A 115,343-nucleotide genomic window follows, 5' to 3' on the forward strand; every position below is an offset into this window, starting at 1 on the left:
CGTGTGCAGGCCGAACAAGGTCAATTTGCCACGGCTATCGCGACACTAGAGCAAGTGTCAGCGCCCGCGTTCGCGGTACAACGCGACGAGCTAAAAGGTGACTTTTTAGTGCGTCAGGGTGAAGCCGATAAGGCAAAGAGTGCCTACCAGTCTGCCATAGATAATGGCGGCACGACCACTAGCCCAGCGCTTCAGATGAAGCTTGATAACCTGAACAAGGCATAAGGATGCTGCCCATGAAGTCTTGGTGCAAAACGTTACTCGCTTGCGGTCTGAGCATTAGCATGCTGACCGCTTGCTCTTCAAATGATGTCGAAGAGGAACCCGTTAGTCCACTGCCAGAGATCGAGGCTAGCGTATTCCCAGAAGTAAGCTGGAGTACCAATATCGGTAGTGGCGTGGGCGATTACTATTCTGATCTGCGTCCAGCGGTTCGTTACGGTAAGTTGTATGCGGTTGATCGTTATGGGCAAATTTCAGCCTTTGATGAAGCCACTGGTGAAACAGTATGGAGCGTCGATATCAGCGCCTCATTTCGAGATCGCCCATTAGCGAAAAATGATGGTGCCCGTTTAGCGGCTGGCGTTACTGCAGCCAGAAACAAAGTTTTTGTTGGCGGTGAAAGCGGTTTCTTTGCTGCCCTTGACGCCGAAACTGGTGAGATTGTTTGGGATGTGGTCGCAGGTGGTGAGTTACTATCAGCCCCCACAGTTGGTGAAGATGTGGTGGTTGTTAACACCAGTTCAGGCACCCTCGAGGCGTATAATGTCGATGACGGTGAACTGCTGTGGGTGTACAAAAGCAAACTGCCCACATTGACACTGCGCGGCACTGGCTCGGCCATCTATGAGGCCGGTGGTTTCTTTGTGGGAACCGCCGATGGTAAGATTGCCGTTGTCATTAAAAACAATGGTCAAGCCGCATGGGAGCAAGCCATTTATACCCCAAAAGGGGGCAATGAATTTACCCGTATGGCAGACGTTGACATGAAACCACTGATCAGTGGTGAAAACCTGTATGCCGTCAGTTTTAACGGTAATTTAGTCTCGATGGAGCTACGCAGTGGTCGTATCGTATGGAGTCGTAAATACTCCAGCTTTAATGAGCTGGACACCGCAGGGTTAAATCTTTATTTGGTCGATGATCATAGCCGTATTTACGCGGTCGATAAACGCAATGGGTTAGAAAACTGGAGCAACAGTGAGCTGACCAATCGTGATTTGACTTCGCCAGCGGTATACCAAGATTATATCGTCGTGGGTGATTATGAAGGTTACTTACACTTTATCGATCGTACCAGTGGTAAAATAGTCGGTCGTGTTGAAGTGGATAGTTCAGGTTTGTTTAGCCAGCCGCTAGTAATAGATGATAAAATCTATCTACAGACGCGTAATGGCAAGGTTGCTAGAATAACGCTTCCATAAGGCGAGCTTTACAGTTTATGAAGCCCCTGGACGTTAGTTCTGGGGGCTTTTTATTTTAGATGTTTAAAAATGTGTAGATTAGAGGCAAGAAAATGATTCCAGTTGTGGCCCTTGTTGGCCGACCAAACGTAGGTAAGTCGACCCTGTTCAATCGTCTTACGCGCACCAGAGATGCCTTGGTAGCTGACTACCCTGGACTGACTCGGGATCGTAAGTACGGCCGTGCTCATCTGTCAGGTTACGAGTTTATCGTGGTCGACACCGGTGGTATCGACGGCACCGAAGAGGGTATTGAAACCCGCATGGCTGAGCAGTCATTAGCGGCGATTGAAGAAGCCGATGTGGTCCTGTTTCTAACCGATGCACGCGCCGGTTTAACCGCTGCTGATCAGGTGATTGCAGAGCATTTACGTCGCCGCCAAAAAACCACTTTTGTGGTGGCCAATAAAGTCGATGGTATCGATGCTGACTCAGCCTGTGCTGAGTTTTGGGCGCTTGGCTTAGGCGAAGTGTACCAAATGGCTGCCTCACAGGGACGCGGTGTCACCAACATGATTGAGTACGCACTCGCTCCCTATGCAGAAGCGATGGGGCTAACCCGCGACACGGATGAAGAAGCGCCTGAAGATGAGCGTGAATACACCGAAGAAGAAGCGGAGGCCGAGCAAAAACGCCTGCAGGATTTACCCATTAAGCTAGCGATTATCGGTAAACCTAACGTCGGTAAGTCAACGCTAACCAACCGTATTTTGGGTGAAGAGCGCGTTGTGGTTTATGACGAGCCAGGCACCACGCGTGACAGTATCTATATTCCGTTAGAGCGCGACGGTCAAGAATATGTGATCATCGACACCGCAGGTGTGCGTCGTCGCAGTAAGGTGCATGAAACCGTCGAAAAGTTCTCGGTTATTAAAACCTTGAAAGCGGTTGAAGATGCCAACGTGGTATTACTGATTGTGGACGCCCGCGAAGGTATTGCCGAGCAAGATTTAGGGCTATTAGGTTTTGCGTTAAACGCTGGCCGAGCGCTGGTTATCGCGGTAAACAAGTGGGATGGTATCGACCAAGAAGTAAAAGATAGGGTTAAAAGCGAACTTGACCGTCGCCTTGGTTTTATCGATTTTGCACGTATTCACTTTATCTCGGCGCTGCATGGCACAGGTGTTGGTCATCTATTTGAATCGGTACAAGAAGCTTATGAGAGTGCAACGCGCCGCGTCAGTACCTCAATGTTGACTCGTATCATGCAGATGGCGCAAGACGATCACCAGCCACCACTGGTTAACGGTCGTCGCGTTAAGCTTAAATATGCGCATGCTGGTGGTTACAACCCACCTATTGTGGTTATTCACGGTAACCAGGTGAAGAAGTTACCTGACTCATACAAACGCTTTATGATGAACTACTTCCGTCGTTCGCTTAAAGTGATGGGCACGCCAATTCAGGTGCGCTTCCAAGAGGGCGGTAACCCGTTTGAAGGTATGAACAGTAAGAAACTTACTGTTAGCCAAGAGCGTCGCCGTAAGCGTATGATGACGCATATTAAAGATAGTAAGAAGTAGTCTCATCACTTAGATTAACTTGACTTAAGGCCAGCGATTATCGCTGGCCTTTTTGTCGATTGTTTTAACGTTAACCCTCATTAAAAGCAATGATTTGTAGCCCTCAAGCTGCTCGGATACTCTGTTAGTTTTTAGTCATAAGGTTTGCTAAAGCCGCCAGAGTCGATTGCAGATATTGATCATAAACGCATGGGGTGAGTCGTCATCAATTGTGCTGTTTGATGTGAGGTAGCAATTAACGATATAAAGTGAACGATACGAATTCTGCTTGGTTGTTTGCCGTATCTAATAGAATGGTGAAAGGCTGTGTTTGGCTACACTGAAAAGGATAACAAATATTGATAGGCTAGGTGCAGCTTGGTTCTGCAAATGGTTCACGTAAGATATTCAGTGTCAGGTCTTGTATTTCCCTGTGCCAAAATACAAGACCTAGCACCATCAATTTGCCTCACTATGGGATGTGCTTCTTAAGAAAATAGCCCTGACGACAAATAGCGATCGCCTCTATCACAAACAATGGCAACGACAACTGCACCTGGATTATTTTTCGCTATCTCAATAGCGGCAAAAACAGCCCCTCCTGAGCTCACCCCTGCACTAATCCCTTCTTTTTGAGCCAATGCTCGGGCGGTATTTTCTGCCGATTTTTGGTCAATATCCATCACTTCATCAATAGTTGAATCATCATAAATACCCGGCAAGTATTCTTTAGGCCAGCGGCGAATGCCCGGAATGGCGCTACCTTCTGATGGTTGTAGCCCAACAATACAAATGTCTGGGTTTTGAGTTTTAAGATAACGAGATACACCAACTATGGTCCCCGTTGTTCCCATGCTTGATACAAAATGGGTGATCTTGCCTAGACTTTGTTGCCAGATTTCAGGGCCGGTAGAGTGAAAATGTGCATCAGGATTATCTGAGTTATTAAATTGGTCCAGTACAATGCCTTTACCCTCGCGTTGCATTTGCAATGCTAAGTCTCGCGCACCTTCCATTCCTTGCTCTTTAGTGACGAGAATGAGCTCTGCGCCGTAGGCTTGCATTGAATCTTTACGTTCTTGGGTGGCGTTATCCGGCATGATCAAAATCATCTTATAGCCTTTGATCGCTGCCGCCATTGCCAATGCGATCCCCGTGTTGCCACTGGTGGCTTCAATAAGCGTATCACTTGGTTTAATCGTGCCTCTAATTTCAGCCTGAATAATCATATTAAGTGCAGGGCGATCTTTAACTGAACCAGCAGGGTTATTGCCCTCAAGCTTAACCAGTACTGTACTTTGGCTACCAGCAGTAAGCCGTTGCAGTCTGACTAAAGGCGTTTGGCCTACATAAGATTCAATAGTTGGAAATTCAGACACTTGTAACCCTCTGCACTGGTATATATTCAGTCATTATTATGTGTTTCGCAGCGACAGTAACACAAGGTTAATTCACAATAAGTATATAATGTATTGTTTGTTTTTATTCCAAACTGTTCTAGTCGTATCGTTTGATATAATCAAATGATACACATACTCTTGTGACAAAGCATGTCATCTAGGCAAGTGAATTAGGAGTATGAATATAATGAAACGATTGAAGTCAGCGTTTGCAGCCTTGTTAATTGCAGGTTCATTTAATGCATCAGCAGCTACAGAGCAAACTATTCTGAACTCTTCTTACGATATTGCTCGTGAACTGTTCGCAACCTATAACCCGATTTTTGCGAAGCATTGGCAAGAGAAGACAGGTAATAAAATTGAGATTAAACAATCTCACGGTGGCTCTTCTGCTCAAGCTCGTTCAATTCTACAAGGGTTGTCTGCAGACGTAGTCACGTTTAATCAAATTACCGACGTACAGGTATTGCACGATAAAGGCAAACTGATCCCAGCCGACTGGCAAAGCAAATTACCCAATGCGAGCTCGCCTTATTACTCAACTACTGCATTTTTGGTTCGTAAAGGTAACCCTAACAATATTCAGGACTGGGGGGATTTAGCGCGTGAAGGCGTGGCTTCAGTATTCCCTAACCCGAAAACATCAGGTAATGCTCGCTACACATATTTAGCGGCCCTCGGTTACGCACAGAAAACGTTCGGTAAGGATAATGAAGCCAAACAAGATGAGTTCCTAAAGCAGATGCTGGCTAATGTAGCCGTGTTTGATACCGGCGGCCGTGGTGCGACGACGTCATTTGTTGAACGTAAGATTGGTGATGTTTTAATCACGTTTGAGTCTGAAGTGAACAATATTCGTAAACAGTATGGCGAAGGTAACTACGAAGTGGTTGTGCCGAAAACGTCTATCCTAGCTGAGTTTCCTGTCGCTGTTGTTGAGCGTAACGCAAAACGCAACGGTACGACAGAAGTGGCAACAGAGTACCTTTCTTACCTATACAGCGCCGAAGCTCAACGTATGTTGGCAGGCTTTAATTACCGCATCCATGATGAAAAAGTAAAAGCTGAGTTTGCAGATCGCTTCCCGCAAGTAGAGTTACTCACCGTTGAAGACATTGTTGGCGGCTGGGATAACGCGATGAAAACGCAATTTGCCAATGGCGCTAAGCTAGACCAATTGCAACGTCGTTAATCTGCTTTGTCTAAGATATTGTTACTCCTTCGTTTTTATTTGGGGGTGACAATCCACTTTTGATTAGTTATTTGAGGGTTTATGAGCGGATCTCACGCAGTTTCTCGCCCAAAACATCAACGTGTACTTCCAGGTTTTGCCATCAGTTTGGGGGTTTCTTTGCTGTTCATCAGCTTGATCCTCCTACTGCCGGCAACGGGGCTTGTGATGCAAACCAAGGGAATGTCACTTAGCGAGTATTGGTACGTCATTTCTGACCCTCGCCTTGTCGCAAGTTATAAAGTCACCGTTGGCTCGGCATTTGCGGCCTCTTTGTTTAATGGTGTTTTCGGATTATTACTTGCTTGGATTCTGGTTCGATACCAATTTCCCGGTAAGCGGATTTTAGACGCCTTGGTGGATTTGCCATTTGCGCTCCCCACTGCGGTTGCGGGTATTACGCTAGCAACGCTTTATTCGAGCACTGGTTGGCTTGGAAACCTATTAGAAAGTATCGGTATTAAAGTGGCTTACACGCCATTAGGCATTATCGTTGCCATGGCATTTACTAGCATTCCCTTCGTGGTTCGCACCGTTCAACCTGTATTAGAAGAAATCTCTCAAGAGGAAGAGGAAGCTGGGATGACGTTAGGCGCATCTGACTGGGCGGTATTCTGGCGAGTCATTATGCCTTCATTACGTCCGGCGTTATTGGTTGGTGTTGCCCTGTCATTTACCCGGAGCTTAGGCGAATTTGGCGCGGTTATTTTTATTGCCGGGAACATGCCTTATGTGAGTGAAATAACCTCATTAATGATATTTGTTCGCTTGCAGGAGTTTGATTTCCCAGCGGCAAGCGCAATTGCTTCTGTGGTTCTTTTAACCTCACTGTCTTTGCTTCTGATCATTAACTTATGGCAAGGCGCTTATTTACGCCGAATTCACGGTAAGTAAGGGGATATGATGTCGACACCGTCACGGGTTGGTGAGCAGCCGTTAGTCAAATGGAGCTTAATTTCAATAGCATTGTTTTTTGTCACGATTCTTTTGATTATTCCGCTATTAAGTATTTTTCAGCAAGCTTTTGCGAGTGGGCTCGCCACTTATTTTGACAACTTGAGCGAACCCGATACCCTGCATGCGATCGGGCTCACTCTTATCGTGGCATTGCTGACAGTACCGGTTAATTTAGTTTTCGGGGTAATGCTTGCGTGGGCTGTGACTCGGTTTGAGTTTATTGGCCGTAAATTTTTGATCACGTTAATTGATATCCCCTTTGCTGTATCACCTGTTGTTGCTGGCCTTTTGTATCTGCTGTTGTATGGAAGCAATGGCTGGATAGGGGAGTGGTTATATGAACATGATCTACAAGTCATGTTTGCTTGGCCTGGTATCGTGTTAGTGACGGTATTTGTGACCTGTCCGTTTGTGGCGAGAGAACTTATTCCACTCATGCAGCAGCAAGGTCGCTCTGATGAAGAAGCCGCCGTTATTCTTGGCGCTTCATGGTGGCAACTGTTTCGCCGCGTAACCCTGCCAAATATCAAATGGGCTTTGATTTACGGCGTCATTTTAACTAATGCTCGAGCTGTGGGTGAATTTGGCGCCGTTGCCGTAGTGTCTGGAAATATCCGAGGTGAAACCAATACCTTACCCTTACATGTTCAGTTGTTGTATGAGGATTATCAATCTGAAGCAGCCTTTGCTAGCGCATCATTATTGGCGTTTATCGCCTTATTAACCCTGATTTTGAAAGCCTTTGTTGAATGGCGACAAGAACGAAATCATATCAATGAACAAGATCAACAAGGTGAATTATGAGTATCCGTTTAGATAATATTTCCAAGCAATTTGGTAAATTTGAAGCGCTTTCACCGCTCTCTTTAGATATCAACAATGGTGAAATGATAGGTCTTCTAGGCCCTTCAGGCTCAGGTAAAACCACGCTATTACGTATTATCGCTGGATTAGAGAATGCCAATACGGGGACCATTCACTTCGGTGATCATGACGTGACTAATGTTCATGTGCGCGAGCGTCGTGTGGGATTTGTATTTCAAAACTATGCATTATTCCGTCATATGACGGTGGCAGATAATGTCGCGTTTGGTTTGCAAGTGATGGAGCGTGCATTGCGTCCCAGCCCCGCTGAAATGAGTAAACGTGTTAAACAATTATTAGAGATAGTACAACTTGGTCATCTTGCGGCGCGTTATCCAGAGCAGCTTTCTGGTGGTCAAAAGCAACGTATCGCGTTAGCTCGTGCTTTGGCAACTAAACCAGAAGTATTATTGCTCGATGAGCCATTTGGCGCATTGGATGCTAAAGTGCGTAAAGATTTGCGCCGTTGGCTGCGTAATCTGCATGATGAATTAGGCTTTACCAGCGTATTTGTGACTCACGATCAGGATGAAGCATTAGAGCTTTCTGATCGCGTGGTTGTAATGAGTAACGGAAAAATAGAGCAGGTGGATTCTCCTGTAGAGCTTTATGCCCACCCTAATAGCCGCTTTGTGTTTGATTTTTTTGGTAACGTTAATCAATTTAAGGCTAATTGGAATAATAAACACTGGCAAAATGGCAACGCCTTTATTCTGCCTCCGGTGGCTGAAGCGACTCAAAAAAATGGTTATCTCTATGTGCGTAGCCATGAATTGAGTTTATCGAAAAAAGCCAATAGCCAAGCCTCGCTGCCTTGTAAGGTGGTGGCGATTAATCCTGTGGGCGCTGAAGTTCGGGTGGAGTTATCACCTATTGGCTGGGATACAACCGAATTATGGGAAGCGAAATTGACTCATCAAGTTTTAAATGAGCAATCATTTAGCCGTGGCGATGAGGTTTATGCAACGCCCCAAGTTGGGTATTTTTTTGCCGATGGTGTGAGGGGAGAGCCTATTATTTTACGCTGGCCATTTCTTGCTCCAGGCCACTTGATGTTCGATATTTAGGTTTTACTATTGATAAGAAAAAACCCCTTATTTTATAACAGTATATAGGGTAGCGTATCTGTCCCGCGGGGAGTGAATTAAGCCCGCATTAAAATGGTAGCGATTACTTAGGTACGTTGCCATTTTTTAAGTGAAATTTGCCTCACTCCTCGTTATGACAGGAATTTTTCATAATAAATTCGGTATCACTTGGCAAGTTAACAATGGAGTTAATGTCTCGTACAGTATGCAGATACCGTTATAATGTAATTTGATGCATGTTAAGCGGCTTTGCGTGAAAGCGATAATGCATCCCTAGATGCTACCGACCTGACAGGCTGGTAAGTGCAAATCTTCACTTACCTTTTTAGTCTTTCTCTATGGGCAATGGGGTGTTTTCTCGATTTCATCGATGTAGTTCATCACGCTCAGGCCTTCTTAGGTGACACCTTGTTACAAGGCTTAGTGTTTTTCTTGTCTCTTTTAAAACAGACTTGTGCCAACTTCAAGTGACTTTGCCACATCAGCAATGCTATAACCTTGCTCTGGTACCATCAAGACGGCTTCACCTGTAAATGTCTGAAATAACTCTTATGTGTTATTTCAGACTCATATCGACCCATCAAAATACCTGTAAGACATACCGCAAGCCATTGCACAGGTTAAAGGTTAACGCGAAGGTCAGTGATATCGTCAACTACACCACAGTCGAGTGTACTTCACCATCAATAAGCTTTGTGGTTAGCCTATCGCCAGCATTCACATCGGCCACCTTGTGCACCACGCCTCCTTTTGCATCAAGGGTAATACTGTAGCCGCGGCTTAACGTGGCCAGTGGGCTGACGGTCTCAAGCTGATGGGCGGCATAGGCGAGTGCTTTATTGGCATCACTAAGCTGAGTGCGCAGTGCTTTATTGAGCTTTTGATTGAGATAATTCAAGCGGCTCTGCTCTAGTTGTAAGCGGTTGTGGGGCGACTGCTGAGCCAAACGGTGGGCCAACCCTTGGCTGTGCATTGTGAAGCTTGTGAGCCTAGCATTGATGGCAGACTCGAGCCTTAGCTGCATCTCATCGAAACGTTGTTCATACTGCTGCAAGCGCCGCTTAGGATCTTGGCGATGTAACTTGTGTTCTAACTGGTTAAAGCGTTGCTGCTGGGTTAAGCGGTAATGTTGCCAGCCTTGGCGCAGACGATTCATGGCGACGTTGAGTTTGTCGCTTTTACTTATGGCATCATTTGACAGTAACTCTGCGGCCGCTGAGGGGGTCGGTGCTCGTAGGTCGGCAACATAGTCGCTAATGGTGGTGTCCACCTCATGACCCACGGCGGAGACGATGGGCAGGGCACTATTGTAGATGGTATGAGCTAAGGCTTCGCTGTTAAAACACCAGAGATCTTCTAATGAGCCACCGCCGCGAGTCAGCAGTAGGACATCAACTTCATTACGATCGTTGGCCTGCATAATGGCATGGCACAGTGACTTATCGGCGTGTTCACCTTGTACGGCACTGGGATAGATGATCACCTCAATGGACGGATCGCGGCGCTTTAACACATGCAGCACATCCCTTATGGCGGCGCCTGTCGGTGAGGTGATAACCCCAATGCGCTGAATGTAGCTGGGGAGGGGGCGCTTGGTGTCCAGGGCAAATAGTCCTTCGCCAGCCAGTTTCATTTTTAACGCTTCATACTGCTGGGCTAATAAGCCATCGCCGGCAGGAAGCATAGAGTCAATAATAAGTTGGTAGTCGCCTCTAGGTTCGTAAACGCTAATGGCGCCTTTGACCAGCACTTGTTGGCCATTGGCTGGGCGAAAGGTGACGCTGCGGTTTTTACCCTTGAACATCGCCGAGCGGATCTGCGCCTGATTGTCTTTTAAGGTTAAATACCAATGGCCTGAGCTGGGGGCTGAAAAGTTAGATATTTCGGCTTCGAGCCATATCTTGCCTAGTTCACCTTCGAGGAGTTGCCGCACTTCACCGTTGAGGCGTGAAACTGTGTAAACATTATTTTTCGGCATTTTCATGGGCATTTTCATTCTAAAGCGACTTTTTTGCTATTTTCCATTTACCAAGGTCAATATGCAAGGTATAATCTCGCCGCAATATTTTACCTCTTATTTAACCCTCGTGGGGAGATGTTGCCATGCTACGATTGAAAAAAGAAGCGCTAACCTTTGATGATGTTCTACTGGTGCCAGCGCACTCTACTGTACTCCCTAATACAGCTATTCTAAAAACTCGCTTAACTCAAAAAATTGAACTTAATGTGCCGATAGTCTCTGCAGCCATGGATACCGTGACTGAAGCGCGTCTTGCGATTGCGATGGCACAGGAAGGTGGTTTGGGCTTTATTCATAAAAATATGAGTATCGAACAGCAAGCCGAGCAAGTTCGTCAAGTTAAGATTTATGAGGCCGGTATTGTTCAGCAACCTGTGACGGTTACGCCAACAACGACACTTGAGCAGCTTAAAGTGTTAACCGAAAAGAATGGCTTTGCGGGTTACCCTGTGGTGAATGATGCGCACGAGTTAGTGGGTATTATCACCGGCCGTGACGTTCGTTTTATCACAGACTGGAGCCGCACCGTTGATAAGGTGATGACTCCTAAAGAACGCTTAGTGACAGTTCCTGAAGGCACTAAGCTCGATGAAGTGCAAAAACTGATGCATGCTCACCGTGTTGAGAAAGTGTTAGTGGTCGACAGTGAATTTAGACTGAAAGGCCTGATCACGGTTAAAGACTTCCAAAAAGCCGAGCGTAAACCCAATGCCTGTAAGGATGAGTTTGGTCGTTTACGTGTGGGCGCAGCGGTAGGTGCAGGCCCTGGTAATGAAGAGCGTGTCGATGCGCTGGTTAAAGCCGGTATCGATGTACTCTTGATTGACTCATCTCATGGTCATTCAGAAGGGGTTTTACAACGTATTCGTGATACCCGAGCCAAATATCCAGAGCTGCAGATTGTTGGTGGCAATGTGGCGACAGCCGAAGGTGCATTGGCCTTGGTTGATGCTGGTGTTAACGCCGTTAAAGTAGGTATTGGTCCAGGCTCTATCTGCACCACACGTATCGTCACTGGCGTGGGTGTGCCGCAAATTACCGCCGTATCTGATGCTGCCGCTGCCGTTAAGCATTTAGATATTCCTGTGATCGCCGATGGTGGTATTCGTTTCTCTGGCGACTTAGCCAAAGCCTTAGCCGCTGGCGCATCATGCATCATGGCCGGCTCTATGTTTGCCGGTACCGAAGAAGCGCCGGGTGAAACCGAACTTTATAATGGCCGTGCGTACAAGTCATACCGTGGAATGGGCTCTCTTGGCGCCATGACACAAGGTTCATCAGACCGTTATTTCCAAAGCGACAACGCCGCTGACAAGCTGGTACCCGAGGGAATTGAAGGTCGCGTACCTTACAAAGGTAAGCTGAAAGAGATCATCCATCAACACATGGGTGGCTTGCGTTCATGCATGGGCCTCACCGGTTGTCCAACCATTAAAGAGCTCAGCGAAAAAGCCGAATTTGTTAAAGTGACTTCAGCAGGTATGGGCGAGTCCCATGTGCACGATGTGACCATCAGCAAAGAAGCGCCTAACTACCGTAGTGGTTCATAAAAAATGCATTCAGGCAGGGCATCAATATGCTCTGCCGGTGGTTCATTTGATCTGCCGAGATGTTTTTCGGCCAAGCGATAAATTTAAAAGATATAAGGTAAACCATGAGCAATATTCATGATCATAAGATCCTCATTTTAGATTTTGGATCTCAGTACACTCAATTGATTGCCCGCCGTATTCGTGAGATCGGTGTTTATTGTGAACTTTGGGCTTGGGATGTGTCTGAGGCACAAATCAAAGAGTTTGCCCCTAACGGTATTATCCTGGCGGGTGGCCCAGAAAGTGTCACCGAAGCTAACTCACCACGAGCGCCTGAATATGTGTTTAATGCTGGCGTGCCGGTATTAGGCATTTGCTATGGTATGCAAACCATGTCTGAGCAGCTGGGTGGTAAAGTGATTAAAGGCATAGGCGAAGGTGAATTTGGTTATGCCCAAATCGAGGTACAAAACCCATCTAACCTCTTTAAGAGCATCGAAGATGCGGTGAGCGATACTGGTAAGGCTCTGCTGGATGTTTGGATGAGTCATGGTGACAAAGTATCTGAAATCCCTGAGGGTTTTGTCACAGTCGCTAAAACCGATACCTGTCCATTTGCTGCCATGGCGAATGAGGACAAGCAATTTTATGGAGTGCAGTTCCACCCTGAAGTGACGCACACTCGCCAAGGTAAGCGCATGCTAGAGCATTTCGCACTGGAGATTTGTCAGTGTGAAGCTAACTGGAAACCGTCATCAATTATTGAAGACGCGGTTGAGCGCTTAAAGCAGCAGATTGGCGACGATGAAGTGATCTTAGGTCTCTCTGGTGGTGTTGACTCGTCTGTTGTGGCGATGTTGCTGCATCGCGCAATTGGCAAAAAGTTGACCTGTGTATTTGTGGATAACGGCCTGTTGCGTTTGAACGAAGCTGAACAGGTACTCGAGATGTTTGGCGACCACTTCGGGCTCAATATCGTGCATGTCGATGCTGAAAACCGCTTCCTTGACGCCCTTGCCAGCGAAGCTGAGCCAGAAGCTAAGCGTAAAATTATCGGTAAAGTGTTTGTCGATATTTTCGATGAAGAGTCGAAAAAATGCTCTAACGCTAAGTGGTTAGCACAAGGCACCATCTATCCTGATGTGATTGAATCAGCCGGTAGTGCAACCGGTAAGGCACATGTGATCAAGTCGCACCATAACGTTGGCGGTTTGCCTGATGATATGGAGCTAGGCTTAGTTGAACCGCTACGTGAGCTGTTTAAAGATGAAGTACGTAAGATTGGTCTCGAATTAGGCCTACCTTACAACATGTTGTATCGTCATCCGTTCCCAGGCCCAGGTCTTGGTGTACGTGTACTGGGCGAAGTGAAAAAAGAGTACTGTGACCTGTTGCGCCGCGCCGATGCGATTTTCATCGAAGAGTTGCATAAAGCCGACCTATACAACAAAGTCAGCCAAGCCTTTACCGTATTCTTACCGGTACGCTCTGTAGGCGTTATGGGTGATGGTCGTAAATATGATTGGGTGGTATCGCTGCGTGCGGTTGAGACTATCGACTTTATGACAGCACATTGGGCGCACTTACCTTATGATTTCTTAGGTCGCGTATCAAACCGCATTATCAACGAAATCGACGGTATTTCTCGTGTGGTTTATGATATTTCTGGTAAGCCACCTGCGACGATCGAGTGGGAATAGCTTATGCCGAATAGATTGCTAATTTGTTAGTGTATTGACTTGGTGGGGTGCTAGAAATTTCGAAAGCCAACGGTTGATTGAGTTGGCTTTTTAAGTTTTATAAACCATGTTAGGAATTACATCAACTATTACAAAGCGCAGATTGTGAGCTCTGAAGGGACAGACATAAGCGGTGGCAAAGCTACCATTAAATAGAACAGATTTGATGTGTGGGAGCTTTCATATGTCAGAAAGAAAGCAAAAGCGTTATGACGAAAAGTCTCTGCCTATTAAATATAGAGTCGAAGTTATTGATAAAGCGGAAGATATATGCTTTGAGAAACAGTTAAGGGTGTAAGAAACCAGGGGGGCTGTTGATCTTTCATGGTTTTTTTACCGCTGTTTATTGGCTATTTTGGCAAGGCGGAGGTGATGACGTTGAGCATTCTTCACCAATATCTACAACACAGCAAAAATAGCCAACAAGCTCGGCCCTTCGGGTGCTTTTCAATACAGCTATTGTTGCGTTATACGTTTTTCACTTAGCGAGCTAAGCTTCATCGCTCAAGCCTTGCACTAAAAGCATTGAGTTCGAACTGTAGTGGCATAGTCAATTTGGCGACCTAGTTAGAGGTGATATCATCACCTCATAAGTTAACAGGTGACACTATAAAAAAACGTACAAGAAGACTTTTTAGTGCAGAGTTCAAACTTGAATCTGCTCAATTAATGCTAGATCAAAATTACTCAATTGTTGAAGCTTCTCAAGCCATGAATGTAGGCAAATCAACTATGGATAAATGGGTTCGACAATTAAGGGAAGATCGACAAGGTAAGCAACCTAAAGCCTCACCTATATCGCCAGAACAAATTGAAATTCGAGAGTTAAAAAAGAAGCTCGCTCGCCTCCAGGAGCACAACGAAATATTAAAAAAAGCCACAGCTCTGTTGATGTCGGACTCACTGAACAATTCTTAATAATTGAGAAACTTAGGCAGAGCTACAGCATAAAGTTATTATGCGAAGTGTTCAGTATTCATCGTAGTAGTTACAAGTATTGGAGAAAGAGACCAACAACCATTAACGCAGATAAGGTTAAGCTTCGCAGCCTAGTCAGCGAAGTACACACTGCAAGTAATGGGTCGGCAGGTGCTAGAACGATTGCAGATATGGTTAGCCAGCAAGGTGTCTCGCCAAGCCGTTATCGTGCCACTAAGTTGATGAAAGAGCTTGGTATAGTTAGCTGTCAGGTACCTAAGCACTGATACCGAAAAGCTACATTAGAACATATTGAAATTTCTAATCACCTAGGTCGACAATTCGCTGTCATCGCTCGGAATGAAGTCTGGGTTGGTGATGTCACCTACGTGTGGGCTGGTAACCGCTGGATGTACTTAGCTGTTGTGATTGGTCTATTTGCACGTAAAGTCATTGGCTGGCCTATGCCGTTATCACCTGATAGCTGGTTAACTGGCAAAGCGCTTTCGATGGCCTATGAAGGTCGTGGTAAACCTAAAGATGTTATGTTCCATAGCGATCAAGGGACTCACTATACAAGCAGAAGATATCGGCAACTATTATGGTGATACCAGCTCAAACAAAGTTTATCTCGACGTGGGAATTGTTGGGATAATAGTCCTATGGAACGCTTTTTTAGGAGCCTTAATACAGAATGGATACCAACTACAGGGTATCGTAATTTTACTGAAGCGCAGAATGAAATTACACGATACATTATTGGATATTATTGTCAGCTTCGCCCACATCAATATAACGGCGGGCTGACGCCCAATGAGTCAGAACGATTGTTCTGGTTAAACTCTAAGACTGTGGCCAATATTTCTTGACCACTACAGAGCAACGTTTGAACACGGCAATGTGTTCTCTAAGGAATTCAAAGTGGCAATTGAAAAATATTCGAAACCATCGACATTCTACCTATCTTCGAAGAAGGATTTTTTCTCAAGCAATGAACCTCTGCTTAAGAAGGCTATAGAGCAAAATCAACTTTATGCTAATCAACCTAAAAGGGCTTGTTGTAAAATATGCCAAAGTAGACTTGTCGGAGATGTGGATTTTTCCTCGCACGGCGTTGGATACATTTTTTGTGAAAAATGTAATCACTTAAATGGGAGCTATGATGATACGCAATCTTTCGTTGAAAAAATGTATATGTCGGAAGACGGTAAGGAATATGCATCCAACTACTTAGATGAAAATTTTGAGAAGCGAGCAATAGAGGTTTATGTGCCTAAAGTGGATTTCCTCATAACCACGTTGCCTCCCAAAAAATATAAGATACTAGATGTTGGGTGTGGAAGTGGTTATTTTGTACTTGCGTCACTGTTGCGAAATTTGTCAGCCGAAGGACTAGATGTGAGCAGAACAATGGTTGAGTTTGGTAATTCGCAAATTCGTCACCATTGCGATTCCGCTCCATTGAAGTCTGTTGATGAAGTGGCATTTTTTGATGAGATTAAAAACACTGATGCAGATGTTATTTCCGCTATAGGCGTTATTGAGCATTTGAGAGAGCCTCAGAAGTTTTTTGAGGCATTTAGAGAGAGTGCTTCGAATTACTTGTATTATTCAGTTCCTATGTTTTCGTTATCTGTCGCATTAGAAAATGTTTTTTCCAATGTATTTCCACGCCAACTGTCTGGTGGGCATACCCATCTCTTCACTGAAGAATCAATTATTGAGATGAATAAAATTATGGATGTATCTTCGATAGGTGAATGGAGATTTGGCACTGATATTATGGACTTGTATAGGAACTTAACGGTTAATCTTCAATCGAATGGTGTATCTCAAAAAATGGTTGATTACGTGTATAAAGGCTTCGGTTCTAAGATAGATGCTATTCAACATATATTGGACTCCAACCATTCTTGTTCAGAAATCCACGTTGTTGCTGTTAAAAACTCGGGTGTTTGAAAGTCACATTCGCTTTTGTTAATGAATTCATAACATTGGTTTTTAGTAGTAACTTCCCCCTTGCTGATGAAGTAAGTTGTTGTAAATAGAGAAAGGGAATCAATGAATTATGTCGATGCTGTTATCTGGTGGGGATAACCTTCCTGCATTCAATTAAACAGAGGGGCATAGCAATATGCCCCTTTTTTTATGGGCGCCGTGTGGTCAATCTGTATCGGCGTGGTTAGCGGTCGCCGATGCTCACCTCGTTGATTATCTAGCGTATCGATTAGGAATTTATGTCAATGTGATGGCGATTAACGTGAGTTAATTGGCTTGCAGATAATAAGCTGCAACCATCATGTGTCACTTTGGGATAAACTATTGGCATTGGGCTGTGTTTGGGGAGAACGTCACTTGTCTCAGATAGTGAAAGACGAGCAACAAGAGCAAGATATTCAGTTTATGCGCCATGCGCTGGCGTTAGCCGCAAAGGCCGAAGCGGCGGGGGAGGTGCCTGTGGGGGCGCTGTTGGTGAAAGAGGGCAAGATCCTTGCAGAAGGGTTTAATCTTAATATCGGTCAGCATGATGCCAGCGCCCATGCAGAAATGCTGTGCATTCGCGCTGCGGGTCAGGTGATTGAAAATTACCGTTTGCTCGATACTACTTTGTATGTGACGTTAGAGCCTTGTGCCATGTGCGCCGCGGCGATGGTGCATGCCAGGGTGTCGCGTGTGGTATTTGGCGCGGCCGATCCTAAAACTGGGGCAGCGGGTAGCGTGTTGGATTTACTGCGTTTTAGTGCGTTTAATCATCAGTTGGAGGTCACCTCTGGGGTGTTAGCCGATGAATGCGCGACCCAGTTGAGTGCTTTTTTTCGTCGTCGCAGACAAGAGAAAAAGGCGATAAAGCAGGCTTTAAAACAACAAGGGCTTACTGAGTAAGCCCTTGTTGGTGTTAATCGATACAGGTTTCGCTGTTTTGTCTGATAAAAGTAAAAAACTTCTTTTGACGATTGAGCGTTTTTTGATGTTTAACTTTTATCTGTGTTCGACGTCGAGACGTTAAGTTATTTAGAGATTTTCTTTTCACCGTTAAGCTCCTTTTGATGCTGAACGCAGCCTTTGCTGCCGATGATGACACGCTTTTATGACAGCATTATGACCCTTACTTATTGCGCTGGAGCGGCACCTAAGCTTTGGGGTGTCTCGGGCTCTGTTTCGACCTCGGTCTTGTCGGCTGTCTGCTGAAGATTATCCTCAAAGCTATCTTGGAGTTGCTGGTTCTGATTGTCTATCCACACCAACGTATCATAGTAACGACGGATATTATCAACATAATGGACAGCCTCGCTACCACGAGCATAACCATAGCGTGTCTGCTTATAATATTTGCGTTTTTGCAACAAGGGAAGCACTTGTTTCACATCGCGCCAAGCACTGGGATTGAGCCCCATTGACTCGGCTAATTTACGTGCATCCTCCACATGCCCATAGCCAATATTATAAGAGGCAAGGGCAAACCACATACGTTGATTTTCCGGTATAGACTCGGGGAGTCGCTCCAGAATATCGTTAAGGTATTTAGCGCCGCCTTTAATACTTTGCTCTGGGTCTAAGCGATTGCTGATCCCAACCTGTTTAGCCGTCGGCAGGGTAAGCATCATTAACCCGCGCACGCCTGTAGGAGAGCGAGCATTGGGATTCCAGTGCGACTCTTGGTAAGCCGTTGCTGCCAGTTTACGCCAATCGATATTGCCTGCGTATTGTTGAAATTGTTTCTGGTACTTAGGCAATTTTGTGTCGATGGCGCGTAAAAAAGCGCGGGTATCGACATAATCGAATCGTTTAACGTGCGCAAAATACTTTTCATTTAAATGATCTAGGGTGCCAAGGCGTTGTTGTTCATGCCAAAAGCTCAACAGCTGGCTCATTAGCCGATCACTATTATTGGGCGGCAGCAGCCAGACGACGGCTTGCTCCTCCAGCAGCACAGGGCCAGCCCTGAGTTCTGGCATATAGCGACGATTGATCTCGAACGTTGTCGAGTCGGCAATCGTGTAGCGAATTTCATCGCGAGCTATCATAGCCAACAGCTCTTCGCTGTCCTTATCGTTATGTTGATTCCAGATCAACTCGGGGTAGAGTTTTTGTAAGTTGGCTAAGGTTTCAATAAACGATGAATCGGCAATCACATTGATATTGTCATCAAGCTGACTGATATCCGCTGGGTACCTTTCCCCTTGTTTAAACACCAAAACTTGATTGACATAATATAGCGGCGGTCCGATCCTAAAGCGCTCGCGGCGCTGCTGAGTATCGCTCAAACCGGCCGCAATGAGATCCACCTCTCCTTGTTGCAATGCATCATAGAGTTCGGCAATGGTTGCGTAAGGTCGCATATTAAGGGTTAAGCCTAAGTGCTCGGCAAAGCGCTCAGCCATCTCGTAATCAAAGCCTGCGGTGCCTTGGCCCGTGGTCACATAGACCTGCGCGCCATAAAGGGTGCCAACATTGAGTTGGGTTTTTACTTCCACTGGCGTAGGCACTTTTGTTGCGTCCACAGCGCTTGGCTGACAGGCAGTCAGTAATAGCAAGCAGCAAAGAATCAACAAAAGATGTCGCATTAATGTCCCCCGTAAATCATGTTGTTTGTCATAGGATTATCCCTAGAGCCTGTTTATTGGTTGAGATGGTATGTCGTCAATCTCAATGGGTCGAGTGCTAGGTCAAATCTTGTGATGCGCTGTGATGTCAGTGTGATAGTGCCAATGAATAAACCCACTGCGCGTCACTGAGCAATAAGCCTATTGAGAAGCGCCCTCAATTGCCCTTGTTACTGCGTAATGACTGGTATAACAGCATTGCAATACGCGGTAATCATATGTTTGAAAGCGAACAGGGTGTTAATTATATCATAAGGATATAAAACTCAATAACAGCCAAGTTTTTACTGGTATATGGCTGATTAATTGGGTGATTCCAGTTCACTCTCCAATGGTGGTGCATTATTTTACTGCCGGCATATTGCCCTATTCCCCCCCCTAAGTATGGTGATATTTTCTATTTTCAAGTCAGTTTTTTTATCACGTAATGCAGTTTTCGCATTACAGGGCTAATAAACTTAATGAAACAGGCTTTTGACGCTATAAGCCTGATGATTTGTGCACCGTATTTCCCTATAATAGCGCCAGATCTGACCCTGCAATTATAATTAATAAGGTGAAAAGACGTGATGGAGATCATCCGCGGAGCCCCTGCATTATCAGCGTTTAGAGTGCAAAAATTAATGGAAGCTTGTGATAATGCAGCTTTGCCCATTAACAATATCTACGCCGAGTTTGTACATTTAGCCGATTTAACCGCTACGCTAGATGCTAGCGAAACCCAACAGCTAGCCAAGTTACTGACCTATGGACCCGCTATCGAAGCACACGCTCCACAAGGTACCCTCTACTTTGTTACTCCCCGTCCAGGCACCATCTCTCCATGGTCATCAAAAGCCACAGACATCGCACACAATTGTGGTTTACACAAAGTTAAACGTTTAGAGCGTGGTATAGCCTATTACGTCCAAGGCGATAACCTTAACGATGAGCAGCAAAAGCAGTTAAACCAACTATTACATGACCGCATGGTCGAAGTGATGCTCACTGATTTTGAGCAAGCAGCTAGCTTGTTTGCCCGCACCGCGCCTGCCAAAGTCACCAGTGTGAATATTCTCGGTGAGGGCAAACGCGCGCTCGAGCAAGCCAATATCGAGCTAGGGCTCGCGCTAGCGGCCGATGAGATAGATTACTTAGTCGACAACTTTGTCCGTCTTAATCGTAATCCAAATGACGTTGAGCTGATGATGTTTGCACAAGCGAACTCTGAGCACTGCCGACATAAAATCTTTAATGCCGATTGGACTATCGACGGCGAAGTTCAGCCTAAATCGCTGTTCAAAATGATTAAAAACACCTTCGAAAAGACGCCTGATCATGTGTTGTCCGCCTATAAAGATAACGCCGCCGTGATGGAAGGTTCGGTGGCTGGGCGTTTCTTCCCTGAGCAAAATGGGGTGTATGCCTACCATACAGAACCTATGCATGTGTTGATGAAGGTGGAAACCCACAATCACCCCACGGCGATTAGTCCATACCCAGGTGCGGCAACTGGCTCGGGCGGTGAAATTCGTGACGAAGGTGCCACTGGCCGCGGCTCTAAGCCTAAAGCGGGCTTAACCGGTTTTAGTGTTTCTAACCTTAAGATCCCAGGTTTCGTGCAACCTTGGGAAGGTGATTATGGTAAGCCGGATCGCATCGTCACCGCGCTCGATATCATGACCGAAGGCCCATTAGGTGGAGCGGCCTTCAATAACGAATTCGGTCGCCCGGCATTAGTGGGTTACTTCCGCACCTATGAACAGCAAGTCTCTAGCCATAATGGTGTTGAGGTGCGTGGTTACCATAAGCCCATTATGCTGGCGGGTGGTTTGGGTAATATCCGCGAAGAACATGTACAAAAAGGTGAAATAACCGTTGGTGCCAAGCTGATTGTGTTAGGTGGCCCAGCGATGAATATCGGTTTGGGCGGCGGCGCGGCATCATCTATGGCCTCGGGTCAGTCTAGCGAAGACTTAGACTTTGCTTCTGTGCAGCGTGAAAACCCAGAGATGGAGCGTCGTTGCCAAGAGGTGATCGATCGCTGCTGGCAGATGGGTGATGACAATCCGATTCAGTTTATTCACGATGTCGGCGCTGGTGGTTTATCTAACGCTTTCCCTGAGCTAGTTAACGATGGTGAGCGCGGCGGTAAATTTGAACTGCGTAATGTGCCATCTGATGAACCCGGCATGAGCCCATTAGAGATCTGGTGCAACGAGTCGCAAGAGCGTTATGTGATGTCAGTTGCGCCCGAAAATCTAGCGGTATTTACCGCGATTTGTGAGCGTGAACGCGCGCCATTTGCCGTGGTCGGTGAGGCGACACAGGAGCGGCATTTATCGCTGTCTGACAGCCACTTTGACAATATGCCTATCGACTTACCTTTAGATGTATTGCTAGGTAAAGCGCCTAAAATGAGCCGCGATGTGGTATCACAAAAAGCGCAGTCTCCAGCGTTAGATCAGGGTGCTATCGATTTGAAAGAGGCGGTGCAACGTGTACTACGTTTACCCACAGTGGCGGAAAAAACCTTCCTTATTACCATAGGCGACCGCACTGTTACTGGTTTAGTGAATCGCGATCAGATGGTGGGGCCTTGGCAGGTACCCGTGGCTGATTGTGCGGTGACAGCGTCGAGTTTCGACACTTACGCCGGTGAAGCCATGTCGATTGGTGAGCGCACGCCGCTGGCCTTATTAGACTTTGGCGCTTCGGCTCGCATGGCTGTGGCCGAGTCTATTATGAACATTGCCGGTACCGATATTGGCTCGTTCAAGCGCATTAAACTGTCGGCTAACTGGATGTCGGCTGCCGGTCATCCTGGTGAGGATGCAGGCCTTTACGAAGCGGTTAAGGCCGTGGGTGAGCAGCTGTGTCCTGAGCTTGATTTAACCATTCCGGTCGGCAAAGACTCTATGTCGATGAAGACCGCTTGGCAAGATGATGGCGTCGATAAAGCGGTAACCTCGCCGATGTCACTGGTGATCACCGCCTTTGGTGTCGTACAAGATATTCGTAACACGGTAACGCCTGAGCTGCGCAGCGATAAAGGTGAGACCGAGTTACTGCTGGTGGATTTGAGTGCCGGAAATCAGCGTCTGGGTGGATCTTGCTTAGCGCAAGTCTATAGCCAGCTTGGTGATGTGGCGCCGGATCTCAATGATGCTGCGCTGCTGCGTGGTTTCTTCGAAGTGACCCAAAAACTGGTTGCAGAAAAAGCGATTATTGCCTATCACGACCGCAGCGATGGTGGGTTATTGACGACCTTAGTCGAGATGGCGTTTGCGGGTAATACTGGACTTGAGGTTAATCTTGAGGCCTTGAGCGGAACTCACGTTGAGCGTTTGTTTAACGAAGAGCTGGGCGCCGTTATTCAAGTGAGTGCATCTGATGCCAGTGCCATTAAGGCGCAGTATCAGGCTGCTGGCGTGGCGTGTGTCAGCGTCGCTAAACCTGTGGCTGGTGATGATATTGTTATTTGTGACGGCGCGAGTGAAGTATTACGTGAGTCGCGCACCGAGCTGAGAACTATCTGGGCTGAAACCACCTATCGCATGCAAGCTTTGCGTGACAACCCTGAATGCGCCCTAGAAGAGTTCGAGCTTAAGCAAGTGGCCGATGCTCCGGGTTTGACCGTGGATCTGACCTTTAATCCAAGCGAAGATATCGCAGCACCTTATATTCTTAAAGGCGCTGCGCCTAAGATGGCGATCTTGCGTGAGCAGGGCGTTAACTCACACCTAGAGATGGCGGCCGCGTTTGATAGAGCCGGTTTCGAAAGCCGTGACGTGCATATGTCGGATATCTTGTCAGGTCGAATTGGCCTTGAAGAGTTCCAAGGCCTAGCGGCTTGTGGTGGCTTCTCATACGGTGACGTATTGGGCGCAGGTGAAGGTTGGGCTAAATCGATTCTGTTTAATGCCCGCGCGCGTGAGCAGTTTAGCCGTTTCTTTGAGCGTCAAGATAGCTTTGCACTTGGCGTCTGTAACGGTTGTCAGATGTTATCTAACTTAAAAGATATCATTCCAGGTACTGAGCACTGGCCGCACTTTGTGCGTAACCGTTCTGAGCGTTTTGAAGCTCGCTTTAGTTTGGTTGAAGTGCAGCAGAGCCCGTCGTTGTTCTTTGAGGGGATGCAAGGATCGCGTATGCCGATTGCCGTATCCCATGGAGAAGGTCGCGCCGAGTTTGCTTCGCCTGCTGCCCTAGCTGCAGCGGAAGCTTCTGGCACCATCGCCCTACGTTTTGTTGACGGCCATGGGCAGATTGCCACTCAGTATCCAGAAAACCCCAATGGGTCTCCTAACGCTTTAACAGGGATCTGTAGCACTGATGGCCGCGTAACTATCATGATGCCACACCCTGAGCGAGTGTTTAGAACCGTGGCAAATTCATGGCATCCTGATGAATGGGGTGAAGATAGCCCTTGGATGAGAATGTTTAGAAATGCCAGAGCTAAATTAGGTTAACATGAACTGTTAGTGCTTGTTTAGTGACAAAAAAGGCCTCGAAATTTCGAGGCCTTTTTTATTCATCATTCGCTGCAAACATAAATGACAATTAATACATAGAGTTATAGGTTAGCAGTTATATCATCTTGTGCTAAACAGCGATAAAAGCTTATCTATCCGCTATTTTTATCTTTATATACTTAAACTTAGGGTTATGCGGTATTTTTTAAACCGCGGCGATTAACTTTCAGTAGGTATATCAGTAAGTGCTAAACTGTAATGTGATTATGGCAAATTAGGCTCTAGATATGAAAGCGCCACCACCCCGTTACCGAGATGATGGCGGTTCTGCGCTAACAAAACTCTAACTAAAACTCTTGCTAAACAGCGTATTAACGAGCATTAGCTTTATATAACTCAACAAAAATACGCTTATAGCTGTTTACTAAACGGTCAAATAAGCTTTTCATTTTGATATCTCTACATAGTGGTTGATGGTGTGAGTGGAGCTGGGCTTTACCGGGCGGCTTCACCGGAGTGCCCTAATCGGCTCATCTACAAGACAGTATATTAACGATAGCCTTCATTAAGGACAAACGATTAAAATTGATATTAATCATTAATAAATCTAATTAATAAAAATGTGACTGACTACTTATTAAACTGTGTGTCTACCTCAAGCTCCTGTTTTAATGTAGATTTATTTATTTCAGCTCGATGTTTTTGGTTAGCGAGATTAATGCTTTAAATGTTAAGTGTTGTTAAATGGTTGTTTTATGCGTTATGGGTAGGTTGGCTGCTAAAACAATGACTTTTTATTGTGAAGGGTGGCCGCCTAGCATGTTTTTTATATTTTGGCAATGGCGTTGGAGGGTGAAGTGTGTCGTCCGCCGCAAAACCCAGTATTGCTGGCGTGATTGATTGATTTGAATCAATTCATAATGGTATAAAATACCTACGGTATACTTGCGATGCCCTGTTGTAAGTTTCTGAAAAAATTAAATTTAATTGTTTCGCTGTTAATTTTAGGGAGTCGCAGCTCACAAAATTTACCGTATTGTGGGGCACGTCTCAGTTTAATGCTGAAAACGTCTTTTGAGACACTGTTTCATTCAATTTGATTGAAAAGTAAAAATTTGGCGGTTTGGTATATGGCGACATATACAAATCACTTTGAACAATAAAGTTCCTAAAAAAGGCATTTTACGGTGGATGGGGATCTCATCGTAATAATGTTCGCACCACCTAAGGAGTCACCGATGATTGTTGAAGAGGTTGTTGAGCTCTCGCGCTTGCAGTTTGCGCTGACAGCTATGTATCACTTCCTGTTTGTTCCTTTGACCTTGGGGTTAGCGTTCTTGCTAGCCATTATGGAATCACTTTATGTGATGACCAATAAGCAGATCTATAAAGATATGACCAAGTTCTGGGGTAAGCTGTTTGGTATTAACTTTGCCCTCGGTGTTGCCACCGGGTTGGCAATGGAGTTCCAATTCGGAACTAACTGGTCGTATTACTCGCACTATGTGGGTGATATTTTTGGCGCACCGCTGGCGATTGAAGGTTTGATGGCGTTCTTCCTCGAATCAACACTGGTCGGTATGTTCTTCTTTGGTTGGGATCGTTTTAGTAAGCGTCAACACTTAGCTGTTACTTGGTTAGTGGCGCTGGGCTCAAACATGTCAGCCTTGTGGATTCTAGTGGCTAACGGTTGGATGCAAAACCCAGTCGGTAGTGTATTTAACTATGAAACCATGCGCATGGAGATGACGAGCTTTGCCGAGGTGGTGTTTAACCCTGTAGCACAGGTGAAGTTTGTTCATACTGTGGCGTCAGGTTATGTGGCGGGTGCGATGTTTGTGTTGTCGATCAGTGCTTACTACATCTTGAAAAAGCGAGATCTGCCTTTTGCACGTCGTTCATTCGCGATTGCAGCGAGTTTCGGTATGGCCTCTATTTTGTCGGTTATCGTATTAGGCGACGAATCGGGCTATAAGGTCGGCGAAGTTCAACGCGTTAAATTAGCTGCGATTGAAGCCGAATGGCACACTGAGCCAGCTCCTGCTGCATTTACTGCTGTAGGTTTCCCAAATCAAGAAACCATGCAGACCGATTATGCGATTAAAATTCCTTATGCGATGGGGATTATTGCAACGCGCTCTCTCGATGAAGAGGTGACTGGTATTCGTGACTTGATTGCCGAACACGAAGTGCGTATTCGTAACGGTATGAAAGCCTATACCATGCTAATGGAGTTACGTGCGGGTAACGAAACCCCTGAGCTGCGAGCCGCTTTTGAAGAGGCTAAAGTAGACTTAGGCTATGGCTTACTGCTTAAGCGTTACACTGACAATGTGGTTGATGCTACCGAAGAGCAAATTCAAGCTGCAGCGAAAGATTCTATCCCATCGGTCGCGCCGATGTTTTGGAGCTTCCGCGTAATGGTTGGTCTTGGTGTGATCATGCTATTTGTGTTTGCTGCCGCCTTCTGGCAAAGCACGCGCCACCAAATCGAAGAGAAGCCATGGGTGCTTAAAGCTGCGCTATACAGCTTACCGCTACCTTGGATCGCGATTGAGTGTGGTTGGTTTGTCGCCGAGTACGGTCGTCAGCCTTGGACCATTTCAGAGGTCTTGCCTACCTTCATGTCGGCATCGAGCCTAAATGTCAGCGATCTGTGGTTCAGTATCATTTCAATTACCTTGTTCTATTCAGTGTTGTTAGTTATCGAGCTGTTCTTAATGATTAAGTTTGCTCGTAAAGGCCCTAGCAGCCTGAAAACGGGTCGTTATCACTTTGAACAACTAGATGCTTAAGCCGGAGATCTGATTATGTTTGATTATGAGATATTAAGATTTATCTGGTGGGCACTGATTGGTGTGCTATTCATCGGATTTGCCGTCACCGATGGTTTCGATATGGGGGTGGGGGCATTACTGCCTATTATAGGCAAAGATGATACCGAGCGCCGTATCATGATTAACTCGATTGCCCCCCATTGGGATGGTAACCAAGTATGGTTAATCACCGGAGCAGGTGCGCTATTTGCCGCTTGGCCTATGGTGTACGCGGTATCCTTCTCGGGCTTTTATGTGGCGATGATGTTGGTGCTGTTTGCCCTGTTTATGCGTCCGGTGGGTTTCGATTATCGTTCGAAAATTGAAGATCCAAGATGGCGTAAGAGCTGGGACTGGGCATTGTTTGCCGGTGGCTTTGTCCCGCCGCTGATCATTGGTGTGGCATTTGGTAACTTGTTACAAGGTGTCCCCTTTAACTTTGATGAGTTCCTACGTGCAACTTATCATGGTGGCTTGTTTGGTCTGCTTAACCCATTTGGCTTGTTAGCGGGCTTGGTGAGTGTAGCAATGTTCATGATGCAAGGTGCCGCTTGGTTGCAGATGAAGACTGAAGGTGAGCTGCGAGTTCGCGCTGCGAAAGCCACTCAAGTGTTTGCACTGTTATTGGCCGTTCTGTTTACTCTTGCTGGTGTCTGGTTAGCCAATGGGATTGACGGCTATGTGATCACCTCTGCACTCGATACCCATGGTGTGTCAAACCCAACCTTGAAAACGGTTGCTGTTGAGGCTGGAGCCTGGTTAGCGAACTATGATAAGTACCCTGTGACTATGTTGTTCCCAATCTTGGGGATAGCAATGCCATTACTGGCCTTGTTAGCAAGTCGTTTTAACCGCTCAGGTTTTGCGTTCTTGTTCAGCTCTGTTGCCGTTGCTATGGTTATTTTGACCTGTGGCGCTGCTATGTTCCCATTTGTTATGCCATCATCACTTGAGCCCAATGTGAGCTTAACTATGTGGGATGCGACTGCAAGTCATTTTGCATTAAGCGTGATGACATGGGCCGCCGCTATCTTTGTGCCGATAGTACTGAGTTACACTATTTGGACTTACTGGAAGATGTTTGGCCGCTTAAGTCGTAGCTACATCGAAGATAACAAGACGTCACTTTACTAAGGAGCCGACATTATGTGGTACTTTGCTTGGATTTTAGGCATTTTGCTGGCGTGTTCTTTCGGTATTATCAACGCCTTGTGGTTAGAAAATACTGAAAACATGGACAGAGACGCAGATAAACAAGATTAATCTCGTCGCTAAGATAAGCGTCGCTGCCTAAATATGGCTGGTCGCGTTATCTCTAAACCCCGTACTTTACTTTGGTAGATACGGGGTTTTTTATTGGGTGATAGATCGCTAAGTGCTGGTCATGCAACTCATTAACCTCATCAACTTAGTTTCGGTGACTTAGTTTCGGTGACTTAGTTTCGGTGAGTTAGTTCATTAAGGCGTAAGCGACTGGGTTACTCTGCTACCTAAACTTTCAATAGCTCAAGTGATTGAGTTTATATTGTATTTATCCATTTGCTCTCACTGTCATGTTATTGATAGATAGCCATTATCGTGATGTTAAGGCCAGTTCTAATGGCCTGTGGCATGAGCTTCCTGTGTTGGTCTTGCACACGTTAATTGAGCGAAGAGGTACCGTAGTTTTGCTAGCATATACACAGGACGAGAGGGCGTTGGCTGTGTCTATCGCTGTGGGCGGCGCTTGGCTGATGGGGCTATTGGGTGTCGAAGTCGCTTGCCAATGCTACAGAACACTTAGATCTAGGGCTTAGCTAGATCTATGGCTTAGCTAGATCTATGGCTTAGCTAGTGTTCTAAGACCGATAGCTTAGGTGGGGATCTAAAATGGATGGCTTAGATAATGGCTCTTAGATAATGCTTTGATATAGAAAACTTAGATGGGGCAATGAGGTTGGGCTAGTCGATATCAGAGCCACCAGGCCATTGATTATGTCGATGGCCAGGTGGTTTTTCGGAAGGTTATTTAAAGATGCTGATCTTCTGTTTTATCTCATGGGCGAGAGTCGATAAACCTTCTGCGGCATCAAGGGTTTCATTGGCGCGCAGTTCACCCTCGCGAGCCAGTTCAGTGATTTGATGCAAGTTACGGGTTATCTCATCGGCCACTGCGCTTTGTTGCTCTGTTGCACTGGCAATGCTGCTTGAGGTGATGGCTAGCTCACCGATACTGGTGGTGATTTGATTGAGCTGCGATGCAACCTCTTGGCCCTGATTGGCGGACTCTGTGCCCAGTTGTTGGCTTTGCCCCATTTGCTGGGCGGTAACCTTGACCTGTGATTGTAGTTGAGTAATGGTCTGGCTTATTTCAGAAATTGAAGACTGAGTGCGCTGGGCTAAGGTACGAACTTCATCGGCGACCACGGCAAACCCGCGTCCTTGTTCTCCCGCGCGGGCGGCTTCAATGGCGGCATTGAGTGCCAACAGGTTGGTCTGTTCAGCGATGCTGTTGATCACTTCGGTCACTTTACTAATCGCTTCACTTTCTTTACTGACGTTTTCGACACTGATGTGACTCGTATTGAGTTGCTCGCTTAAGGTGTTTAATCCTTGCACGACCATACCTAGCTGTTGATGGCCATCACGCGATGCACTGTCAACTTGCTGACTGCGATTCGCTCCTTCACCAGCATGGCTGGCCACATCACGGATAGAGGTCGACATCTCTTCAATAGCGGTGGCAATTTGATCGGTTTGTGCCATCAATGCTTGCGACTCTTCACCGTTGAGTCGAGCAGTTTCTTGGGCGGTTTCAGCTTGAGTTTCTAAGGTATTAACCGAGGTTTGTAGTGCATCAATTAGGCTTCTGAGGCTAGTCGCCATTTGGTGCGCGCTGATGGTAATTTTATCTACCTCGTTATCACTGTCGCTTGATACCGTGGCAAATTGCTGTGACAAGTCGCCTTCACCCAGTTGGGTGAGTTGGTGTTGCAGCACGCCTAATGGCTTAAGGGTTTTAAACAACACTAAAGAGAGGAGCAGGGTAATAAACAGAATACCGAACAATGCTACTGCCGCATTGATAGCCAATAAAGTTAGGCTTTCTTCATTGAGCTCGCGCATTTTGGTTTGCCCCAGTAGGGTCCATTGCCAGCCTGGAATATTGAGTGAATAAGCATACATGGCTTCATTTTGGCTATTGAGATACTCATGCTCACTTTTATCTTGCTTGGCTTGCTCAAGACTTATGCCGTCTAACATGCTGTCAGTGAGCGGTGTGTCCGCCTTTTGGTTTGGCTGTGAGATAATCATGTTATCGCTATTTCGCAGTAGGGTGAAATAGCCCGACTCTTCTAGCTTGAGTTTATTCATCGACTGGCGCAGTACTGACAGGGAGTCGGTGATATCGAAGCCGATATAAAGGATACCTATGATATCGCCAGCGGGCCCAGTTATTGGCCGATAAACTGTCATGTAATCCTTACCAAACAGCTTGGCGTAACCTTCATACTCTTCGCCTTTGATGATCGCGGCGTATCCAGGGTGCGTCGTACCCAGATAAGTGCCTAAAGCGCGTTGACCATCGGCTTTTTTCAATGAGGTTGAAATACGGATAAAATCATCGCCGTCACGCACAAATATAGTGGCATTGCCGCCCGTGAGTTTCGAGTAACGATCCACCTTACTCCTTGAGGCATTAATTTGTTCGCGTTCATGCGCTAATGCCGGCGTAGAAGTACCCAGTACCTTGACGGTTTTATCGGGTTTATAAAATTGCCCCGGATACATGGTACGCAAGATATCGGCGTTGCGACGAGCTAGTGATAATAAGCTGCTATATTGCAGCTCGATAAGGTCGGCGGTGCTGTTCATTTGCGCCTTCATGGCGCTAATGCCTTTTTGTTCAAGCACGTTACTGGCTGTGATATAGGAAACACTGCTAATAATACTAAATACTATGATAGTGAGTATAAAGGCGAGCACGCCTATCTGCTTCGCGACTGGCCAATGTTTGTAATTCATCCGTCTATCCATGCCTGTTTATAATTGTGTGATAATTATATATAAATTAATCTGCTAAAGCTTGATGTAGGTCTACTTCAACTTAATAATTATAAATTAGATGGTTACAGAGTAGCGCATACCTGCTGGCATACTTTACGATGTGTTTTTGACCTGCACCAAGGGATTAGCCTTGGTGCAGGAGCCTTGTGTAAGGTGTGGTGATTTAAACTACTCACTTATGTGTCTAACTTATGCAGCTAACTTAAGTGGTTATCGTAAACGCTGGCGCTGGATGTTAAATTACTGCGTTGCCCCTTGTGTTACTGTGGCGGTTTATCATAAGCAACTGATACATGGTCGGTACCCACACTAACGATAATAGGGTCGTTAATAAGGTGCCACCGGCAATAGCAATCGCAAACGGGGGCCAAAAGCCGCCGCCCGCAATAATTAAGGGAATAAAGCCGCCTATGGTAGTAATAGTGGTTGAACCGATATGGCGGCCACAGCTACTGACCACCTTGATGATATCGCCGATGCTTTCATGGCGCTTATTGGGCATATCTTCTAGCTCAGCCAAAATCACAATGGCCGCATTAATGGCCAGTCCCATGAGGCCTAAGAGGCCGATTATCACGGTAAAGCCAAACGGATAACCCAATAGATAGACCGCCAGTAATCCCAGCCCAGCAGACTGGGCCGCGCTAAATAAGATGATGGCGGTAAGCCTAAATGAATTAAATGACAGAACCACAGTGGCCAGCAATAGGGTGATCACCAAGAGGATACTCGACAACAGATTACCTACCGCTTCATTACGTTTGGCGCTTTCGCCGCCAACCTCAATCCGATAGCCTGCCGGCAATGGCAGCTGCGCAATGCGCTCCAGTGCTTGATTAAGCACAGTTTGCGGTAATATGCCGCTGACTATATAGGCTTCGATACTGTTGACGCGCTGACCGTCACGTCGGGTAATCGCGCCTAGACTGACATCGACACGACTGGTCGATAGCGCCGAGAGGGCGATGCTGTTACCACTGTGAGACAGTAAGGTGATTTCGGCTAACTTGTTTGGCTGCTCTCGAGTGGTTTGCTGGCTGCGCACTCTTATGGGCAGAGATTCGGTTTGTTCTAGTATGCTGCCGCCCACGATCCCGGAGGTGGCCATTTCAATTTGCTGGGCGATGTCGGTAAGCGTCAACCCACTCATCATGCTGGCATCTTCATCGACTTGAAACCACACCTTAGGCGCGCCTGCACTGAGCGTGGCGCGTGTGTGGATCACATGCTCTGTGGTGATAAGCACCTTGCGCACCGCGTCACCCATTTCACGTAAGGTATCAAGGTTTGGACCGAAAATTCTTAGCTCAACGGGCGCGTTAAAGGGCGGACCTTGCTCCAGCTTCCTAACGATCACCTGCGCCTGTGGAAAGGCATTATCCAGCTGCTGCTGAAACGCAGGGATCAAGCGATTGGCCGTCGCGAAATCGGCCACTTTAACCATAGCCTGGGCATAGTTACTGGCCCCTTGTTGACGTTGCAGCAAGTTATAGTAGAAGGAGGGCGCGTTGGTGCCAATCATCCAGTCGAGACGCAGGATCTCACCGCCTGCCCGTAGGGTTGTATCAATCTGTTTCACCACTGAGTGGGTGTGCTCAATACTCGATTGTGGTGGCAGGTAAACCTCGATTTGAAACATATCGCGATCCGAGGGAGGAAAAAACTGCTCGGTCATCTGCCCAGCCGCCATGAAACCTGAGACGGGTAAAATGCCGATGATGATCGCCGCCCATAATGGTCGTTGCAGTGCATGTTGCAAAGTGAAAGTGAATGCGCGGCTAAGGGCGGGAAAATCAATGCCCTTTTGATACCACTTGTTGGCGCTGGCTGTGGAGCCAAAACGACCCGCTAATCCGGCAATCAAGGTGTGGGATATTAAATAGGAACCCAGCAGGGCAAACATCACAGAAATGGCAATACCGCCGACAAACTCACCCGCCGCGCCAGGCATTAACACAATCGGTGCGAAGGCCAGCATAGTGGTGATGGTGGAGCCAGCGAGTGGCAACCATAAGTGTTTTAAGGTATCGCCCACGGCGGTGAGCCTGTTAAGACCTTGCTGGCGACGCTGCGCGATAGCATCGACAATCACAATGGCGTTATCCACCATGATCCCCAGCGCCACGACTAATCCAGTGACGGACATTTGGTGAATAGGTAAGCCAACGTATTTCATGCAGGCGAGGGTAAACAGGGCGGTGAGCGGTAAGGACAAGGAGACGATCACCGCATTACGAAGCCCCAAGGTCAGCATCAACACCACTAAGATGATGATAAAACCTAATAGCAAGCTGCCGATTAAGTCACTGAGCCGCTCTGTGGTGTAGCCCTCTTGATCGAACAGCCATTGAATTTCAACGTTAGCCGATAGCTCAGTCTGCATCTGCTCAACCACAAGGTGTACTTGTTGTAACCACAGATCGACTCGGGTGGTATTAAGCATGCGAGCTGCCACCATGACCCCTTGTTGCTGCTCTATTAAGGCGATGCTGCTTTGGGGCGTTTTGGCTTGGCGGCTGATGTGAGCAACTTCGGCTAAGCGAATAATTTGGCCGTTAGCATCCACTTTTAACGGTACCTGTTTTATCCGCGTGACCGAGTCGAGTTCGCCAGACACTTCGACTAGGGCGCGAAAACTGGCGTTATTAATTTCGCCAGCAGACACTTTGGCGTCGGCGTTCGTTAAAATCTGGGCGATAGCTGCTGGGCTCAGCCCGAGTTGATTTACCTTATGGCCATCGAGTTGCACCAAAATTTCTTCGCTAGGTGCGCCATAAAGCTTGACGAAATCTGTGCCACTAATTAAGCGTAATTTATTCTGTAACTCTTTGGCATACCTATGGATAATGTCGAGTCTAGGGGCGGTATCGCCTTGCCATACTAGGCCTAAAATGGCGGTGTTGGCGTAGCCTAATTGATCGTCAAAGCGCGGGTTTTGCGCACTGGCAGGCAGCTGACTGTTAGCATCGCTGAGCAGATCGCGCGCGCGCGACCACACGGGTTCGGTATCGATGACATTGTCTTTGAGTTCAAGTTGGATAACCGAGATCCCGGGCCGCGAAGTCGATTGAATTAATTTAAGTTCTTCCAATCGACGTAGCTGATTTTCAAGCACTTCGGTCACCAAGGCTTCGACGCGCTCTGCCGACGCACCAGGGTATGGCGTGACGATAGAGGCGAAGCGGTTAGTGATGTTGGGATCTTCCATGCGTGGCAGGCTGTTAATGGCACCGAACCCGGCTACTATCAATAGCGCGATCACCAAACTAGCTAGGCGACCATTTTCGACTATAGCTTTGATCATCGTCTACCTCGGTGCCGGGACGGAGTGAAGAGTGACGATTTCATCGACGACGCGTTTATGCAACCCAGTGGTGACATAGCGTTCACCATGCTTAAGCGCGCCGGTGACAAAGGCGTGTTCGCCGCGAGTGTAGAGAATATCGACGTCTCGGCGTTCGATACGGTAGCGCTCTTGGGCCTCCGGTATTAACACATAGAGGTTCCACAGGCCACGCAGGCCGTCGGTCAGTGAGGTCAGCGGTATCCAAAATCCCGGCTGTTGGATCGTTTTTTCATAGTACAGATATGCCAGCTCACCATTTAATGCCGGTGCGTCACTGGGCAAGGTAAAGCGCACTGCGACGGTGCGAGTCACAGGGTTGACCTCGGCGCTGATCCCTGCAATTTGGGCGGTGTAACGCTGTTGATTTACCGATAAAGGTAGCGACTGGCCTGCTTGTAGTGTTTGGGCAATATTGACCGGAACACCAATAATGGCTTGTGGGTTACCTTGTTCTACAAGAGTAAATAGCGGCGAACCTAGGGCGACTACTTCACCTAAGTTGTTATTTCGAATTGCAATGATGCCATCAAATGGTGCCACAAGTGTGGATTTGCTGATGCGCAGTTTATTGGCTTCAATGGCTGCGATTAGCCGTTGCCTGCCCGCCTGTAAGCTATTGAGTTGCCCTTTGAGTTCATCAAGTTGTTGCTCTGAAGCGAAGCCTTGCTGTTTAAGGAGCAAACTGCGCTCTAGGGTATTTTTAGCCAATTGTAGATCGGCACTGTTTTGTGCCAAATTGGCTTCAAATTCACGCTTTTCAGCCTCTAATAATGCAGTATCAAGACGGGCTAATACTTGCCCAGCAGCCACATTATCACCACTATCGACCGTCAGTTGTTTAATTTTTCCGGCGAGCTCAAAGCCGATACCTGTGGTGTTACCTGCACGAACGGTGCCTGTAAATTGTTGCTCAAACTGATAGCTTGGTGCTAACTCTAATAGAGCGGTTGCCACTTTAGGGGCTGCTTGCACGATAGTCGGCACTTCACTGGGTTGCTGGCACGCGCTACTAGTGACGGCTAACGCTAAAATGAGCAGTACGGTCGTTGACGTTGTGGCGCTAAATCGTTGCATTATGAGTGGGCTCTCTCTTTGGTTAATGTTAGGTAGCGATTACGTTAAGGAAATGCTAGTCTAATTTGTGTAAACTAGACTGTCTAGTCTAGTTTGCGGTGAGTTAAAAAATAGTTAAGTATTCAATTGATTAATCTGTTCAATATTCTCTGGAGAATTAATGGCGCATTCATCGGTCAGTCGTAGCGAACAAAAACGTGAACAAATATTGGCAGCGGCTATTGAGCTGTTCTGTGGGCAAGGGTTTCCCCATACCAGTATGGATGAGGTAGCTAAGAAAGCCGGGGTCTCTAAGCAAACGGTTTACGCTCATTTTGGTAGTAAAGATGAGCTCTTTGTGGCGGCGATAGAGTCTAAGTGTGTGGTACACCAAGTCACCGAATCACTCTTCTCTTCACCCGAAAAGCCAGAGCAGGCATTGCTGCAATTTGGCTATTACTTCAGTGATATGGTGCTGTCCGCCGAGGCCATTGATGTGTTTAAGGCTTGTGTGGCACAAGCCGACACCCATCCAGACATTTCAGCCTTGTATTTTAGTGCCGGCCCTGAGCACCTTATTGTCTTGTTAGAGAGCTATTTTATTGAAGTACAACGAGTTGGCCATTATCAGTTTGGTGATGCTCGTGATGCGGCAGTGCGTTTATGCCTTATGTTATTTGGTGAGATGCGCCTAAAGTTAGAGTTAGGATTGGCGGTAGAGGATATCGTGCCCCATCGCCTGCAGTATATTAAAGAGACGATAGAGATGTTTTTGCGAGCCTACCGTAGTGAAATTTGAGCGTAGATAAACCATAAACAGCAAGATCACGGCGAAATAGCTCACGTTTGTTGAGCTATAATCTGGGCGCGGATGATCGGTTTACTGCGCAGATGCGTAATGCTAACGCTTTACCTGTATACAGCGTCTCATTACAACACAGAGTCTATTAAACAGAATGAATGGCCTTGGGCGGTGAGTAATCTCAGTTGACCTGTATCTGCTGCAGGTCAACGTTAGTCTTAATCGTTTGGTGTGATGGTAAGCAATAGTGCGCTCAATATCAGCAACAACTGTTGTTAAGGGATCAACTTATTGCTGCAGTGAGCTTTATCCTGTTTGGTCACGATCATCCATATATTGGTATATTGCTGCGATGGAGTTTGCATGATTTTTTATAACAACAGCCGTTTTTCTCGTCTATCGATCTCATTACTATTTGGGGCGGTTGCCACCCTAGGGGCTAGTGCGCCTGCTGTGGCCAAACCATACTCGCCGCTTACGTTAAGCGTGTCTCGTATTGCGACCTTTGATGCTGAGGTGAATAACACCGGCTATGAGGTACAGCGAGATACCTGGTTGTTTGGTGTTAAGAGCGATATACCACTTAACCAGCAGTGGTCTATCAGTTTAAATGCCAACTATGACAAGTTAGATTTTGACTGGTCTGGCAGAGGAGCGGGATTAATGGCGGGCCAGCTGTCCCCTTGGTCATCAGTTGACCGTTACAGTGCCGGTGTGGGGCTGAGTTATCGACCTAATCAGCGCTGGATGTTCCTGTTTGCGCCTAAGATCCAATACGCTTACACAGAGGATGCCTCGCGATCAAATGCACAAAGCTATGGTGTGGTCGCCTCAGGTATGTACCGATTCAATAATGGCAATATGTTGGGGCTTGGTGTCGCTTATTTAAACGATATTTCAGAGGTTAGAACCGTGCCTTATTTGGCGGTTAACTGGCAAATTAGTGACAGACTCAAGTTGGGCAATCCATTTTCGGCTGGTTTTAGTGGTCCAGCAGGTTTGGAGCTGAGTTATAAGCTGTCTGATGATATCGATGCGGGAGTTGGTGCATCGAAGCGTACTCAACGATTTTTAGTTAAAGATGATAATGTGGCCGTCGAAATCGACGAGTGGGCGAGCTTTGTGCGTGCTGGCTGGGTGGTGAATGAGTCATTATCGCTCAACGGTTATATAGGTTATTACTTTAATGGTGAAATGGAGCTGAGTGACCCCAATCATACCGATACCCTAGATAATCAACTCGCTATGGCATTTGCAGCGCAATATAAGTTCTAATATAAGCGCTTGTATAAGTTTCAATATGCGCTGTTCATATACGCAAGTTTGCGTTCAATATCTGAGTGAAATTTTAATGCGGGTTAGGCCGGGTCATTAAGGGCCCCAAAGAGAGACGGTTAAATAAATGAGCCCAGCCAAGAGTGCTGGGCTCATTGTTTATTAGGCTGTGTGATGTGTTGCATAAGAGTTCGTGATTCACATCAATAAGTAATGTTAATAAGCACCAACAACTCGCATCAACAACTAAGAGCAATAATTCGCTCTATTCCAAAATAGCGCCAGATGGTGATGAGCGTTTATGTTAGCTCCGTTCCAATTGTTGGTACCTTATTGTCCCAGCATTGCCGCCTTTAGACTGCTTTGTGCTGGTGAGTCCCCAAGCCAAATATTAAGTAAGGCTTGTCTAAAATCTTCACCTTGAATATTTGCCTGTAATTGGTTGTTTTTATAGGCACTGACGCCAACGCCCTGAGTGGTCTCAAAGGTAAACTGATCGCCATCCACAATAGGCTCATTAAATAAGGCCATAAAGGTGTCGATGTGTTGCTTAATTGGAGCAACATGGCCTTGGGTGGCATCGTCAAACCCGGTGATAATGGCATCGCTCATTTTGTCTGAGGTGATCATCCCTGAGGTAATATTAAGCCGTATCACAGCCTTGGGGGCGTTGATAATGGCCTCAACGTCACTGCTTGGCTGCTGAAGGTAAAGACTGCCTACATACAAGTCCATAAAGAATTTACTGCGCACGCCAGCGCCATTGAGTTGCAAGGTGTTGTCAGCTAATTGAATCGTTTCAGCCACTTCGACATCGGCGATCGTTTTGGCATTTGCCAGACTGGTCATCAGTAAAGGCAGCAATAGGGTTAAGGTGGTAATGGGTTTCATCGTCGGTCTCATTTTTAGTTATTGGTTTGAGTCATGGGTGCCGTGGTGGCGATGATGGGGCGAGGTTAACCTCGCTGACCCACTTGGTATTGGCCACTTTGATGAAATATCGCCGCTTGTTTTTTCTTTGGGGAGATCAGTAGTGGGCCGTCATCAAAAAACAGGAAACACTTCCAGTTGCGTACAAAAACATCCCATCGAGTTTCAATAACTTGATATTTTTCATAGCAAAAGTAGATTGGGGTGTCATTTTCCCAGTCAAAATGATGATGTAATATTTCGGGCAGTTCGGCCGCTTCGCTGTCCCATGCGCTTTGCCAATGGTCGGTTTCAAGCCAAGCATCGGCTTTGGCTGCCCAGTCGCCCTTGGTAAATTGCTCGGCGCGGCTGCTCTTGTTACTTATCCATTTATTCCACACCTCCATTGATGATTTTTGATCAAGGGGCTTAATCAATGCCTTGTCATCATCAGTGACAGGAAGATCTTTGTGATTGAAGATCCATTTACGTTGGTATTGTTCGAGTGGAATATAAGTATGTGCCACAGAGCCTCGCTATCGAAATTGGGTGAGATATGCAAAGGCGTATTATACGGTTTGAATGCGAGCAAGGGAAAGGGCGCCAGCGGATAAATCTTTGCGATGACGCCCTAGGGCCTGTTGATCTTTGCTGGTCATTTCTACTGCGTTCTCAGCTTTTTATGTAGAATCACTACACCACAAAGCTTCTGCCTTGTATAAAATACCCAACAATTCGCTGCCAAAACAACCTTGAAAGATCAACAGGCCCTATCGCTTAGTCGCCGAGCTGCTGGATATAGCTTATCGCGGCTTGGTTATCTTCATCTAGGCTTAAGACGTTTTCAAAGCAGGCGCGTGCGCCATCGATTTGGCCGACATTGGCGAGAAAAATCCCCAGTTTTAACATTACCGGAATATCTTGCGGATATTTATCCAGATAATCCAGGTAAGTGGCTAACGCGTCTTGGGCATTGTCGTTTAAGTACAAAGCGTGAGCGTATTGCGGCAGATATTCGTCGCTATAGGTAATAATTTGGGCATATTGCGCCAACGCCAGTGGCAGGCGGTTAAGCTTTAAAGCCAGTAGGATTATCTGCTTTAACTCTGCTTCTTGTCGCTGTTCGATGGGGGTTGCCTGCACGGCATCGAGCGCCAGCTCTAGCCGGTTTTCGAGCCGATATTGATAACTTTTGGCTAAGTTATGCAGACGGGTAATATCAAGATCACTGTCGACATAAGGGGCGGTGTACTGCACCATTTTTGTGATGCCCAGCAGGTGTTTGTAATGTAGCAGAGCATGCAGTTTTTTAAAGGCATTGTTGAGTTGTGGTACCGCAGGCTCATCGCTGGGATCGATAAACGCCTTGACCACAAATTGAGCATGGTATTGCTGTCGAGTGTTTGCCAGTTCGCTTTGCTGAGCCGTTGTTAATTGTGCGTATAGCTGCGGATGTTGCTGTTGCCAAATAAGGGCGCGTCCCCACTGCGCATCTTTATCCCAGCGCTCACATAAGGCGTGAATATCCACTTCAGCTTGATGCTCTGCAAGGCGTGAACTTACCCGCGCGATAGCCTCATCAACTAATTGACTTAATGCGTTCGTGATGTCGCTAAAAGCTTGATAGTAAAGACGGGTATTGTCAGTCACATCTTGCTGTGACCAGTCATCGACTTTTTTGGTGGATAAAAAGTGGCTAAATTCATAATAACCATAAAATTTAACCAGCTTTGCTAGGCCAGAGTAGTTAGCGTTGATACTGCTTTCGATGTTGTCGAGCTTGCTAGCTAATGCGCCTATACGCTCTGGATACTGATGCGCCGCTTCTATTTGGTCGACCAATTGCAGTGCGTCTTGGTTGTAGTCATTTAACTGCGCCAGTTGTTCGCTAGTGGCCTTTAAGGCGTCGAGCGTGCTGCCAAGTAACTGACATTTCTTGTCGATACTCAATAGATGCTGGGCTGGGGCCAGCAGCGCGCGTTGCTTAGCGCTGATCTCAGCTAAGGTGATGTCATGGGCATTGACCTGTTCAACCCCGTTAACCTTGGCGGCATCAGGTGACAGATTGATATAGCGCGCCCCAGGGTAGGCCTCGATTGCTGCTGCCAGTGATTGTATGGCATACATGAGCTGTATCGGAGTTTCCGCCATTTCACCACAATTGGTTTCAACCCACTCGTACATAATCCCCATGTCCGGTCCAAGACTTGCGCCATAGGTGCCTGCGGTGTGGGTGATACCCGATTGCGAATGGCAAAAATCGACGCCGCACAACAAAATTCGGCTAAAACCCATCTCCCGTGCAATTTCGATAGCGCTATTGGTGACTGTGGGGCCGACGGACTCGATATTGTTGTTATCGTGGTCACTGTTCCAAGGTAAACGAGAGCCGGTATAGAGCGCGGCGCCGCGCCATTGACCGATAATTTGCGGGGTCACATGGTAGGAGTAGACGAGCAACGTATCGTGCTCCAGTGACATCAACTCTTTATTGACATCAAAACTTATCGATTGTGGGTCGACCGAGACAATGATGTCAGGTTTTATCTCCAGTTTGGCTAATTTGCCCACAATGCGTGAGGCGGCAATGATCACCAGTCGGTCGGCGTTGGCTTTTATCCAGTCAATATTGTTATCGAGGGAGGGCCCACCGCCTAATACGATGCAGGTTTTATCATTAAATTGGCCACGCAGTACTGAGGCGGGTTGCAGGTTTTCGGCTACATTGGTTAGCTGAGTCTTGATAAACAGCTTTTGATTAAAGGCTGTGCCTAGGCTAAAGGATTCATGCTCAACCTTTTTTTCGACTTCAGCATTGAGCTCACTGTAGGGCTCTAAATAATTACCATCGACGGCAATTGAGCGATGAATGGCGTACTTACCTTTGACTAAAAACACATTATTGCGGATATCGGCAATGGTCTCGTTAAGCTCATCAAATGAGATCACGCTTATCTCATCAGCGAGGTGCTCAGGGATGTCGATAGACAACATGGAGAGCACTTCTGGCAGCTCAACAAAAATAAACTTAGCCCCATCGGCAAGTGGATGCTCCATGACATAATTGGCCAGCAGCCCAGAATCGAGGCCGATGATGATATGTAAGGTATCGGGTTTAGATAAGGCCTGTTTGAAGCGCTCGTTATACAATGAAGTGGAGTCAATTTTTTCAAATATATTGCGATTGATGCTGGGCAGGTAATATTCGCCAAAGCGGCTGACAGCAAAGCTTCTGGAGATTTCTGGTGGATTATCTAACATGATGTCCTCATTCGTCGGTTCAAATTGTGCTTGACCAGTGATGAGCATAGCCTACCTGCTAATGCTGCGGATTCAAATGGGTTTCCTATCTTTACTGGCGAAATTTGCTGGCGAATTCGCTGTTAATCATTGCTAGCGACTTACGGTTGGCATGCTTACTTTGCCATGGTTGGTTATCTGCCTTGCTTCATGGTTGACCCCAATATCGGGGGGAGGCTGGTAATCCTATCAACTGGCTTGTGAGCTGCTATCAAGTGCTATTTGCTGTCTTTGATGCGTCAAAGTGAGATGTTTGTCACAAAAGTGGTGAGGTATAGGCCAGAGCATTGCATGTATGACGGCTTATTGTCGCTTGTATTCACCTTGCTTGGTGCCGCGGTATTTTACTCATAGGGTAAAAAGTGATTAGCTGGCTGCCGGTGAGTCGATAAATCGTACAATATGAGTAATGTGCTGCACTACAAGGGCAAATATAGTTAGACAATTAAGATTAAGTTACTAAAATTAAATGCGTTTATAAGTTTACTTTTTGTCTGGCTTTATCTATGAGTCTGCCTGATGTTTGGTTATCGCGATGGGCGGTATGTGTTATGCAGCAGCTTATATTTTTAGTGTGAACTCCATTATATTGGGTATCAGATTTCGCTACATTCATTTTAATTTTAGTCGTGCTGTTTAAAGCAGCTATTTGGAGACTATATGTTTAACAATAAATCCATCCTCATAACTGGCGGTACGGGCTCATTCGGTCAAAAATACACCAAGACAATTTTAGCGCGTTATAAACCTAAGCGGTTGATTATTCTCTCTCGTGACGAGTTAAAACAGTATGAGATGCAGCAGGTCTATAACGATCCTTGCATGCGCTATTTTCTTGGCGATGTGCGCGATGGCGATCGTCTTATGCAAGCGTTTAATGACGTCGACTTTGTTATTCATGCCGCGGCAATTAAGCAGGTTCCTGCAGCCGAATATAATCCCATGGAATGCATCAAGACCAATATTTACGGCGCTGAAAATGTGATTAAAGCAGCCATAGCGAATAATGTGACTAAAGTTATCGCATTATCTACTGATAAAGCAGCATCGCCTATCAATCTATATGGTGCGACTAAATTAGCGTCGGATAAATTATTTGTTGCTGCTAATAATATGGTTGGTAAAGGCAAAACACGTTTTGCAGTTGTTCGTTATGGTAACGTCGTAGGCTCTCGTGGTTCTGTTGTGCCATTCTTTAAGAAGTTAGTAAGTGATGGGGCTGATCACTTACCAATAACTCATGAAGAGATGACTCGCTTCTGGATAACGCTTCAACAGGGAGTAGATTTTGTATTAAAGAATTTTGAACGTATGCACGGCGGAGAGATTTTTGTGCCAAAAATACCATCTGTACATATTAAAGACCTAGCTAAAGCCTATGCTCCTGATTTAGAAACTAAGATAATTGGAATCCGTCCTGGTGAAAAATTGCATGAAATTATGTGTCCAGCAGATGACTCTCATTTAACGCTTGAATTTGACGATCACTTTGTGATCTGCCCTAGTATTAAATTTTATAACGATGAACATTCTTATACGCACAATTTAATTGATGAGGTCGGTACACCAGTTGATCAAGGTACAGAGTACCATTCAGGTAAGAACCCAGATTTTCTTTCTGTAGAGCAAATTTTAGAGTTTGATAAGTTAGCAGAATTGTAGTTTTAGTTCGTTTTGACATTTATAGGGATTTGCTTATGAAACCTAAGATACTCGCTATTATTCCTGCAAGAGGAGGTAGCAAACGAATAAAACGAAAGAATATTAAACCATTTTTAGGGCAAGAAATTATTGCTTATCCTATTAAGGCCCTTCTAGAATCTGGTGTAGTAGATAGGTTAGTTGTTTCTACCGATGATGTAGAGATAGCTTGTGCCGCCAAGAAGTTTGGCGCTGATGTCCCCTTTATGAGAAGCGCTAAAAATGCTGATGATTTTGCAACTACTTTTGATGTCGTTGAAGAGATTGTTACACAATTAGAGGAACAATATGATTACGTATACTGTGTGTATCCAACATCTGTATTTGTAACCAGTGATTTAATTAAAGATGCACTTAATACACTAAATATAAATCCTAGCGCTACTAGTATTGTTACTTGTGTTGCTTATTCTAATCCAATTCAACGTTCGTTATCTTATAAGGATGGATATCTTCAATCCAATCACCCTGAGTTCTATAATACACGATCTCAAGATTTGCCGAAGAACTATTCAGATGCAGGTCAACTATACTTATTCAAACCTGATGTTGTTCTGAAAAGCAAAAGATTAGTTACCGATAAGTGTCTGCCGTTGGAACTTGATGAAAGCCAGACTCAGGATATAGATAGCGAAGTTGACTGGGCGCTTGCTGAACTTAAATATGGCTATATGGTTAATTAAGTGGAAAAAGTATTATTAATAGGTAGTACAGGGTTACTCGGTAGTGCTTTATCAGCGCACCTTAAATCATCTGATCAATATGATGTTTACGGATTGAGCCGGCACTCAGCTAATGCTGATATACAGTTGGATATCAGCAACACTGAAGATGCATTGGTTTTTTTTGCGGAGTTAGAGCCTGATTATATTATTAACTTGGCTGCTATAACTGATGTGGAAGCATGCCAACGCAATTTAGACTTAGCGTATAAAGTTAATTGTAAAATCGCTGAAAATGTATCTTTGTATGCTGTGAATTTTTCTAAAAAGCCTGTGTTTATAGTCCACATTTCTACTGACCATTTTTATGATGGAGAAGGTGATTCGAAAGAAAATGATATTGTTATGCTAAATAACTATGCAATAACAAAATATTGTGCAGAAAAATCACTTCCAATCGAACAGTCTGTAATTTTAAGAACTAACTTTTTAGGACGTTCATACGTTAGTTCGGCCGCCAGTTTAACTGACATTATGTATGCTCGATATCATTCAGGTAGCGATATAAAACTTTTTAATGATGTTTTTATCTCACCATTATCAATGAAGACATTATGTAATGCGATTTCGGTGTGTCTACAGAAAAAGATTCCAGGCATATATAATGTTGGATCGAAAGAAGGATTAAGTAAAGAAGCGATTATTGTCAATTTTTTTAGATGGTTAGGTATTAATAATTTTAAATGTGAAAGTATATCGATAGATAGCGTGCCTCAACTTACTGTTAGGCCGAAAGATATGAGGATGGATGTTAGTGCTTTTGAAAAAGCCTATAATTATATATTACCTAACTTAAACGATGAAATTAGAGAAATAGCATATGAATATAAAGCGTCAGATATCAAGTGTGATTAAAATTGGAAATCGAGTTATTACTCGTGAATCTTTTCCTTATTTTATTGCCGACATCGGAGCTAACCATAATGGTGACCTTTCTCGTGCAAAAGATCTTATTTATTTAGCTGCAGAAGCAGGTGCCGATGCAGCTAAATTTCAACATTTTAAAGCTGAAACAATTGTTAGTAAGGCTGGGTTTGCGGCTTTAAAAAGACAATCTTCTCATCAAGCTAAATGGAAAAAATCTGTTTTTGAAATATATCAAGATGCTTCAATATCTATGGATTGGACTCAGTCGCTAGTTGAAACCTGTAAAGATGCGGGTGTTGAATTTTTTACTAGTCCATATTCATTATCGCTGGTTGACTATATTAATCAGTATGTATCTTGTTTTAAGGTAGGTTCAGGAGATATCACTTGGCTTGAAATTATTGAACATATGGCTCTTACAGAAAAGCCATTGTTTTTAGCTTGTGGGGCATCGACAATGGATGAGGTTAACGATGCCGTCAATGCGGTTTTAAAGCATAGCGATCAATTAGCAATTATGCAGTGTAATACCAATTACACTGCCTCAAAAGAAAATTTTCGATACATTAATCTTAATGTTCTAAAGACGTTAAATGCTATGTATCCCAATGCTATTTTAGGTTTGAGCGATCATACTCCTGGGCATTCGACAGTACTTGGTGCAATAGCCTTGGGAGCGAACGTCATTGAAAAACACTTTACAGATAGCAATGAACTTGAGGGGCCAGATCATAAGTTCGCTATGAATCCACGATCATGGCGCGCAATGGTTGATGCTGCACAAGAGTTGCATCTTGCATTAGGTACAGGAGTTAAAAAAGTAGAAGAGAATGAACGCGAAACGGTGGTTTTGCAAAGACGCGCTATTCGGTTGAAAAAAGGTATGAAAGCAGGACAGGTTATTACTGAGGCTGATATTGAATTTTTGCGTCCATGTCCTCTTGATGCATTAGCGCCAAAAGAAGCCGCCCTAGTGTTCGGAAAGCAACTTACTCATGATTTGTCAGCTGGAGCATACTTAAAATGGACATCGCTAAAGTAGCACTGGTTATTCCTGCTTATAATGAAGCTGAAACTATTCAATCAGTAATATGTGCTTTGCGGGATAAGATCACTGATAGTGATATCATAGTCGTTGATGACGGCTCAAGTGATGATACTGCAGAAAGAGCCTCTAGTATGGGGGTGATACTGGTGCGTTTGGAATATAATCAGGGGTATTCCAACGCGATTAGTCACGGTTTTGCTCAAGCTATAGCCTTAGATTCGTACGACTATATAGTGACTGTCGATGCTGATGGCCAACATGATCCTGTGTCAGTGTTAGCTATGATAGAAATGGCACAGGAAGAAGATGATATCATCATTGGGCAACGACCAAAAACGGCTCGCTTTTCAGAATGGCTATATAGCCTCTATTTTCGATATAAGTTTGGTATTAAGGACCCATTATGTGGACTTCGTTTATACAGACTAACACTCTTCACGCAATATGGCGCATTCGAGACATTTGATTCGATCGGCACAGAGTTGATGACCTGGGCTTTAGTTAATCATAAGCAATTTAAGCTGCTCGATGTTGTTATTAGAGATAGGCTAGATAAGCCTAGATTTGGTTCGGGAGTTAGAGTGAATTGGCGTATTTTTAAAAGCCTGCTCTCAACAATACGCTTTGTAAACTCACATTCCTAATGTTTGAAGGAGTATCTCATGTAGAGACTCCTTCGTAAGTGTCCGCTAAACCACAGCTTTATCATTTAACCTGAACTTGGGTTAAGAGATAGAATGATTACCGTACTCGTTTTCAACGCTTTAAATTTGGGCTGTTGGCGCCCAATACTATTAAATCAGCGCAATAGTCTCAAATGAGTTACTGCTGCGCTCGTAATAGTAAGGGCAGGTCATATTCGAGGCTGTCAGCCAAAGCAAGCCAGTCGTGGCGCTCCTGCGCCGCCAGCATCTCACGAAATAACTCAACCACAGTTACGGCATTTTGTAACTCAGGCAAGATGGGTTTGAGCAAGTCGATACACTGAGCAAAGTCATGTGAGCCGTCGGCCTCATGGCCTAACCTGAACTTATGAGCTGCGCTTATCAGCTTTATGATAAGGGTATCTGCAGGTTCATTTCTCATACGTTACACTCCTGATATTGGGTGCCATCAATGGCGGCACCATCTAAACTCGCATTATAAAAAGTCACCTCAGGTTTAGTGAGAATATAATGTTCAAGGGCAAGCAAATAGCCACGAAAATTCAGATCGGTTGCCACTTTTTCGCCATGTCCGTTCATCACCCAATGTTGCTTGGCATTGGCGATAGAAGGGCCTAATTTACCGTCTTGCCAAAAGGCGTGGGTCTTATTATGCGGATAACTAAAATCGCAACCAAATAAGGTTATCGATGGGCTGTTTAAATGTACGGCTAAATCGATGGCCGGATGGATGACGCTACCATTGGCAAATAGGCGCAGTTTAGGGCATTGCTGGTGGAACTCATCATAGATTTTACTGTGCGAGTAGGCGGCAAAACGTTGTCCAGGCCACCATTGCAACACTGCTTGCTGTGACTTGGGGAAGTAGACCAGTTTGACGCTATCAGGCACGTTATCGGGTAAAAAGTCACGCGTGACATTTTGATCTATGCTCACGACGATATCGGGAACAATCTGTTCCTTGAGTAAGGCTTTTAATGCGGTGTCGACGCTAATCATCAATGGCCGAGTCGGCTCTGGTAATGCTCGCTGCGCCCTAAGGTAAGCATAATGCTGCTCGAGCGTGGGCCCAGTGGCGATGACTAAGGTCTGATTAGGTTGATATTGCAAGCTTAAAGTGGCGGCATCGGCATCTTGTTGCATGGTCGCAAGATTATCCCGCATGCGCTGCTGAAGCTCAACGTCATCATTGCCATGGCTTCTGTTGGCAAAATCAAGGTTATTGTTAAATACCAATAAGTCACGCAATCTGGCATTGTCATCGCTGCTCAATAAGAGTTCGGGCGTGACGGTAATGTAGTGGGGCGGCAGTCGGTGTTGTTGAAGCTGGTGCACCAGCGTTAGGCGTGGATCGCTCAACCATTCGCGCTGATCGGTATAAGTCAGTAATAGGGCAAACAGACTGACATTGAGCAGGCCAATACGCATGCTTTTTATATGGGGGTGCTGCACTAGGACGGCGGGGACATCTCCCATACCGACACCATAAACCGTGAGGTCACGGCAGTTTGCTGGCAGTTGTTTAATCAACAGCTTCGCTTCGGCGATACGGTTATGCCGACTGCTCAATTGAATACCATTGACACTGATGGTTTGTTCATTGCCATTAACGAGACAAGCATCGAAGTGTTCAATGTTTGCCGCATGTAAGGCTGAAGCGAGCAGAGGCCAACGCTTATTAATGATCTCGAGGTTAGCAGTAAACAGCTCAGTCATTGACGCTATCCTTTATAGGGTTGAGGTAAATAGGAATAATGAAGATAAGTTGATGTTTATTGCGCAGCGTTGACGACAAAGCTGACTTCGGCTATCAGCATTATTTATCATGCGACTATTACGCTACTTTCACGCCGTAATACGCAGTGACTTTCATGGGGCTAAAGTACCTTAAAAATGCCAAAAAATCCATGATAAAGCGGATAGCAAGCCAGTCAAAAATCATCTCAGCGCGCTTGGCTCCCTAACCACAAGTGTGAGGATTTAAACTTAGACACTGGGTTTAAAAATGATCCTAGCCGCAAGGATTGGTGTGGCGCTGATTAAATAAGAGGATACCGATTTAATCGCAAGCTAAGCCGTGAATGTTAACCTATTCACCTAGCTACGCAGGAGCACTAAATGCTTGTTAAGCTAGAGGATTGTATTAGGATGTTGGCGGTTAGTGATGGTTATTTTACCTATGCATAAGATAACCATTTTAGTGGCTATCTTATGGTCTCCCCACAGGGACTCGAACCCCGATCGATCGCTTAGGAGGCGACTGCTCTATCCTGTTGAGCTATAGGGAGACGCTGTTGATTATACTGTTTTTCATCTCGATGAAAAGGCTTTAGATTTAGTTGCTTAATTAGTGGTCGCTTGTCAGCTACATTTTAATCGCAATGTCATTTACTTGTAGATTTAGCGTCCCATTTTGTGACTCGAGCAAGGCTGTGGCACTTTGCTGCGTGACTTGATCTATGGTGACCGTTGCGCGAGTTTCCCCGGCAATTGGGCGCATGTTGTCGAGCCTGTCGGGTAAGTTTTGTTGCAATACAATTTGAAAACGGTCGCCCACTTTTATACCGTTATTACGCCCCAGATTGATGATCACCCGTCTGTCTTGTTTAGACACAATTTGTCCCAGTAGTGGCCTGCAGTTAAGCACTTTATCGATATCTGCACTGGCTTGTGCTAATACGGCATCAATATGTTGACCATAGCTGGAATGCCAAAAGCGGGCGCTATTTGCCGGCACTGTGGCTTGTCGCTCAAATTCCCATGGGGCAGATGAATGATATAGCTCGCTCCATATTTGCTCACCACTGATGCCATGGTACAGCGATAGCTTTAAATGAAATTGTCGTTGTGGATAGTTATTCCAAAGGCCTAGTAATCCGCCTTCAACGGGATCGGTGGAGATATCGACGATCGCTGGCAGTAGGATATATTGACTGTCGGTGATGTCGCTTAGCCAACTGGGTAAACGGTAGCCTCGAACATCCACTAAGGACTGCTCAACATCTAGGCGTTCGTTGGCGTGAACATTGGCAAGGCTGGCATTGCTGCGCTGCTGAATGATATTTCCTAAGCGTTCTGATAATGCCTGTTCAAAGTGGCCGATATTGCCGTATCTGAGCTGCGCACGATCGGCAATCGATGCCTGCGGCACTAAAATAGCGGCTTTTAATGGTTCCATTTGGCACTGTTGCTCTGCGCCATCGATAACATCGGCTCTTAATGTCACTGTGATTTGTTGGTTTTCGATGCGCTCACTGAGTAGTTCGACTCGCGCAATGTTGGCTTGGTTCGACATAGAAAACTGGCTTTGTACCAGTTGACCGTTTTGCGTCTGTTGCATGCTGGTAAATTGGCCACCCGATTGCAAGGTGATAACACTTAAGGCTTGTTGTATGGCTTCTTCGCGTGCCTGATTAACATTGTTGTTGAGCACGTTGGCCTCGCCATGTGCTTCAATCCACTGTGCTGACACGTTAAGGTGGGTTAAACCGAGCAGTAGCAAGGATATGGTTAGCCGATTCATGTAAAAGTCTCTTTCAATAATAACAATGTAAACGCTACAACCTGCGTTATTAACTGCCAAGATGATGACAGTATTTGCGGTTGTTGGGCGATATTAGCCAGATGGCATCATAGCAAGCAATATACATGCCCGTATGTTCTTTGTGGCACGATTGCTTGCTTAATGGGGTTAAAGGTTGGCGTGTTGAGGCCGATACAGGGACGTGGGTAAGCCATAGTGGCTATTGGCTCATAATTTGCATTTAAATTTATGTCAGTCGAACGCGCCGCGAATTTGTCGTGTGACATAGCGATAGTCAAAGTTATCGTCTGCGTCAGTATCGACCGGGTTGTGATGTTAATGCATCAGCGCCGTCAACGGTTAAATAGTTAGCAGTTAACTTAAATGGGCGGCGACCAAGCCTTGCGTTCATATTGAAACGGCATTTTATATTGGCATTTTTTCCGGCTAAGCCTTGCTTAGCGTTATACAGGACAGAGCGATGCGAACAGCGATACTTTTGTCATCTTTATTGCTATTGGCGGGATGTGCGAGCAATGAGCCCGCTGCGCCGTCATTGACAAGCGGCAATACTTTGCCTGCTCAATCGGCAGTGCTACACCTGAGCCAACAATTGGCTAATGAACTGGTTAGGCAAAATGATCAACTCACACCTAAGCATCCGTTATTGGTGACAACGCCAGTGTTGTTAGACAGTTTAAATGGCACTAATCCTTTGGGGTTACAATTACAGCAAGGTTTAATTGCTGCTATGCATGATCATCAATTTAATTTGGTCGATCTCAATGTGGCACAGAGTGTGCGAGTGACCGACAGTGGTGATTTTATATTGAGTCGTGATTGGCGTAAGCTGGGTGACGATTTGCCCGTTGAGCATGTTTTGGTGTCGACCATGAATCTGTCGCTTGATGAGCTTGTGGTCAATAGCCGCATTGTGAATGTAACCAATAATCGTGTGGTATCAGTTGCGTCGGCGAGTGTCACCTTGGCTGAATTGCCTGGTTATCTTAGGGCGTCTGAGCGGGTGGAGTCTAAGCAAGGCTTGTTGATCCGTCACAGCACGCAGGGGCAGGGTAACATGCAAATGGTAGGAGAGATGCAATGAGAGTCTGGTTAATGGCATTACTGCTAACACTAAGCGGCTGCGCTTCTCAAGATAGATATATTCAGTGGGAAACAGAAGCGCCTGAGCAGTTTCCTAAGTTAACCGCTATCGGCTATGCCCCCTTAGCGACACAACCGGCCAAAGAGCAATCGCAGCGCGTGTTAATGGCGATGCAAGCATCCAAAATCGCAGCTTATCGCGAGTTGGCTGAGCAGGTGTACGGCCAGCAGTTGTCGGCCTCGAGCCAAGTTAGGGATTGGATGTTGTCTGATGATAATATTCAAGCGTCGGTGACCGGGGTCATTCGTGGTGCCAGAGTGGTTAAGAGTTACCCTGTGGGTGAACACTATGTGACTGAGCTGGAACTTGATTTTTCTCAAGTGTGGGCTTTGTACCAACAGCAACATCGTCCGCAAAAAGTGAAGCAAGTGACTTATTTTTAAATAGAGCTTCCTCTGCAACAGGACTCCATTATTAAAGCCTCTATTTCAGAGGCTTTTTTTGTGTCTGTTGTCAGCGGTTCCTGCATAGGAAACGCATGAAACTGGTGAGATAGGCGCTGATATAACTCAGCATTATAGAGTGCTGTCGTTAATCAAATAGAACGCTGTAGTGCATCAAAAGAGCCAAGCAACAGATAGGATGAGGTAGTGCTATGGACACAGTCGTCAGAGATATTAAGAATTGGGTAGAACGCTATAGACACTCATTGTCGAACCTGATGCCACAATGAGTGTCTGCTGTAATATTAGCGTAACAAGAATCCGTCTACGCTTTAAGGTTATTGCCTAAGGTCGAAATTGTTGAGGTTTTACCTTTACCATCGTAGGTAAGGCTGGATGCGTTTCGACTGGCTTGCAAGGCTTGTGAAAAGCGATTGATACTGGCCATGCTGTGTTCGATTAAAGTGGCATTTTGCGCGTTAAGCGTCTTACATTGGGCTAACACTTGTTTGGTAATTTCGACTAATTTTTGCAGTTTTGGATCGCTACTGAGTTTTCCGCTGTCAGGGTGCTCTGATAATCGTACATCGACCGCTTTGATCTCATCTAACAACTTAGCTTTATCTGTTGCTAGGGTTAGCAACTCATCGGCACTTTGTGCGATAAGCGCCACTTTCTCCGCTTCGATAAGGCGTTTTAAGTCGTTTAATAACGTATGTTGATTAGCGATGATGTCGATTATTGAGTTCATAACAGCTTAATTAAGATCCTTTAGTTCATTTTCAAACTGCGCAATATTACTGGCCAGTTTGTCGGCATCAATTTTATAGCGACCTTCAGCAATGGCCGCTTTGATCTGTTCGACTTTATTTGTATCGATTTCAGGTAAGCTGTTCAATTTAGCTTGGGCATTTTGCAGTTGCTGCGCCTGAGGCGTTATCGATACCGAGTCACTTTTTACGGTTTTAGCCGTAGTGGTTTCGGGCGATATGGCCTGGTTTTTTGCCGATGACTTATCGGTTGTCGGCGTGGCGACTCGATTGTTAGTGCTTGTATTTATATGCTTTATATCTATAGCCATAATAGGTTCCAACGTTACTTAGTGAGATCAACATAACTGTATATCGGCGTTCACTGTTAAAGCTTTAGTAGAATTTTGTAGTGATCAATAAAAAAATGCCCATCGATTGGGCCATGTGGTACTACATTCTAACCTCAACCGCGCCGATCCCAATAACGTTTGCATCTACCATTTTCTGTGAGTTACTGTTTCTAACCTGAATTCTATCGCCTAAGTTACCATCACGTAAGGCCTCACCGATAGTTTTTATCTCAAAATTGGCCGTGCGGGCAAAAATAGACACCATGTCGCCTTTGCATACAAAGCAAAGGTTACTGCTAAACAGGGTTTGATTGGCGGCAATTCTACGTTTTACTCGGGTACCTGTGACTTGTGCGGGATCATCAAATTGTTGGCCACGTAAATTACTCTGTTCGACATAGGCAAGTGTCACCTGCTCCGCGTCAATTAGATCGCCCGGCCCCAAGGTTTGTGTGGCCACAACCACTGGGTAAAGGATGTCGACTCTTACCGATATGTAAATTTGCCAAGGGTATTGTAGCTCTGGGGTTTCGCAACTGACTTTAACTGTGTTATTACGGCCTATTGCGCGATCGCTGGCGACCTCTACGCTTAGCGCTGAACTGCAAGCTGGTGGGCTGACTCTGGTGTCTAAGCTTTGCGGCGTAATATTGACCCTTGCATCACTTGGGGCTTCAATTTTATTTTCAATTGCCGCTATAGCTAATCGTGATATCGTCGATAAAGAGGGTACACTTGGCTCATCTGCACCGAAACTTGGGCAAGAGAAGAGTAAAGCGATGAAAAAGTACACAGTATTTACTTTCATAATGATTAGACTAGCTTGAACGGCCAGATTGCACCTATACTTCGTTGTGGCCCGTACCTTTAGACATTTTTTTTCATAGAAATTAGTGTCATAAATTTGACGAGTTTGGGCCTGGTTATCATTCAAATTTATTAAAGCAATTAGCATGCCTATACTTATAGTTACTATGGGTGGGGAAGCATTGACAAGGCAAAGGCATTATGTCGAGTATTCTTGATTCAGTAAATAAACGCACCCAACTCGTGGGGCAAAACCGCCTAGAACTGTTACTGTTCAAATTAAACGGTCGGCAACGATTTGGCATTAACGTATTTAAAGTTAAAGAGGTGCTACAGTGCCCTCCATTAACCGCGTTACCAAAGCTAAATCCAGTGGTTAGAGGTGTCGCTCATATTCGTGGCAAGACGATCTCTGTGATTGATTTAAGTGCAGCGACGGGTGGTCGCCCGATTGAAAACACCGACGAGTGTTTTATTATCATTTCTGAATATAATCGCAGCGTACAGGGGTTCTTAGTTAAATCTGTTGAGCGCATCATCAATATGAACTGGGAAGCCATAATGCCACCACCGCAAGGTGCGGGGCGGTATTCTTACTTAACTGCAGTCACCGAGATTGAAGGTGAGCTGGTTGAGATCCTTGATGTGGAGAAAATCCTCGATGAGATTTCACCCGTTAAGACGCAGATAAGCCAAGAAATGGATGATAAGTTAACCATAGATAGAGACCGCCATTATCATATTATGGTGATTGATGATTCAACGGTTGCACGAAAGCAAATAATTAGGGCGCTTGAGTCATTAAACCTGCAAATCGATACCGCTAAAGATGGCCGTGATGCCCTCAACCAATTAGAGGCGATGGCGGAGAATATGGATAATGTGGCTCATGAGCTCCCATTAATTATTTCTGATATTGAGATGCCAGAGATGGATGGCTACACCTTAACTGCAGAGATTAGGGATAACCCTAAGCTTAAAGATATTAAGGTGGTGCTTCATACTTCACTCAGTGGTGTATTCAATCAGGCCATGGTCGAAAAAGTGGGCGCCAATGATTTTATCGCTAAGTTTAATCCAGATGAACTGGCGGCCGCGGTGAATAAGCACCTTAGTTTGTAAATTGAGCGTCGTCATACAAGCTCCTAACTTTGAGTAGTTTATGCTTGTCTCAGTAGGTTCGCTAATGTATAACGCTTGGCTGTTTAATGCTTGCTATAGTAGTGTATGTTGTAGCCTGTTTTATTTTTTGAGATTGGGATATCTAGGTGCCGAATAAATCACTTGCAGAAGCTGAGTACAACCAATTTAGATTATTTCTGGAACAACACAGCGGGATCGTGCTGGGTGAAAATAAGCAGTATTTAGTTCGTAGTCGCTTGGCACCATTAATGGGGAAATATAACCTTCCGTCATTATCAGAGGTGGTCAAACATTCGATGAAGCCGACGGAGCGGCAGTTAAGGGCTGAGGTTATCGATGCGATGACCACTAATGAAACCTTATGGTTTAGGGATCGTTATCCGTTCGAGTTGCTCGCAAATAACTTGTTGCCTGAGTACACTCGTTTGGGGCGTCCACTTAAAATATGGTCGGCGGCGTGCTCCTCAGGGCAAGAACCTTATTCGTTAGCTATGACGATTTTAGAATACCAACAGCGTAAACCAGGGGCATTACCGGGTGGCGCATCGATATTGGCCACCGATTTATCACCATCTATGTTAGACAGGTGTAAAGCGGCGCAATATGATAACTTGGCGCTGGCGAGGGGCTTATCTGATGAGCGTAAGCGGCAGTTTTTTGCTCCGACCACACCAGGCTCTATGGTTGTCAAAGACAATGTAAAACGTTTGGTTAATTTCAGAGCCCATAATTTGCTTGAAAGTTATACCTTACTGGGTAAATTTGACATTATATTTTGTCGCAATGTACTCATCTACTTTGCACCTGAGGCAAAGGCCAAAATATTGCGGCAATTTGCTGCCGCTTTGAACCCCAAAGGGATCTTATTTCTTGGTGCTTCGGAGTCGATTGCCGGATTAACAGAAGAGTTTGAGATGGTGCGCTGTAATCCTGGCATCTATTATCAAAAACGTGGTTAGTCTTTACCGCCTAATTTAACTAAAATGCCAGCAATAAGCTGGCATTTTTTATCTTTGTGGTTTTTTATTAACCACTTCCTTTCTCTTTCTCTCTTGTTTGGCATAACAATTGCTTTGTTGTTGGTATCTGTATGAGGAGGCAATTTTATGGCGATTAGTTTTGATAAAGCATTAGGTGTGCATCAATTCACCTTGGGTGTGCGTTCAACGCGTGCGCAGGTGATCTCATCTAATATTGCCAATGCCGATACTCCTCATTATAAAGCCAAAGATCTCGATTTCGACAAGGCACTGCAAGCCGCTCGCAGTCGGCAAGGGGGGTTAGCTATGAGTCGCAGTGACGAGCGTCATTTCGATTTAGCGGCCTTAAGCCAACAACATGTGAGTTATCGCGTGCCCAATCAGCCCGATACTGGTGATGGCAATACTGTCGATATTCAACAAGAGCAGTCTGAATTTATGCAAAATGCCTTAGAGTATCAGATGTCGTTAGGGTTTCTTGACAGTAAGTTTGCTGGATTGAAAAAAGCACTTAAAGGAAATTAATGATGAGCTTATTTAATATCTTTGATGTTTCTGGATCGGGTATGTCGGCGCAATCGATCCGCCTCAATACCACGGCAAGTAACATTGCCAATGCCGACTCGGTTTCCAGTAGCATCGACCAGACTTACCGTGCTCGTCATCCTGTATTTGAAGCGGAAATGGCCAAAGCTAGTCATCAACAGCAAACCTCACAGTCGGTTAAAGTGGCGGGCATTGTCGAAAGTGATAAGCCGCTGCAGAAAGAATACTCTCCTGATCACCCGTTGGCAGATGCCGATGGTTTTATTTACAAACCCAATGTGAATGTGATGGAGGAGATGGCTAACATGATCTCTGCATCGCGCTCTTACCAAATGAACGTACAAGTTGCTGAAGCGGCCAAGTCTATGCTGCAACAGACTTTACGAATCGGCAAATCTTAGGAGGTAATTAGTGAGCCTCATTAACCCGTTAAGCAGCCAGTCACCCCTTAGCAGCGATAAGCAAAGTGGGCAGATCACGCCGCAATCAAACAGCAGATCGAGTGCCGTCACCGAATCTACGGGAAATCCGTTTCTAGACAGTATTCGTTTGCCTGAGGAATCCACGATTCCTGAGGCAAATAACCAAGAGCTGACTCAAGATGATTTTTTCTCTTTATTGAGCCAACAATTGTCGATGCAAGATCCATTTAAGCCTGTAGATAATGACCAGATGATTGCGCAGATGGCTTCATTTTCGACCGTCGATGGGATCGGTAAGCTCAATGAGGAGATTGTCAACCTCAACGCTGTGATGACTTCGAGTCAGGCACTCCAAGCCTCAGGCTTGGTTGGGCAGAAAGTACTGATTCCGTCAGATACTGGCCATATTTCTGCTGAAGATCCGCACCTAAAAGGGATCATCAGTACGCCAGAGGCTATCGATGACATTACTGTGCGCATCGAAGATGAAAAAGGTCAGTTAATCAAAACCTTTACCGTCGATGGCAGTGCAGGCGGCAATATTGATGTTAGCTGGGATGGCCTTGATAAAGATGGCGAGCCGGTGGCCAGTGGTAATTACTCGATTAAAGCTTCTGGCAAAGTGGATGGTAAAAGCGAAGACCTAGCGGTATCGACCTACGCTCATGTGACTAGCGTCTCATTAGGTACAGCCAGTACCGGCGCAATTTTAAACCTTAGGGGCATAGGGGGTATCAAGATTGGTGATGTACTCGCCGTCTCTGAAACCTAGATAAAGCTTACGTTAGGGCATAACGTCCACGACAACGAATAGAATTTTTAATGAGGTGATTTATGTCATTTAACATTGCATTGAGCGGTATCTCAGCAGCCCAAAAAGATCTTAATACCACGGCTAACAATATTGCCAACGTCAATACGGTTGGTTTTAAAGAGTCTCGCGCCGAATTTGCCGACGTGTACGCCAACTCCATTTTTGCTAACAGTAAAACCACAGTCGGTGGCGGTGTGACCACATCGCAAGTCGCGCAGCAGTTCCATCAAGGTAGTATGCAATTTACCAGCAACGCCCTTGATATGGCGATTAATGGCGGTGGTTTTTTTGTGACCTCATCTGAAGTGGGCTCACAAGATATGTCTTTTACCCGCGCAGGTGCATTTAAAGTTGATGGTAATAATTACCTAGTAAACTCATCGGGTCACTTCTTACAGACATTTCCAGTCGATAAAGACGGTAACTCAACATCAGTGAGTTTAACCACCACCAAACCGGTGCAAATTCCGGACACGGCAGGTCAGCCACAGAAAACCAATGATGTGGGCATTCAGATGAACCTTAATGCCGCTGAAGAGACGCTCGATCCGGCGAATTTCGATCCTACTAAGCCTGAGACCTTTAATAATTCAACATCTGTGACCATATATGACTCATTAGGTGAGCCACAAATTTTAACCACCTACTTTGTGCGCCCACCCGAAGCGGCGCACAATGGTGAGAGTAATTGGGTGGCGTTTTATGCCGTCGATGGTAAACAGGTCGATATTGCTGGCCCTGTAGCGACTTATGGGCGTGATACTACAGGTGATGGTACTGCCGATGCTACGGGTAACGCAGAAAATGCCAGCGGTTGGAAAGGTTCGGTATTGTCCTTTAATGACACAGGTACTTATACCGGCAGCGATCCTGCAGTGATACAGACCGAAGAACTCGGTGTCGGCGGGGCTAATGTATTAGGCCCTGGTACCGATGGCACGCAAACCCTGACACTTAATTTTAATAATCCGACGCAATATTCATCGGCTTTTGAGGTGACAGAGCTGAGCCAAGATGGTACCACCGTTGGCCGTTTAACCAATGTTGAAGTGGGTGCCGATGGTCTGATCAATGCCAGTTACAGTAACGGCTCTACGGTAGCGTTAGCCCGCGTGGCGTTGGCACGTTTTTCAAATGAGCAAGGCTTAACTCAAGTGGGTAATACGTCGTGGAAGGCCAGTTTAGATTCAGGCCCAGCGTTAGCTGGTGAGGCCAATAGTGGTACGTTTGGTGGTATTCGCTCGTCAGCACTGGAACAATCCAACGTTGATTTGACCACAGAGCTGGTTGATTTGATCTCCGCACAACGTAACTTCCAGGCTAACTCGCGTACCTTAGAGGTTAATAATACGTTGCAACAAACGGTACTCCAGATCCGTTAATGGTTGACTTAAGTGTGTTGCCGCCACGGCAACACACTGCCGCTTTTCGCTTAACAACTCCTTTCCCCGCATTATTTACCTTCGCATCCTATTGATCTTCCACTCTCATTGACCTTTGTTGTTGGCACGGTGCTTGCTTTGTACAGTGATACGACAGTTTTAGTTGAAACATTGACGGAGCAGCAAGTGGATAAATTACTTTATGTCGCCATGAGTGGCGCCAAGCAGAATATGCATTCGCTGGCGGTACGTGCGAACAACCTTGCTAATGCTAATACCGATGGTTTTAAGTCAGACTTAGAGCAAGCTCGATCCATGCAGGCCTTTGGTGAGGGCTTGCCGACACGGGTGTTTTCGATGACAGAAAGCCCATCGGCTAACTTTGCCAGCGGACCGTTAAAAACCACTGGCCGCGATCTGGATGTTGCCGTTAAAGGCGATGGTTGGATTGCCGTGCAGAGTGCCGACGGTGGCGAAGCCTATACTCGCTCTGGCAGTTTAAGCATAGATAACACTGGGTTGCTGCGAAACGACCGTGGTAATCCCATTATGGGGGATGCCGGCCCTATCGTATTGCCGCTGCCTATCGAAAAAGTCGAAATCGCCCAAGATGGCATTATTTCGGTGCGCCCTTTAGGGGCGACAGCGGAAGTGATTGAAGAGGTTGGGCGGATCAAGCTCGTTAACCCAGGTAACCAAAATTTAATGCGTGGAGAAGATGGCTTGTTCCGTCAAATCTCTGGCGAAATCGCACCTGCCAATGCGCAGGTGTTTGTAGAGAGTGGCGCCGTTGAGGGCAGTAATGTGAATGCTGTCGATGAAATGGTGTCGTTAATCGATTTGCAGCGTCAGTTTGAGATGCAGGTCAAGATGATGAAAACGGCCGAAGAGATGGATCAAGCCTCTTCGACATTAATGCGCATTAGTTAGGAGATAGATTATGCATCCCGCGTTATGGATCAGTAAAACAGGCTTAGATGCTCAACAAACCGATATTTCGGTTATCTCTAACAACGTGGCTAATGCGAGCACCATTGGCTACAAGAAAAGCCGCGCCGTATTTGAAGACTTGCTTTATCAAACAGTTAACCAGGCTGGTGGCATCAGTGCCTCTAACACTAAGTTGCCTAACGGTCTGAATATTGGTGCGGGTACCAAAGTGGTGGCTACGCAAAAGATGTTCACCCAAGGCAACATGCTAACCACGGATAACTCATTAGACTTAATGATTGAAGGCCCAGGCTTTTTTGAAGTGCAGATGCCAGATGGCACCGCGGCCTATACGCGTAATGGCCAGTTCACCCTAGATGATACTGGTCAAATCGTTACCCCTGGCTCAGGTTATGTGTTACAGCCGGCGATCACCATTCCAGATGACGCCACCAGTATCACAGTGTCGGCAGAAGGGGAGGTCTCGGTAAAAACCCCGGGAGCGGCCGAAAACCAAGTGGTGGGTCAGTTAGCCATGTCCGATTTTATTAATCCAAGTGGGTTAGATCCTATGGGGCAAAACCTTTACACCGAAACTGGCGCGAGCGGTGCACCTATTCAAGGTACGGCCTCTTTAGATGGTATGGGCGCGATTCGTCAAGGCGCACTGGAAACCTCTAACGTCAATGTTACCGAAGAGCTGGTTAACTTAATTGAGAGTCAGCGAATTTATGAGATGAACTCCAAAGTGATCTCAGCCGTCGATCAGATGTTGTCTTACGTTAACCAGAATTTGTAGAGGCTTAATATGACTAAGTATCTCATATTGGTGGCTGCCATCGCCTTAGCGGGGTGTAGCTCAACTAGCAATAATAAGCCGATTGCTGACGACCCCTATTATGCGCCTGTTTACCCAGAAGCCCCACCAACCAAGGTGGCAGCAACAGGGTCTATGTATCAAGACAGTCAGGCATCGGGATTGTATTCCGATATCAAAGCATTAAAAGTGGGCGACATCATCACGGTGATTTTGCAAGAGTCGACCCAAGCGTCCAAGAGCGCTAATAATGAGATTAAAAAAGGCTCAGATCTTAGTCTCGACCCCATTTATGCGGGTGGTGGTAATGTCACCATCAAGGGCGTACCTATCGATTTACGCTATAAAGACAGCTTTAACACTAAGCGAGAGTCAGACGCCGATCAGAGCAACAGCCTGTCAGGCAGTATCTCGGCCAATGTGATGCAGGTGCTCAATAATGGCAACTTGGTGATCCGCGGTGAGAAATGGATCACCATCAATAACGGCGATGAATTTGTGCGAGTGACCGGCATTGTACGTTCGCAAGATATTCGTCCCGACAACACGATTGACTCGCAGCGCGTTGCTAATGCGCGTATTCAATACAGTGGGACAGGCACCTTTGCCGATGCACAAAAAGTGGGTTGGTTAGGGAAGTTTTTCATGAGTGATTGGTGGCCTTTTTAGGAAGTAATATCATGAAAGTTAGAATTATTTTACTTTGTGCTCTGACCCTGTTTTCTTCAATAAGCTTTGCCCAGCGCATAAAAGACATTGCCAATGTGCAAGGGGTGAGAGATAACCAACTCATTGGTTATGGTCTCGTGGTCGGTTTGCCCGGTACCGGTGAAAAGACCCGTTATACCGAGCAGACATTTAAAACCATGCTGAAAAATTTCGGCATTAATCTACCGGATAACTTTAGACCCAAGATTAAAAACGTCGCGGTGGTTGCCGTGCACGCTAATATGCCGCCCTTTATTAAGCCGGGGCAAACCTTAGATGTTACGGTATCGAGCTTAGGTGAAGCTAAAAGCCTACGCGGCGGCACCCTAATACAAACCTTTCTAAAAGGAGTCGATGGTAATGTTTACGCCATCGCTCAGGGCAGCATGGTCGTCAGTGGCTTTAGTGCCGAAGGACTCGATGGCTCAAAAGTGATCCAAAATACCCCAACCGTTGGGCGTATTCCCAATGGCGCGATTGTTGAACGCACGGTGGCGACCCCATTTTCAACAGGCGATCATCTGACCTTTAACTTACGCCGTGCCGATTTCTCAACGGCTAAGCGTTTAGCCGATGCCATCAATGGCTTACTTGGTCCAGGCATGGCCCGAGCGCTTGACGCCGCTTCTGTACAAGTGAGTGCACCGCGTGATGTGTCACAAAGGGTGTCATTTTTAGCCACGCTGGAAAATATCAACGTTGAGCCCGCATCTGAGTCGGCCAAGGTTATCGTTAATTCTCGCACCGGCACCATAGTTGTAGGAGCAGACGTGCGTTTGTTGCCTGCTGCAGTCACCCACGGTGGTTTGACAGTCACTATTGCTGAGGCGACCCAAGTGTCACAGCCCAACCCCTTAGCGGGTGGCGAAACTGTCGTCACCAGTAACAGCACTATCGATGTGTCTGAAGAAGATAACCGTATGTTTTTGTTTAACCCAGGTACCACCCTCGACGAACTCGTTAGGGCGGTTAACTTGGTTGGCGCGGCGCCATCGGATGTACTGGCAATTCTCGAAGCGTTAAAAGTGGCAGGCGCTTTGCATGGAGAGCTTATCATCATCTAATTTTTGTCGGGTTGACTATGGAAAAGCTGTCACATTCATCGCACTTTATGGACATCGGGGGGCTAGACTCCCTGCGTGCCAAAGCACAAAAAGATGATAAGTCAGCTCTGAAGGAAGTGGCGCAGCAGTTTGAGGGGATCTTCGTGCAAATGCTGATGCAGAGCATGCGCGACGCCAATGCAGTGTTTGAATCCGACAGCCCGATGAACAGCCAATACACTAAGTTTTACGAGCAGATGCACGATCAGCAGATGTCGGTTAACCTCTCCGACAAAGGCATGTTAGGCCTAGCCGACTTGATGGTGCAGCAGCTCGATCCTACGGCCAGTGCTTATACCCCAGCGTCAGTATTACGTGGCGGCATGCAGCAGCCTATTTCATCTAGCGTCAATATGACGGCACAGCATGTAAGCCAATCTAAGGTTTCAGCGACTCAAACTCCCTCTTTACCCGAGGCACTCGACGAGGTTGTCAGCGGCAAAGTGTTGCCATCGGCGGCGCCCATAAATGGCTTCAGTAGCCGTGAAGAGTTTGTTAGTGCGCTATATCCCCATGCTAAAGCGGCAGCACAATCCCTTGGCACCACGCCAGAGGTACTCATTGCCCAGTCGGCACTCGAGACTGGTTGGGGACAAAAAATGGTGCGCACCGCACAGGGTGAGCCCAGTCATAACCTATTTAATATTAAGGCCGACAAGCGCTGGCAAGGCGATAAAGCAGGCGTGAGTACCTTGGAGTTTGAACAAGGTGTTGCGGTTAAACAACGGGCCGATTTTCGCGTATATGACGGCATAAAGCAGAGTTTCGATGATTTTGTGTCATTTATCTCTGAAGGGCCACGTTATCAAGCGGCCATGGATAAGGCGGCCGATCCTGCAGCGTTTGTACAAGCCCTGCAAGATGCCGGTTATGCAACCGATCCACATTACGCTGACAAAGTGATCAAGGTGATGCAATCGGTAACCAAAGGGCTGGGTTCAGCCATATCGGGAGTAACACCATGAGTCAAATTACCATTGCCCGCCCAGTAGGAGGGATTCTTTAATGTCATTGGACTTACTTAACATTGCTCGTACGGGCGTACTGGCATCGCAGTCACAGTTGGCGATAACCAGTAATAACATCGCTAATGCCAACACTCAAGGCTACCACCGTCAAGTGGCTGAGCAGTCGAGCCTCGACTCGCAGCGTTTAGGCAATAACGTTTTTGGTGCGGGTACCTATGTGAGCGACGTTAAGCGTATTTATAACGATTACGCCGCGCGCGAACTGCGTATTGGGCAAACGGCGGTGAGTCAGGCGCAGACCACGCATGTCAAAATGGGTGAGCTCGACCAACTGTTTTCGCAGATCGGCAAATCGGTGCCGCAAGGCTTAAATGACCTGTTTGCAGGACTCAGCAGTTTGAGCGATCTTCCCGATGATTTAGGGATACGAGGTGGTGTGCTGGGTAATGCCGAACAGCTGGCTAATGCGTTAAACCAGATGAATTCGCACCTTAATGGTCAAATGCAGCAGACTAACGATCAAATCGTGGCGGTCACCGACAGGATTAATGCCATCGGCAAGGAACTTGGACACATCAATCAGGAGTTGATGAAGTCTCAAGGGGCCGACATGCAGCTGCTTGATCATCAAGATGCCTTAATCCAAGAGCTGAGCGAATATGCCACAGTCAATGTGATCCCACTGGAATCAGGCGCTAAAAGCATCATGCTTGGCGGCGCCGCCATGTTGGTGTCTGGTGAGGTGACGATGCAAGTGGGCTCGACAATGGGCGACCCATTTGGCGGTGAACTGCGGATCACTGCATCGACTGGCGACCAGAGTCTGGTGCTCGATCCCACTAAAATGGGGGGGAGTTTAGGCGCCTTATTTCAATTTAGGGATGACACCTTGATCCCTGCACAAATGGAGATGGGCCAGCTGGCCGTAGGTATCGCCGATAGCTTTAATCAAGCTCAGAGCCAAGGTTTTGATTTAAATGGCAATGTAGGCGGAAACCTCTTTTTAGATATCAACGATCCTAAGATGTCGATGGGCCGCGTAGGCGCCTATGGCAATAATACCGGAGATGCCACCCTCAAGGTCAATATCGATGATGTTGGGGCGCTTTCTGGTGGTAACTATCAGTTAAGTTTTACCGCGCCTGCAACCTATGAGCTTAAAGATAACGACAGTGGCGTCGTCACACCACTGGTGCTTAACGGTAACGAGCTCACTGGTGGCGACGGCTTTAGTATTCAAATAGCCGCAGGCACCATGGCATCGGGCGATCAGTTTGAGATCAGGCCCACAGCGGGCGCCGCAGCGGGGATTGATGTGGTGATGAGCGACCCTAAAGGCATTGCTGCTGCGGGTCCGAGTATCAATGCCGATGCGGCCAATACGGGTAGCACGAGCATCACATTAAACAGTATGGATCCTAGCCAAGCCAATTTCCCTGGCGTTGGCGGTGAAATCACCTTTGAAATAGACACCATCACCAATAGCTATCAAGCCTTTGATGCAACAGGTGCCGTTTTAGGTGCGGGGACATTTACGCCACCTAATATTGACGCCTTTGGGATGAATTTCGATGTGCAAAGCAGTACCGCCGAGGCCGGTCAGCGTTTTACCTTTGATCTCAATTTTGCCGAAGGTAATAACAATAATGCCCTTGAGATGGCCAAGTTAAACGAAGCCAAATTGATGCAGGGCGGTAGCGCCACCTTAAGTGATGTGTATGAGTCGACTAAATTAGCCGTAGGTGGCAAAGCTAAATCGGCTGAGGTGGCATTAGGTTCGGCCGAGGCGATTTACGCACAGGCTTATAGCCGAGTGCAAAGTGAGTCTGGTGTAAACCTCGATGAAGAGGCCGCCAATCTAATGCGTTTTCAACAGTCTTATCAAGCATCCGCTCGGATCATGACCACAGCTGCTGAAATTTTTGACACTTTATTTAGTTCGGTGAGATAGGAGTAAAGCTGATGCGCATTTCAACGGCACAGATGTTTAACCAAAGTATTACCAGTGTGTTAGACAGGCAATCATCGACCAGTAAAATCTTAGAGCAACTATCAAGTGGTAAGCGAGTCAATACCGCAGGTGACGATCCGGTTGCCGCTATTGGTATTGATAATCTTAACCAACAAAATGCCTTAGTCGATCAGTTTATGAAAAATATCGACTATGCCAATAACCGTTTGTCATTGACCGAAAGTAAGCTTGGCAGCGCCGAGACATTGACGGGATCGGTTCGAGAGCAAATGTTGCGTGCAGCAAATGGCGGTTTAGAAGATTCCGAGCGGCAAATGATTGCCGTTGAACTGCGCACAACCTTGGAAGAGTTGGTGGCGATTGCCAATACCCAAGATGAATCGGGCAATTATCTATTTGGTGGCTTCGAAACGGGTAAGCAGCCGTTTAGTTTCGATGCCGCAGGCAATGTGGTTTATAACGGCGATAGTGGCGTACGTGATGCGGTCGTCGCATCGGGCGTCACCTTAGGCACTAATATTCCGGGCGATCAGGCATTTATGAATGCGCCATCAGGATTAGGCGATTTCAGTGTCAATTATTTGGCAAGCCAAGTCGGTGATTTTAGTGTGAACAGCGCCAGTATTACCGATCCTGCAGCTTATGTTGAAGACAGCTACACCTTCACCATGGTGGGCGGCGATCTAGAGGTGAGAGACTCAAGCGCGGCCTTGGTGACCACGGTATCGCCGTTTGACCCGTCCACCCCTGTAAGTGTTAATGGTATTGAGGTTTCTCTCTCTGACATGCCTGAAAACGGCGACAGTTTTACCATAAATCCCCAAAGTGAAGTCAGTATTTTCGACACCATTAATCAAGCGATTTCCTTGATAGAAGATCCGAATAAAATAAATACGCCCCAAGGAAGATCAGAGTTGGCACAGGTATTGAATGATATCGATAGTGGTGTAAATCAAATCAGTATTGCTCGAGGTCAATCGGGCACTCATTTGAAAAGTCTAGAGAGTCACAGTTCGGCCCATGTTGAAGAGAAGTTAGTCAACAGTTCGGCGTTATCGATGCTCGAAGATTTAGATTACGCCTCTGCTATTACAGAGCTCGAAAAACAGCAATTAGCGTTAAATGCGGTGTCGAGTGTGTTTAGCAAAGTCGGGTCGACGACACTATTTGACTATATCTAACGAGGCTTATCTCGGTAGATGTTAACTCAGGATTTTTAGCCAAGCTCAGCGTCTTGGCAGTGCAACCAAGAAGAGGAAAACACAATGGCTATTACAGTAAATACTAACGTTACATCAATGAAGGCGCAGAAAAACCTCAACACCTCATCTCAGGGGTTGGCAACGTCAATGGAACGTTTGTCTAGTGGTTTGCGGATCAACAGCGCTAAAGATGATGCGGCAGGTCTAGCCATCTCGAACCGATTAAATTCGCAGGTACGTGGTTTAGAAGTGGGTATGCGTAATGCCAATGATGCCATCTCTATCGCACAGATTGCCGAAGGCGCGATGCAAGAGCAAACAAACATGCTACAGCGGATGCGTGATTTGACCATCCAGTCTGAAAACGGTGCTAACAGCCCCGCTGATTTACAGGCGCTAAAAGCAGAGATGGATCAGCTGGCCGATGAAATTAATGAGATAGGTCAAAATACCGCCTTTGGTAATACTAAGCTGCTAAGCGGTGGCTTTGCTGCGGGTAAAACCTTCCAAGTGGGTCATCAAGATGATGAAGATATCACGATTTCGGTAGGCAGAACCGATAAAGACAGTCTTTCAGTAGGTGCCTTAGCTAATGCTTCAGCAGGTGATCGTAAGTCGGCATTAGACAAGATTGATGCAGCCATTAATACTATCGATACCCAGCGCGCTAAATTAGGTGCGGTGCAAAACCGTCTAGCACATAACATCAGTAACAGTGCCAATACTCAAGCGAATGTCGCCGATGCTAAGAGTCGTATTGTGGATGTGGATTTCGCCAAAGAGACCGCCACTATGACCAAGAACCAGGTACTACAACAAACGGGTTCAGCCATGTTAGCCCAAGCCAACCAGTTGCCTCAGGTTGCCTTATCACTATTAGGCTAATGGCTATCAATAAGATCAATTTAGGTTAAATGGAGTCGCAAGTGTCGGCTCCATTTAACCTATTTATTCGTGTAACAATGATATTTTTAAATACTAAATTCAATGCATTAATTGAATTTAGTATTTTTTTTAAAAAAAAACTAAAGATTAAAATCCTCGTGCCGTTACATTTACTGTAACCAATTAGCTCCGCCTGGCTCAAGTCAGACAGGCAAGTGATTAAGTCAGGCATAGTAGAGGAAACGATAATGGCTATTACAGTAAATACAAACGTTACATCGATGAAAGCTCAAAAGAACTTGAATCAGTCTAGTGGTAACCTAGCGACCTCTATGGAGCGTCTATCAAGTGGTTTGCGTATTAACAGTGCAAAAGACGATGCCGCCGGTCTGGCCATCTCTAACCGTCTAGATTCTCAGGTTCGTGGTCTTGAAGTGGGTATGCGTAACGCTAACGATGCGATCTCTATTGCCCAGATTGCTGAAGGCGCGATGCAAGAGCAGACTAACATGCTGCAACGTATGCGTGACTTGACCGTTCAATCAGAAAACGGTGCCAACAGTGATGACGATTTAGCGGCGTTAAAAAAAGAGATGGACGCCCTAGCAACCGAGATAGGTGAGATTGGTAAAAATACCGCCTTTGGTAATACTAAGTTAATGAGTGGTGGTTTCGCTGGTGGTAAATCATTCCAGGTGGGTCATCAAGATAGTGAAGATGTTACCCTAAAAATTCCGAAAACAGATCAGACTACCCTAAAGGTTAGTGGGTTATTGAACGCAACATCTGCTAATAGAGGCAGTGCGCTTAAGCAGATTGATGATGCGATTAAACAAATCGATGGCCAGCGCGCCGACTTAGGTGCGGTGCAAAACCGTCTGTCGTACAACATCAGTAACAGCGCTAACACGCAAGCCAACGTTGCCGATGCTAAGAGTCGTATTGTGGATGTGGATTTCGCCAAAGAAACCTCCGCAATGACTAAAAACCAGGTACTACAGCAAACGGGTTCAGCCATGTTAGCGCAAGCTAACCAGTTGCCACAGGTTGCACTATCGTTACTATAACGAGCCAAGGTTAAGCATTGATACGATAAGGGAGGTTCGGCAACGAGCCTCCCTTTCGTGGTTTTAAGCAACAAGGTGAAATAGAGGGTTATCGTTATGGACATCAATATGGTTAACTCAGCTACTCTTGCTCCGACTAAAGTGGATGTAGGTCATGCGGCGACGAAACCTAGTCAGCAGGATGTTGAATTAGATACTCGCTCTGCCATTAACGCGGTGGAAGCAGCAGAAGAGGTGCCCGCAGCACCAGCTGAGCCAGAGCAACTGCAAGGCGTTGTCGATGAGCTGTCTGACATGATGTCGCTGATGCGAAAAGGGTTGGCATTTAAAATCGATGAAGATTCTGGCACGAATGTTGTAAGCGTTATGGATATAGATTCTGGCGATATCATTCGTCAAATTCCTAATGAAGAAGCTCTAGAATTGGCGCAAAAATTGTCGGAAGTGACAGGTTTACTAATGAAAACTGAAGTTTAAGGCTTTAGAACATCATAATTAAGTTGAGGTATTTATGGCATTAACAGCAACGGGAATTGGCTCTGGACTCGATATCAACACGATTGTCGGCGTACTCGTTGATGCCGAAAAAGTGCCTAAAGAAGCGATCTTCGATAAAAAAGAAGATGCGCTTGAAGCGCAGGTTTCTGCCATTGGTACGTTAAAGAGTGCTTTGTCTAAGTTTCAAGATGCCTTAGAAAAACTTAAAGATGGTAATAGTCTAAACCAACGCCAAGTCAGTACCGGTGAGAGCAATTATTTTACGGCTAGCGCCGATAAAAATGCCCAGTCGGGTAGTTATAATATAGTGGTTGAGCAACTTGCCCAGCGTCATAAGGTGGCTGGTGGCTATACCGCCGACCCTAAAGCGGCTGTGGGCGAAGGTAGCTTAGATTTTACGGTAAATGGTAACTCCTTTAGCGTTGATGTCGCGGCGGGTGATTCGCTCGATGCGATAGCCGCCAGTATTAACAATGCCGACGATAACGTCGGTGTCACAGCGACCATAGTCACCACAGATGGTGGCAGCCGCTTAGTGATAAGCTCTGACACCGAAGGTTCTGACAGTAATGTCACCGTTGCGGCTAACGATACTAGCGGGACTGGGCTTAATGATATGTTTGGCACAGGTAATTTGACCGAAGTACAAGCGGCCAAAGAAGCGATTGTGTATATCGATGGGCAAAAGTTACAGTCGCAAACCAATGAAATTAGCAATGCGATTTCTGGGGTGACCTTAAATTTAACCGATGCCGATCTGAATAAGACTTCAGTACTCAAAATTGAGCTTGATGAAGAGGCCGTTAAAGAGAATGTGCAGGGCTTCGTTGATGCCTATAACGGTTTGATTGACACGATAGAAAAGCTATCCTCCTATGACGCGAAAGAGAAGAAAGCCGCGGCCATGCAAGGGGATTCAATGATCCGCTCTATCGAGTCGCAAATGCGCAATATGATTTCGACCCGGGTCGATACTGGCGGTGGCGACAGTATTGCGCTTTACGATATCGGAATTGAAGCCGATCGCTATGGTAAGTTATCTGTTAATAGCACCAAGTTAGATAAAGTCATTAATGAAGATATGGGCAGTATCGAGAACCTGTTTGCCACCAAAGACACAGGTCTAGCAACACGCTTAGATACCTTAGTTGAAGGTTATGTTAAAACCAGTGGGCTGCTTAACACACGCAATAATACCTTAACAGAAGATCAGCAACGTTTAGAAGATCAGCGCGAAGCTTTCAACATGAAGATGGAGCAGCTACAGGCGCGATTATTTAAACAGTTCAATGCCATGGATTTAGTGGTGGGTAATTTAACTTCCCAAGGTAATGGCGTGATTAGCGCATTAAATTCTCTGCCAGGTGTGGTCAAGGCATCTGGTTAATTGTAAGGTTATCTAGATTTGCAATCACTGAATACACTAAATACTCAGTTGGCTGCTGTATTGAGTCAATTAGAGGCGATTACAGCCGAAGATGAAAAAGCTGACAAGTTGGTATTAAATTTGCTAGATTTGGTTAATCAGCGTCAACTTTTACTCAATGAGTTGCTTGAGTCTCCTAAAGAGGAAGATAGACAAGTACTGCAGACGCAATTAACGCTCACGAATCAGTTTACTGCTCGTGCGGTACCATTGTTAAAACATCGACAAGAGCTGCTGCATTTAGGGCAAAAGAGCCAGAAGCAGCTTAATGTGTATAAGTCTATAGGTTCAGAGTAGGTAGGTATTTATGAGAACGTCACTGAAATCATATCGTAAGGTATCAGTAGAGAGCGAAATTTCGGTCGCTTCTCCCCATCGTATAATTCAATTGATGTTTGAGGGGGCGCTGCAACGTTTAGCGCAAAGCCGTTATGCGATTGAAAATAATGATATTGCCAACAAAGGGATCTTTATTGGCAAAGCCATTGGTATTATTACTGGCCTAAACAATAGTTTGAATATGGAAGCTGGCGGTGATATCGCCAATAATCTTAGCGAACTCTATGATTTTATGCTGCGTAAAATATCGGAAGCTAATATCAATAATGATGTGCAGGCCATTGATGATGTTAGTGAGATACTCAGAACCATTAAAGAGGGTTGGGATGCTATTCCGCAAAAAGACCATCATATAGTGTCACACAGTGATGTGTAATTGCGTGGTTCGTAAAGCCTTGTGCGCCACAATTCTGTCAGGTGTCAAACCTTTGACATCTTGTGCTTGAATCGTAGATAAATTGTTCTAGAATCAGATGAGTTTGTCATAAAGTGAATCTGATACTTGCTAATACGTTGCTGATAATACACTATTCCTTAATGGTAATTAGTTTATTTAAAATCAGTAGTAACTGCATTATCTCGTTTTCTAAGCTACTAACACTAATAATTAATGCGAACAACACTGAGCGCTTCTACGGCCTTCTTAAATGATGCAAACAGATCAACGAATTCTACTTGTCGGTAATGAGTCAGAGCGAACTAATCGCTTATCTTGTGTTTTTGAGTTTCTTGGTGAACAAGTTGAACAGCTTGGCGTTGATGAACTTGAAGTTCGAGTTTCCAATACCCGGTTTCGGGCATTGGTGCTAGCTCAAGAAGCACAATCAAAAGAGCTGTTAAAGACGATTGCCGCCGCGGTTCCTTGGCAGCCGATATTGGTATTAGGCCAAACCGACCCCCTTAGCACATCTAATATTCTTGGATGTATCGAAGAACCCCTTAACTACCCGCAGCTCACTGAGTTGTTACATTTTTGCCAAGTTTTTGTTCAGGCTAAACGGCCTGAAGTACCAACCAGTGGCAATCAAACCAAGTTATTTCGTAGCTTAGTTGGGCGAAGTGAAGGTATTGCTCAAGTTCGTCATCTGATAAATCAAGTGGCGGGTTCTGATGCCACGGTACTCGTACTGGGGCAATCCGGTACAGGTAAAGAGGTGGTAGCGCGAAATATTCATTATATTTCAGAGCGACGTGATGGCCCCTTTATTCCTGTTAACTGTGGTGCGATTCCTGCTGAATTGTTAGAAAGTGAACTCTTTGGCCATGAAAAAGGCTCTTTTACTGGTGCGATTAGTGCCCGTAAGGGACGATTTGAATTAGCCGAAGGCGGTACACTGTTTCTCGATGAAATTGGTGATATGCCGCTGCAGATGCAGGTAAAACTGCTGCGTGTACTGCAAGAGAAAGTCTTTGAACGCGTCGGTGGCAGCAAGGCGCTTAAGACCGATGTTCGAGTGATTGCCGCTACCCATCGCGAGCTTGAAACCATGATTGCCAATGGCGAATTCAGAGAGGATCTCTTCTATCGGTTAAATGTTTTTCCGGTCGAGATGCCCGCCCTGTGCGAGCGTAAAGACGATATTCCCCTATTGCTACAAGAATTAGTCAGTCGAGTCTATAACGAGGGGCGTGGTAAGGTACGTTTTACCCAGCGCGCCATCGAATCGCTTAAAGAGCACGGTTGGTCTGGTAATGTGAGGGAGCTGTCTAACCTAGTCGAGCGTTTAACCATTCTGTATCCTGGTGGCCTTGTCGATGTGAACGATTTACCACTGAAGTACCGTCATATCGATGTACCTGAGTATCAAGTCGACGTCAGTGAAGAGGAGTTAGAGCGTGACGCCTTAGCGTCAATCTTTAGCGATGAAGTGGAGGTGGATATGCCTGAGAGCCGCTTCCCCAGTGAATTACCGCCTGAAGGAGTCAATCTTAAAGACCTCTTGGCTGAACTTGAAATTGATATGATCCGCCAAGCATTAGAACAGCAAGATAATGTGGTCGCCAGAGCCGCAGAAATGCTGGGTATTCGCCGCACAACCTTAGTTGAAAAAATGCGTAAATATGGCATGAGCAAAGACTAAACGTAATCAAGTTGATTATGTAGAAAGGGCGCTTAAGATAGCGCCCTTTCTGTTTTCTATCTATTTTACTGTTTATTATAGTTTTTTATTGGCACAAAACCTGCAAAGACTCCGTTGGCAGCAATTTATTGACGGAGTGACTATGTCCGCTACGCCCAAATTACACTTTACTGAGTTTGACTCTGTGCCACCTATGATGGCCAACAGCGTCGCTAACGATGCGATGTCTAGCACCATGGAACATATTCTCCAAGCGATGCCATCGGGTGTAGTGATCATTAATGGCGACGGTATTGTGACCGAGGCTAATCCGGTTGCGGTGCAGTTACTTGGTCAGCCACTGGCGGGCATGCGCTGGTTGCATATCATTAACCGTGCCTTTTCGCCGCAGCATGATGATGGTCATGAAGTCTCTCTGAAAAATGGTCGCCGAGTTAAGCTGGCGATAACCCCTTTAACGCCGGAGCCTGGACAGTTGATTGTACTGACCGATCTGACCGAAACCCGCTTGCTGCAAAAGAATCTATCCCACCTGCAGCGTTTATCTGCCTTAGGTAAAATGGTGGCAAGCTTAGCGCATCAAGTGAGAACGCCTTTATCGGCCGCTTTGCTGTATGCCTCTAATCTTGGCAGTCCTAAATTAACCACAGATTCACGCCAGCGTTTTCAATCAAAGCTTATCGACCGGCTCAATGAATTATCGCAGCAGGTCGATGATATGTTGCTCATGGCTAAAGGGCGTCAACAAGAGTTAACCGATGCAACGAGTATGGCCGAAGTGGTCGATATTGTGCTGGCCAATTGTGAGCCGATCGCGGCGCGTAAAGAGTGTCGCTTGCACCTTGATATGGCCTCAACACAGACCTTTATGGCCAATCGCGCTGCATTGAGTTCTGCCATTAATAATTTAGTGATTAACAGCATTGAGGCCGGAGCCACACATGTTTGGATTAAGGCGCAAGATAATGCGCAGCAGATCCTGTTTGAAGTGGTTGATAACGGTAAAGGGATGGATAAATCCATGCAGCAACAGGTATTAGAACCGTTTTTTACCACCAAGTCGCAAGGCACTGGCTTAGGTCTGGCCGTGGTGCAAACCGTGGTGGCAAACCATCATGGCCAACTGCAGCTCAATTGTATACACGGCCAAGGGTGCCGCGCCTCATTCGCCTTACCCGCTATGGTCGAACAGGACGTGGAGGTGACCCATGGCTGAAGCTCATATCTTATTGGTTGAAGATGATATTTCACTGCGTGAAGCCCTCGTCGATACCTTACTGCTAGCCCAGTATGCATGTATTGATGTTGGGTCTGCCGAAGAGGCGATCGTGGCGCTAAAGGAACATCAGTTTGACATGGTGATCAGTGACGTGCAGATGGACGGCATCGGCGGCTTAGGCTTACTCAATTATTTACAGCAGCATTACAGTCAGTTGCCTCTTTTATTAATGACCGCCTTTGCCACCATAGATAATGCGGTGAGTGCCATTAAATTGGGGGCGGTTGATTATCTAGCTAAACCTTTCGCGCCAGAGGTGTTATTAAACCAGGTGTCGCGCTATTTAAAACCTAAATTAATCGAAAATCAGCCGATTGTGGCCGATGATAAAAGCCTAGCTTTACTGGCGTTGGCGCAAAAGGTGGCACATTCAGATGCCTCGGTTATGATCTTGGGACCAAGTGGTTCGGGCAAAGAGGTATTAGCGCGCTATATTCATCAGCATAGTACTCGCACCGATGGCCCGTTTGTGGCCATTAATTGTGCGGCGATCCCTGAAAATATGCTTGAGGCGACCCTGTTTGGTTATGAAAAGGGAGCATTTACTGGCGCTTATCAGGCCTGTCCGGGTAAATTTGAACAGGCGCAGGGTGGCACCTTGTTGCTTGATGAGATCTCTGAAATGGACTTAGGCTTACAGGCCAAGCTATTACGGGTATTGCAAGAGCGCGAGGTCGAGCGTTTAGGTGGTCGTAAAACCATTAAGCTAGATGTGCGGGTTTTGGCGACCTCCAACCGTGATTTAAAAGCTTTTGCTGCCAGAGGCGAGTTTCGTGAAGATCTCTATTATCGGATTAACGTGTTTCCGCTGACGTGGCCGGCATTGTATCAACGCCCCGCGGATATTTTGCCGCTGGCAAAACACTTAGTGCAGCGTCATGCTAAGTCGAGCGGATTAGCGTACGTGCCACAATTAGATGAGTCGGCATCACGGCGTTTATTGACCCATCGCTGGCCGGGTAACGTACGCGAGCTGGATAACGTGATACAGCGAGCCCTGATCTTACAGTCGGGCGATACCATCACGGGAGGCGATATTATTATCGATAACCAAGATATTGGTATCGACAGTGCCCCGCAGTTTGGCGAGTCAAAAAGCGCCGAGTTAGATGGCCTCGGCGATGAGCTCAAAGCGCAAGAGCACGTGATCATCCTCGAGACATTGTCCCAGTGTAACGGCAGTCGTAAGTTAGTGGCCGAAAAACTGGGGATCAGTGCCCGTACACTGCGCTATAAGATGGCTAAGATGCGCGATTTAGGCATTCAACTGCCAACGTAATTCCTCCTTACCTTAAAGTAGAAGGCACAACATAGGTTATGTCCGATAAGCGCAGCAGAAGTTATCTTCTTATGCTGCGTTTTTATTTGTGCTATTTAACGCCCGCGGTTCGCAGCTTATTTGCGTGGTCAACTCTAGGCCTAGGCTTGACTTAATTGTCACCTCTAGGTGGTTATTTAAGCGATTCGCTGGCTTAAAGTGCTATCGGTTGACCATTTTGGCAATAATATTGCATTAGCCTTGCTAACAGAAATTTTTCGTCAATAATACGACGACTAAGAGGTTAGTATGCAGATTGGTGCCAATTCATTATTGCAGGAGATGCAATCGCTTAGCGGTGAAATTAAGCCTAGCGGGATCACTCCTAACATAACTCAGCAAGTCGCTAACACCAGTGGCAGTGACTTTGGTCAACTCCTCTCACAAGCGGTCGGCACAGTGAACTCGTTACAGGGTCACTCATCGTCGATGCAAACACGTCTCGATATGGGCGATACCCGGGTCACTTTATCTGATACGGTTATCGCGCGCGAAAAAGCCAGCGTCGCATTTGAAGCCACAGTGCAGGTGCGTAACAAACTTGTCGAAGCGTACAAAGAGATCATGAGCATGCCAGTATAATGGGCAGCTTTTCTGATCAGGCATTTCTTAAATAAAACACACAGCAGGTATCTATAGTGAGCACAGATATGGTAGTGGGAACAAACTCTACTGCAGACGACATGTTAGCCGGTGGGGTCCAAGAAGAGCACAAACCCAGTGGTGGTGCTTTTGGCGGCGTCGACATGCTACGTCAAGTGACCATGATCTTAGCGCTGGCGATCTGTTTAGCCTTGGCTGTGTTTGTCATGTTGTGGGCGCAAGAGCCTGAATATCGCCCTTTGGGCAAAATGAACACCGAGGAGATGGTACAAGTCCTCGATGTGCTAGATAAAAATAAAGTTGACTACCAAATTGATGTCGATGTGTTAAAAGTGCCAGAGGATCAATACCAAGAAGTTAAAATGATGCTCAGTCGTGAAGGTATTGACAACTCGGCGACAAAAAATGACTACCTGTCTCAGGACAGTGGCTTCGGCGTCAGTCAACGCATGGAACAAGCGCGCTTAAAACATAGCCAAGAGCAAAACCTCGCCCGTACTATCGAAGAGCTTAAGAGTGTCAGCCGCGCTAAAGTGATTTTGGCCATCCCCAAAGAAAATGTTTTTGCTCGAAATCGTTCAACCCCAACCGCAACCGTGGTCATCAGTACTCGCCGAGGCGGATTAGGCCAAGAGGAGATTGACTCGATTGTCGATATCGTCGCCTCTGCGGTACACGGCCTTGAGCCCACACGCGTCACGGTTACAGACTCTAATGGTCGTTTACTCAATTCGGGCAGTCAAGACGCAGTATCGGCGCGGGCCAGGCGAGAGCAAGAGCTAGTACAGCAAAAAGAGTCAGAATATCGTAATAAGATTGAGTCGATATTGATGCCTATTCTCGGCCCAGAAAACTTTACCGCTCAGGTCGATGTGAATATGGACTTTACTGCCGTTGAGCAGACCGCGAAACGCTTTAATCCTGACTTGCCTGCCATGCGCAGTGAAATGACTGTTGAAAACCAATCGGTGGGCTCGACTACGGGCGGCATTCCAGGCGCCCTGACGAACCAACCGCCAATGGAGTCGAACATTCCTGAAAATGCGTTGGATAACCAACAAGAGCGTACTGTTCCTGGCTCGAGTCACAAAGAAGCCACCCGCAACTATGAGCTCGACACCACCATTAGCCATACCCGTCAGCAAATTGGCGTGGTTAGGCGCGTCAGTGTATCGGTCGCCATTGACTTTAAAACCGGTCCTGCTGGCGCCGATGGGCAAGTGCAACGTGTGGCGCGCACAGAGCAGGAGCTGGCCAATATTCGTCGGCTACTCGAAGGTGCCGTGGGCTTTAATACTCAGCGTGGTGACATGATTGAACTGGTTACGGTTCCCTTTATGGATCAGTTGATTGAAGATGCACCTGCTCTGGAAATGTGGGAGCAACCTTGGTTTTGGCGCGCGGTTAAGCTAGTAATGGGTGGACTTATCATTCTGGCCTTGATCCTCTTTGTCGTGCGGCCTATGTTAAAACGGCTTATCTACCCCGATGCCGATAAGATGCCAGACGATCCAATGCTAGGGGGAGAGCTTGCAGAAATTGAAGATCAGTATGCCGCCGACACCTTGGGCATGTTAAATCGCCCTGATGCCGAATACAGTTATGCTGATGATGGTTCAATTTTGATACCGGATCTGCATAAAGATGATGATATGATCAAGGCCATCCGCGCCCTAGTGGCGAACGAACCGGAACTGTCCACCCAAGTAGTCAAAGGTTGGTTACAAGAAAATGAGTAATGATAAAGATATTGCAATCAAAGGTAATGCCGCCGAGTTCAATGTTGATGATCTGAGCGGCATTGAGAAAACAGCGATTTTATTACTCAGTTTGAGTGAAGCTGATGCAGCCTCCATTTTAAAACACTTAGAGCCTAAGCAAGTGCAAAAAGTCGGCATGTCGATGGCTGCCATGAAAGACTTTGGCCAAAGTAAAGTGATTGGGGTACACAAACTGTTTTTAGAAGAGGTGCAGAAATACTCTTCTATTGGCTTTAACAGTGAGGAGTTTGTGCGCAAAGCCTTGACGGCAGCCTTAGGTGAAGACAAAGCAGGCAACCTGATTGAACAGATCATCATGGGCGGCGGAGCGCGCGGACTTGAGTCATTAAAATGGATGGACGCCAGACAGGTTGCCACCATTATTCAAAATGAACACCCGCAAATCCAAACCATTGTCTTATCATATCTTGAGCCGGATCAAGCGGCGGAAATTTTTGCTCAAGCACCAGAAAATACTCGTTTAGATTTGATGATGCGTATTGCTAACCTAGAAGAAGTGCAACCTGCAGCGCTGCAAGAACTTAATGATATCATGGAGAAACAGTTTGCTGGCCAGGGCGGCGCGCAAGCAGCCAAGATGGGCGGGCTCAAAGCCGCAGCCAGCATCATGAACTACCTCGATACCGGAGTTGAAAGTCAGTTGATGGAAACCCTGCGTGAATCCGATGAAGAGTTAGCCCAGCAGATCCAAGACTTGATGTTTGTGTTTGAAAACCTCTCCGATGTTGATGATATTGGTATTCAAACCTTACTGCGTGAAGTGCAGCAAGATGTGTTGATGAAAGCCCTTAAAGGCGCTGATGATCAACTAAAAGAGAAAATATTACGCAATATGTCCAAACGTGCCGCTGAAATTCTTAACGATGATTTGGAAGCCATGGGGCCTATTCGCATCAGCGAAGTGGAGATGGCGCAAAAAGAAATTTTGTCTATTGCCCGTCGTTTAAGTGATGCTGGTGAGATCATTCTCGGCGGTGGCGGTGGCGATGAGTTCCTATAATGAGTAATACCGACGATCGCTCAACGGCCAAAGATAAGGCTGACTTTAGTCACTGGCAGTTGCCCGATGTGACTGTGGTCGACAAGACGCCCAAGGAGAATCTCTTTGGTCGCACAACTCAGGTAAAAGAGGCGGTAGAAGTCGAACAGCAGGTGTTGCCGCCGACGCTTGCCGAAATCGAAACTATTCGCGCCGAAGCCGAAACCGAAGGGTTTGAACAAGGCCAGCAACAAGGCTATCAAGAGGGCTTAGAAAAAGGCCGCCTCAGTGGGTTAGAACAAGGCCATCAAGAAGGCTTCAGCCAAGGCGAAGAGCAAGGTTACCAGCACGGCTTGACTCAGGCGCAGCAACAAGTTCAGCAATTTGAAGCCTTAATGCAGCAATTAGTGGCACCTTTATCGCTACTCGATACCGAAATTGAGCAATCTCTGGTAAATCTCAGCATGACCTTAGCCAAGGCGGTAATAGGCCATGAGCTGCAGGTGCACCCTGAACATGTCTTGGCCGCCCTTCGCCAAGGTATTGACGCCCTTCCGCTAAAAGAGCAAGGCGTCAATGTGCGTTTGCACCCAGAAGACGTCACCTTGGTTGAGCAGTTATATGGCAGTGCCCAACTGCAAAAAAATCGCTGGGAGATAGAGTCCGATCCGTCACTGCGCCGCGGCGAGTGCATCATCAGTAATGATAGAAGCCGTGTCGACATGGGGCTTGAAAGCCGCATTAAGGCGGTATTTGAAAACTTAGTCCACAGCGAAAGTCACTTAGAACAACAGAAGCTGCAACAGCAGCAGGTGTTGGCTAAGCAGGCGGGTGAGGCGGTGAGTCAGGTATCTGCACCCGAAGGACAATCCACCTCAGAGGCGGATGCCGCGACGCCCCATGATGATACGCGTGATAGCCAAGGCCAAGCAGATGCAGACACGACAACACCAACTGCTGAATAAATTTAAACAGCATAATCATAACGTCAATCCGTTTATGCCTGATGCCAGTGGTCAACTGGTTAGGGTGGTGGGCTTGACGCTGGAGGCCACCGGTTGCCGTGCATCGGTAGGCAGTTTGTGCAGTATTGCGACCATGGCCGGTGACCTTATTGCCGAGGTGGTCGGTTTTGACGATAAACTACTGTATTTAATGCCTGTTGAAGAGCTCAGAGGCGTGATGCCCGGCGCTAAAGTTACGCCATTGGGTGCGCAGGCTGGGCTCAATGTGGGCCTGTCCTTACTGGGACGAGTGCTCGATGGTAACGGTGCGCCACTCGATGGCTTAGGCCATCTGCATACCGACCAAAAAGCCCCGCGTCATGCCGCGCCCATTAATCCATTGGCACGGCGGGCGATCACCGAGCCGCTCGATGTTGGCGTACGCGCCATCAATGCGATGCTGACCGTCGGTAAGGGACAACGTATGGGGCTGTTTGCCGGCTCTGGCGTCGGTAAAAGTGTGCTGTTGGGTATGATGACCCGTGGGACTACCGCCGATATCATTGTCGTAGGCTTAGTTGGCGAACGTGGCCGTGAGGTGAAAGAGTTTATCGAAGAGATCTTAGGTGAAGAGGGGCGAGCCCGCTCTGTGGTGGTGGCCGCCCCTGCCGATACCTCACCGTTAATGCGGCTGCGCGCCTGTGAAACATCGACCCGTATCGCCGAGTATTTTCGCGATTTGGGCTATAACGTCTTACTGTTAATGGACAGTCTGACTCGTTATGCGCAGGCGCAACGTGAAATTGCACTGGCCGTCGGTGAGCCACCAGCCACCAAGGGCTATCCGCCCTCGGTGTTTGCCAAGTTACCTAAGTTAGTGGAACGGGCCGGTAATGGTGGTGTTGGACAAGGTTCGATCACCGCGTTTTATACTGTGCTCACCGAAGGTGATGACTTACAAGATCCTATAGCCGACTCGGCGCGAGCGATCCTCGACGGTCATATTGTGCTATCACGTGCCTTGGCCGATTCGGGCCATTACCCTGCTATCGATGTCGAGGCATCCATTAGCCGTGTGGCGCCTATGGTGATCAGTGAAGCCCACTTAGAAGCCACTCGCCGAGTTAAACAGATGTACTCCTTATATCAACAAAACCGTGACTTGATCTCGATTGGTGCTTATACCCAGGGCAGCGATCCGCGTATCGATAACGCCATTCGCCTGCAACCGGCAATGAACGCTTTTTTACGTCAAACGATGAAAGAGTCGCTCAGCTTTGACAGTTGCGCCTTGATGTTAGGCCAACTGAGTGCCCAATGTCAGGGGTAGCGATTATCCCTGTATGCGATAGATGCCCTCGTTTGATGATATAGAGGATGTGATGGCAAAACATGATCCACTCGATACCGTGCTTAAATTGGCGCTCGACGCCGAAGAGCAAGCGTCACTGCAGCTGCGCTCTGCGCAGATGGTGCTGCAAAAATGCCAGCAGCAACTAAGCGCATTACAACAGTACCGTCTCGATTACATGAAACAGATGGAGCAGCAACAGGGACAGGTGATAAGTGCAAGTAATTATCATCAGTTTCATCAGTTTATCCGTCAAATTGATGAGGCGATCACTAAACAACATTTTGCCGTCAATGAGTCAGATAAACAGCGTCAAATTGGCCAGCAAGCGTGGCAAGTTAAACAGCAAAAGCGTAAAGCGGTGGAGCTGCTACTTGAGCGCAAGGCGCATAAGCGGCAACTTGCCGAATTAAAGCAAGAACAAAAGATGATTGATGAGTTTGCCTCTCAGCAATTTTTTAGAAAACCTCAACGTTAGGTGCCTCAGTCGCCGCAATATTGCTCTTCATTAAAAATAATCATCAGACAAGGCAATAACTTAACAGTTGGCGCTTTATTTGCATTGTTTATCAAAATACTAATTTCTTATCGGCAGTACGACCGAATAATTGACACTAAAAGCGTGACATAAGCGCCGCGTGTTACGCGTAACAGTGTTGGAGGATTTATGCCACAAATGAATAGCGTGCTGTTATCTAAAGCGGATACCGCAGGCGATAAATTAGGTTTGCAACCCAACAAATCTAGTGCTAACAGCTCGAAAAATAACGACTTTTCGACGGCGTTAGCGCAAGCGTCAGCCGATAATGGCTCAAGTCATAAAACCCAAGGCCCTTCTGAAGCCGATAAGATAACGCATGACACTCAACAGGTCGTGGCAGCGGATGAGCAACAAGACGAGGATAATGACGTCGCCAATGTGTTGGCGCAAATTAACTGGGCGACACAGTTAGCGGAAAACCAGGAACTTGCCGACGGCGGCGTGCCATTGCCACCCGATGCAGAATTAGGCTCAGAGCTGAAGCTGTCAAGTGAGACGAGTACCGACGAGCTGTTAGCTAGCCTAACTCAATCCCAACTAGAGGTGCTTGAGAGTCAAACTGGCCTGAGTCAGGCACAGTTAGCGCAATTGCCGCCGCAAATGATGGCGGCGTTAATGGAGGGATCGCAGCAGGGTAACAGTACTGCTTTTAATGCCTTAGTCGAGCAGGCCAACACGTTTTTAGCCGCGCAGGGGGCGGTTAACCATGGTCTCGGTGCTAACAGTCTTGGGGCTAAGATGGGCGGCGACGATGCTAAATCGAGTTTGGGTGGAGCTCAATCTGGCGTTTCTCCAGAGCTTAAACCTGACGCCGCCGGGCAAATAACCGCCAAAGTGCAAGCTCAAGCGGACGCTAATGCAAGTGCTGGCAATGAGCTTAAAAATGCTAAGTTAATGGTCACTATGGCCGCAAAGGGTGATATCGCCGACAATGGCGTTAACGAGTTAAAGCCCACATCATCGACCATGACATCGACTCCTTTTGCGCGAGCCGAGGCACCAGCCCAGTATCAAGTCTCCATTCGACCGCAAGGTGAGCCTGCACAGCAGATGCAGGAGATGATTCAAAAGTTTTCCCCGGTCATGCGGCAACAATTGATCGCTATGGTCAGCCAAGGGGTGCAACATGCAGAGATCCGACTCGACCCGCCAGAGCTTGGGCAGATGATGGTGCGTATTCAAGTACAGGGCGATCAGACCCAAGTGCAGTTTCAGGTGATGCAACATCAGACCAAAGATCTGGTCGAACAGGCGATCCCACGCTTACGTGAGATGCTGGCCGAACAAGGAATGCAGTTGACAGACAGTAATGTGTCGCAAGGCGGTGGTGGCCGAGAGCAAGGTGAAGCCGATGGCTCAGGCCATCAAAATGGCACCTCAGCATCGGATGTGGATGAAATATCAACAGATGAAAGCTTATTGGCCGCGAATAATGCAACAAGTTACCGCTCAGGTATAGATTATTACGCATAAGCAGGTAACCTATAGGGTTATTGATTCCTCCACTTAGTGTAGGCGCTTAAAAAGTGGCGTGTGATAGGAAATAAACATGGCAGAAGAAGAATCGTTACAACTGGAACAGAATGCGCCGCTCAAAAGCAAAAAGAAGCTGATTATTTTTGCCTCTGTAGGACTTGTCGTTCTCCTTGGTGTGGTCATCGCGTTATGGTTGTTATTGGGGACGAGTGACTCATCCGATAATGAACCGATTGATGATACCTCTGTAGAACAAGTCGCTCCCGCTAATAGTGGTGAAGCGTTTTATGTCGGCATGCCTCGGCCGTTTCTATTCAACCTGCCAGGGCAAAACCGTGCACGTATAGTCGAGATAAAAGTGCAGTTAATGGTGCGAGGCGCTGACGATGATGTGTTACTGAAGAAACACATTCCATTAATCGAAGATGCGCTTTTAACGACTTTTAGTAGTGCCAATGTGCAAAAGTTAAGTTCGTTAGCGGGTAAAGATGAGCTACGACAACTGGCACTGCTGAATGTGCAAAACACATTGCAGCCTGTGACCGGGCGTAAAGTGGTCGAACGGGTACTCTTTACTGGATTTGTAATGCAGTGATGCTAGCGGCAATCTTGATTAACCAGGTAGGGCAATATTGTGAGTGATCTATTAAGCCAAGACGAAATCGATGCGTTATTACATGGTGTCGATGACGTTGATGAAGATGAGGCAAGTGATAACGAGCTAGATGCGCGATCCTATGACTTTTCTTCTCAAGATCGTATTGTCCGTGGCCGGATGCCGACCCTTGAGATCGTTAACGAACGTTTTGCGCGCCATTTACGCATCAGCATGTTTAATATGATGCGCCGTGCGGCAGAAGTGTCGATTAATGGCGTGCAGATGCTCAAGTTTGGTGAATATGTGCATACCCTATTTGTGCCCACTAGCCTTAATATGGTGCGTTTTAGCCCACTAAAAGGTACCGCCTTGATCACCATGGAAGCCCGTCTGGTGTTTATTTTGGTGGATAACTTCTTTGGTGGTGATGGCCGTTTTCATGCCAAGATTGAGGGGCGAGAATTTACCCCCACCGAACGGCGTATCGTGCAACTGCTGCTTAAAATTATCTTCGAAGATTATAAAGAAGCTTGGGCACCTGTCATGGATGTCGAGTTTGATTATCTTGACTCTGAAGTGAACCCCGCGATGGCCAACATTGTTAGCCCTACCGAAGTGGTGGTGGTGAGTTCGTTTCATATCGAAGTCGACGGAGGTGGGGGCGATTTTCATATTACCATGCCTTACTCGATGATAGAGCCGATTCGCGAGTTGCTTGATGCGGGTGTACAAAGTGATACCCAAGACACAGACATGCGCTGGTCGCAAGCCTTAAAAGATGAAATCATGGACGTCAAAGTGGGCATCGATGCCACGATTGTCGAAAAAGAGATGTCCTTGAAGAGCGTACTGAGCTTAAAGGCGGGCGATATTATTCCTATTGAAATGCCTGAGCACATAGTCATGCGGGTCGAAGACTTGCCGACTTATCGTTGTAAACTTGGGCGTTCAAGAGAAAATTTAGCCTTAAATATTCGGGAAAAAATCCCACGGCCTGAAACGGTGAAAAGCGAATTACAGCTAGTGACCAAAAAGGGTAAGGCACGAGAGATTGGTAATATCTAGTTAATCCGAGTTTAGGTTAGTTAACCATTATTTGAGTTTTAAAGGTAAAAAGTGATGAGCACAGAAGATACAGGTGATGATTGGGCTGCAGCAATGGCTGAGCAGGCGATTGAAGAAGCTCAAGCAGTTGAATTAGAAGAATTAGCCGACAGTTCTAAACCGCTAACCGAAGAGGAAGCGGCCAAACTCGATACCATTATGGATATTCCTGTGACCATCTCGATGGAAGTGGGGCGCAGTTTTATTAATATCCGTAACTTGCTGCAGTTGAACCAAGGCTCGGTGGTTGAGTTAGACCGTGTCGCTGGTGAACCCTTAGATGTTATGGTCAACGGCACCTTAGTTGCCCACGGCGAAGTGGTTGTGGTCAATGATAAATTTGGTATTCGATTGACCGACGTCATTAGCCAAACCGAACGCATTAAAAAGCTTAAGTGAGGCAAGGTTAATGGGAATGTCATTATCGATGCCAATGATGGCAAGTGCAATAACCAGCACCGCAACACAGGCTACAGCAGAGCGAGAACCGGCATTAAATACCATGGCGAATATGCTTGGTGGGCTTATTCTCGTTATCGTGCTGATCTTTTTATTGGCTTATGTGGTGAAGCGCCTCAAGTTAGTGCCTACCAGCCATGGAGTGCTTAAGACGGTGGCAGTTACCCCATTAGGCCAAAAGGAGAAAATGGTTTTAGTGGAGGTTGAAGGGCAGCAATATCTGTTGGGCGTGACCAGTCATCAGGTGACCCTTATCGATAAACTTGAGACGCCTGTGACAGTATCACAAGACTCTTTTGCCAGCCGATTACGTCAAGCTAAATCATCACAATTATGAAACGGATTATCCTCCTCGTTAGCTTAATTAGCGCCTTATTACTGCCTCAGTTAGCGTGGGCGCAAGAGGGTATTTTACCCGCGGTAACGGTCACGACAGGGGCCGACGGCGCCACGCAATATTCTGTAACTATGCAGATATTGTTGTTAATGACCGCACTGAGCTTTTTACCCGCGATGGTGATAATGCTGACCTCTTTTACGCGCATTATTGTGGTGTTATCGATACTACGCCAAGCGATTGGTCTGCAGCAAACCCCGTCAAATCAGGTACTGATTGGCATGAGTCTGTTTATGACTTTCTTCATTATGGCACCGGTATTTGACAAGATTTACGCTAATGCCGTACAGCCTTACATGGATGAAACCCTCACCATAGAGCAGGCGTTTGAGACGGGTAAAGCGCCACTGAAAGCCTTTATGCTGTCACAAACTCGCCTGACTGATCTGCAAACCTTTGTCGAGATCTCGGGTTACCAAAACATTGATACCCCAGAAGATGCGCCCATGAGCGTGTTAATCCCCGCATTTATTACCAGTGAGTTAAAAACCGCTTTTCAGATTGGTTTTATGTTATTTGTGCCATTCTTGGTTCTCGACTTAGTGGTCGCCAGTATCTTAATGGCCATGGGGATGATGATGTTGTCGCCGATGATTGTATCGCTGCCTTTTAAAATCATGTTGTTTGTGTTGGTTGATGGTTGGAGTCTAGTGATGGGCACCTTAGCCAATAGTTTTGGGATTTAGGAGCACCTATGTCACCCGAAGCCCTGATTGATATCTTTCGTGAAGCCTTGGCCGTCATCGTTACCATAGTGTCGATGATCATTGTGCCAGGTTTAGTGGTCGGGTTAGTGGTGGCGGTATTCCAAGCGGCGACATCGATAAATGAGCAGACATTAAGTTTTCTGCCTAGGCTGCTTACGACCTTGTTGGCACTAATGTTTCTAGGACATCTGTTAGTGCAAACCATGATGGAGTTCTTTTTTGAAATGGTCGACATGATCCCCATGGTCGTTGGCTAACATGACCGTTTATTCTGCCATATTTAACCCTGATCAGTTGAGTATGGTTAGGTTACGCCCGGAAGTTGGTTAAGCGGTGAGGCGAATATGGAAATATTAATGTCCACCATTATGGAAACCATTTCCGCTTATATGTGGCCGCTTTACCGGGTGTCCAGTATGTTGATGGTGATGGCTGTTTTTGGCGCTAATACCACCTCAGTGCGGATCCGTCTCTTGTTGTCTGTGGCAATAACCTTTGCCATTGCTCCTGTGTTACCCGTTAATACCGATGTGGAACTGTTTTCATTAGCGGCTGTATTTGTCACCGCGCAGCAGATAGTGATCGGTGTGGCGATGGGATTTGTTACCTTGTTAATCATGCAAACGTTTGTGTTAACAGGCCAAATTATCGGTATGCAAACCAGCTTAGGTTTCGCTTCAATGGTGGATCCCAGTTCCGGCCAGCAGACACCTGTGGTGGGTAACTTTTTTCTATTGCTAACCACTATGATTTTTCTTGCTATCGACGGCCATCTCGTGATGATCCGCATGCTGGTCGCTAGCTTTGACACCATCCCCGTATCGAATCAAGGTATTTCTATCGCCAGTTACCGTCAACTGGCTGAGTGGGGCAGTTATATGTTTGGCGCCGCGCTGACCATGTCTATTTCGGCGATTGTGGCGTTGCTATTGATTAACTTAGCGTTTGGGGTCATGACCCGCGCCTCACCGCAACTCAATATTTTTGCAATTGGCTTTCCGGTTACCATGGTCGGTGGTTTGGTGATTTTATGGCTTACTTTAACGCCCATTATGGCGCATTTCGATGAAGTCTGGCGCTCGGCGCAGTTATTGCTGTGTGATGTGGTGCAGTTACAGTGTCGTGCTGATGGGAGCTTCTAATGGCAGAAAATGATTCTAGCCAAGAAAAAACCGAAGAAGCCACCTCCAGAAAGCGCCAACAGGCGCGTGATAAAGGCCAGGTTGCCCGCTCAAAAGAGCTAGGTACTTCTGCGGTGCTCATGTCGGCGGCATTTGGGTTTGTCATAGTGGGCCCTGACTTAGGCGTGGCGCTTATCAATGTAATGAAAAAGCTGTTCACCATGGAGCGCGCGGCGATTTTCGATACCAATAGCATGTACAACGTGTGGGAGCTGGTGCTGCGTGAGTTGGCAATGCCAATGGCGATTTTTATCGTGTTTTTGGCTGTGGTAGCCTTTTTGGGCAACATCGTTATCGGAGGGATCACCTTTTCAGTGAAAGCCTTTATGCCTAAAGCGAGCAAAATGAACCCAGTTAGCGGCTTTAAACGTATGTTTGGTGTGCAAGCGTTAGTGGAATTAACCAAGGGAATTGCAAAGTTTTCTGTGGTCGCTATGATGGCGTACTTTTTACTGTATTACTATTTCGTCGATATCTTAACTCTGTCACAAGGGCACCTACCGGGTAATGTTTATAATGCGTTAGATCTGCTGATATGGATGTTTATTATTTTATGTTCATCGACAGTGATCATTGTCGCTATCGACGTGCCGTTTCAAATTTGGAACCACAGCAAACAGCTGCGCATGACTAAGCAAGAGATCAAAGACGAATATAAAGATACCGAAGGGCAACCCGAAGTTAAGGGGCGGGTGCGGCAGATGCAGCGTGAGATGGCGCAGCGTCGCATGATGACCGAAGTCCCTAATGCCGACGTGATAGTGGTCAATCCTGATCACTATGCGGTGGCGATTAAATATGATGTCACTAAGGCCGCTGTGCCCTATGTGCTGGCTAAAGGGGTCGATGAGGTTGCCTTTAAGATACGTGAAATTGCCAGAGAGCACGAGGTGGCTATCGTATCTGCGCCACCGCTGGCACGGGCGATTTATCATACGACTAAGATAGAGCAAGAGATCCCTGAAGGGCTCTTCACCGCAGTTGCTCAGGTATTGGCCTATGTCTTTCAGTTGAAGCAATATCAACAAAAAGGCGGTAAGCGACCCACACCCGTGCCGTTAAATCAGCCTATTCCCGATGAGCTGAAATATTAGCGTGGTGTTTGCTGTAGCTAGGTGACTGCAAGTAGGTTGGCGCGCTTTTTGCTGTTAACCGTTCAGATGTCAAAGTTCAGGCGCTAAAATTGATGGATTTGAAAGCAACATTAGGTCAACTAAAACAGGTTAAACCGGCAAACTTTAAGGGCATAGGCACGCCTGTACTCGTGCTCGCCGCCTTGGCGATGATCATCTTGCCGATGCCGGCATTCTTACTCGATATCCTATTTTCGTTCAATATTGCCTTGGCCTTGGTGGTGCTCTTAGTGGCTATCTATTCTGATCGCCCGCTCGACTTTGCAGCCTTTCCAACGGTATTGCTGGTCGCTACTTTGCTGCGACTGGCGCTAAACGTGGCCTCGACCCGTATCGTATTGCTCGAAGGCCATAATGGTGGCGATGCCGCCGGTAAAGTAATTGAAGCGTTCGGATCTGTGGTGATTGGCGGCAATTATGCTGTTGGTCTGGTTGTATTTCTTATCTTGATCATTATCAACTTCGCCGTGGTCACCAAAGGTGCTGGGCGTATTTCTGAAGTGAGCGCCCGTTTTACCCTCGATGCGATGCCAGGTAAACAGATGGCTATCGATGCCGATTTAAACGCTGGGGTGTTAAACCAAGATCAGGCGCGCTTGCGCCGCGCTGAAGTCACTAAAGAAGCCGACTTTTATGGTGCAATGGATGGTGCGTCAAAATTTGTAAAAGGTGATGCAATTGCGGGCATCATGATTTTAGTGATCAACATTCTCGGCGGCTTTGTCATTGGTATGGTGCAGCACGGGCTAGATTTCTCCTCAGCTGTAGAAATTTATACCTTGCTGACAATTGGTGATGGTTTGGTGGCGCAGATCCCGGGCCTGTTATTGTCGATTGCCGCCGCGTTAATGGTGACGCGTCAAAATGAGTCGGGTGACATGGGTCAAATGGTGATGGGGCAGATGTTTGACAGCCCTAAATCCTTAGGTATTGCCGCCGCGGTATTGTTAATTATGGGGATAGTGCCCGGCATGCCGCATTTTGCTTTTCTCAGCTTTGGTTTACTGACTGCTGGTGGTGCCTATTATATTCACCGTAAAAAAGATCTCGACCGTCAAAGAGCGTTAGAGCTAGCGAAAACCTCCCCGAGTCCTGCTGGCGATGCTAAGCCTAAAGAGTTAAGTTGGGATGATGTGCAACATGTTGATACCATAGGGTTAGAGGTTGGCTATCGTCTAATCCCCTTGGTCGATAAGGGCCAAGGTGGTGAATTACTCAATCGTATCAAAGGGGTGCGTAAGAAGCTGTCACAGGAATTAGGCTTCTTGGTGCCGGCGGTGCATATCCGTGACAATTTAGATTTATCGCCCAACACCTATCGCATCTCCTTGATGGGCGTGGCGTCGGGTGAGGCTGAAATTCGCCATGACTGTGAACTTGCGATTAACCCAGGCCAAGTGTATGGCAAGCTCGATGGGGTTGAAACCACGGATCCCGCCTTTGGGCTTGAGGCCGTTTGGATAGCCCCCGAGCTGAGAGAGCACGCACAAACCTTAGGTTATACCGTGGTTGACGCGGCAACAGTGGTTGCTACGCACCTTAGCCAATTGCTCACCAATAACGCTTCTAAGTTGTTAGGTTATGAAGAGGTACAGCAGTTAATGGATATGCTGGCTAAGCATTCACCTAAGTTAGTTAATGGTTTTATTCCCGATGTCATGCCGCTGGGCACTGTGGTAAAAGTGATGCAAAACTTGCTTAACGAGGGCGTGTCTATTCGAGATTTGAAAACCATAGTACAAACCCTGTTAGAATATGGGCCCAAGAGTAATGACACTGAGGTGTTGACCGCTGCGGTGCGTATCGCCTTGAAGCGCATGATCATTCAAGAGATCAGCGGCCCAGAGCCTGAAATTCCTGTCATTACTTTGGCGCCAGAGTTGGAACAGATGTTGCATCAGTCAATGCAAGCAACAGGAGGCGATGGGCCGAATATCGAACCTAGCCTAGCTGAGCGGATGCAGAAATCGCTTATCGATGCATCGCAACGTCAAGAGATGGTGGGAGAACCCGCTATTTTATTGACCTCAGGAATGTTACGTTCGACGCTGTCTAGATTCGTTAAACATACGATTCCAAATTTACGGGTGATCTCCTATCAAGAAGTGCCCGATGAAAAACAAATACGCATCGTATCAGCGGTCGGCCAGTAGAGGGTATTTAGGTGAAAATTAAACGTTTTTTAGCAAAAGATATGCGCTCAGCTTTGGCCCAAGTGAAAGAGACCTTAGGTTCTGATGCGGTGATCATGTCTAATAAAAAAGTCACCGGTGGCATAGAGATTGTCGCCGCTGTCGATTATGACGAGCCCAAGAAGACCCCAAGTTCAGCCTCGGTGAATCTGGCGCCGTCGAGCTTACTGGATCTTGCCGATGAAAAAGTCTCTATTGGCCGACAACCCATCAAGACCGAGTCAAAAAAACAACCTGCGCCCGCCGCCGATTCATTGCAAGCCCTGCTTGAGCGTCAACAAAGTCGTGTCAATCAACAGATTGGTCGCACCAATGAAGAGTTAGAGATGCCCGAATGGGCTAAAGGGTTACAAGCGCCTAACAACGACCCTAAGCCGGCACGCGCAGAAGCGAGTCAACATCACTTTGGTCAAAAGCGAGATAAACCGGCACCTGCAAGTGCAGAGCTTGACTCAATGCGAGAAGAGTTAGCATCACTGCGTAACCTATTGACCCATCAAGTGACTTCGCTACTAAGCGAGCAAAAGAGTCGCCAGGATCCTGTTGGTGCCATGCTTGAAAGCCGCCTCTTAGCGGCGGAGTTTTCGGCCGAAGTGGCAGCCAAACTGTCTAGATTAAGCGAACATTATCCGCCAGCTGAATTAGTCAAAACCTTGCCGAGAAGTTTAGCCAACATGCTCGATAATCAAGGTGATGATATTGTGCGCCAAGGTGGCGTGGTCGCTTTTGTGGGGCCAACGGGTGTCGGAAAAACCACCAGTGTTGCCAAAATAGCCGCTCGATTTGCTGCACACCATGGTTCAGATCAAGTTGCATTGATAACAACCGATCATTATCGCATTGGAGCCTTTGAGCAACTGGCAACCTATGGCAAAATAATGGGGTGTCCAGTAAAGCAGGCTCATGATCTCAATGAGTTGGAACAAATTTTATATCAGCTGCGCAATCGCAAGCTAGTATTGATAGATACAGCTGGCATGGGGCAGCGAGATATACGCTTATTCCAGCAACTTGACAATTTAACGGCAAATAGCAGATTACCTATACGCAGTTATCTGGTACTGTCGTCAACGAGTCAAAGAAGAGTACTAGAAGATGCGGTGAAGCAGTTCGCTAGAATCCCATTATCGGGTGTAGTATTAACCAAACTGGACGAGTCGGTCGCCTTAGCACCAGCCTTGAGCGTATTGATCCAAAGTGGTTTACCATTAAGTTATGTCACTGATGGCCAACGAGTTCCAGAAGATATGCAGGTTGCAGATACACTCGCGTTAGCACACAAGGCGCTTTCAGTATTAGATAAGAAAGAGCAACCTGTACAACAAACTGAAAGGTCACATCAACAGGCCTATGCATTTGAGTAAAACAATGAGTCGGGATCAAGCAAGCGGTTTACGAATGATGAATCAACCAAATAACGAAAAAGTAAAAGTAATTGCAGTGAGCGGGGGTAAAGGGGGCGTGGGTAAAACCAGTGTCTCTATCAATACCGCGGTTTCGCTCGCTGAAAAGGGCAAACGTGTCTTAGTGCTCGATGCCGACTTGGGCCTAGCGAATGTCGATGTGATGTTAGGCCTAAGGGCTGAACGTAATTTATCCCATGTGCTGTCAGGCGATGCCGATCTTGATGATGTGATCGTTAGAGGTCCTAAGGGCATAGGCATTATTCCCGCCACGTCGGGCTCACAGTCGATGGTTGAGCTCTCTCCTGCCCAGCATGCTGGACTAATCCGCGCCTTTAGCGAAATGCGGACTCAATTTGATATTTTAATTGTCGATACCGCCGCCGGTATTTCTGACATGGTGCTGAGCTTTTCACGGGCATCGCAAGATGTACTCATAGTGGTATGTGATGAGCCAACGTCGATTACTGATGCTTATGCTTTAATTAAGATTCTAAGCCGCGAGCACGGTGTGTTCCGCTTTAAAATTGTAGCCAATATGGTCAGAAGCCTGCGTGAAGGGATGGAGCTGTTCGCTAAATTAAGCAAAGTCACCGATCGCTTTCTTGATGTCGCTCTTGAGCTTGTTGCCACGATTCCATTCGATGAAAACCTGCGAAAATCAGTACGTAAGCAAAAGCTTATCGTTGAGGCATTCCCCAAATCACCTGCGTCAATTGCTTATCATGGGCTAGCGAATAAAATCATCAGTTGGCCTATCCCACAGCAACCGGGTGGTCACTTAGAGTTTTTTGTTGAACGCTTAATACAACGTAACGATCAGCAAGAGGAACGCACTAGTGAGTAAAGCGGCCGCGTATACCTGTTTAGATAATAAAGCGTCTATCGTTGAACAGTATGCGCCGCTAGTAAAAAGGATTGCCCACCATTTATTAGCCCGTTTGCCAGCATCTGTTCAATTGGATGATCTATTACAAGCAGGTATGATGGGTCTGCTTGAAGCATCGTCAAATTTCGATGGCAGCAAAGGCGCCAAATTTGAAACCTTTGCGGGAATTCGAATTAGGGGCTCGATGCTCGATGAAATAAGGCGTGGCGATTGGGTACCGCGTTCGGTACATCGCAATCAACGCCGTGTTGCACAAGTGATTGACGAGCTCGAACAAGAACTTGGCCGTGACGCTAAAGATAATGAAATTGCTGACCGATTAGACATGACATTAGATGAATATCATCACATTCTTAACGATGTGTCTGTCGGAAAAGTAATTGGTATTGAAGATCTGGGCGTTTCGGTCGATATAGTAAGGCAGGAAGACGATCACCAAGACGATGCATTCCATGCATTAGCCGAAACTCAGTTTCATCAAGCCTTGGTTGACGCGATTAAATTATTACCAGAAAGAGATGGTTTAGTTTTGTCATTATATTATGACGAAGCATTAAATTTAAAAGAGATTGGTGCCGTGCTGGACGTTAGCGAGTCGAGAGTGAGCCAGATATTAAGTCAGGCCATGTTGAGATTAAAAGCTAAGTTAACGCATTGGACCCAAATATAACGATTACATGAGCAACATAAAAATAGCTCCGCGGAGGAAACCTTGGACAAGAATATGAAGATTCTCGTCGTTGACGACTTTTCAACAATGAGGCGTATCATCAAGAACTTGTTAAGAGACTTGGGTTTTAACAACACTCAGGAAGCTGATGACGGTTCAACGGCATTGCCTATGCTACAGAAAGGCGATTTTGATTTTGTCGTAACCGACTGGAACATGCCTGGTATGCAAGGAATTGACCTACTAAAGGCCATTCGCGCAGATGACAATCTTAAGCACCTACCGGTGTTAATGGTGACAGCGGAAGCAAAAAGGGAACAGATCATCGCAGCGGCGCAAGCTGGTGTAAATGGTTATGTTGTTAAGCCTTTTACCGCAGCAACATTAAAAGAGAAGTTAGACAAAATTTTTGAACGTCTCAGTTAATTAAGGTTGAGCTATGCAGGCAGATACTTTAGGACTGATCACGTTAGCACAAGCAAAACAACTTGTTGAATTGCTAGAGGCTAATGAGCAGGATAAAGCTGACGATATCGTAAGGGACATTGCCAGTCCGATTCAAAAAGAGTTATTTGATGAAGTCGGTAGATTAACACGTCAACTTCACAGTGCCATTGTCGATTTTCAGGTCGATGATCGCTTGATTGAACTGACTAACAGTGAAATTCCTGATGCTAAAGAGCGCTTAAGTTATGTCATCGAGATGACAGAGCAAGCGGCCAATAAAACCATGGATGCGGTTGAAGAGTCATTACCCCTCGCCGATGCACTAACCACCAATATTAAAGCGGTTAAACCAACGTGGGATCGCTTAATGAAGCGAGATATCCAGCTGCATGAGTTTAAAGCCTTATGTCACGATGTGCAGCAGTTTATCGACCGCAGTGAGTCTGATTCAACTCGTTTGAAAGAGCTGTTGAACAATATTTTGTTAGCTCAAGATTTCCAAGATCTTACCGGGCAGATGATCCGCCGAGTGATTGAGTTAGTGCGTGAAGTCGAAAATAATTTGGTGTCCATGTTGACCATGTTTGGTGAACAACCAGCCTCGAGTCAGACGTTTAAATCAACCAAGAGTGTCGAAGCCGAAGGTCCGATTATGAACGCAGAATTGCGTGATGATGTGGTAACTGGGCAAGATGAAGTGGATGACTTACTGTCGAGTCTAGGTTTCTAAGTAGGAGTCATATTAATGTCGTTTGATGTTGATGAAGAGATACTGCAGGACTTTTTGATAGAGGCGGGAGAAATACTCGAACTGTTATCTGAACAGCTGGTCATGTTGGAAAATAATCCAGATGATACCGAACTGCTCAATGCCATTTTTCGTGGATTTCATACCGTCAAAGGCGGAGCGGGCTTTTTAAGTCTCACTCCCATGGTCGATGTCTGCCATGAAGCAGAAAACACCTTTGATTTGTTGCGTACAGGCAAACGAAGCGTCTCTGCTGAGCTTATGGATATTATTCTACAGGCGGTCGATGCAATTAACTCGATGTTTGCCGAGACGAAAGCTGGACAGTCTCAAAGTCCCGCCGATGACACTCTATTGGCTAACCTGAAGCTGTTAAGTTCTGGCGGTATGCTAGCGTCCGAAGTGGCATTGTCTGCCGATACGCCAGTGGCAACGATTGTCGATGAGCAACCCGATACCCAAAGCAACGAAGGTGCTACGCTGTTTGAGCCGCTTGATTCGAGCGAGCAAGCAACAACGGATATGGGGGAAAGCAATGATGGCGATGGCAGTATCGATGAAATCAACGAATCTGAATTCGAAGCCTTGCTTGATGCACTTCATGGTTCTGATAAAGGGCCATCTGCGACTGAATCTGCTTTTGACGACATAGGTAGCGCTAGTGACGATATCACCGATGATGAGTTTGAATCGCTGCTCGACGAATTACACGGCGCGGGTAGCTTCAAGCCTCCAGTGGCGCCAATTGCTAATGAGCCTGAACCGCCTGCTTCAGCAGTCGATGCCGACGAAATTAGTGACGATGAATTTGAAAAGTTACTCGACGAATTACATGGCTCTGGTGCAGGTCCGGGTGTCTCCTCGGTAGCTGCTCCTGCAGCAAAAGCGGCTGAACCGCCCAAGCCCGCAGCGCCGGCTCCGAGTTCTGCTAAAACCGTGGTCAAAGAAAAAGCTCCATTAGCCAAAGCACCTGCAGCGAATACGCCACAAGCAGAAACCACAGTGCGGGTAGATACCGCCAGACTCGATGAGATCATGAACATGGTCGGTGAGTTAGTGTTGGTACGAAATCGTTTACTTAGCCTTGGTATTTCTCGTGATGACGAAGATATGTCAAAAGCTTTAGCTAACTTAGATTTGGTGACTGCCGATCTGCAAGGCGCGGTCATGAAAACCCGTATGCAGCCGATCAAAAAAGTATTTGGTCGTTTTCCGCGCGTGGTTCGAGATTTAGCCAGAACGCTTAACAAAGAGATCGATCTTCGCATGATAGGTGAAGACACAGATCTGGATAAAAACTTAGTTGAGGCACTGGCAGACCCATTAGTTCACTTGGTGCGTAACTCTGTTGACCACGGCATTGAGATGCCCGATGAACGTGAAGCCAATGGTAAAACGCGTACCGGCACCATTACCTTGTCAGCCAGTCAAGAGGGGGATCATATCCTGCTCAAGATTGAGGATGATGGCGCAGGGATGGATCCCGATAAGCTCAAGCAAATCGCTATCAGTCGTGGCGTGCTCGATGAAGATGCCGCAGCTCGCATGACAGATTCAGAAGCATATAATCTGATTTTTGCACCTGGTTTTTCAACTAAGGTTGAGATCTCTGATATTTCAGGGCGTGGTGTAGGGATGGACGTTGTTAAGACACGTATCACCCAACTTAACGGTACTGTGCATATTAATTCCTTTAAAGGTAAGGGCACTTGTTTAGAGATTAAAGTACCTCTTACCTTAGCGATTATGCCGACGCTGATGGTTGAAGTTGCTCAACAAGTGTTTGCCTTACCGTTATCGAGCGTCAATGAAATTTTCCATCTTGATTTAACCAAAACCAATGTGGTTGATGGACAGTTGACTGTGATCGTCCGTGAAAAGGCGGTGCCACTATTCTATCTAGAAAATTGGCTTAACAGGAAAATGAGCGGTTTTAAACATGGTGATAAAAAGCATGGCCATGTGGTAATTGTCCAGTTGGGTACGATACAGATAGGTTTTGTGGTTGACTCCTTGATCGGTCAAGAAGAAGTGGTGATTAAACCTCTAGGGACCTTGCTTCATGGGACGCCAGGAATGGCGGGTGCGACGATCACCTCTGATGGTGGTATTGCACTGATTTTAGACGTCCCAGGATTATTAAAGCATTACGCTAAAAATAAGCAGTAACCTTGGTAATACAGTCTGATTGTAACTAAGCGTGACACCGTAATGGGGTCGCGCTTTATTACTAACAGACGCATGCTGTCGATAGGAAATTGAATGGCCATTAAAGTATTAGTTGTCGATGATTCGAGCTTTTTTCGTCGAAGAGTCAGTGAGATCGTAAGCAAAGATCCTGATTTAGAAGTCATAGGTACCGCCGTTAATGGCGCTGAAGCGGTTAAACTGGCCGAACAGCTCAAGCCTCAAGTGATCACCATGGATATCGAGATGCCCGTGATGGACGGTATTACGGCCGTGCGTCAGATCATGGCGAAGTGCCCGACACCTATCTTGATGTTTTCCTCTTTGACTCACGATGGTGCTCAAGCGACGTTAGATGCGTTAGAAGCTGGCGCGCTCGACTTTCTTCCAAAACGTTTTGAAGATATCGCCACTAATAAAGATGATGCCATTCTATTGCTACAGCAGCGAATAAAAGCCTTGGGTCGACGTCGAATTTACCGACCCATTGCCCCACGTCCTGCACCAGTGAGCCCTTCGACTAGACCGAATATGACTGGTGCCGTGGCGGGTCGAGAAGTGGTACAACCGGTAAGGCCTTCACTACGTAGCCAAACACCGCATCGCGCTAGTGGTAAAAAATACAAGATATTGCTTATTGGTACATCAACCGGTGGCCCGGTGGCTTTGCAGCGCATTTTAACTAAATTACCCGCGAGTTATCCGCATCCGATTTTACTGATACAGCACATGCCAGCGGCATTTACTCCTGCCTTTGCTGCTCGCTTAAATGGCCTCTGTGCCATTAATGTTAAAGAGGCTGAAAATGGTGATCAGCTACGGGCTGGTTGTGCTTATTTAGCTCCAGGCGGCATGCAAATGATGCTTGAGCGCAGTGGCGCTTATGGGCGTATTAAAATTATCGCTGGTAGTGCCGATATGAATTACAAACCTTGTGTCGATATTACGTTTGCTTCGGCATCAAAGTTAGTGGGTGGCGATGCGCTTGCCGTTATTCTCACTGGTATGGGCGCCGATGGACGCGAGGGGGCACGAATGCTGAAAAATATGGGGGCGACTATTTGGGCGCAAGATGAAGCCAGCTGTGTCGTCTACGGTATGCCGCAAGCGGTAACCGCTGCGGGTATATCGAGTAAGTCCTTAGCTCTTGATGATATGGCAGAAGCTATTTTGACCGAGAGCGCGCGTGGCTAAGCAACAGCCCAGTACCACACTCTTGTTGTGGTTATTTTTATTGACCATGAGCACTGTGGTTACAGGGGCGCTGTATTTCGATATGCGCCACAAGAATAGTTTATTAGAAGCTCAAATTACAGAGCTTGAAAATAGCCAAGTGCTGCTCATGGTGCCCGAGGAGCAGGCGCAACCTCTAGCCGATTGGATGGCTGCGAACCCTAAGGTGACGCAGTCGATTATCGATCAAGCTAAGCCAGGCTCGCAAGTGCGGGTGGAAATGGGCGGGGCTGCGCCGCCGTCCCACTTAGATAATAATGTTAAGGCATTGACTATGCCGCCACCTAATACGACAGCAGTGCATGGGTCTGAAAATAGCGACGTCGTTATCAAAATTCAAGCCGATGAGCTGCCAGAAAGTAAAGATGGTGTTAAGGTGATCACCTTGCCCCATGGTGGCATTAGAGTGACTACGCGTGATGATAATTAAGTCAGTAAACTAGCCAACGCTGGACGATATGACGATATAAAGGGGTTTTTGTTGAAGATCTGGACCATAGCAAACCAAAAGGGTGGTGTCGGTAAAACGACAACGGTAGTAAGCCTTGCCGGTGCGTTAGCAAAGCGTGAGCAGCGTGTGCTGATGGTCGATACCGATCCTCATGCATCACTGGGCTACTATCTGGGTATTGACTCTGAGGCGGTGTCTGCGTCTTTATATGATCTGTTTTTAAATCATAAAGCCCTGACTAAAGCGCAGGTATCTAGCCATATAGTATCCACTAAAGTCGAGGGGATAAGCTTACTGCCAGCAACCATGGCACTGGCCACATTAGATCGCTCCTTAGGTCATCAAGAAGGTATGGGGCTTATCTTAAAAAAATTGTTAGCTTTAGTGGCCGAGGATTACGATACGGTATTAATCGATTGCCCACCGGTTCTCGGGGTATTGATGGTCAATGCATTGGCTGCAAGTGAGCATATATTGGTGCCAGTACAAACTGAGTTTTTAGCGATAAAAGGCCTCGATAGAATGGTGAAAACCATGATTTTAATGGGGCGTTCGAAACAGATAACATATAGCTACACTGTTATTCCGACTATGTATGACCGACGTACTAAAGCGTCCTCATCGGCACTACAACAGCTAGAAACCGATTACGGTGCTGCGTTGTGGCCAGATGTCATTCCAATAGATACCAAGTTCAGAGACGCGAGCTTAGCTCATCTTCCAGCATCGCACTATGCGGCTCACTCTCGTGGAGTAAAAGCCTATGATCGCTTGCTAGATTATTTGTTCAGTAAGGAGTTTGCCCATGTCAAACTCAACTGATGATGCGGTATTAGACTATTTTGCATTATTATTAGCGGACGATGTGAGTGATAGCAGCGAAGTCAGCAATAAGCCGACGGTAACCAATCAACCCGATAAGTTAACAAGCTTTGAGGAGCTATCTACTTCTTCGCCGCAGGTGAAACCGGCCTTAACGCAGCCGAAAACGACAGCAAGGGTTTCGTTTGCCAGTCACAAAGCGAATAAAAAATCGTTAGCTCAACTGCTAGCCCCAGTTGCCGGAGCTCATGGGAGCGATATCGAGACTCAACTTGTGACCGCACAGGCCGAGCCTAAGGTGCAGTTAAGTACCCAACCTAAGATAAAGCTTGCCGAAGATGTCGCGGCCATAGCAACTAAAAAACCATCGGTGGTTGCGCCACAAATCAAAGAAAAGCTAGAAATTTCCACTAGTATTAAGTTGGACAGCCAACAAGATAAAGATATTCAGCAAGTTGTTGTGCCACCAACCCAAACCGGCGCAACGCCACCTGGGATAACGGAGTCGTTAATTGACACCTTAGATGAACAATTTCAGGTGTTATTTTTTAAAGTGGCTGGTTTGACCCTTGCCGTTCCATTAGTGAGTTTAGGTGGCATAGTCAAAATTGAGCGGGTTAACCATATTATGGGGAGGCCTAATTGGTATTATGGTGTCCAAGCGCACCGGGACTCGCAGCTCAACGTGGTCGATACCTGTGCTTGGGTGATGCCCGAAAAATACGATGACAAGCTAGCACAATCGGTTAATTACCAATATATTGTGTTGCTAGAGAACAGTAATTGGGGATTGGCGTGCGAATCGCTGGTCAACTCGGTTAAAATTTTAAAATCGGAAGTTAACTGGCGCACCAAAGCGGGTAAACGCCCATGGTTAGCTGGCGTAGTGAAAGAGCAGATGTGCGGCATATTACATGTGCAAGCATTGATTGAATTATTGAATTTAGGATTAAGTAGTCAGGACTCTATTGACTGAGGTTTATATGGCAGATGTAAGAAACGTCGCGGCAGTGGCTGCAAGTAAAGATGATGAAGTGTTGCAGTGGGTTACTTTCCGTTTAGACAATGAAACCTACGGCATTAATGTAATGCAGGTTCAAGAAGTGCTGCGCTATACCGAAATTGCTCCGGTACCAGGTGCACCGCATTACGTATTGGGTATCATTAACTTACGCGGTAATGTGGTTACTGTTATCGATACTCGTTCACGCTTTGGCTTGGCTTCATCTGATGTAGATGACTCTACCCGTATCGTGATCATCGAAGCTGAAAAGCAAGTGATTGGTATTTTGGTCGATAGCGTTGCTGAAGTGGTCTACCTTCGAGCTTCTGATATCGACAACGCGCCGAATGTGGGCACTGAAGAAAGCGCTAAGTTTATTCAAGGCGTCAGTAATCGAGATAATGAACTGCTGATTTTGGTTGATTTAGATAAGCTATTATCCGATGAAGAGTGGATGGAACTCACTCAATTATAATAGATTTATCTATTCAGAGTATTACTCTGTTAGTGTAAAAGCCATCGCGAATACCGATGGCTTTTTAGTATAATGACAACACTCATAGCATGATTGTGGTTTTACGATCCTTGCGTATCAGTTATATCAATAAATGGAGTGGAACCAGATATGATAGCCGATGAAATCTTAATCGCGGCATTGCTCTATGTCGTTGCTTGTTTAGGGTTAGTGTTATATCAGCAAAAACAAACGGCTAAATTACGCTCCAAAGTAGAAGCGCTGACGTTATTAGTCAAGGAAAGTGATCGCCAGCGCGAAGCGGTTAAACGTGAATTGCAAGAGTTGCGTAGCGGCACCATAGGTGTTGGCCGCCGGATGTTAGAATTGGAAAAACGACTCGCAAAGCAAGACGCTAGAATTGATGAAACCAGCCAACAAGATCCTCAAGCGCGGCTCTATTCCCGAGCGATGAAAATGGTATCGTTGGGCGCTGGCGTTGAAGAGTTGGTGGCAGAATGTGAATTGCCTAAAGCTGAAGCGGAATTGCTGCTTAGGTTACATGGTAAAGGCTAGTTCAACATGTGCTGGTACTTTAGGTGCCAGCCAAATCTATGTTGTCGAGCTAAGATTTCAAACGTAATACTTTTCGCGCAAGGTTAAAGCGAGCCATGGTCAGGGCAAGGATAGGGTCACTTAGTTTAAACAAAAAAGTCGCACCACGTATCAATGCCAGCAATGAGCGCAATCGCTGTATAAGAGCATTGAAAGCCTTTACCAAAAAGCAGGGCTTCTTGTTTTTTACCGTATTGCAGCTTCTTGAAAGAGAATGCGCCGTTATCATTGTTTACCTTACCATATCGCCAAAAACTCAAGTCATTGATAGGTATCACATACCTCAAATCGCCAATAACTCAAATTGCAACTGTGGTAAAAAAGCATCAAGGTTTAACCGATCTTAAGCTTCTTGGACGATTTTATGGTGCATGTTATCCCAGCGCTCGGGAAATTTACCGTCTAACATATAGGCAAAAGCGATTAACTCGGCAATAAGCAGGTAAAGCTCCTTTGGAATTTCTTCACCAATCTCAAGCTTTTGTAAAAAATTACTCAGGTCGGGGTTTTGATGAATATAAATGCCAGACTCTTTCGCTAAGGCGATGATCTCTGCCGCCACTAAACCACTGCCTTTGGCGGTGATTTTCGGACTAGATATACCATCATAGCTTAATGCAACCGCTTGGGTTGATGCCGGTGTATTGTTATCTTTGGTCGACATAATGAACTTTACCTATGCTTTAATTTTGACTAAGTAGTGTTCACCAGGTAACAGGCTGGCAGGCACCTGGCTTTGCTGGGTGACAATGTTAACGCTTTGCATACCGATACTGGACAACTTTTGCTGAAGTGATTCAAGGCGGAGATTAATCGTCGTGAGCAGTGGCTTGCTATCTGCGGTAAAACTCAGGCTAAGTTGCTGTTGTTTGATATCAGCATTGATCAGTAGGCTGCCACTGGATAAGTTAAACTTAAGCTGTAAACGCCATTTATCATGTTTATCTGAATCTTGTGGGGTTTGTTCAAAGTGGCCTTCTAGTTCCTCTTGCTTGTTGTCTAAGGTGTAAGGTAAGGCAAAATACCAGTTAATGCCTTGGTTGTTATCACTGCTGGCTTGCTGGTACAAGGAGAGCCCTGATAACAGCTTACCCATTGATTCTCCAGTTCCGGCTTTATCTAATAATCTAAGTAATGTTGAGCTAACGCCAATTTGTCGCTGTAATTGTTGGAGGTACTTATTGGCGTCGACCTGAGTATTTTGCTGCAGATTACGACCTAACAATAACTGAAAAAGCACGGCAATAGTGCCACTATGGCTGTTATTACCTAAAGTATGATTGGAGATTGGTGGGGTTATCCCAGCTAATGTATCAATGAGTTCTCGTTGCACAAGGCTTGGTACGGCGAGATCGGCTAATGGACGTGGAAAGGCAAGCGCTAATTGTTGCTTAACTAAGCTTAGAAGGGATTGCTCAGTCGCTATTTTTACTGTGTCAGTATTGCGGGTGGCTTCGCTTCCTGCCATTTGCTGCATGGCTTGGGTCAATCCTCGATGTAAGGGGGGCGATGCTGCTTTTCCTAAGGTGTTGACTGTTTGACGGTTGGTGTCATTCACTGGTAATGCGAGTGATTTTGGTTTTAGCATCAATTGGCTAATGCCGTTTAGCATTGGTGATACTCGATTGGCATCAGTGAGTGAGGTGCTAATGCTTGCTGCCATTTGAAACAGGTTTGTCTTGCTAAGTGCATCACTTGGCGCCGTGATGGGGCCTAAAAGCTGACCCATACCTGCTGGACGCTGGGCCGTTAAGTGTCCCTCTGCCAATCTGTCTGGCACTTTTAGCCCAGATAATGCGGTGTGTAAGCTGGCAATTTGTGATTGAGGCACAGCAAGTGCTGCAAGTTGCTGACTCAGCTGACTGTAAGTGCTCGTCAGTGAGGGAAGGGTGAGCAGTTGTTGGTTGGTTACGTCTTGTTTTGGTGCTTGATTTAACACTACAGGGAGCAAGGTAACTGCTATTTGATCAAGTTTGGTTGTTAAACTTAATTGTAATTGTCCGTTTTCCATTATGATAGCTGCGCTATAGGTGCCTGAGGGTAAGTTGCTATTGCCAGAGGTAAAGGCGAGAGCACCTGCCAAGCTAACCATACCCGCTACCACTTTCGCCTCACCAAGGGGGTAGCCTTGTACTCTTGTTGCTAGCTGAGTTAGCTGTGCAAGATTGACTCGATTTCCCTTAATGTAAGCCTGCAAAGGGGCGGGAATTGGTTCGTTATAGGTATTGCCCAGTAATTGTAATGTCGCGCTTAAATTGGCTGATGCCGCCGTGGAGGGCACAACCCGAGTGACCACAACTTGTTGCGTGTCAATCCTGCTCAGTGCTTGGCGATCAACACGGCGAGAATAATCGATGCGATAATCATGTTTATTAAGCTTTATTGAATCGCCTTCGGCGGTACGTTTGATCTCAACCGGAATGAGTACCTCTGCTTTACTGCCACTGGGCGTGCCGGGTTTCTGTGCCCCTGCGCCCGTGGTTACAGGCGTTGTAATGCTATTTTGACTCAAGTGGCTGCCCCAAATGATGAAGTGTTTAAAGACATTTTACAAATTTCAATTTGACCTAGTCATTTTGCTGAGTATCCTTAGCGGTCTGAAAGGAAAAGCAAACTGTGTAGTCTAGTATTACCTATATCGTCATAAGTACAGATGACTTTAGCTATAGGCAATACTGTATAGGAATCCGAGTTATATGAAGTATAAATGGAGTGCGTTGAGCCTGCTATTGCTTGGGGCGCCATTGGCAGCCCAAACGCCACAAGAAGATGAAGCCAGTGCTAAGGAAAGCGCCACAGAAGTGTCTATTATTTATAATGATGACAGAGATCCTTTCGAGAGCTTTAACCGTGCTATGTGGGATTTTAACTATCTATACTTAGACAGATATTTATACCGTCCTGTCGCCCACGGCTATAATGATTACTTGCCACGCCCGGTAAAAACTGGGGTTAATAACTTCGTACAGAATTTTGAAGAGCCAAGTTCCTTGGTCAACAATGCCTTACAAGGTAAGTGGGGCTGGGCAGCGAATGCTGGTGGTCGCTTTACCATTAATACGACATTGGGCTTGCTCGGGATAGTTGATGTGGCCGATATGATGGGACTACCACGTAAGCAAGATGAGTTTAGTGAGGTACTAGGCTATTACGGCGTGCCAAACGGTCCCTATTTTATGGCGCCTTTCTTAGGGCCTTATGTGACGCGTGAATTAGCCTCTGATTGGGTTGATGGGCTCTATTTCCCATTATCAGAACTCACTATGTGGCAGTCACTGGCTAAATGGGGCTTAAAAAACTTGCATCGACGTGCTTCTGCAATCGATCAAGAGCGCTTAGTGGATAACGCATTAGACCCGTATGCTTTTGTTAAAGAAGCTTATTTTCAACATTTAGACTATAAAGTCTATGACGGAGATGTACCTGTCTCGACCGATGATGATGAGCTGCTCGATGAATATATGAAAGAGTTAGATTAGCGGATCACTCGCCCCTTGATTAACCAATCATGCTTAAGGGGTGAGTTTTATTGCTTATTATCACGTACAAAGATGTACTAGGTTAGTTAGCTTTGTCGCTGTGCAAAGCATGAGGAAGCTCAATGGCGTTAGAAGATCTAGTGATATTGTTGGTTGAAGATGATCCGGTTTTTCGCAGTGTGGTCGCCGCTTTTCTCTCGAGCCGAGGAGCCACGGTTGTTGAAGCCGATGATGGTCGTCAGGGATTAGCGCGTTTTAGCCAGACTGATTTTGATATCGTATTAGCGGATTTAAGTATGCCGATCCTAGGCGGTTTAGACATGCTAAAGCAGATGGTTAAGCGCAAGCCTAATACCTTATCAATCGTTATTTCGGGCAATCAGGTGATGGCCGATGTTGTCGAAGCGCTGCGGATCGGCGCTAGCGATTATCTTGTGAAGCCTGTCAACGATCTTTTTTTGATTGAAAATGCCATTCACCAATGTATCGACGGCCCGCGTCAACAAGATGTGAAGCTTGATGATCTAGAAGAACTGTCCTATCAAGAATTACAAGAGCACCTAAATTTACTTGAGCAAAACGCTGAAGCAGCCAAAAGTGTGCAGCAACAACTCTTTCCCCCATCAGCTATTGATTATCCCAAAGCTACCATCGACTATAGTTTATTCAAGAATGACGACGTTAGTGCTTACTTTATCGATAGTGCAAATGTTGGTGAGCAGTATCAAATTATGTATATGGCTCATTTTCATCCGCAGGATAATCGTTCAGCATTTGCCAGTGTACTACTTAAAAGTTTTGTGAACCAAAAACTAAAACTCTTTCGTAACGGTAATAGTCACACAGTTATCGAGCCGTTTAGTATGCTCAGCTATCTCAATGACAGGCTCAGTAAGTCTGGCTTGAATATTTATGTTGACCTTATTTATGTGGTGGTGGAGTTAACCCATTATCGCGCTTCAATAGCTCAAGCTGGTAAAGGGCTGAGATGTTATATCCGTAATGATGAGGGGTTATTACCATTAGCTATGCCTGATGCCTTGCAGTTGGGTATTTTTGATTGGGGTCAGCCTAGTACCCAATTTAGAGATTTATTGCCAGCAGAACGTTTGTGTATTGTCTCAAGTGGTAGTGAACATAAAGCCATGCTTTTGGCCAATCATTTTGTTGGCTTAACCTATGAAACCACAATTGCGCCAGGTGGTTATGTACAGATGAGTTGTTAACTGGCTTAATTTAAGGCAACACATCCGCTGACATCAAATCTAAGACATAAAAAAACGCCTTACTAAGTCTAGTAAGGCGTTTTAGTTATATCGTTATCTTTTATCTTTTATCTTTTAACTGTTATCGCTTCATGTTCAGCCGTCACTGCAATTTCAGCTTCTAGTGCTTCTTCTTCAGTATGCGGGCCATCTTCAGCGCCGTGCATCCAGTCGACAAGTTTGTCAGCCATAAAGTAAAGGATAACCGCTGAAATAGCTGCTGTGATGGCAATACCCGCAAAGATAGACATAGCGTTAGCTAGCTGATCTTCTACCGAGCCACCAGGACCAATTAAGGAGCCGACAAGACCACCAATTTTATTTGCAGCTGCAATAAACAGGAACCATGCACCCATCATGAGTGATGCAATACGCAGCGGTGCCAGTTTAGTCACCATAGATAAACCAATAGGTGATAAACACAGCTCGCCCATAGTATGGAAGAAGTATGCACCGACTAACCACCACATGCTTGATTTAGCACTCGCATCGCCACCCATCTCGAGTACGGCACCAATCATAAATAGGAAACCGATGGCCAATAAGGTTAAACCAAGGGCAAACTTTACTGGTGAATTGGGTTCTTTTTTACCTAAATGAATCCAAATAGAAGCCACTACAGGAGCAAAGACCACAATAAATATAGCGTTAAGTGATTGGAACCAGGTAGTAGGCACTTCAAATGAGCCAATCATACGGTTGGTAAAATCATTAGTGAACAAGTTCATCAGGCCACCAGCCTGCTCGAAACCTGCCCAGAAAATGATGGTAAATAGACCCATAACCATGATCACTTTAATTCGATCGCGTTCGACTTTGGTTAAGGGCTCTTTACGGATCTCACCTCTAGCTTCTGCATTTTGTTTTTCTAATTTAGCCGCGGGAACAGTACCAATATCGCCTAATAATTTTTGTGCGAACAGAAACTGAATAATGAGCGATATCACCATACCGACACCGGCGCAGAAGAAGCCTGCTTGCCAGTTATTAACAAACACTTCTTGTCCATCGATCACTTGAGTGTAACCAAAAGTCGTGTAAGCCCAGGCAACGATAAATCCTGAAAGTGCAGCGCCTAAGTTGATACCCATATAGAAGATAGTAAATGCGCCGTCACGACGATGATCACCTTCTTCGTATAAATCACCAACCATAGTTGAAATGTTGGGTTTAAACAGACCATTACCAAAAATTAGCGTACCAAGACCAATATAAAATACAGTTGTTTCTAAACCTGGCATCCAGCTATGAGGTGCGGCGAGAACAAACTGACCAATGGCCATCAGTGCGCCACCAATATAGATAGCTTTACGTTGACCTAAAATATTATCGGCTAACCAACCACCGAGCAGTGGCGTTAAATATACTAAACCTGTAAAGGTACCATATAAGGAGAGAGCATCGGCTTGGGTCCAGCCCAATCCATGTCCACCTTGCGATTGAACTGCATCGACTAGATATAGCACCAAAATCGCACGCATTGCGTAATAACTAAACCGTTCCCATAACTCTGTTGTAAATAACAGAAACAGCCCTTTAGGATGCCCGAGCATCGTACCTTGAGGTTTTGCTGCGCTCATGTAAGTTTTCCCACCTTCGCTTGTGATTGCCTACATAACAGTATCTATGTAGAAAAATTTGTTGTTAATATTATCAATGCCTTAACAACTGACGTTTACTTGAGATGATCTGATTTTAAGTTAAAGAAATCATTCAAGTTTTTAGTTGTCTATCTGTTGCAGACTTTTGTTATTTATTAATATCTAACGTGTTAAATTGTTTTAAACCCACCTTGTATACACTTTTAAGCCCCTAAAAGTCAATTTGATTGGGTCAAGTGGTGAGGATTTAAGCATGGGATAGTGGTAAAATTAAATACCTTTGTTATTGCTAGATCCCATCTCTAATCAACAGAGTTCAAAAACTAAGACCATATCACTTGAACTTCATTTTTGTGTGACTTTCGAACGCATCAAAGCAAAGTATGTAACAACTTTTGCGTGGCAGCGTTTAAAGCTTGCATTTTGTTTTCCTCCTCCTGCTTGTCTGTGTCAGTATAACGACTCCCAGGTATTCAAATTCTCGAGTTCTGGGAACTATATCTTGCTAGTATTTTATGTTGGTATTGACTACCGCTAGATTTATTAAATAGATAAAGAGTCGTTGGAAAACCGTTATTACATCAGATCTGCAGAGTTTACACCTGAGTGATTTATTAATGCGGTTTGCACAGGGAGATAGAAAATCGACTTCACAAGTGCTGGATGTCAGGATGAATGAGGACGCAAGCTAAATTTAGCGTGGTTAATGTAGCAAAACGGTAAAGCTGGAATACGTCATATAACGCTTACTTTGTTGCGAGCGAAAATGAATGAAAAGTATTACAAATCATTTGCTTGGTAAGGGGTGGTTACAATTAGAAGTATTTATTTAGATCAAGGAACATTAGCCAGTATTAACAGGGCTAGCAAAGACATGAGTACTCGTTCTCTAGGCTAGGGATTGTTTGGATGGTTCTTATACTGTACTGAATTCATTAAAGGCGTATAATCATCCGGAATTTTTAGTTATTAGTTTTGATGGTTTATTTTCAAACTTCAGGATTGGTACTAATGTCATCGATTTTTTGGGAAATATTAAGGTGATATCCTCAATTTAGGATTAACCCCAACTTTAGCCTTAGTCCTTACCCAAAGGAACTGGTTGTAAGTACGATTATCGGAGAGTGTGGTGTTGCAAAAAGTGAAGAAACTAATCATTGCGAGCATAAGTATCTTATGTTTAATAAGTGGAGCGGTACATGCTGTGACTCCTTCACCGCAGATGATAGAGCAATTCAAGAAATTACCTAAAGCAGAACAAGAGCGTGTAGCTAAGCAATATGGATTTGATTTATCAATTCTAGCGGAAAACGCCTCCTCTCAGCAGAGTTTCGAAAATCCACAACTAGTAAACCCAAGAGAGGTCGAAGATCAAAAGCTTAAAGATATGGAGGAGCAACGACTTATCGTTGAGGAAGTTACTCAGTTTCTTAAAGAGCAAAAAGATAAAGATACTAAACTGTTAAAGCCATTTGGTTACGATCTTTTTGAAGGTGAACCAACAACTTTTGCTCCGGTTTCAGATGTGCCTATTCCAAGTGAGTATTTAGTCGGTCCAGGAGATACCATAAAAGTTCAACTGTATGGTAAAGAGAACAAGGAATATGACTTAGTTATTGGCCGTGATGGCATTATTCAGTTCCCAGAGTTGGGGCCCATAACAGTATTAGGTTTGAAGTTTGAGGATTTGCGTAAAACTATTTCTACACGAATTAAGCAGCAGATGATAGGTGTGGAATCTAATGTCACTATGGGAGAGCTTCGTTCGATACGGATTTTCGTTGCTGGTGATGCTTATAAACCAGGTTCATATACTGTCTCCAGCCTTTCAACAATAACTCAGGCATTGTTTGTGGCTGGTGGTATTGCTGAAATTGGATCGTTAAGAAATATACAACTAAGACGTAAAGGTGAGCTTATAGGTACATTAGACCTTTACGATCTACTGATGCGTGGTGACGCATCGAATGATATGCGCTTACGCTCTGGTGACGTTGTATTCATACCATCCGTAGGTGGTTTAGTTTCTGTCGATGGTGAAGTTAGACGTCCGGCAATTTATGAGCTAATAGGTAATGAATCGGTTGATGACGTTATCGCTATGGCGGGTGGCCTTAAAGGTGGTGCTTACCCGAAAAGTAGTATCGAACGCTATAATAAGCAAGGCTTGAAAACTATAAAAAATGTTGATTTGACAGCTGGAAATGGCAAGTCAACAAAAGCAAAAGCTGGCGATATTATCAGGGTGAAAACTGCGACATCTCAATACGAAGATGCGATAACTGTTCTAGGTGCTGTCGTTCGACCTGGTAAATATCAGTGGTATCAAGGGCAAAAGATAAGTGATTTATTTCCATCTATTTGGGGGGATTTTCAGTCTTCAGCAGATCTCGATTATGCGATTATTATCAGAGAGCTTAATAAGCATGGAGATATTGAGGTTCATCAATTCGCACCATCTAAGGCGATAATTGATAAATCATATCATCAGAATCTCGAACTCAAACCTCGTGATATTGTAATCATATTTAATTTTAGTGACGATGCTCAAAATCGCTTCGAGCTTAACAAACTTGTTAGGGAAAGAGTTGAGAAAGTCGTACAACTAGTTGGCGATAATTCACTTTCAAAAGATCTATTTAAAGTAGGCTTTTCACAGCTGGAAAATCAAAAACTTCGCGATCGCAGCCAACTTGGCGGGGTAGTTGTTAATCGTGAACAAGTTGATGATGATGACGCATTAGCTGTTAAAGGTGAAGTCAATAGAATTATGGCAAACCTGTTTGAAGATCCTGAACTTATTAAACTTAGCGGGTTAATGAATCGTAGTGAATTACTCTACCCTGTTATTATGAAGTTAAATCATCAAAGCCGTTTGGGCGATGAGGTACAAGTAGTAACAATCAAAGGGCAAGTTTTTCATGAAGGGATTTATCCACTTGCGACAAATGCTAAGGTTGCCGACATAATCAAAGCTGCTGGTGGTCTGAAAGAGGGAGCCTATACGGCAAGAGCTGAATTGACACGTACTATTACCATTGCCGATGGGTCTACTATAACACATCAAAATATTGAACTTTTAGCGGCTCTAAATGATGAACCTAGTTCAAATTTACCGTTAAAGGGACGAGATATTCTGACTGTAATGACAACTCCTGAATGGCAAGAGAATAAATCCGTAGAAATTCGTGGCGAGGTTAAGTTCCCTGGAGTTTATAACATTAGGCGCGGAGAAACCCTTAAAGAAGTGATAGAAAGAGCTGGTGGTTTTACTAGTTTTGCTTATCTTCCTTCGGCGGTGTTTGTGCGTGAGTCAGTTCGTCTCCAAGAGCAGCTAGAAATTAAAAAGTTGGCGGATCAGCTACGTAGAGATATCGCTACTCGTGGTGTATCTAAAGATGGTGATGTAGTTAATTATGCCGATGCCCAAATGATGCTAACTGATCTTGAGAATATAGAGGCTGTAGGACGTTTAGTCGTAGACCTTTCTGCGATATCAAAGGATATAGCCGAAGCCGATATACAGTTAGAAGATGCCGATGTACTTTATGTGCCATCCACAAAGCAAACTATTGCAGTGATGGGAGAGGTTCAGCATGCAGCGACTCATAGATATAAAGAGGGCTTAACACTTGATCAGTATCTAAATATGTCGGGTGGTGTAAGAGAACGTGCCGATGATGGGAGAACCTACGTAGTAAAAGCGAATGGTTCTGTAATGTTACCCAGCCGATCAATTTGGTTTAGCGGTGAAGATAAGCTACAGCCAGGAGATACCATTATTGTGCCATTGGATACTGAATACAAAGATAATTTAACTCTTTGGACTCAGGTGACCAGTATCATTTATAATACAGCGGTCGCATTTGCCTCTATTTCTAATATTAAATAGAAATGGTAGTTGTGATATCTTAATATCATGTTCAAGAGCGAACTTCGGAATTTAGAAGTTCGCTTTTCGTTTTTACTTAAGCAGTAGAAGGTTTATGCCACAAATGCAGAATATATCTTTAAATTGTAAGAGAAAAAATGGTTTCACTCTTATTGAATTGTTGATTGTGATCGTTATTCTAGGGCTTTTAATGTCCCTTGTAGCTCCTACTATGTTTTCAAAGGTTGGTTCAACTAAAACTAAAACGGCACAAGTTCAAATGGAAATGATTTCCACAGCCCTAGATACTTATCGTCTTGATATGGGGGATTATCCGTCAACCTTGAATGAACTTAGAAGCTCATCAAAGCCTCAATGGGATGGTCCGTATCTGCCAAAAGATGTCCCGTTAGACCCTTGGAATAATCCATATATTTACACAGTGCCTGGTGAAAATGGTCAGCCTTACAGTATGAAATCTTATGGCAAAGACGGTGTTGCGGGCGGCGAAAATGAAAATGCGGACGTTGTTTATCAATGATGGATGTTAACTCGCTATTGCAAGAAGAGTTTCAGGTATCTCAATCTGATCTCGACAAAGCCGCAATTTTTCAAAAAAAATATGCCGGACGTCTCGAACATATCTTAGTTAATATGGGATCTTTGTCGGAAGATATGTTGCCCCAATATTACGCTAAAATACTGGGCCTTACTCTTCTTAGTAGTGAACAATATCAAGCGGTTGATATCAATAAAGTTAAACAGATTGATATCAATAAGCAGCTGATTGGTTTTGATTGGATTGCTTTAGATAGGCTCAACGAGGATCAGAAGTTCCTCGTTATTGCTGGTGATCCTCTTTCTGCGGATGCTAATCAGTATATTAGTCAACAACAGTTGATGATAGAACTACGAGTCGCTTCTGATGAACAGATACAGGCATTAAAACAGCAATATCAGGAAATTGAAGTAAACAGCTTACCTGTCAGTGAAGAGTTATCGGACGTTGAAGAAGATAGGCTTCGAGAACTAGCCGGCGAAGCACCTACGGTTAACTTACTTAACTCATTAATTTCCCGAGCACTAAAGGCTAGAGCTTCCGATATGCATCTCGAGCCAATGGGGAGCCGATATCGGGTAAGGTTCAGAATCGATGGTGTGTTAAAAGAAGTCGATTGGATCCCGCCAAGAATGCGCCTTCCGGTTGCATCAAGATTGAAGATTCTCTCAGGAATGGATATTGCTGAAAAACGCCGTCCTCAAGATGGCAAGATTGGCATGAAAATTTCTAACGAAGACCTCGATATTCGTGTATCTGTGCTGCCACTGCACGATGGTGAAAGTATAGTGATGCGGTTCTTGAGGCAAGATGCAATCAGCTACAGCATGGAGATGCTGGGACTTTCAAGAGACATCGAAAAAAATATCAGGGAAGATATCGAGAAAACCGCTGGAGTTATTCTGCTTACAGGCCCTACTGGATCGGGTAAAACCACAAGCCTGTATACCTTTTTGAATGCTATTAATGATGAAACAGTAAAAATTATCACCCTTGAAGATCCGGTAGAGTATCAGTTGGAAGGGATCAACCAGGTACAAATTCAATCCAGTATTGGTTTTGATTTCTCTGCGGGTCTGCGTAGTATTGTTCGTCAGGATCCAGATGTGATTATGTTGGGTGAAATTCGAGATAAGGAGACAGCGCAGATTGCCATGCAGTCTGCATTAACTGGACACTTAGTGTTTTCAACGGTTCATACCAACGATGCATCGAGTGCTTACACTCGATTACTTGATCTTGGTGCAGAAGAATACCTACTGAATGCGGCAATCGTATCGATAATTGCTCAGCGATTGGTGAGAAAGTTATGCAGTCACTGTAGTCAGCCAGATGAGAATCAACAACAGAATATCGTAAAATATGCATTGCAACCTTTAGCCGATACCTATGGTACCGATATTCGTTTACATAAGGCGGTAGGTTGTGAACATTGTTCAAATACTGGTTATCGCGGTCGTGTCGGTATCATCGAGTATCTGAGATGCGATGAGGCGATTAAGGCCTTACCTAAAGATGAGAACTTTCCAAGCCATGCGGTGCGATTAAATCAGGAACGCGGGGGGCGCACCCTGATGCAAGATGGGTTTATTAAGGCAATTAATGGCCAAACAACGATAGAAGAAGTGATTCGGGTTGCGGGATAATGGCATTATTTGAGTACAAGGCATACGACAATACGGGTGCTGCAGTTAATAGCGAACTGACCAGCAACACGTTGGAAAATGCTAAAAAGCTTATTTCAGATGAAGGCTTACATCTCGTTTCGATTAAAGAAAAAAGCACGCAAGCATCATTAACACTGTTTCGCTCTGAAAAGCTCAGTTTGGATGAGCTAGAGTTCATTACATCTGAGCTGTCGCTGCTGTTACGTAGTGGAGTAAAAATCGATAAGAGTTTGCACATCCTCAGTAAAGGCAAGGCGAATACCCCCTCCGGTAAGCTACTGGGTGAGCTTTCTCAATCGGTAAAGCGTGGTGAGTCACTGGCCGATGCTCTCTCCCATCACCCAGACTTTGATAATTTATATGTCAACTTAGTGAAAATGGGAGAGGCCAGTGGTGAACTTAGTAAAGTATTTGCCGGTTTAGCCCAGGATTTGATTTTTAGAAAAGAATTAAAAAGTAAGATAATACAAGCGCTCACGTATCCAAGCGTAATTCTCATGGTTTGTATTTTGGCTATCGTATTCGTGTTTAATTTTATTGTGCCGCAGATGGGAGGCTTGTTTGAGGGGAACGATAATTTACCCGTTTATACCCTTTTCCTACTTGAGGCCAGTAAATGGATGCAGGAGTATCAATGGTTTTTGTTTGGCGGCATTATTGCTGCGGGAATCGGTATTAAAGTTGCCCTGCAAAAAGGGATGATTAACGATCAGCTAGATGAAATTTTGATTAAGTTACCGCTATTAAAATCAGCAGTACATCAAATTGAGCGCATTCGCTTTAATACTAGCATGGCACTGATGCTCGATGCTGGAGTACAACTCGATAAAGCTATCGAACTGGCTGCTGGTACTGTTAAAAATAGGTATTTGCGTGAAGGCTTGCTCTCTGCAAAATCTAAAGTTAAGCGGGGTGTCAGTCTGACAGATGCATTAAGTGCTAGCCCAATCTACCCCGATTTTTTTATATCTTTGTTAGAGGTTGGTGAGGAGAGTGGCCAATTAACACCCGTTTTTGAAGAGATAGCCAATCGGAGTCGTAACGATTTCGGTAGTTGGACCAGCCGTGTAACCAGTCTGCTCGAACCTTTGATGATCTTGATCATGGGAGGCATTGTTGGCTCAGTGGTTGTAGTAATGCTATTAAGTATCATGTCGGTTAACGATGGTCTCTAGATGCAGTTAACCAGCGGCAAAAAACCATCTTGTCTCTATTCACTAAAAGCTCAATCTGGGGTGACTCTGATTGAGCTTTTAGTCGTTATCGTATTGCTTGGGGTTGCTATTGCATTAGTGGGCCCCTTTACCATGAAACAGGTCGACAGCGCTAAGGCCCGCAACGAACAACTAC

Annotated in this window: 100 protein-coding genes, 1 tRNA gene and 1 pseudogene (2 of these 102 cut by a window edge); 83 read left to right on the top strand and 19 right to left on the bottom strand. The window is 45.9% G+C overall.

Annotated features, from left to right (window positions below; translation table 11 throughout):
* The 3 genes from DVO77_RS04195 to der all read left to right on the top strand — a co-directional run.
* Positions 1-225: the end of a YfgM family protein gene (locus DVO77_RS04195; protein ID WP_119977448.1), read on the top strand. The gene continues 399 nt to the left of window position 1, outside the view; only the last 225 of its 624 coding nucleotides appear in the window; its start codon lies off the left edge, out of view; it ends in the stop codon at positions 223-225.
* A gap of 11 nt (positions 226-236) precedes the next feature.
* Positions 237-1,424 (top strand): outer membrane protein assembly factor BamB, encoded by a 1,188-nt coding sequence (gene bamB / locus DVO77_RS04200; protein WP_110456790.1) that lies wholly within the window; start codon positions 237-239, stop codon positions 1,422-1,424.
* 92 nt (positions 1,425-1,516) lie between these two features.
* Positions 1,517-2,986, top strand: coding sequence for a ribosome biogenesis GTPase Der (gene der, locus DVO77_RS04205; protein WP_110456433.1), 1,470 nt, complete (start codon positions 1,517-1,519; stop codon positions 2,984-2,986).
* Between the two features lie 467 nt (positions 2,987-3,453).
* Here the strand turns inward: der and cysM are convergent, their stop codons facing one another.
* On the bottom strand, positions 3,454-4,344 hold the full coding sequence (gene cysM, locus DVO77_RS04210) for a cysteine synthase CysM (protein WP_110456432.1): 891 nt from the start codon (positions 4,342-4,344) through the stop codon (positions 3,454-3,456).
* Between the two features lie 208 nt (positions 4,345-4,552).
* On the opposite strand from cysM, the gene cysP reads away from it, so the two are divergent.
* From cysP to DVO77_RS04230, 4 genes are all read left to right on the top strand, one after another.
* Positions 4,553-5,557 carry a thiosulfate ABC transporter substrate-binding protein CysP gene (cysP, locus tag DVO77_RS04215; RefSeq protein ID WP_119977449.1) on the top strand — a complete coding sequence of 335 codons (1,005 nt, stop codon included), beginning with the start codon at positions 4,553-4,555 and terminating at the stop codon, positions 5,555-5,557.
* A gap of 81 nt (positions 5,558-5,638) precedes the next feature.
* Positions 5,639-6,490, top strand: coding sequence for a sulfate/thiosulfate ABC transporter permease CysT (gene cysT / locus DVO77_RS04220; RefSeq protein ID WP_119977450.1), 852 nt, complete (start codon positions 5,639-5,641; stop codon positions 6,488-6,490).
* Positions 6,491-6,496: 6 nt separating this feature from the next.
* A complete protein-coding gene (cysW, locus tag DVO77_RS04225) occupies positions 6,497-7,357 on the top strand; it encodes a sulfate ABC transporter permease subunit CysW (protein ID WP_110456429.1) in 861 nt (286 codons plus the stop codon).
* On the top strand, positions 7,354-8,484 hold the full coding sequence (locus DVO77_RS04230; protein ID WP_119977451.1) for a sulfate/molybdate ABC transporter ATP-binding protein: 1,131 nt from the start codon (positions 7,354-7,356) through the stop codon (positions 8,482-8,484). The genes cysW and DVO77_RS04230 overlap by 4 nt, the downstream gene beginning before the upstream one ends.
* A gap of 676 nt (positions 8,485-9,160) precedes the next feature.
* On the opposite strand, the gene xseA is transcribed toward DVO77_RS04230, so the two are convergent.
* Positions 9,161-10,489 (bottom strand): exodeoxyribonuclease VII large subunit, encoded by a 1,329-nt coding sequence (xseA, locus tag DVO77_RS04235; protein ID WP_119977452.1) that lies wholly within the window; start codon positions 10,487-10,489, stop codon positions 9,161-9,163.
* A gap of 119 nt (positions 10,490-10,608) precedes the next feature.
* Here xseA and guaB point away from each other — a divergent pair, with 119 nt between their 5' ends.
* From guaB to tadA, 6 genes and pseudogenes are all read left to right on the top strand, one after another.
* Complete coding sequence (guaB, locus tag DVO77_RS04240) at positions 10,609-12,075, top strand: IMP dehydrogenase (protein WP_110456426.1); 1,467 nt, start codon at positions 10,609-10,611, stop codon at positions 12,073-12,075.
* A 104-nt stretch (positions 12,076-12,179) separates the two neighbouring features.
* Positions 12,180-13,757: a glutamine-hydrolyzing GMP synthase gene (gene guaA, locus DVO77_RS04245; protein WP_110456425.1), complete on the top strand. Its 1,578-nt coding sequence runs from the start codon at positions 12,180-12,182 to the stop codon at positions 13,755-13,757.
* Between the two features lie 648 nt (positions 13,758-14,405).
* Positions 14,406-15,583: pseudogene (locus tag DVO77_RS04250) on the top strand (IS3 family transposase).
* Between the two features lie 52 nt (positions 15,584-15,635).
* A complete protein-coding gene (locus DVO77_RS04255) occupies positions 15,636-16,673 on the top strand; it encodes a class I SAM-dependent methyltransferase (protein WP_119977453.1) in 1,038 nt (345 codons plus the stop codon).
* Positions 16,674-16,848: 175 nt separating this feature from the next.
* Positions 16,849-16,983: a hypothetical protein gene (locus DVO77_RS19350; protein ID WP_259650880.1), complete on the top strand. Its 135-nt coding sequence runs from the start codon at positions 16,849-16,851 to the stop codon at positions 16,981-16,983.
* Between the two features lie 95 nt (positions 16,984-17,078).
* Positions 17,079-17,597 carry a tRNA adenosine(34) deaminase TadA gene (tadA, locus tag DVO77_RS04260; RefSeq protein ID WP_373317380.1) on the top strand — a complete coding sequence of 173 codons (519 nt, stop codon included), beginning with the start codon at positions 17,079-17,081 and terminating at the stop codon, positions 17,595-17,597.
* A 227-nt stretch (positions 17,598-17,824) separates the two neighbouring features.
* On the opposite strand, the gene mltF is transcribed toward tadA, so the two are convergent.
* The gene (gene mltF / locus DVO77_RS04265; RefSeq protein WP_119977455.1) at positions 17,825-19,279 is read right to left on the bottom strand and encodes a membrane-bound lytic murein transglycosylase MltF; all 1,455 of its coding nucleotides are present in this window, start codon (positions 19,277-19,279) and stop codon (positions 17,825-17,827) included.
* 608 nt (positions 19,280-19,887) lie between these two features.
* Between mltF and purL the strand changes: the two genes are divergently transcribed.
* The 4 genes from purL (at position 19,888) to cydX (ending at position 27,851) form a co-directional block, all read left to right on the top strand.
* The gene (purL, locus tag DVO77_RS04270) at positions 19,888-23,769 is read left to right on the top strand and encodes a phosphoribosylformylglycinamidine synthase (RefSeq protein ID WP_119977456.1); all 3,882 of its coding nucleotides are present in this window, start codon (positions 19,888-19,890) and stop codon (positions 23,767-23,769) included.
* A gap of 1,241 nt (positions 23,770-25,010) precedes the next feature.
* On the top strand, positions 25,011-26,567 hold the full coding sequence (locus DVO77_RS04275) for a cytochrome ubiquinol oxidase subunit I (protein ID WP_110456421.1): 1,557 nt from the start codon (positions 25,011-25,013) through the stop codon (positions 26,565-26,567).
* Positions 26,568-26,582: 15 nt separating this feature from the next.
* The gene (gene cydB / locus DVO77_RS04280) at positions 26,583-27,722 is read left to right on the top strand and encodes a cytochrome d ubiquinol oxidase subunit II (RefSeq protein ID WP_110456420.1); all 1,140 of its coding nucleotides are present in this window, start codon (positions 26,583-26,585) and stop codon (positions 27,720-27,722) included.
* Between the two features lie 12 nt (positions 27,723-27,734).
* Positions 27,735-27,851: a cytochrome bd-I oxidase subunit CydX gene (gene cydX / locus DVO77_RS04285; protein ID WP_110456419.1), complete on the top strand. Its 117-nt coding sequence runs from the start codon at positions 27,735-27,737 to the stop codon at positions 27,849-27,851.
* Between the two features lie 741 nt (positions 27,852-28,592).
* On the opposite strand, the gene DVO77_RS04290 is transcribed toward cydX, so the two are convergent.
* The 3 genes from DVO77_RS04290 to DVO77_RS04300 form a co-directional block, all read right to left on the bottom strand.
* Positions 28,593-30,593, bottom strand: coding sequence for a methyl-accepting chemotaxis protein (locus tag DVO77_RS04290; RefSeq protein WP_110456418.1), 2,001 nt, complete (start codon positions 30,591-30,593; stop codon positions 28,593-28,595).
* A 277-nt stretch (positions 30,594-30,870) separates the two neighbouring features.
* Positions 30,871-33,939 carry an efflux RND transporter permease subunit gene (locus DVO77_RS04295; protein ID WP_119977457.1) on the bottom strand — a complete coding sequence of 1,023 codons (3,069 nt, stop codon included), beginning with the start codon at positions 33,937-33,939 and terminating at the stop codon, positions 30,871-30,873.
* A 3-nt stretch (positions 33,940-33,942) separates the two neighbouring features.
* Positions 33,943-35,055 (bottom strand): efflux RND transporter periplasmic adaptor subunit, encoded by a 1,113-nt coding sequence (locus tag DVO77_RS04300; RefSeq protein ID WP_119977458.1) that lies wholly within the window; start codon positions 35,053-35,055, stop codon positions 33,943-33,945.
* A 160-nt stretch (positions 35,056-35,215) separates the two neighbouring features.
* Between DVO77_RS04300 and DVO77_RS04305 the strand changes: the two genes are divergently transcribed.
* Positions 35,216-35,833: a TetR/AcrR family transcriptional regulator gene (locus DVO77_RS04305; protein ID WP_119977459.1), complete on the top strand. Its 618-nt coding sequence runs from the start codon at positions 35,216-35,218 to the stop codon at positions 35,831-35,833.
* Between the two features lie 366 nt (positions 35,834-36,199).
* A complete protein-coding gene (locus DVO77_RS04310; RefSeq protein WP_110456414.1) occupies positions 36,200-37,111 on the top strand; it encodes a DUF6268 family outer membrane beta-barrel protein in 912 nt (303 codons plus the stop codon).
* A 330-nt stretch (positions 37,112-37,441) separates the two neighbouring features.
* On the opposite strand, the gene DVO77_RS04315 is transcribed toward DVO77_RS04310, so the two are convergent.
* From DVO77_RS04315 to DVO77_RS04325, 3 genes are all read right to left on the bottom strand, one after another.
* Positions 37,442-38,002 (bottom strand): chalcone isomerase family protein, encoded by a 561-nt coding sequence (locus tag DVO77_RS04315; protein WP_110456413.1) that lies wholly within the window; start codon positions 38,000-38,002, stop codon positions 37,442-37,444.
* Between the two features lie 65 nt (positions 38,003-38,067).
* Entirely contained in the window at positions 38,068-38,547 is a 480-nt protein-coding gene (locus DVO77_RS04320; protein ID WP_119977460.1) for a DUF2947 domain-containing protein, read from the bottom strand.
* A gap of 250 nt (positions 38,548-38,797) precedes the next feature.
* Entirely contained in the window at positions 38,798-41,281 is a 2,484-nt protein-coding gene (locus DVO77_RS04325; RefSeq protein WP_162924142.1) for a motility associated factor glycosyltransferase family protein, read from the bottom strand.
* 699 nt (positions 41,282-41,980) lie between these two features.
* Between DVO77_RS04325 and pseB the strand changes: the two genes are divergently transcribed.
* From pseB to DVO77_RS04350, 5 genes are read left to right on the top strand one after another with little or no spacing between them, the layout of a single operon-like run.
* Positions 41,981-42,982 carry a UDP-N-acetylglucosamine 4,6-dehydratase (inverting) gene (pseB, locus tag DVO77_RS04330; RefSeq protein WP_119977462.1) on the top strand — a complete coding sequence of 334 codons (1,002 nt, stop codon included), beginning with the start codon at positions 41,981-41,983 and terminating at the stop codon, positions 42,980-42,982.
* A gap of 35 nt (positions 42,983-43,017) precedes the next feature.
* Positions 43,018-43,704: a pseudaminic acid cytidylyltransferase gene (pseF, locus tag DVO77_RS04335; RefSeq protein ID WP_119977463.1), complete on the top strand. Its 687-nt coding sequence runs from the start codon at positions 43,018-43,020 to the stop codon at positions 43,702-43,704.
* Positions 43,705-44,598, top strand: a complete 894-nt coding sequence (locus tag DVO77_RS04340; RefSeq protein ID WP_119977464.1) for an SDR family oxidoreductase — start codon at positions 43,705-43,707, stop codon at positions 44,596-44,598.
* On the top strand, positions 44,564-45,652 hold the full coding sequence (locus DVO77_RS04345) for an N-acetylneuraminate synthase family protein (RefSeq protein WP_119977465.1): 1,089 nt from the start codon (positions 44,564-44,566) through the stop codon (positions 45,650-45,652). Before DVO77_RS04340 ends, DVO77_RS04345 begins: the two co-directional genes overlap by 35 nt.
* Positions 45,634-46,302, top strand: a complete 669-nt coding sequence (locus DVO77_RS04350; RefSeq protein ID WP_119977466.1) for a glycosyltransferase family 2 protein — start codon at positions 45,634-45,636, stop codon at positions 46,300-46,302. The genes DVO77_RS04345 and DVO77_RS04350 overlap by 19 nt, the downstream gene beginning before the upstream one ends.
* 178 nt (positions 46,303-46,480) lie before the next feature.
* Here DVO77_RS04350 and DVO77_RS04355 read toward each other — a convergent pair whose 3' ends face one another.
* The 4 genes from DVO77_RS04355 to DVO77_RS04370 all read right to left on the bottom strand — a co-directional run bounded on the left by DVO77_RS04355 (position 46,481) and on the right by DVO77_RS04370 (position 49,846).
* Positions 46,481-46,744 (bottom strand): hypothetical protein, encoded by a 264-nt coding sequence (locus DVO77_RS04355; RefSeq protein ID WP_119977467.1) that lies wholly within the window; start codon positions 46,742-46,744, stop codon positions 46,481-46,483.
* Positions 46,741-48,039, bottom strand: a complete 1,299-nt coding sequence (locus tag DVO77_RS04360; protein WP_119977468.1) for a motility associated factor glycosyltransferase family protein — start codon at positions 48,037-48,039, stop codon at positions 46,741-46,743. The genes DVO77_RS04355 and DVO77_RS04360 overlap by 4 nt, the downstream gene beginning before the upstream one ends.
* A 496-nt stretch (positions 48,040-48,535) precedes the next feature.
* A tRNA-Arg gene (locus tag DVO77_RS04365) sits at positions 48,536-48,611 on the bottom strand.
* Between the two features lie 77 nt (positions 48,612-48,688).
* Entirely contained in the window at positions 48,689-49,846 is a 1,158-nt protein-coding gene (locus tag DVO77_RS04370; RefSeq protein WP_119977469.1) for a flagellar assembly protein FlgT, read from the bottom strand.
* Between the two features lie 481 nt (positions 49,847-50,327).
* Here DVO77_RS04370 and DVO77_RS04375 point away from each other — a divergent pair, with 481 nt between their 5' ends.
* Both DVO77_RS04375 and DVO77_RS04380 read left to right on the top strand, forming a co-directional pair.
* Positions 50,328-50,951 carry a FlgO family outer membrane protein gene (locus DVO77_RS04375; RefSeq protein ID WP_119977470.1) on the top strand — a complete coding sequence of 208 codons (624 nt, stop codon included), beginning with the start codon at positions 50,328-50,330 and terminating at the stop codon, positions 50,949-50,951.
* Positions 50,948-51,394: an LPP20 family lipoprotein gene (locus tag DVO77_RS04380; RefSeq protein ID WP_110456397.1), complete on the top strand. Its 447-nt coding sequence runs from the start codon at positions 50,948-50,950 to the stop codon at positions 51,392-51,394. Before DVO77_RS04375 ends, DVO77_RS04380 begins: the two co-directional genes overlap by 4 nt.
* A 325-nt stretch (positions 51,395-51,719) precedes the next feature.
* Here DVO77_RS04380 and DVO77_RS04385 read toward each other — a convergent pair whose 3' ends face one another.
* The 3 genes from DVO77_RS04385 to flgA form a co-directional block, all read right to left on the bottom strand.
* Entirely contained in the window at positions 51,720-52,145 is a 426-nt protein-coding gene (locus DVO77_RS04385; RefSeq protein WP_119977471.1) for a flagella synthesis protein FlgN, read from the bottom strand.
* A 6-nt stretch (positions 52,146-52,151) separates the two neighbouring features.
* On the bottom strand, positions 52,152-52,475 hold the full coding sequence (gene flgM, locus DVO77_RS04390; protein ID WP_119977472.1) for a flagellar biosynthesis anti-sigma factor FlgM: 324 nt from the start codon (positions 52,473-52,475) through the stop codon (positions 52,152-52,154).
* A 121-nt stretch (positions 52,476-52,596) separates the two neighbouring features.
* The gene (gene flgA, locus DVO77_RS04395) at positions 52,597-53,304 is read right to left on the bottom strand and encodes a flagellar basal body P-ring formation chaperone FlgA (RefSeq protein WP_119977473.1); all 708 of its coding nucleotides are present in this window, start codon (positions 53,302-53,304) and stop codon (positions 52,597-52,599) included.
* A gap of 200 nt (positions 53,305-53,504) precedes the next feature.
* Between flgA and DVO77_RS04400 the strand changes: the two genes are divergently transcribed.
* From DVO77_RS04400 to DVO77_RS04645, 50 genes are all read left to right on the top strand, one after another.
* On the top strand, positions 53,505-54,425 hold the full coding sequence (locus DVO77_RS04400) for a chemotaxis protein CheV (RefSeq protein WP_110456393.1): 921 nt from the start codon (positions 53,505-53,507) through the stop codon (positions 54,423-54,425).
* Positions 54,426-54,571: 146 nt separating this feature from the next.
* On the top strand, positions 54,572-55,405 hold the full coding sequence (locus DVO77_RS04405; RefSeq protein ID WP_119977474.1) for a CheR family methyltransferase: 834 nt from the start codon (positions 54,572-54,574) through the stop codon (positions 55,403-55,405).
* 147 nt (positions 55,406-55,552) lie between these two features.
* The gene (gene flgB / locus DVO77_RS04410; protein ID WP_110456391.1) at positions 55,553-55,951 is read left to right on the top strand and encodes a flagellar basal body rod protein FlgB; all 399 of its coding nucleotides are present in this window, start codon (positions 55,553-55,555) and stop codon (positions 55,949-55,951) included.
* Between the two features lie 2 nt (positions 55,952-55,953).
* On the top strand, positions 55,954-56,373 hold the full coding sequence (flgC, locus tag DVO77_RS04415) for a flagellar basal body rod protein FlgC (RefSeq protein WP_110456390.1): 420 nt from the start codon (positions 55,954-55,956) through the stop codon (positions 56,371-56,373).
* Positions 56,374-56,446: 73 nt separating this feature from the next.
* Positions 56,447-57,166: a flagellar hook assembly protein FlgD gene (flgD, locus tag DVO77_RS04420; protein WP_259650888.1), complete on the top strand. Its 720-nt coding sequence runs from the start codon at positions 56,447-56,449 to the stop codon at positions 57,164-57,166.
* Between the two features lie 62 nt (positions 57,167-57,228).
* Positions 57,229-58,590, top strand: coding sequence for a flagellar hook protein FlgE (flgE, locus tag DVO77_RS04425; RefSeq protein WP_119977476.1), 1,362 nt, complete (start codon positions 57,229-57,231; stop codon positions 58,588-58,590).
* Positions 58,591-58,776: 186 nt separating this feature from the next.
* Positions 58,777-59,520, top strand: coding sequence for a flagellar basal-body rod protein FlgF (flgF, locus tag DVO77_RS04430; protein ID WP_119977582.1), 744 nt, complete (start codon positions 58,777-58,779; stop codon positions 59,518-59,520).
* 10 nt (positions 59,521-59,530) lie between these two features.
* Positions 59,531-60,319 carry a flagellar basal-body rod protein FlgG gene (gene flgG, locus DVO77_RS04435; protein ID WP_110456386.1) on the top strand — a complete coding sequence of 263 codons (789 nt, stop codon included), beginning with the start codon at positions 59,531-59,533 and terminating at the stop codon, positions 60,317-60,319.
* Positions 60,320-60,328: 9 nt separating this feature from the next.
* Complete coding sequence (gene flgH, locus DVO77_RS04440; protein ID WP_110456385.1) at positions 60,329-61,006, top strand: flagellar basal body L-ring protein FlgH; 678 nt, start codon at positions 60,329-60,331, stop codon at positions 61,004-61,006.
* An 11-nt stretch (positions 61,007-61,017) separates the two neighbouring features.
* Positions 61,018-62,109: a flagellar basal body P-ring protein FlgI gene (locus tag DVO77_RS04445; protein ID WP_110456384.1), complete on the top strand. Its 1,092-nt coding sequence runs from the start codon at positions 61,018-61,020 to the stop codon at positions 62,107-62,109.
* A gap of 17 nt (positions 62,110-62,126) precedes the next feature.
* On the top strand, positions 62,127-63,113 hold the full coding sequence (gene flgJ / locus DVO77_RS04450; RefSeq protein ID WP_119977477.1) for a flagellar assembly peptidoglycan hydrolase FlgJ: 987 nt from the start codon (positions 62,127-62,129) through the stop codon (positions 63,111-63,113).
* A 40-nt stretch (positions 63,114-63,153) separates the two neighbouring features.
* On the top strand, positions 63,154-65,067 hold the full coding sequence (gene flgK, locus DVO77_RS04455; protein WP_119977478.1) for a flagellar hook-associated protein FlgK: 1,914 nt from the start codon (positions 63,154-63,156) through the stop codon (positions 65,065-65,067).
* Between the two features lie 11 nt (positions 65,068-65,078).
* A complete protein-coding gene (flgL, locus tag DVO77_RS04460; protein WP_119977479.1) occupies positions 65,079-66,269 on the top strand; it encodes a flagellar hook-associated protein FlgL in 1,191 nt (396 codons plus the stop codon).
* A gap of 84 nt (positions 66,270-66,353) precedes the next feature.
* Entirely contained in the window at positions 66,354-67,175 is an 822-nt protein-coding gene (locus tag DVO77_RS04465) for a flagellin N-terminal helical domain-containing protein (RefSeq protein ID WP_119977480.1), read from the top strand.
* 248 nt (positions 67,176-67,423) lie between these two features.
* A complete protein-coding gene (locus tag DVO77_RS04470; protein WP_119977481.1) occupies positions 67,424-68,242 on the top strand; it encodes a flagellin N-terminal helical domain-containing protein in 819 nt (272 codons plus the stop codon).
* A gap of 96 nt (positions 68,243-68,338) precedes the next feature.
* A complete protein-coding gene (locus tag DVO77_RS04475) occupies positions 68,339-68,719 on the top strand; it encodes a flagellar protein FlaG (protein ID WP_119977482.1) in 381 nt (126 codons plus the stop codon).
* Between the two features lie 34 nt (positions 68,720-68,753).
* Positions 68,754-70,127: a flagellar filament capping protein FliD gene (gene fliD, locus DVO77_RS04480; RefSeq protein WP_119977483.1), complete on the top strand. Its 1,374-nt coding sequence runs from the start codon at positions 68,754-68,756 to the stop codon at positions 70,125-70,127.
* A gap of 18 nt (positions 70,128-70,145) precedes the next feature.
* Positions 70,146-70,463: a hypothetical protein gene (locus DVO77_RS04485; protein WP_119977484.1), complete on the top strand. Its 318-nt coding sequence runs from the start codon at positions 70,146-70,148 to the stop codon at positions 70,461-70,463.
* 10 nt (positions 70,464-70,473) lie between these two features.
* Positions 70,474-70,881: a flagellar export chaperone FliS gene (gene fliS, locus DVO77_RS04490; protein ID WP_110456375.1), complete on the top strand. Its 408-nt coding sequence runs from the start codon at positions 70,474-70,476 to the stop codon at positions 70,879-70,881.
* Positions 70,882-71,152: 271 nt separating this feature from the next.
* Positions 71,153-72,586, top strand: coding sequence for a sigma-54 dependent transcriptional regulator (locus DVO77_RS04495; protein ID WP_110456374.1), 1,434 nt, complete (start codon positions 71,153-71,155; stop codon positions 72,584-72,586).
* 142 nt (positions 72,587-72,728) lie between these two features.
* Positions 72,729-73,802 (top strand): sensor histidine kinase, encoded by a 1,074-nt coding sequence (locus tag DVO77_RS04500; protein WP_119977485.1) that lies wholly within the window; start codon positions 72,729-72,731, stop codon positions 73,800-73,802.
* Positions 73,795-75,144, top strand: a complete 1,350-nt coding sequence (locus tag DVO77_RS04505) for a sigma-54-dependent transcriptional regulator (protein WP_119977486.1) — start codon at positions 73,795-73,797, stop codon at positions 75,142-75,144. The genes DVO77_RS04500 and DVO77_RS04505 overlap by 8 nt, the downstream gene beginning before the upstream one ends.
* 288 nt (positions 75,145-75,432) lie before the next feature.
* On the top strand, positions 75,433-75,765 hold the full coding sequence (fliE, locus tag DVO77_RS04510) for a flagellar hook-basal body complex protein FliE (protein ID WP_110456371.1): 333 nt from the start codon (positions 75,433-75,435) through the stop codon (positions 75,763-75,765).
* A gap of 68 nt (positions 75,766-75,833) precedes the next feature.
* The gene (gene fliF / locus DVO77_RS04515) at positions 75,834-77,525 is read left to right on the top strand and encodes a flagellar basal-body MS-ring/collar protein FliF (protein ID WP_162924148.1); all 1,692 of its coding nucleotides are present in this window, start codon (positions 75,834-75,836) and stop codon (positions 77,523-77,525) included.
* A complete protein-coding gene (gene fliG / locus DVO77_RS04520; protein ID WP_110456369.1) occupies positions 77,518-78,567 on the top strand; it encodes a flagellar motor switch protein FliG in 1,050 nt (349 codons plus the stop codon). Before fliF ends, fliG begins: the two co-directional genes overlap by 8 nt.
* Positions 78,567-79,511: a flagellar assembly protein FliH gene (fliH, locus tag DVO77_RS04525; protein ID WP_119977488.1), complete on the top strand. Its 945-nt coding sequence runs from the start codon at positions 78,567-78,569 to the stop codon at positions 79,509-79,511. The genes fliG and fliH overlap by 1 nt, the downstream gene beginning before the upstream one ends.
* Positions 79,480-80,820, top strand: a complete 1,341-nt coding sequence (gene fliI, locus DVO77_RS04530) for a flagellar protein export ATPase FliI (RefSeq protein WP_110456367.1) — start codon at positions 79,480-79,482, stop codon at positions 80,818-80,820. Before fliH ends, fliI begins: the two co-directional genes overlap by 32 nt.
* A gap of 52 nt (positions 80,821-80,872) precedes the next feature.
* The gene (fliJ, locus tag DVO77_RS04535; RefSeq protein WP_110456789.1) at positions 80,873-81,319 is read left to right on the top strand and encodes a flagellar export protein FliJ; all 447 of its coding nucleotides are present in this window, start codon (positions 80,873-80,875) and stop codon (positions 81,317-81,319) included.
* 189 nt (positions 81,320-81,508) lie between these two features.
* Positions 81,509-82,855 carry a flagellar hook-length control protein FliK gene (locus tag DVO77_RS04540; RefSeq protein ID WP_119977489.1) on the top strand — a complete coding sequence of 449 codons (1,347 nt, stop codon included), beginning with the start codon at positions 81,509-81,511 and terminating at the stop codon, positions 82,853-82,855.
* Between the two features lie 76 nt (positions 82,856-82,931).
* Entirely contained in the window at positions 82,932-83,453 is a 522-nt protein-coding gene (gene fliL / locus DVO77_RS04545; protein WP_119977490.1) for a flagellar basal body-associated protein FliL, read from the top strand.
* A gap of 39 nt (positions 83,454-83,492) precedes the next feature.
* Complete coding sequence (gene fliM / locus DVO77_RS04550) at positions 83,493-84,521, top strand: flagellar motor switch protein FliM (RefSeq protein ID WP_119977491.1); 1,029 nt, start codon at positions 83,493-83,495, stop codon at positions 84,519-84,521.
* Between the two features lie 54 nt (positions 84,522-84,575).
* Positions 84,576-84,959 carry a flagellar motor switch protein FliN gene (gene fliN, locus DVO77_RS04555; RefSeq protein WP_119977492.1) on the top strand — a complete coding sequence of 128 codons (384 nt, stop codon included), beginning with the start codon at positions 84,576-84,578 and terminating at the stop codon, positions 84,957-84,959.
* 16 nt (positions 84,960-84,975) lie between these two features.
* A complete protein-coding gene (gene fliO, locus DVO77_RS04560) occupies positions 84,976-85,356 on the top strand; it encodes a flagellar biosynthetic protein FliO (RefSeq protein WP_373317389.1) in 381 nt (126 codons plus the stop codon).
* On the top strand, positions 85,353-86,102 hold the full coding sequence (gene fliP, locus DVO77_RS04565; protein WP_373317388.1) for a flagellar type III secretion system pore protein FliP: 750 nt from the start codon (positions 85,353-85,355) through the stop codon (positions 86,100-86,102). The genes fliO and fliP overlap by 4 nt, the downstream gene beginning before the upstream one ends.
* 8 nt (positions 86,103-86,110) lie before the next feature.
* Complete coding sequence (gene fliQ, locus DVO77_RS04570) at positions 86,111-86,380, top strand: flagellar biosynthesis protein FliQ (protein WP_110456360.1); 270 nt, start codon at positions 86,111-86,113, stop codon at positions 86,378-86,380.
* An 87-nt stretch (positions 86,381-86,467) separates the two neighbouring features.
* On the top strand, positions 86,468-87,265 hold the full coding sequence (fliR, locus tag DVO77_RS04575; RefSeq protein ID WP_110456359.1) for a flagellar biosynthetic protein FliR: 798 nt from the start codon (positions 86,468-86,470) through the stop codon (positions 87,263-87,265).
* Complete coding sequence (gene flhB, locus DVO77_RS04580) at positions 87,265-88,398, top strand: flagellar biosynthesis protein FlhB (RefSeq protein ID WP_110456358.1); 1,134 nt, start codon at positions 87,265-87,267, stop codon at positions 88,396-88,398. The genes fliR and flhB overlap by 1 nt, the downstream gene beginning before the upstream one ends.
* Before the next feature lie 92 nt (positions 88,399-88,490).
* Complete coding sequence (flhA, locus tag DVO77_RS04585; RefSeq protein WP_119977493.1) at positions 88,491-90,590, top strand: flagellar biosynthesis protein FlhA; 2,100 nt, start codon at positions 88,491-88,493, stop codon at positions 90,588-90,590.
* A gap of 11 nt (positions 90,591-90,601) precedes the next feature.
* Entirely contained in the window at positions 90,602-91,993 is a 1,392-nt protein-coding gene (gene flhF, locus DVO77_RS04590; RefSeq protein ID WP_119977494.1) for a flagellar biosynthesis GTPase FlhF, read from the top strand.
* Positions 91,994-91,997: 4 nt separating this feature from the next.
* Positions 91,998-92,879: a MinD/ParA family protein gene (locus DVO77_RS04595; protein WP_119977495.1), complete on the top strand. Its 882-nt coding sequence runs from the start codon at positions 91,998-92,000 to the stop codon at positions 92,877-92,879.
* Positions 92,872-93,591, top strand: a complete 720-nt coding sequence (locus DVO77_RS04600) for an RNA polymerase sigma factor FliA (RefSeq protein ID WP_119977496.1) — start codon at positions 92,872-92,874, stop codon at positions 93,589-93,591. The genes DVO77_RS04595 and DVO77_RS04600 overlap by 8 nt, the downstream gene beginning before the upstream one ends.
* A gap of 42 nt (positions 93,592-93,633) precedes the next feature.
* Entirely contained in the window at positions 93,634-94,017 is a 384-nt protein-coding gene (gene cheY, locus DVO77_RS04605; protein ID WP_119977497.1) for a chemotaxis response regulator CheY, read from the top strand.
* Positions 94,018-94,030: 13 nt separating this feature from the next.
* Positions 94,031-94,768 carry a protein phosphatase CheZ gene (locus DVO77_RS04610; RefSeq protein WP_119977498.1) on the top strand — a complete coding sequence of 246 codons (738 nt, stop codon included), beginning with the start codon at positions 94,031-94,033 and terminating at the stop codon, positions 94,766-94,768.
* Positions 94,769-94,783: 15 nt separating this feature from the next.
* Positions 94,784-96,955: a chemotaxis protein CheA gene (locus DVO77_RS04615; protein ID WP_119977499.1), complete on the top strand. Its 2,172-nt coding sequence runs from the start codon at positions 94,784-94,786 to the stop codon at positions 96,953-96,955.
* Between the two features lie 93 nt (positions 96,956-97,048).
* On the top strand, positions 97,049-98,167 hold the full coding sequence (locus DVO77_RS04620) for a protein-glutamate methylesterase/protein-glutamine glutaminase (protein WP_119977500.1): 1,119 nt from the start codon (positions 97,049-97,051) through the stop codon (positions 98,165-98,167).
* Complete coding sequence (locus DVO77_RS04625) at positions 98,160-98,636, top strand: membrane anchored protein in chemotaxis locus (protein ID WP_119977501.1); 477 nt, start codon at positions 98,160-98,162, stop codon at positions 98,634-98,636. Before DVO77_RS04620 ends, DVO77_RS04625 begins: the two co-directional genes overlap by 8 nt.
* A gap of 51 nt (positions 98,637-98,687) precedes the next feature.
* Positions 98,688-99,479, top strand: coding sequence for a ParA family protein (locus tag DVO77_RS04630; RefSeq protein ID WP_119977502.1), 792 nt, complete (start codon positions 98,688-98,690; stop codon positions 99,477-99,479).
* A complete protein-coding gene (locus DVO77_RS04635) occupies positions 99,463-100,455 on the top strand; it encodes a chemotaxis protein CheW (RefSeq protein WP_119977503.1) in 993 nt (330 codons plus the stop codon). Before DVO77_RS04630 ends, DVO77_RS04635 begins: the two co-directional genes overlap by 17 nt.
* A gap of 7 nt (positions 100,456-100,462) precedes the next feature.
* Positions 100,463-100,957, top strand: coding sequence for a chemotaxis protein CheW (locus tag DVO77_RS04640; protein ID WP_110456347.1), 495 nt, complete (start codon positions 100,463-100,465; stop codon positions 100,955-100,957).
* Positions 100,958-101,110: 153 nt separating this feature from the next.
* Positions 101,111-101,512, top strand: coding sequence for a DUF2802 domain-containing protein (locus DVO77_RS04645; protein WP_204165101.1), 402 nt, complete (start codon positions 101,111-101,113; stop codon positions 101,510-101,512).
* A 382-nt stretch (positions 101,513-101,894) separates the two neighbouring features.
* Here DVO77_RS04645 and DVO77_RS04655 read toward each other — a convergent pair whose 3' ends face one another.
* Positions 101,895-102,215, bottom strand: coding sequence for an EscU/YscU/HrcU family type III secretion system export apparatus switch protein (locus DVO77_RS04655; protein WP_119977505.1), 321 nt, complete (start codon positions 102,213-102,215; stop codon positions 101,895-101,897).
* 12 nt (positions 102,216-102,227) lie between these two features.
* Positions 102,228-104,063 (bottom strand): hypothetical protein, encoded by a 1,836-nt coding sequence (locus DVO77_RS04660; protein WP_119977506.1) that lies wholly within the window; start codon positions 104,061-104,063, stop codon positions 102,228-102,230.
* A 184-nt stretch (positions 104,064-104,247) separates the two neighbouring features.
* Between DVO77_RS04660 and DVO77_RS04665 the strand changes: the two genes are divergently transcribed.
* The gene (locus DVO77_RS04665) at positions 104,248-105,030 is read left to right on the top strand and encodes an MlaA family lipoprotein (protein WP_110456342.1); all 783 of its coding nucleotides are present in this window, start codon (positions 104,248-104,250) and stop codon (positions 105,028-105,030) included.
* Positions 105,031-105,152: 122 nt separating this feature from the next.
* The gene (locus DVO77_RS04670; protein WP_119977507.1) at positions 105,153-106,256 is read left to right on the top strand and encodes a response regulator; all 1,104 of its coding nucleotides are present in this window, start codon (positions 105,153-105,155) and stop codon (positions 106,254-106,256) included.
* 107 nt (positions 106,257-106,363) lie between these two features.
* Here the strand turns inward: DVO77_RS04670 and DVO77_RS04675 are convergent, their stop codons facing one another.
* Entirely contained in the window at positions 106,364-107,875 is a 1,512-nt protein-coding gene (locus DVO77_RS04675; protein ID WP_119977508.1) for a peptide MFS transporter, read from the bottom strand.
* A 1,150-nt stretch (positions 107,876-109,025) separates the two neighbouring features.
* Between DVO77_RS04675 and DVO77_RS04680 the strand changes: the two genes are divergently transcribed.
* From DVO77_RS04680 to DVO77_RS04700, 5 genes are all read left to right on the top strand, one after another.
* The gene (locus tag DVO77_RS04680) at positions 109,026-111,788 is read left to right on the top strand and encodes an SLBB domain-containing protein (RefSeq protein ID WP_119977583.1); all 2,763 of its coding nucleotides are present in this window, start codon (positions 109,026-109,028) and stop codon (positions 111,786-111,788) included.
* Positions 111,789-111,882: 94 nt separating this feature from the next.
* The gene (gspG, locus tag DVO77_RS04685) at positions 111,883-112,308 is read left to right on the top strand and encodes a type II secretion system major pseudopilin GspG (protein WP_428842885.1); all 426 of its coding nucleotides are present in this window, start codon (positions 111,883-111,885) and stop codon (positions 112,306-112,308) included.
* Positions 112,305-113,972 (top strand): GspE/PulE family protein, encoded by a 1,668-nt coding sequence (locus DVO77_RS04690; protein ID WP_308444031.1) that lies wholly within the window; start codon positions 112,305-112,307, stop codon positions 113,970-113,972. Before gspG ends, DVO77_RS04690 begins: the two co-directional genes overlap by 4 nt.
* Entirely contained in the window at positions 113,972-115,168 is a 1,197-nt protein-coding gene (locus DVO77_RS04695; protein ID WP_119977510.1) for a type II secretion system F family protein, read from the top strand. The genes DVO77_RS04690 and DVO77_RS04695 overlap by 1 nt, the downstream gene beginning before the upstream one ends.
* Positions 115,169-115,343, top strand: the beginning of a protein-coding gene (locus DVO77_RS04700; RefSeq protein ID WP_119977511.1) for a prepilin-type N-terminal cleavage/methylation domain-containing protein. 464 nt of this gene lie beyond the right edge of the window; the window shows 175 of its 639 coding nt (coding positions 1-175); its start codon is at positions 115,169-115,171; its stop codon lies off the right edge, out of view.

This window comes from Shewanella algidipiscicola, assembly GCF_003605125.1.
GTDB classification, from domain to species: Bacteria; Pseudomonadota; Gammaproteobacteria; order Enterobacterales; family Shewanellaceae; genus Shewanella; species Shewanella algidipiscicola.

Coding starts and splice junctions, on each gene's coding strand:
- bamB (WP_110456790.1), top strand. CDS start 237: ATGAAGTCTTGGTGCAAAACGTTACTCGCTTGCGGTCTGAGCATTAGC.
- der (WP_110456433.1), top strand. CDS start 1,517: ATGATTCCAGTTGTGGCCCTTGTTGGCCGACCAAACGTAGGTAAGTCG.
- cysP (WP_119977449.1), top strand. CDS start 4,553: ATGAAACGATTGAAGTCAGCGTTTGCAGCCTTGTTAATTGCAGGTTCA.
- cysT (WP_119977450.1), top strand. CDS start 5,639: ATGAGCGGATCTCACGCAGTTTCTCGCCCAAAACATCAACGTGTACTT.
- cysW (WP_110456429.1), top strand. CDS start 6,497: ATGATGTCGACACCGTCACGGGTTGGTGAGCAGCCGTTAGTCAAATGG.
- DVO77_RS04230 (WP_119977451.1), top strand. CDS start 7,354: ATGAGTATCCGTTTAGATAATATTTCCAAGCAATTTGGTAAATTTGAA.
- xseA (WP_119977452.1), bottom strand. CDS start 10,489: ATGAAAATGCCGAAAAATAATGTTTACACAGTTTCACGCCTCAACGGT.
- guaB (WP_110456426.1), top strand. CDS start 10,609: ATGCTACGATTGAAAAAAGAAGCGCTAACCTTTGATGATGTTCTACTG.
- guaA (WP_110456425.1), top strand. CDS start 12,180: ATGAGCAATATTCATGATCATAAGATCCTCATTTTAGATTTTGGATCT.
- DVO77_RS19350 (WP_259650880.1), top strand. CDS start 16,849: ATGCCCCTTTTTTTATGGGCGCCGTGTGGTCAATCTGTATCGGCGTGG.
- mltF (WP_119977455.1), bottom strand. CDS start 19,279: ATGCGACATCTTTTGTTGATTCTTTGCTGCTTGCTATTACTGACTGCC.
- purL (WP_119977456.1), top strand. CDS start 19,888: ATGGAGATCATCCGCGGAGCCCCTGCATTATCAGCGTTTAGAGTGCAA.
- DVO77_RS04275 (WP_110456421.1), top strand. CDS start 25,011: ATGATTGTTGAAGAGGTTGTTGAGCTCTCGCGCTTGCAGTTTGCGCTG.
- cydB (WP_110456420.1), top strand. CDS start 26,583: ATGTTTGATTATGAGATATTAAGATTTATCTGGTGGGCACTGATTGGT.
- cydX (WP_110456419.1), top strand. CDS start 27,735: ATGTGGTACTTTGCTTGGATTTTAGGCATTTTGCTGGCGTGTTCTTTC.
- DVO77_RS04290 (WP_110456418.1), bottom strand. CDS start 30,593: ATGAATTACAAACATTGGCCAGTCGCGAAGCAGATAGGCGTGCTCGCC.
- DVO77_RS04295 (WP_119977457.1), bottom strand. CDS start 33,939: ATGATCAAAGCTATAGTCGAAAATGGTCGCCTAGCTAGTTTGGTGATC.
- DVO77_RS04300 (WP_119977458.1), bottom strand. CDS start 35,055: ATGCAACGATTTAGCGCCACAACGTCAACGACCGTACTGCTCATTTTA.
- DVO77_RS04305 (WP_119977459.1), top strand. CDS start 35,216: ATGGCGCATTCATCGGTCAGTCGTAGCGAACAAAAACGTGAACAAATA.
- DVO77_RS04310 (WP_110456414.1), top strand. CDS start 36,200: ATGATTTTTTATAACAACAGCCGTTTTTCTCGTCTATCGATCTCATTA.
- DVO77_RS04315 (WP_110456413.1), bottom strand. CDS start 38,002: ATGAAACCCATTACCACCTTAACCCTATTGCTGCCTTTACTGATGACC.
- DVO77_RS04325 (WP_162924142.1), bottom strand. CDS start 41,281: ATGTTAGATAATCCACCAGAAATCTCCAGAAGCTTTGCTGTCAGCCGC.
- pseB (WP_119977462.1), top strand. CDS start 41,981: ATGTTTAACAATAAATCCATCCTCATAACTGGCGGTACGGGCTCATTC.
- pseF (WP_119977463.1), top strand. CDS start 43,018: ATGAAACCTAAGATACTCGCTATTATTCCTGCAAGAGGAGGTAGCAAA.
- DVO77_RS04345 (WP_119977465.1), top strand. CDS start 44,564: ATGAATATAAAGCGTCAGATATCAAGTGTGATTAAAATTGGAAATCGA.
- DVO77_RS04350 (WP_119977466.1), top strand. CDS start 45,634: ATGGACATCGCTAAAGTAGCACTGGTTATTCCTGCTTATAATGAAGCT.
- DVO77_RS04355 (WP_119977467.1), bottom strand. CDS start 46,744: ATGAGAAATGAACCTGCAGATACCCTTATCATAAAGCTGATAAGCGCA.
- DVO77_RS04360 (WP_119977468.1), bottom strand. CDS start 48,039: ATGACTGAGCTGTTTACTGCTAACCTCGAGATCATTAATAAGCGTTGG.
- DVO77_RS04370 (WP_119977469.1), bottom strand. CDS start 49,846: ATGAATCGGCTAACCATATCCTTGCTACTGCTCGGTTTAACCCACCTT.
- DVO77_RS04375 (WP_119977470.1), top strand. CDS start 50,328: ATGCGAACAGCGATACTTTTGTCATCTTTATTGCTATTGGCGGGATGT.
- DVO77_RS04380 (WP_110456397.1), top strand. CDS start 50,948: ATGAGAGTCTGGTTAATGGCATTACTGCTAACACTAAGCGGCTGCGCT.
- DVO77_RS04385 (WP_119977471.1), bottom strand. CDS start 52,145: ATGAACTCAATAATCGACATCATCGCTAATCAACATACGTTATTAAAC.
- flgM (WP_119977472.1), bottom strand. CDS start 52,475: ATGGCTATAGATATAAAGCATATAAATACAAGCACTAACAATCGAGTC.
- flgA (WP_119977473.1), bottom strand. CDS start 53,304: ATGAAAGTAAATACTGTGTACTTTTTCATCGCTTTACTCTTCTCTTGC.
- DVO77_RS04400 (WP_110456393.1), top strand. CDS start 53,505: ATGTCGAGTATTCTTGATTCAGTAAATAAACGCACCCAACTCGTGGGG.
- flgB (WP_110456391.1), top strand. CDS start 55,553: ATGGCGATTAGTTTTGATAAAGCATTAGGTGTGCATCAATTCACCTTG.
- flgC (WP_110456390.1), top strand. CDS start 55,954: ATGAGCTTATTTAATATCTTTGATGTTTCTGGATCGGGTATGTCGGCG.
- flgE (WP_119977476.1), top strand. CDS start 57,229: ATGTCATTTAACATTGCATTGAGCGGTATCTCAGCAGCCCAAAAAGAT.
- flgG (WP_110456386.1), top strand. CDS start 59,531: ATGCATCCCGCGTTATGGATCAGTAAAACAGGCTTAGATGCTCAACAA.
- flgH (WP_110456385.1), top strand. CDS start 60,329: ATGACTAAGTATCTCATATTGGTGGCTGCCATCGCCTTAGCGGGGTGT.
- DVO77_RS04445 (WP_110456384.1), top strand. CDS start 61,018: ATGAAAGTTAGAATTATTTTACTTTGTGCTCTGACCCTGTTTTCTTCA.
- flgJ (WP_119977477.1), top strand. CDS start 62,127: ATGGAAAAGCTGTCACATTCATCGCACTTTATGGACATCGGGGGGCTA.
- flgK (WP_119977478.1), top strand. CDS start 63,154: ATGTCATTGGACTTACTTAACATTGCTCGTACGGGCGTACTGGCATCG.
- flgL (WP_119977479.1), top strand. CDS start 65,079: ATGCGCATTTCAACGGCACAGATGTTTAACCAAAGTATTACCAGTGTG.
- DVO77_RS04465 (WP_119977480.1), top strand. CDS start 66,354: ATGGCTATTACAGTAAATACTAACGTTACATCAATGAAGGCGCAGAAA.
- DVO77_RS04470 (WP_119977481.1), top strand. CDS start 67,424: ATGGCTATTACAGTAAATACAAACGTTACATCGATGAAAGCTCAAAAG.
- DVO77_RS04475 (WP_119977482.1), top strand. CDS start 68,339: ATGGACATCAATATGGTTAACTCAGCTACTCTTGCTCCGACTAAAGTG.
- fliD (WP_119977483.1), top strand. CDS start 68,754: ATGGCATTAACAGCAACGGGAATTGGCTCTGGACTCGATATCAACACG.
- fliS (WP_110456375.1), top strand. CDS start 70,474: ATGAGAACGTCACTGAAATCATATCGTAAGGTATCAGTAGAGAGCGAA.
- DVO77_RS04495 (WP_110456374.1), top strand. CDS start 71,153: ATGATGCAAACAGATCAACGAATTCTACTTGTCGGTAATGAGTCAGAG.
- DVO77_RS04500 (WP_119977485.1), top strand. CDS start 72,729: ATGTCCGCTACGCCCAAATTACACTTTACTGAGTTTGACTCTGTGCCA.
- DVO77_RS04505 (WP_119977486.1), top strand. CDS start 73,795: ATGGCTGAAGCTCATATCTTATTGGTTGAAGATGATATTTCACTGCGT.
- fliE (WP_110456371.1), top strand. CDS start 75,433: ATGCAGATTGGTGCCAATTCATTATTGCAGGAGATGCAATCGCTTAGC.
- fliF (WP_162924148.1), top strand. CDS start 75,834: ATGGTAGTGGGAACAAACTCTACTGCAGACGACATGTTAGCCGGTGGG.
- fliG (WP_110456369.1), top strand. CDS start 77,518: ATGAGTAATGATAAAGATATTGCAATCAAAGGTAATGCCGCCGAGTTC.
- fliH (WP_119977488.1), top strand. CDS start 78,567: ATGAGTAATACCGACGATCGCTCAACGGCCAAAGATAAGGCTGACTTT.
- fliI (WP_110456367.1), top strand. CDS start 79,480: ATGCAGACACGACAACACCAACTGCTGAATAAATTTAAACAGCATAAT.
- fliJ (WP_110456789.1), top strand. CDS start 80,873: ATGGCAAAACATGATCCACTCGATACCGTGCTTAAATTGGCGCTCGAC.
- DVO77_RS04540 (WP_119977489.1), top strand. CDS start 81,509: ATGCCACAAATGAATAGCGTGCTGTTATCTAAAGCGGATACCGCAGGC.
- fliL (WP_119977490.1), top strand. CDS start 82,932: ATGGCAGAAGAAGAATCGTTACAACTGGAACAGAATGCGCCGCTCAAA.
- fliN (WP_119977492.1), top strand. CDS start 84,576: ATGAGCACAGAAGATACAGGTGATGATTGGGCTGCAGCAATGGCTGAG.
- fliO (WP_373317389.1), top strand. CDS start 84,976: ATGTCATTATCGATGCCAATGATGGCAAGTGCAATAACCAGCACCGCA.
- fliP (WP_373317388.1), top strand. CDS start 85,353: ATGAAACGGATTATCCTCCTCGTTAGCTTAATTAGCGCCTTATTACTG.
- fliQ (WP_110456360.1), top strand. CDS start 86,111: ATGTCACCCGAAGCCCTGATTGATATCTTTCGTGAAGCCTTGGCCGTC.
- fliR (WP_110456359.1), top strand. CDS start 86,468: ATGGAAATATTAATGTCCACCATTATGGAAACCATTTCCGCTTATATG.
- flhB (WP_110456358.1), top strand. CDS start 87,265: ATGGCAGAAAATGATTCTAGCCAAGAAAAAACCGAAGAAGCCACCTCC.
- flhA (WP_119977493.1), top strand. CDS start 88,491: ATGGATTTGAAAGCAACATTAGGTCAACTAAAACAGGTTAAACCGGCA.
- DVO77_RS04595 (WP_119977495.1), top strand. CDS start 91,998: ATGAGTCGGGATCAAGCAAGCGGTTTACGAATGATGAATCAACCAAAT.
- DVO77_RS04610 (WP_119977498.1), top strand. CDS start 94,031: ATGCAGGCAGATACTTTAGGACTGATCACGTTAGCACAAGCAAAACAA.
- DVO77_RS04615 (WP_119977499.1), top strand. CDS start 94,784: ATGTCGTTTGATGTTGATGAAGAGATACTGCAGGACTTTTTGATAGAG.
- DVO77_RS04620 (WP_119977500.1), top strand. CDS start 97,049: ATGGCCATTAAAGTATTAGTTGTCGATGATTCGAGCTTTTTTCGTCGA.
- DVO77_RS04635 (WP_119977503.1), top strand. CDS start 99,463: ATGTCAAACTCAACTGATGATGCGGTATTAGACTATTTTGCATTATTA.
- DVO77_RS04640 (WP_110456347.1), top strand. CDS start 100,463: ATGGCAGATGTAAGAAACGTCGCGGCAGTGGCTGCAAGTAAAGATGAT.
- DVO77_RS04655 (WP_119977505.1), bottom strand. CDS start 102,215: ATGTCGACCAAAGATAACAATACACCGGCATCAACCCAAGCGGTTGCA.
- DVO77_RS04665 (WP_110456342.1), top strand. CDS start 104,248: ATGAAGTATAAATGGAGTGCGTTGAGCCTGCTATTGCTTGGGGCGCCA.
- DVO77_RS04670 (WP_119977507.1), top strand. CDS start 105,153: ATGGCGTTAGAAGATCTAGTGATATTGTTGGTTGAAGATGATCCGGTT.
- DVO77_RS04675 (WP_119977508.1), bottom strand. CDS start 107,875: ATGAGCGCAGCAAAACCTCAAGGTACGATGCTCGGGCATCCTAAAGGG.
- gspG (WP_428842885.1), top strand. CDS start 111,883: ATGCCACAAATGCAGAATATATCTTTAAATTGTAAGAGAAAAAATGGT.
- DVO77_RS04690 (WP_308444031.1), top strand. CDS start 112,305: ATGATGGATGTTAACTCGCTATTGCAAGAAGAGTTTCAGGTATCTCAA.
- DVO77_RS04695 (WP_119977510.1), top strand. CDS start 113,972: ATGGCATTATTTGAGTACAAGGCATACGACAATACGGGTGCTGCAGTT.